General features: G+C 43.6%; 95 protein-coding genes, 1 tRNA gene and 1 riboswitch (2 of these 97 cut by a window edge). Of the genes, 39 read left to right on the forward strand and 57 right to left on the reverse strand.

Going from position 1 to position 115,343, the window contains the following annotated elements:
• The 4 genes from ftsH to BM090_RS05860 form a co-directional block, all read left to right on the forward strand.
• Nucleotides 1–2,057, forward strand: the 3' portion of a protein-coding gene (ftsH, locus tag BM090_RS05845; protein WP_091509062.1) for an ATP-dependent zinc metalloprotease FtsH. 43 nt of this gene lie to the left of the window's left edge; 2,057 of the gene's 2,100 nt are visible here — the last part of the coding sequence; its start codon lies beyond the left edge, outside the window; it ends in the stop codon at nt 2,055–2,057.
• 143 nt (nt 2,058–2,200) lie between these two features.
• Nucleotides 2,201–2,812: a Crp/Fnr family transcriptional regulator gene (locus tag BM090_RS05850; RefSeq protein ID WP_177199845.1), complete on the forward strand. Its 612-nt coding sequence runs from the start codon at nt 2,201–2,203 to the stop codon at nt 2,810–2,812.
• A 111-nt stretch (nt 2,813–2,923) separates the two neighbouring features.
• Nucleotides 2,924–3,568: an NADPH-dependent F420 reductase gene (locus tag BM090_RS05855; RefSeq protein WP_091509064.1), complete on the forward strand. Its 645-nt coding sequence runs from the start codon at nt 2,924–2,926 to the stop codon at nt 3,566–3,568.
• 33 nt (nt 3,569–3,601) lie between these two features.
• Nucleotides 3,602–4,051 carry a YybH family protein gene (locus BM090_RS05860; protein WP_091509067.1) on the forward strand — a complete coding sequence of 150 codons (450 nt, stop codon included), beginning with the start codon at nt 3,602–3,604 and terminating at the stop codon, nt 4,049–4,051.
• A 46-nt stretch (nt 4,052–4,097) separates the two neighbouring features.
• Here BM090_RS05860 and mutY read toward each other — a convergent pair whose 3' ends face one another.
• The 3 genes from mutY to miaA form a co-directional block, all read right to left on the reverse strand.
• Entirely contained in the window at nt 4,098–5,162 is a 1,065-nt protein-coding gene (gene mutY, locus BM090_RS05865) for an A/G-specific adenine glycosylase (RefSeq protein ID WP_091509071.1), read from the reverse strand.
• Between the two features lie 91 nt (nt 5,163–5,253).
• A complete protein-coding gene (locus tag BM090_RS05870) occupies nt 5,254–6,255 on the reverse strand; it encodes a potassium channel family protein (RefSeq protein ID WP_091509074.1) in 1,002 nt (333 codons plus the stop codon).
• 39 nt (nt 6,256–6,294) lie between these two features.
• Nucleotides 6,295–7,212, reverse strand: coding sequence for a tRNA (adenosine(37)-N6)-dimethylallyltransferase MiaA (miaA, locus tag BM090_RS05875; RefSeq protein ID WP_091509077.1), 918 nt, complete (start codon nt 7,210–7,212; stop codon nt 6,295–6,297).
• 130 nt (nt 7,213–7,342) lie between these two features.
• Here miaA and BM090_RS05880 point away from each other — a divergent pair, with 130 nt between their 5' ends.
• On the forward strand, nt 7,343–8,584 hold the full coding sequence (locus tag BM090_RS05880; RefSeq protein WP_091509506.1) for a glycoside hydrolase family 5 protein: 1,242 nt from the start codon (nt 7,343–7,345) through the stop codon (nt 8,582–8,584).
• 69 nt (nt 8,585–8,653) lie between these two features.
• Here the strand turns inward: BM090_RS05880 and BM090_RS05885 are convergent, their stop codons facing one another.
• Nucleotides 8,654–9,925, reverse strand: coding sequence for a hypothetical protein (locus tag BM090_RS05885; RefSeq protein WP_091509080.1), 1,272 nt, complete (start codon nt 9,923–9,925; stop codon nt 8,654–8,656).
• 38 nt (nt 9,926–9,963) lie between these two features.
• A complete protein-coding gene (locus BM090_RS05890) occupies nt 9,964–10,845 on the reverse strand; it encodes a YitT family protein (RefSeq protein ID WP_091509084.1) in 882 nt (293 codons plus the stop codon).
• Nucleotides 10,846–11,128: 283 nt separating this feature from the next.
• Here BM090_RS05890 and BM090_RS05895 point away from each other — a divergent pair, with 283 nt between their 5' ends.
• The 6 genes from BM090_RS05895 (at nt 11,129) to BM090_RS05920 (ending at nt 16,843) form a co-directional block, all read left to right on the forward strand.
• Nucleotides 11,129–11,839, forward strand: a complete 711-nt coding sequence (locus tag BM090_RS05895; protein ID WP_091509087.1) for a metallophosphoesterase family protein — start codon at nt 11,129–11,131, stop codon at nt 11,837–11,839.
• 34 nt (nt 11,840–11,873) lie between these two features.
• Complete coding sequence (locus tag BM090_RS05900; protein WP_091509089.1) at nt 11,874–13,076, forward strand: glycosyltransferase family 4 protein; 1,203 nt, start codon at nt 11,874–11,876, stop codon at nt 13,074–13,076.
• 70 nt (nt 13,077–13,146) lie between these two features.
• Nucleotides 13,147–13,701, forward strand: coding sequence for a hypothetical protein (locus BM090_RS05905; protein WP_091509091.1), 555 nt, complete (start codon nt 13,147–13,149; stop codon nt 13,699–13,701).
• A 201-nt stretch (nt 13,702–13,902) separates the two neighbouring features.
• Nucleotides 13,903–14,574, forward strand: a complete 672-nt coding sequence (locus BM090_RS05910; RefSeq protein WP_091509095.1) for a heme exporter protein CcmB — start codon at nt 13,903–13,905, stop codon at nt 14,572–14,574.
• A gap of 96 nt (nt 14,575–14,670) precedes the next feature.
• Nucleotides 14,671–15,693, forward strand: a complete 1,023-nt coding sequence (locus BM090_RS05915; RefSeq protein WP_091509098.1) for a glycosyltransferase — start codon at nt 14,671–14,673, stop codon at nt 15,691–15,693.
• 7 nt (nt 15,694–15,700) lie between these two features.
• A complete protein-coding gene (locus tag BM090_RS05920) occupies nt 15,701–16,843 on the forward strand; it encodes a glycosyltransferase (RefSeq protein ID WP_091509102.1) in 1,143 nt (380 codons plus the stop codon).
• Between the two features lie 87 nt (nt 16,844–16,930).
• Here BM090_RS05920 and BM090_RS05925 read toward each other — a convergent pair whose 3' ends face one another.
• Nucleotides 16,931–17,617 carry an SDR family oxidoreductase gene (locus BM090_RS05925; RefSeq protein ID WP_091509105.1) on the reverse strand — a complete coding sequence of 229 codons (687 nt, stop codon included), beginning with the start codon at nt 17,615–17,617 and terminating at the stop codon, nt 16,931–16,933.
• A gap of 183 nt (nt 17,618–17,800) precedes the next feature.
• Here BM090_RS05925 and murB point away from each other — a divergent pair, with 183 nt between their 5' ends.
• Nucleotides 17,801–18,823 (forward strand): UDP-N-acetylmuramate dehydrogenase, encoded by a 1,023-nt coding sequence (murB, locus tag BM090_RS05930; RefSeq protein ID WP_091509108.1) that lies wholly within the window; start codon nt 17,801–17,803, stop codon nt 18,821–18,823.
• 61 nt (nt 18,824–18,884) lie between these two features.
• Here murB and BM090_RS05935 read toward each other — a convergent pair whose 3' ends face one another.
• The 3 genes from BM090_RS05935 to BM090_RS05945 all read right to left on the reverse strand — a co-directional run bounded on the left by BM090_RS05935 (nt 18,885) and on the right by BM090_RS05945 (nt 24,922).
• Nucleotides 18,885–20,030 carry an efflux RND transporter periplasmic adaptor subunit gene (locus tag BM090_RS05935; protein WP_091509112.1) on the reverse strand — a complete coding sequence of 382 codons (1,146 nt, stop codon included), beginning with the start codon at nt 20,028–20,030 and terminating at the stop codon, nt 18,885–18,887.
• Between the two features lie 25 nt (nt 20,031–20,055).
• Nucleotides 20,056–24,402, reverse strand: coding sequence for a CusA/CzcA family heavy metal efflux RND transporter (locus BM090_RS05940; protein WP_091509116.1), 4,347 nt, complete (start codon nt 24,400–24,402; stop codon nt 20,056–20,058).
• A 121-nt stretch (nt 24,403–24,523) separates the two neighbouring features.
• Nucleotides 24,524–24,922, reverse strand: a complete 399-nt coding sequence (locus tag BM090_RS05945; RefSeq protein WP_143083884.1) for a hypothetical protein — start codon at nt 24,920–24,922, stop codon at nt 24,524–24,526.
• Nucleotides 24,923–25,018: 96 nt separating this feature from the next.
• On the opposite strand from BM090_RS05945, the gene BM090_RS05950 reads away from it, so the two are divergent.
• Complete coding sequence (locus tag BM090_RS05950) at nt 25,019–25,687, forward strand: anthranilate synthase component II (protein ID WP_245756687.1); 669 nt, start codon at nt 25,019–25,021, stop codon at nt 25,685–25,687.
• 288 nt (nt 25,688–25,975) lie between these two features.
• Here BM090_RS05950 and BM090_RS05955 read toward each other — a convergent pair whose 3' ends face one another.
• The 10 genes from BM090_RS05955 to BM090_RS06000 form a co-directional block, all read right to left on the reverse strand.
• Nucleotides 25,976–29,797, reverse strand: a complete 3,822-nt coding sequence (locus tag BM090_RS05955) for an OmpA family protein (RefSeq protein ID WP_143083885.1) — start codon at nt 29,795–29,797, stop codon at nt 25,976–25,978.
• Nucleotides 29,798–29,894: 97 nt separating this feature from the next.
• A complete protein-coding gene (locus tag BM090_RS05960; protein WP_091509127.1) occupies nt 29,895–30,980 on the reverse strand; it encodes a PorP/SprF family type IX secretion system membrane protein in 1,086 nt (361 codons plus the stop codon).
• Between the two features lie 3 nt (nt 30,981–30,983).
• The gene (locus BM090_RS05965) at nt 30,984–32,849 is read right to left on the reverse strand and encodes an Ig-like domain-containing protein (RefSeq protein WP_091509131.1); all 1,866 of its coding nucleotides are present in this window, start codon (nt 32,847–32,849) and stop codon (nt 30,984–30,986) included.
• 238 nt (nt 32,850–33,087) lie between these two features.
• The gene (locus BM090_RS05970) at nt 33,088–33,864 is read right to left on the reverse strand and encodes an RMD1 family protein (protein ID WP_091509134.1); all 777 of its coding nucleotides are present in this window, start codon (nt 33,862–33,864) and stop codon (nt 33,088–33,090) included.
• A 62-nt stretch (nt 33,865–33,926) separates the two neighbouring features.
• Nucleotides 33,927–34,145 carry a hypothetical protein gene (locus BM090_RS05975; protein ID WP_091509138.1) on the reverse strand — a complete coding sequence of 73 codons (219 nt, stop codon included), beginning with the start codon at nt 34,143–34,145 and terminating at the stop codon, nt 33,927–33,929.
• Between the two features lie 28 nt (nt 34,146–34,173).
• Nucleotides 34,174–35,448 carry a replication-associated recombination protein A gene (locus BM090_RS05980; RefSeq protein WP_091509142.1) on the reverse strand — a complete coding sequence of 425 codons (1,275 nt, stop codon included), beginning with the start codon at nt 35,446–35,448 and terminating at the stop codon, nt 34,174–34,176.
• Between the two features lie 89 nt (nt 35,449–35,537).
• On the reverse strand, nt 35,538–36,851 hold the full coding sequence (locus BM090_RS05985; RefSeq protein ID WP_091509145.1) for an amidohydrolase family protein: 1,314 nt from the start codon (nt 36,849–36,851) through the stop codon (nt 35,538–35,540).
• A 70-nt stretch (nt 36,852–36,921) separates the two neighbouring features.
• Nucleotides 36,922–38,082: a methionine aminotransferase gene (locus tag BM090_RS05990; protein ID WP_091509151.1), complete on the reverse strand. Its 1,161-nt coding sequence runs from the start codon at nt 38,080–38,082 to the stop codon at nt 36,922–36,924.
• Between the two features lie 161 nt (nt 38,083–38,243).
• Complete coding sequence (locus BM090_RS05995) at nt 38,244–40,019, reverse strand: T9SS type A sorting domain-containing protein (RefSeq protein ID WP_091509153.1); 1,776 nt, start codon at nt 40,017–40,019, stop codon at nt 38,244–38,246.
• Between the two features lie 114 nt (nt 40,020–40,133).
• On the reverse strand, nt 40,134–43,412 hold the full coding sequence (locus tag BM090_RS06000) for a T9SS type A sorting domain-containing protein (protein WP_143083886.1): 3,279 nt from the start codon (nt 43,410–43,412) through the stop codon (nt 40,134–40,136).
• Between the two features lie 587 nt (nt 43,413–43,999).
• Between BM090_RS06000 and BM090_RS06005 the strand changes: the two genes are divergently transcribed.
• From BM090_RS06005 to BM090_RS06030, 6 genes are all read left to right on the forward strand, one after another.
• A complete protein-coding gene (locus BM090_RS06005) occupies nt 44,000–45,238 on the forward strand; it encodes a NupC/NupG family nucleoside CNT transporter (RefSeq protein ID WP_091509160.1) in 1,239 nt (412 codons plus the stop codon).
• A gap of 129 nt (nt 45,239–45,367) precedes the next feature.
• Complete coding sequence (locus BM090_RS06010) at nt 45,368–45,979, forward strand: DUF502 domain-containing protein (RefSeq protein ID WP_091509163.1); 612 nt, start codon at nt 45,368–45,370, stop codon at nt 45,977–45,979.
• A gap of 45 nt (nt 45,980–46,024) precedes the next feature.
• Complete coding sequence (locus BM090_RS06015; protein WP_091509167.1) at nt 46,025–47,302, forward strand: AAA family ATPase; 1,278 nt, start codon at nt 46,025–46,027, stop codon at nt 47,300–47,302.
• A gap of 6 nt (nt 47,303–47,308) precedes the next feature.
• Nucleotides 47,309–47,983, forward strand: coding sequence for an HNH endonuclease family protein (locus BM090_RS06020; RefSeq protein ID WP_091509170.1), 675 nt, complete (start codon nt 47,309–47,311; stop codon nt 47,981–47,983).
• Between the two features lie 119 nt (nt 47,984–48,102).
• A complete protein-coding gene (locus BM090_RS06025; protein WP_143083887.1) occupies nt 48,103–48,471 on the forward strand; it encodes a TerB family tellurite resistance protein in 369 nt (122 codons plus the stop codon).
• Nucleotides 48,472–48,525: 54 nt separating this feature from the next.
• A complete protein-coding gene (locus BM090_RS06030) occupies nt 48,526–49,302 on the forward strand; it encodes an enoyl-CoA hydratase/isomerase family protein (RefSeq protein WP_091509178.1) in 777 nt (258 codons plus the stop codon).
• Nucleotides 49,303–49,371: 69 nt separating this feature from the next.
• Here BM090_RS06030 and BM090_RS06035 read toward each other — a convergent pair whose 3' ends face one another.
• The 5 genes from BM090_RS06035 to BM090_RS06055 all read right to left on the reverse strand — a co-directional run bounded on the left by BM090_RS06035 (nt 49,372) and on the right by BM090_RS06055 (nt 53,587).
• Entirely contained in the window at nt 49,372–49,824 is a 453-nt protein-coding gene (locus tag BM090_RS06035) for a sterol desaturase family protein (RefSeq protein WP_091509182.1), read from the reverse strand.
• A gap of 20 nt (nt 49,825–49,844) precedes the next feature.
• Nucleotides 49,845–50,555: a lycopene cyclase domain-containing protein gene (locus tag BM090_RS06040; RefSeq protein WP_091509186.1), complete on the reverse strand. Its 711-nt coding sequence runs from the start codon at nt 50,553–50,555 to the stop codon at nt 49,845–49,847.
• A gap of 12 nt (nt 50,556–50,567) precedes the next feature.
• Nucleotides 50,568–51,401, reverse strand: a complete 834-nt coding sequence (locus tag BM090_RS06045; RefSeq protein WP_091509190.1) for a phytoene/squalene synthase family protein — start codon at nt 51,399–51,401, stop codon at nt 50,568–50,570.
• A gap of 48 nt (nt 51,402–51,449) precedes the next feature.
• On the reverse strand, nt 51,450–52,925 hold the full coding sequence (locus BM090_RS06050; RefSeq protein WP_091509193.1) for a phytoene desaturase family protein: 1,476 nt from the start codon (nt 52,923–52,925) through the stop codon (nt 51,450–51,452).
• A 158-nt stretch (nt 52,926–53,083) separates the two neighbouring features.
• Nucleotides 53,084–53,587, reverse strand: a complete 504-nt coding sequence (locus tag BM090_RS06055) for an RNA polymerase sigma factor (protein ID WP_091509196.1) — start codon at nt 53,585–53,587, stop codon at nt 53,084–53,086.
• 479 nt (nt 53,588–54,066) lie between these two features.
• Between BM090_RS06055 and BM090_RS06060 the strand changes: the two genes are divergently transcribed.
• From BM090_RS06060 to BM090_RS06075, 4 genes are all read left to right on the forward strand, one after another.
• A complete protein-coding gene (locus tag BM090_RS06060; protein ID WP_091509199.1) occupies nt 54,067–55,029 on the forward strand; it encodes a tryptophan 2,3-dioxygenase family protein in 963 nt (320 codons plus the stop codon).
• 137 nt (nt 55,030–55,166) lie between these two features.
• The gene (locus tag BM090_RS06065) at nt 55,167–55,862 is read left to right on the forward strand and encodes an SGNH/GDSL hydrolase family protein (protein ID WP_091509203.1); all 696 of its coding nucleotides are present in this window, start codon (nt 55,167–55,169) and stop codon (nt 55,860–55,862) included.
• 150 nt (nt 55,863–56,012) lie between these two features.
• Nucleotides 56,013–57,017: a gliding motility lipoprotein GldB gene (gene gldB / locus BM090_RS06070; protein WP_091509206.1), complete on the forward strand. Its 1,005-nt coding sequence runs from the start codon at nt 56,013–56,015 to the stop codon at nt 57,015–57,017.
• A gap of 6 nt (nt 57,018–57,023) precedes the next feature.
• Nucleotides 57,024–57,575 carry an NADPH-dependent FMN reductase gene (locus tag BM090_RS06075; RefSeq protein ID WP_091509210.1) on the forward strand — a complete coding sequence of 184 codons (552 nt, stop codon included), beginning with the start codon at nt 57,024–57,026 and terminating at the stop codon, nt 57,573–57,575.
• 74 nt (nt 57,576–57,649) lie between these two features.
• On the opposite strand, the gene BM090_RS06080 is transcribed toward BM090_RS06075, so the two are convergent.
• The 6 genes from BM090_RS06080 to BM090_RS06105 form a co-directional block, all read right to left on the reverse strand.
• Nucleotides 57,650–58,363 (reverse strand): outer membrane beta-barrel protein, encoded by a 714-nt coding sequence (locus BM090_RS06080; RefSeq protein WP_091509213.1) that lies wholly within the window; start codon nt 58,361–58,363, stop codon nt 57,650–57,652.
• Nucleotides 58,364–58,694: 331 nt separating this feature from the next.
• A complete protein-coding gene (locus tag BM090_RS06085) occupies nt 58,695–59,969 on the reverse strand; it encodes a cation:dicarboxylate symporter family transporter (RefSeq protein ID WP_317040729.1) in 1,275 nt (424 codons plus the stop codon).
• 6 nt (nt 59,970–59,975) lie between these two features.
• Nucleotides 59,976–61,340, reverse strand: a complete 1,365-nt coding sequence (locus BM090_RS06090) for an MFS transporter (RefSeq protein ID WP_091509220.1) — start codon at nt 61,338–61,340, stop codon at nt 59,976–59,978.
• Between the two features lie 6 nt (nt 61,341–61,346).
• Entirely contained in the window at nt 61,347–62,771 is a 1,425-nt protein-coding gene (locus tag BM090_RS06095) for a hypothetical protein (protein WP_091509222.1), read from the reverse strand.
• 149 nt (nt 62,772–62,920) lie between these two features.
• Nucleotides 62,921–64,171 carry a sensor histidine kinase gene (locus tag BM090_RS06100; RefSeq protein ID WP_091509225.1) on the reverse strand — a complete coding sequence of 417 codons (1,251 nt, stop codon included), beginning with the start codon at nt 64,169–64,171 and terminating at the stop codon, nt 62,921–62,923.
• A 2-nt stretch (nt 64,172–64,173) separates the two neighbouring features.
• On the reverse strand, nt 64,174–64,848 hold the full coding sequence (locus BM090_RS06105; protein WP_091509229.1) for a response regulator transcription factor: 675 nt from the start codon (nt 64,846–64,848) through the stop codon (nt 64,174–64,176).
• Nucleotides 64,849–65,061: 213 nt separating this feature from the next.
• On the opposite strand from BM090_RS06105, the gene hemF reads away from it, so the two are divergent.
• Nucleotides 65,062–65,955 (forward strand): oxygen-dependent coproporphyrinogen oxidase, encoded by an 894-nt coding sequence (gene hemF, locus BM090_RS06110; protein ID WP_091509233.1) that lies wholly within the window; start codon nt 65,062–65,064, stop codon nt 65,953–65,955.
• Nucleotides 65,956–66,028: 73 nt separating this feature from the next.
• Here hemF and BM090_RS06115 read toward each other — a convergent pair whose 3' ends face one another.
• The 10 genes from BM090_RS06115 to BM090_RS06160 form a co-directional block, all read right to left on the reverse strand.
• Nucleotides 66,029–66,271 carry a hypothetical protein gene (locus BM090_RS06115; RefSeq protein WP_091509236.1) on the reverse strand — a complete coding sequence of 81 codons (243 nt, stop codon included), beginning with the start codon at nt 66,269–66,271 and terminating at the stop codon, nt 66,029–66,031.
• A 135-nt stretch (nt 66,272–66,406) separates the two neighbouring features.
• Entirely contained in the window at nt 66,407–66,919 is a 513-nt protein-coding gene (locus tag BM090_RS06120; protein WP_091509239.1) for a L,D-transpeptidase family protein, read from the reverse strand.
• A 6-nt stretch (nt 66,920–66,925) separates the two neighbouring features.
• Nucleotides 66,926–67,561 (reverse strand): nitroreductase family protein, encoded by a 636-nt coding sequence (locus BM090_RS06125; protein ID WP_091509242.1) that lies wholly within the window; start codon nt 67,559–67,561, stop codon nt 66,926–66,928.
• Between the two features lie 78 nt (nt 67,562–67,639).
• The gene (locus tag BM090_RS06130; protein ID WP_091509245.1) at nt 67,640–68,626 is read right to left on the reverse strand and encodes a polyprenyl synthetase family protein; all 987 of its coding nucleotides are present in this window, start codon (nt 68,624–68,626) and stop codon (nt 67,640–67,642) included.
• A 105-nt stretch (nt 68,627–68,731) separates the two neighbouring features.
• The gene (gene frr, locus BM090_RS06135; protein WP_091509247.1) at nt 68,732–69,292 is read right to left on the reverse strand and encodes a ribosome recycling factor; all 561 of its coding nucleotides are present in this window, start codon (nt 69,290–69,292) and stop codon (nt 68,732–68,734) included.
• A gap of 110 nt (nt 69,293–69,402) precedes the next feature.
• Nucleotides 69,403–70,047, reverse strand: a complete 645-nt coding sequence (locus tag BM090_RS06140; RefSeq protein ID WP_091509251.1) for a DedA family protein — start codon at nt 70,045–70,047, stop codon at nt 69,403–69,405.
• 170 nt (nt 70,048–70,217) lie between these two features.
• Entirely contained in the window at nt 70,218–72,350 is a 2,133-nt protein-coding gene (locus BM090_RS06145) for a M43 family zinc metalloprotease (protein ID WP_091509254.1), read from the reverse strand.
• A 303-nt stretch (nt 72,351–72,653) separates the two neighbouring features.
• The gene (locus tag BM090_RS06150) at nt 72,654–73,763 is read right to left on the reverse strand and encodes an ATP-grasp domain-containing protein (RefSeq protein ID WP_091509258.1); all 1,110 of its coding nucleotides are present in this window, start codon (nt 73,761–73,763) and stop codon (nt 72,654–72,656) included.
• Nucleotides 73,764–74,026: 263 nt separating this feature from the next.
• On the reverse strand, nt 74,027–75,211 hold the full coding sequence (locus BM090_RS06155) for a phosphoglycerate kinase (protein ID WP_091509261.1): 1,185 nt from the start codon (nt 75,209–75,211) through the stop codon (nt 74,027–74,029).
• 60 nt (nt 75,212–75,271) lie between these two features.
• Nucleotides 75,272–75,661, reverse strand: a complete 390-nt coding sequence (locus tag BM090_RS06160) for a LemA family protein (RefSeq protein ID WP_143083888.1) — start codon at nt 75,659–75,661, stop codon at nt 75,272–75,274.
• 495 nt (nt 75,662–76,156) lie between these two features.
• On the opposite strand from BM090_RS06160, the gene BM090_RS06165 reads away from it, so the two are divergent.
• Both BM090_RS06165 and BM090_RS06170 read left to right on the forward strand, forming a co-directional pair.
• Nucleotides 76,157–76,918, forward strand: coding sequence for an ABC transporter ATP-binding protein (locus BM090_RS06165; protein WP_091509268.1), 762 nt, complete (start codon nt 76,157–76,159; stop codon nt 76,916–76,918).
• A 24-nt stretch (nt 76,919–76,942) separates the two neighbouring features.
• Complete coding sequence (locus BM090_RS06170) at nt 76,943–77,974, forward strand: helix-turn-helix transcriptional regulator (RefSeq protein WP_091509272.1); 1,032 nt, start codon at nt 76,943–76,945, stop codon at nt 77,972–77,974.
• Between the two features lie 505 nt (nt 77,975–78,479).
• Here the strand turns inward: BM090_RS06170 and BM090_RS06175 are convergent.
• Complete coding sequence (locus BM090_RS06175; RefSeq protein ID WP_091509276.1) at nt 78,480–79,745, reverse strand: RES domain-containing protein; 1,266 nt, start codon at nt 79,743–79,745, stop codon at nt 78,480–78,482.
• 102 nt (nt 79,746–79,847) lie between these two features.
• A complete protein-coding gene (leuS, locus tag BM090_RS06180; RefSeq protein WP_091509280.1) occupies nt 79,848–82,613 on the reverse strand; it encodes a leucine--tRNA ligase in 2,766 nt (921 codons plus the stop codon).
• Between the two features lie 160 nt (nt 82,614–82,773).
• Here leuS and polA point away from each other — a divergent pair, with 160 nt between their 5' ends.
• Together polA and BM090_RS06190 are read left to right on the forward strand one after the other, a co-directional pair.
• Complete coding sequence (gene polA, locus BM090_RS06185) at nt 82,774–85,626, forward strand: DNA polymerase I (protein WP_091509283.1); 2,853 nt, start codon at nt 82,774–82,776, stop codon at nt 85,624–85,626.
• Nucleotides 85,627–85,704: 78 nt separating this feature from the next.
• Nucleotides 85,705–86,076: a hypothetical protein gene (locus tag BM090_RS06190; RefSeq protein WP_091509288.1), complete on the forward strand. Its 372-nt coding sequence runs from the start codon at nt 85,705–85,707 to the stop codon at nt 86,074–86,076.
• 52 nt (nt 86,077–86,128) lie between these two features.
• Here the strand turns inward: BM090_RS06190 and BM090_RS06195 are convergent, their stop codons facing one another.
• A complete protein-coding gene (locus BM090_RS06195; protein WP_091509291.1) occupies nt 86,129–87,544 on the reverse strand; it encodes a T9SS type A sorting domain-containing protein in 1,416 nt (471 codons plus the stop codon).
• Between the two features lie 434 nt (nt 87,545–87,978).
• Nucleotides 87,979–88,152, reverse strand: a complete 174-nt coding sequence (locus BM090_RS18310) for a hypothetical protein (RefSeq protein WP_177199846.1) — start codon at nt 88,150–88,152, stop codon at nt 87,979–87,981.
• Between the two features lie 225 nt (nt 88,153–88,377).
• Here BM090_RS18310 and pepT point away from each other — a divergent pair, with 225 nt between their 5' ends.
• The 4 genes from pepT to BM090_RS06215 all read left to right on the forward strand — a co-directional run bounded on the left by pepT (nt 88,378) and on the right by BM090_RS06215 (nt 91,151).
• On the forward strand, nt 88,378–89,622 hold the full coding sequence (pepT, locus tag BM090_RS06200) for a peptidase T (RefSeq protein ID WP_091509294.1): 1,245 nt from the start codon (nt 88,378–88,380) through the stop codon (nt 89,620–89,622).
• 135 nt (nt 89,623–89,757) lie between these two features.
• A tRNA-His gene (locus tag BM090_RS06205) sits at nt 89,758–89,834 on the forward strand.
• Between the two features lie 145 nt (nt 89,835–89,979).
• Nucleotides 89,980–90,696, forward strand: coding sequence for a hypothetical protein (locus tag BM090_RS06210; protein WP_091509298.1), 717 nt, complete (start codon nt 89,980–89,982; stop codon nt 90,694–90,696).
• 8 nt (nt 90,697–90,704) lie between these two features.
• Nucleotides 90,705–91,151: a hypothetical protein gene (locus tag BM090_RS06215; protein WP_091509301.1), complete on the forward strand. Its 447-nt coding sequence runs from the start codon at nt 90,705–90,707 to the stop codon at nt 91,149–91,151.
• A gap of 34 nt (nt 91,152–91,185) precedes the next feature.
• Here the strand turns inward: BM090_RS06215 and BM090_RS06220 are convergent, their stop codons facing one another.
• The 3 genes from BM090_RS06220 to BM090_RS06230 all read right to left on the reverse strand — a co-directional run bounded on the left by BM090_RS06220 (nt 91,186) and on the right by BM090_RS06230 (nt 93,696).
• Nucleotides 91,186–91,734, reverse strand: a complete 549-nt coding sequence (locus BM090_RS06220; protein WP_091509304.1) for a hypothetical protein — start codon at nt 91,732–91,734, stop codon at nt 91,186–91,188.
• Between the two features lie 201 nt (nt 91,735–91,935).
• Nucleotides 91,936–92,901 (reverse strand): electron transfer flavoprotein subunit alpha/FixB family protein, encoded by a 966-nt coding sequence (locus BM090_RS06225; protein ID WP_091509308.1) that lies wholly within the window; start codon nt 92,899–92,901, stop codon nt 91,936–91,938.
• Between the two features lie 54 nt (nt 92,902–92,955).
• Nucleotides 92,956–93,696 (reverse strand): electron transfer flavoprotein subunit beta/FixA family protein, encoded by a 741-nt coding sequence (locus BM090_RS06230; protein ID WP_091509311.1) that lies wholly within the window; start codon nt 93,694–93,696, stop codon nt 92,956–92,958.
• A 179-nt stretch (nt 93,697–93,875) separates the two neighbouring features.
• Here BM090_RS06230 and BM090_RS06235 point away from each other — a divergent pair, with 179 nt between their 5' ends.
• The gene (locus BM090_RS06235; RefSeq protein ID WP_091509315.1) at nt 93,876–94,208 is read left to right on the forward strand and encodes a tetratricopeptide repeat protein; all 333 of its coding nucleotides are present in this window, start codon (nt 93,876–93,878) and stop codon (nt 94,206–94,208) included.
• 4 nt (nt 94,209–94,212) lie between these two features.
• Here BM090_RS06235 and BM090_RS06240 read toward each other — a convergent pair whose 3' ends face one another.
• From BM090_RS06240 to hemL, 6 genes are all read right to left on the reverse strand, one after another.
• Complete coding sequence (locus BM090_RS06240) at nt 94,213–96,384, reverse strand: tetratricopeptide repeat protein (protein ID WP_091509318.1); 2,172 nt, start codon at nt 96,382–96,384, stop codon at nt 94,213–94,215.
• 214 nt (nt 96,385–96,598) lie between these two features.
• Nucleotides 96,599–98,494 carry an amidophosphoribosyltransferase gene (locus tag BM090_RS06245; RefSeq protein WP_091509321.1) on the reverse strand — a complete coding sequence of 632 codons (1,896 nt, stop codon included), beginning with the start codon at nt 98,492–98,494 and terminating at the stop codon, nt 96,599–96,601.
• Nucleotides 98,495–98,647: 153 nt separating this feature from the next.
• Complete coding sequence (gene rsgA, locus BM090_RS06250; RefSeq protein ID WP_091509513.1) at nt 98,648–99,571, reverse strand: ribosome small subunit-dependent GTPase A; 924 nt, start codon at nt 99,569–99,571, stop codon at nt 98,648–98,650.
• Nucleotides 99,572–99,664: 93 nt separating this feature from the next.
• On the reverse strand, nt 99,665–99,943 hold the full coding sequence (locus BM090_RS06255; protein WP_091509325.1) for a hypothetical protein: 279 nt from the start codon (nt 99,941–99,943) through the stop codon (nt 99,665–99,667).
• Between the two features lie 2 nt (nt 99,944–99,945).
• Nucleotides 99,946–100,839, reverse strand: a complete 894-nt coding sequence (locus BM090_RS06260) for an Rpn family recombination-promoting nuclease/putative transposase (RefSeq protein ID WP_091509328.1) — start codon at nt 100,837–100,839, stop codon at nt 99,946–99,948.
• Nucleotides 100,840–100,901: 62 nt separating this feature from the next.
• The gene (gene hemL, locus BM090_RS06265) at nt 100,902–102,200 is read right to left on the reverse strand and encodes a glutamate-1-semialdehyde 2,1-aminomutase (protein ID WP_091509330.1); all 1,299 of its coding nucleotides are present in this window, start codon (nt 102,198–102,200) and stop codon (nt 100,902–100,904) included.
• Nucleotides 102,201–102,399: 199 nt separating this feature from the next.
• Between hemL and BM090_RS06270 the strand changes: the two genes are divergently transcribed.
• Both BM090_RS06270 and BM090_RS06275 read left to right on the forward strand, forming a co-directional pair.
• The gene (locus tag BM090_RS06270; protein ID WP_091509333.1) at nt 102,400–102,801 is read left to right on the forward strand and encodes an HYC_CC_PP family protein; all 402 of its coding nucleotides are present in this window, start codon (nt 102,400–102,402) and stop codon (nt 102,799–102,801) included.
• A 90-nt stretch (nt 102,802–102,891) separates the two neighbouring features.
• The gene (locus tag BM090_RS06275) at nt 102,892–105,135 is read left to right on the forward strand and encodes a TonB-dependent receptor (RefSeq protein WP_091509337.1); all 2,244 of its coding nucleotides are present in this window, start codon (nt 102,892–102,894) and stop codon (nt 105,133–105,135) included.
• A 77-nt stretch (nt 105,136–105,212) separates the two neighbouring features.
• Here the strand turns inward: BM090_RS06275 and BM090_RS06280 are convergent, their stop codons facing one another.
• Nucleotides 105,213–105,686, reverse strand: a complete 474-nt coding sequence (locus BM090_RS06280; RefSeq protein ID WP_143083889.1) for a hypothetical protein — start codon at nt 105,684–105,686, stop codon at nt 105,213–105,215.
• Nucleotides 105,646–106,797 carry a DUF4221 family protein gene (locus BM090_RS06285; RefSeq protein WP_143083890.1) on the reverse strand — a complete coding sequence of 384 codons (1,152 nt, stop codon included), beginning with the start codon at nt 106,795–106,797 and terminating at the stop codon, nt 105,646–105,648. The genes BM090_RS06280 and BM090_RS06285 overlap by 41 nt, the downstream gene beginning before the upstream one ends.
• A gap of 414 nt (nt 106,798–107,211) precedes the next feature.
• Nucleotides 107,212–107,323, forward strand: a riboswitch (SAM riboswitch).
• A gap of 122 nt (nt 107,324–107,445) precedes the next feature.
• Here BM090_RS06285 and BM090_RS06290 point away from each other — a divergent pair.
• From BM090_RS06290 to BM090_RS06305, 4 genes are all read left to right on the forward strand, one after another.
• Complete coding sequence (locus BM090_RS06290) at nt 107,446–108,624, forward strand: trans-sulfuration enzyme family protein (RefSeq protein ID WP_091509348.1); 1,179 nt, start codon at nt 107,446–107,448, stop codon at nt 108,622–108,624.
• A gap of 192 nt (nt 108,625–108,816) precedes the next feature.
• Entirely contained in the window at nt 108,817–110,067 is a 1,251-nt protein-coding gene (locus BM090_RS06295) for an OmpA family protein (RefSeq protein ID WP_091509350.1), read from the forward strand.
• 112 nt (nt 110,068–110,179) lie between these two features.
• Nucleotides 110,180–111,157 carry a DUF6268 family outer membrane beta-barrel protein gene (locus tag BM090_RS06300; RefSeq protein WP_091509352.1) on the forward strand — a complete coding sequence of 326 codons (978 nt, stop codon included), beginning with the start codon at nt 110,180–110,182 and terminating at the stop codon, nt 111,155–111,157.
• 18 nt (nt 111,158–111,175) lie between these two features.
• Nucleotides 111,176–112,018, forward strand: coding sequence for an endonuclease/exonuclease/phosphatase family protein (locus BM090_RS06305; RefSeq protein ID WP_091509356.1), 843 nt, complete (start codon nt 111,176–111,178; stop codon nt 112,016–112,018).
• Between the two features lie 51 nt (nt 112,019–112,069).
• Here BM090_RS06305 and pheS read toward each other — a convergent pair whose 3' ends face one another.
• Together pheS and BM090_RS06315 are read right to left on the reverse strand one after the other, a co-directional pair.
• Entirely contained in the window at nt 112,070–113,095 is a 1,026-nt protein-coding gene (gene pheS / locus BM090_RS06310; RefSeq protein WP_091509359.1) for a phenylalanine--tRNA ligase subunit alpha, read from the reverse strand.
• Between the two features lie 206 nt (nt 113,096–113,301).
• Nucleotides 113,302–115,343, reverse strand: partial view of a M1 family metallopeptidase gene (locus tag BM090_RS06315; protein WP_091509362.1) — the 3' portion only. Its footprint extends 289 nt past the window's final position; only the last 2,042 of its 2,331 coding nucleotides appear in the window; the start codon falls outside the window, past its right edge — the gene reads right to left on this strand; the stop codon is at nt 113,302–113,304.

Below are 115,343 nucleotides of genomic sequence, written 5' to 3' on the forward strand. Positions count from 1 at the left end.
AACGCAAAAAAATAATCCCACCCACTCCTCCAAACAACAACCGTAACGGAGCTGGATTCCAGATTTGGATTATCGCAGGGATTTTGGTGTTGTTGTTGGCCATGATGTTTTTTAACAGAAGCAGCAACGTAGAAGAAATTACCAAAAGCCGCTTCGAGAAAATGGTGCTTCGCCACGACGTGAAAAACGTAGTGATTTACAGCGATGAAAAAATCGTAGAAGTAACCCTCAAAGAGGAAGCTCTTCAAAATGATGAGTACAAAAAACTCGGCAAAGAATCGACTTTCCCAAGTTTAGGAGCACCTCATTATCGTTTCCGCGTCATAGATTCGGAGGCTTTCGAGCAATGGCTTGAACAATTGCAACGCAAACTTCCAGCCAGCGAACGTGTAGAATACACGGTAGAAGGTCCAAGCAACATGAATAATTTCTTGTTTAGCTATGGTTCTATTTTGTTGCTTATCGTTGGTTTTTGGTTCTTGATGCGCCGTATGTCTGTTGGTGGGCCAGGTGGTCAAATCTTCAACATTGGCAAATCTCGCGCGGCACTTTTTGATGCTGAAAATCGTGTGAAAATTACGTTTTCGGACGTGGCAGGCCTCGACGAAGCCAAAGAAGAAATTAAAGAAGTCGTGGACTTTCTCAAAAGCCCAGACAAATTCACCAATTTGGGAGGTAAAATTCCGAAAGGCGTTTTGCTTGTAGGCCCTCCCGGTACTGGTAAAACCTTGTTGGCCAAAGCCGTAGCAGGCGAAGCGGGTGTTCCGTTCTTTACGCTTTCGGGTTCTGATTTTGTGGAAATGTTTGTGGGTGTGGGTGCTGCGCGTGTCCGCGACCTTTTCAAACAAGCCAAAGAAAAAGCTCCTTGTATTGTGTTTATTGACGAAATAGACGCTGTTGGCCGCTCACGTGGCAAAGGTGCTATGCCAGGTGCAAACGACGAACGCGAAAATACGCTTAACTCTTTGCTCGTGGAAATGGATGGTTTCGCGACGGATTCGGGGGTTATCATCATGGCAGCCACCAACCGCCCAGACGTACTTGACCCCGCTTTGTTGCGCCCAGGTCGTTTTGACCGCCAAATCAGCGTGGACAAACCAGATATTGTGGGTCGTGAGGCTATTTTCAGAGTTCACTTAAAGCCACTTAAATTGGCTGGCGACGTGGACGCGAAGAAAATCGCGGCGCAAACACCGGGTTTTGCAGGTGCTGAAATTGCCAACGTTTGTAACGAAGCTGCTTTGATTGCCGCGCGTCGCAACAAACACGCGATTGATATGCAAGATTTCCAAGATGCCATAGACCGTGTGATTGGTGGTTTGGAAAAGAAAAATAAAATCATTTCGCCAGAAGAAAAGAAAATCGTGGCTTATCACGAAGCTGGACACGCCGTAGTGGGTTGGTTCTTGGAACACGCAGACCCATTGGTAAAAGTAAGTATCGTGCCACGTGGTGTAGCGGCTTTGGGTTATGCGCAATATTTACCTAAAGAACAATTCTTGTACACCATCGAACAACTCACGGACGAAATGTGTATGACTTTGGGTGGCCGTGCCGCCGAAGAAATCGTATTCGGACGTATTTCTACGGGTGCGTTGAGCGACTTGGAACGTATTACGAAAGTGGCTTACGGCATGGTAACAGTGTATGGCATGAACGACAAAATCGGTAACGTTTCGTTTTACGATTCTAAACAATCGGATTACTCGTTCAACAAACCGTATTCGGAAGCTACCGCCCAAACCATCGACGAGGAAGTAAGAGCCATTATCCAAAAGGCTTATGAGCGTACCAAAGGCTTGTTGCTCGAAAAACGTAGCGAGTTGGAGGTTATCGCACAAGAACTTTTGAAAAAGGAAATTATTTTCCAAACAGACCTTGAGCGACTTATCGGCAAACGCCCATTTGCGCACCAAACCACGTATCAGGCTTATACGAACGGAACAGCAGCAACGCCAAGTCCGAGCATTTCGTTAGAGAAAGAACCTCAGCCTGCTGCACCTGCTACCGATAGCAACGCTTCGCAACCAAATCAGAGTTCGACTCCTGCCTCATAAGCATTGGTTGAATTGAAATAATAGGCATCGCGCCCCTGTAACCTAAGTAGTTGCAGGGGCGCGATGTTTTTTTAGAGGAGCTGAAAAATTAAAATTTATAAACAAATTCAATTATTTAACTTCGCTAACAAAACAAAAAACACATGAACAAAGACGAACTGTTGCAAATGAATGTTGGGATGTTGATTGACTATTTCAATAAGCTGATTCCTTTGAATGAGTCTGAACGTCAGTTGGTAATGGATTTGTTTAAAATACGTTTGTACCGCAGGCGGCAATACGTTTTGCAGGAGGGAGACGTATGTTCGCAATTTAGTTTCGTGTTGCGCGGCTGTTTGAGGATGTATAAAGTGGACGATAAAGGTGCAATACATATCATTCAGTTTGCTTCAGAAAATTGGTGGATGATAGACATTGGTAGTTTTCATGGCCGCAAGCCTTCCGAATTGAATATTGATGCGTTAGAGGATACGGTTGTTTTGCAGATTAGTTACGACAATTTGATTATGCTGTATATGAGTAGCCCAAAATTTGACCGAATATTTCGGGTATTGATAGAAAATAGCTTTGTGGCTTTGCAAAAAAGATTGTTACAAAATATTAGTTCCACTGCCGAAGAACGCTATTTGTCTTTTACCGAAACGCATCCGCATTTGATGAATCGGTTGCCGCAAACGCAAATTGCGTCGTTCTTGGGGATTACACCAGAGTTTTTGAGTCGCTTGCGCAACAAGCAAACGAAGTCAAAATCTTAAACTATGTCAATACTATTTCTTGATGCTGTTCATTGGTGCGGCGGCCTGTTTGGGTGCAACTTTGCATCATCAAATCATTGATAAACAACACGAACTAATCAAGTTAAAGTGATGACAACAAAATCAAAAGTAGCCGTTATTGGCTTAGGAAATATTGGTCAGGCTGTGGCCGCCAATCTCGCTAAATCTAATCGTGCATTTATTGCCGCAGATAGAAATGTAGAAAAAGCGCAAACGCTATCGGCGAAATGGGGCACAGCCGCAACGCCTCAACCCATTACCGCTGCTGTGAAAGAAGCCGCTATCGTGGTGTTAGCCATTCCCTTTGGTGTTATTGCGGAGTTTTTGCAAGAATATGCAGCGGATTTGGCAGGCAAAATTATTATTGACCCTTCCAATCCCATTGCTCCAGACGAAAACGGCGGTTTTAAGAAAATCATTGATGCCAACTTGTCCGCAGGCCAAGTAAACGCGGCGGCTCTCCCTGCTAACGCTAAGTTAGCCAAAGCATTAGGGACATTAGGCGCGGCCTCTCTGACGGCTGCGGCATACCAAACGCCCGAAAAAGCAGTGCTGTTTTATGCCACCGACGACACGTCTATTAATACCGAAGTGGAGCAATTAATCCTTGACAATGGCTTTGCGCCTGTTCGCGTGGGTGGACTTGACCAGTCAGCGCGTATAGAAGTGTTTGGCGATTTACATGAGTTTGGCGCATTGGGCAAAACCGTAACGGTACAAGAAGTTATCCTTTAATTTTTCTCATCTTTTTAATCTATTTATTGTTTTATGAAAAAGCTATTTGCGTTATTAGTTGTATTGTTTAGCGTTTCTTTCAGTAACCAAATTTATGCTCAATCCTCAGAAAAAGAGGCAGTTACGAAAGTTGTAAAGGCTTATTTTGAAGCACTGAATGCTTCTGATGCCAGTAAAATAGTAGCGTTGTTTACTGCTGATGGCCAATTGTTTGCACCGAGTGCGCCCACTGCCGTAGGAACAGAGCAGTTGCAAGGAACTTACAAGTATGTTTTTGATAATTTAACCCTTTCGTTGGTGGCTTCTGTAGCCAATGTTACGGTAGATGGCAATTATGCGTTTGTTACTTCTACTTCTAAGGGGTCGCTTTTGGTGAAGGCCAATAACCAAAAATCAGAACAGAATTATAGAGAGCTTTTTGTACTTCAAAAAGTAAAAGGTAGCTGGAAAATAGTCAGATATATGTACAATCAACCAGCATAAATATCAAAGGCGAGAAGGTTAGAAACCTTCTCGCCTTTTGTTCGTGCTATGGCTGTATTTTCTCCAAATAATTGGCAATCAAAATCGGTTTGGGCAAATCGGCTACTTGCGCGGGCGTATAAAAGGCAAAGTCGTCTTGCGGCAAAATCGTATCGCCCGAAACGCGCACACGTACAAACCGCACTTGCAAAATCTGGTGCGTAAGTGCGTGTTTAAAGTCTTGTACATCAATTATTTGTACACTATCCGTATTTTCTAAATAAGGTTTTACGGTTGGGTTTTGCAAAATATCTTCTACCTCCCAAAACTCGTTTTCTGATTCTACACACAAAAACTCGTACAAGCCTTGCCAAATGCCTTTGCCGCGTCGTTCGCGTAGCAGCAACTCGCCATTTTGCTCCAATACCACGTAATGCAAAAAGCGGTTTTTGACTTTTGTCTTTTTAATTTTAATGGGCAAAACGCTTTGCTGACCAGTCGCGAAGGCGATACAAGTGTCGTTGAGCGGACAAAAAATACATTGTGGCGCGGCGGGTGTACATTGCAACGCCCCAAATTCCATGATGGCCTGATTGTAAAGGTCGGTTTGCGTGTCGGGCAAACATTGCGCTGCCAATGCCCCAAATTCTTTGCCAGCTTTTGGAGAGGCAATGTCGGTATCTATTCCCCAATAACGCGCCAACACTCTGTACACGTTTCCGTCCAATACCGCTACTTTTTCTCCGAAAGCAAACGAGGCGATAGCCGCCGCCGTGTAGCTCCCAACGCCTTTTAAACCAATGAGTTGCTTGTAATTGTTGGGGAAATTTCCGCCTAATTCGTAGGCAATGTATTGGGCGGTGGCGTGCATATTGCGAGCACGCGAATAGTAGCCGAGTCCTTGCCAAAGTCGCAAAATATCACGTTCGGCAGCGGCGGCCATGTCCGTAACGGTCGGATAGGCTTCCACGAACCGCAAAAAATAAGGCAGCCCTTGTACTACGCGGGTTTGTTGGAGCATTACCTCCGAAAGCCAAATGTAATACGGGTTTTGGGTGTTGCGCCAAGGCAAATCACGGGCATTTTTCTTGTACCACGCCAAAAGCGCAGCCGCAAAAATTGTTTCTTTCATGCAACCAGTTTATTCCTAAAAAATAAAAGCAGACCAACTAGTTAAGGTCGGGTGCTAATTGTTATCTCGTATGTTAAAAACCTAAAACTACTTACGCGCAATAAATGTTTTTCATTCGCTCGATGCTTGTTTCACTGCCAAACACAATCAGAATTTCGGACGGTTTGAGTATGGTTTGCGGGTCAGGGTTCACGGTAAATTGTTTGTAAGCGTTTCTCAAGCCAATAATAACTACGTCCGTATTTTGGGCAAGTTTCCATTCGGCAATGGATTTTTCTCTAAAATCTAGCGCAATGTTATGGAATGAAATTTCATCTAATTTGAAGCGATTACTTTCCGTGCCATTGAGCAAACTCAAAAACTCGATTACTTCAGGGCGTGTTACCAAATTGGCCATATGCCAACCGCCCAGCGCGTCGGGCATTACTACGTTGGTTACGCCCGCACGGTTGAGTTTGGCCACAGAACTTTCCTGCGAAGCCCGTGAAATCACTCGAATAGACGAGTTAAACTCTCTGGCTGTCAGGGTAATAAAAACATTATTGGCATCGTCGGGGAGTGTAGTAATAATCACGGAAGCACGCGTAATGCCTGCTTTTTTGAGTATTTCGTCGTCGGTGGCATCACCTTCCACATACAGCAAGCCCAGCAAATTGGTTTTGCGAATATTGGCAACAATTACCTCTGGTTTTTCAATTACCACAAAAGATTTTTTAGCTAAAAAAAGTTCTTCGGCTACTTTTTGGCCATTGCGCCCAAAGCCGCACACAATCGTATGCCCATCAAGCAAATCAATTTCACGCTGGAGGTGTTCCGTTCCAAACATAGATTCTATTTTTTTCTCAATAAACTGCACCGTAAAATAACCGAGCATCAAGAGGTTGAAACTCACATAAAAAACCACAAAAAGCCGCCCTGCCGCCGAAAAAGTCTTTACTTCGCCATAGCCCACAGTGGAAAGCGTAGTAACGGACATGTACAGCGCGTCCACAAAACTAAGGTCTTCGATGAGCATAAACCCCGTCACGCCTACAAAAAGGCTGACAAGCACAATCATGATTTTCCAATATGCTCCGTAACGCTCCGAGTCCATAAATTGCCGTTTTTCTTCACCAAATCTACGAAATTTGGCTTAGTCTTTTTTGTTTAATTCTTGCTCCAGCCATTGCAAGTGTTGCTGTTGCTCCAAAGCCTGCGCCGAAAACCAACGTACTTGCTCGTCGCGCCCAAACCACGTGAGTTGCTTTTTGGCATAACGGCGTGTGTTTTGTTGTATGCGTTCGATGGCTTGCTCGCGGCTATAAAGTCCGTCCCAATGCTCAAACCATTCCGAATAACCCACCGTTTGCAGGCAATTCAGTTCCCTGAACGGCAAAAGGGCGCGGGCTTCGGCCTCCAAACCGTCAGCAACCATTTGCAACACGCGGCGGTTGATGCGGTCGTAGAGTTGCTCCCGCGGCAAGTCGATGGCCAACTTTAGCACCCGAAAAGGGCGTTCGGCTTGGGCTTTTTTTCGGAAAGAAGAATAAGGCTGCCCTGTGGCCATGCACATTTCCAACGCACGGATTACGCGCTGATGGTTGGCTTTATCGACTTGCTCGAAATACACGGGGTCAAGGGTTTGGAGTTGCACCAAAAGTGGCTCAAGTCCTTGTTTCTGAAATTGTTCGGTGAGTTGTTCGCGCAGCGAAAGCGGCACGTTGGGCATATCGTCCATGCCTTCGCACAAGGCTTTGACGTACAGGCCAGAACCTCCGACCAACACGGCAACATCTTGCGTCCGAAAGATTTTGTCCAAACAAACTAAGGCTTCGCGTTCAAAATCCCCGACGCTGTACAGTGGCGCATGAATGCTGCGCGAGGCCACGAAATGATGCGGCACTGTGCCCATTTCCTGTGGCGTGGGGCGTGCCGTCCCGATGCACATTTCTTCATAAAACTGCCGTCCGTCTGCCGAAAGCACTTCCGCCCCAAAATGCTTGGCCAATTCGATGCTCAGGGCGGTTTTGCCCGAAGCCGTCGCGCCAACTACTGCGATTAAAGTTTTCATTCAATTTGTTTAAGGCTGCAATTTTAACTTTTTAATACGCCTTAGCAAAATATTGATATGGATATTGTATTTGTTTTTTTATCAAAAAAAGTGCTTTCTTGTGCTAAATTTTATCAAAATCAAATGCACCATGAAACAGTATTTTTTTGCTTTAACAGTCGCCCTTAGTCTGTTGAGTAGCTCCGTTTGGGCTGGAATTAATGCCCCAAAATCAGCGAAAATTTTTAGAACGCAAGGCCAACAACTCATTACGCCCAACGGCCAACCGATTATCCTAAAAGGGACGAATTTGGGCAATTGGCTTGTACCCGAAGGCTATATGTTCAAAACGGGAAAAGTGAGTTCGCCAGCCAAAATTGATGAATTATTTTTACAATTGATTGGGCCAGACAGCACCGAAAGATTTTGGCAACAATTTTTGGAAAATTATATCACGTATGAAGATATAAAATACCTCAAAAAAAGCGGTGCAAATCACGTAAGAGTGCCATTTCATTACAAATTATTTACCAATGATTTGTATATGGGAACACGCAATGCAGGATTCAAATATTTGGATAAAGTAATAGAATGGTGCAAGCGTGAAAATATGTATGTGTTGTTGGATATGCACTGCGCACCAGGTGGCCAAACAGGTGATAACATTGACGATAGCAACGGTTATCCGTATTTGTATTTTAGCGAATCGTCTCAGCAACTCATGAGCGATATTTGGGTTAAAATCGCTAAAAAGTATAAAAACGAATCTATTGTAATCGGTTATGATATTGTAAATGAACCATTTGCACATTATTTCTTAAAAGACATCAAAGACTATAACCACCGTTTGTTTTTGTTGTACAAACGAATGATTGCCGATATTCGGAAAGTGGACAAATCGCATGCTATTTTCTTGAATGGTTCGGTTTGGGCGGGCGATTTCGGTGTTTTTGAAAGTATTTTGGACGATAATGTCGTATATGAATTTCATAAATATTGGTTTGAAGTCAATCAGGAATCCGTACAGCAATATTTGGATTTTAGCAAAAAACACAATGTGCCTATTTATATTGGCGAGACAGGCGAAAACAGCGACGAATGGGTCAAAAAATTTAGAATTTTATTGGACGAAAATAAAATAAATTGGTGCTATTGGCCGTACAAAAAAATGAATAATACAGCAGGAATTATGAATTTTGAAGAGCCCGAAGATTTTAATCTTATTTCCAAATTTGCGGAAAGCGACCGCAGTTCTTTTGAAAAAATAAGAGAAAATATGCCAGACCGTAACAAAGTGCAAAAAGCACTTCATTTGTTCCTGAAAAATTCTTTATACCAACATAATTTTCAGAACAAAGGTTATATAGACGGCTTGGGTTTTAAAGTGCAATAAATCCAGAGAAATAAATACAAAAAAGCGAGATATATTTAGCTTGTTAGTTAAATGTGTCTCGCTTTTTTATTAATAAACTTTTAGCACTACTTTTTCATTTATCCAGCAGCCTGTGGCGGCTATGTCGCCTTCTTTGAGTCCCGCTTTGAGCAAATCGTCTTTGGTCGGTAGCTTGGGCTTTAAGATGGCTTGTTGGTTGCGTTCGCCTGCACGTCCGTAGTAATAGTAAGCCACCAAATAAATGAGTTTTTCTTGAAATACCGAGGTCGTTTTGGCGCAATCGGGGGCGGCTGTGGCGTAAAGCTCGGCCAAAAATTGATATACTTTTGGTTCGTGTTGTTGGCTCATCGACCATGCGGTTTGGGCGTATTTTTTTGCCAAAACATACTGTTTTTCAGCCGAATAAGTAGCGGCTATTTGCAAATAACATTCAGCTTGCACCTCACAATTGGGCTTGGCGGCAATGGCTTTGTAGAAATATTCGCGCGATTTGGCGTATTGCTGATTTTTCTTGGCATCGCGGCCAAGTCTTACGAGCAAATTGGTGCTGGGCTGAAATTGTTGCACGTGCAAAGCGGCTTTTTCGTACAGTGGGTCGGTGGTGCAGCCGTGTTGCTGCATGAGCACCATGATTTGTTTGGCAAGCGTAAGGCTGTCGGGATGCTTTTCGTAAACGGGTTTCAGGAACTCAAACACATACGGACAATCTTTTTTGAGGCATTTTTGCGAAAGCTGATACATCACGCGGCGCAAGCTGTCCAATTGGCGGTCCTTGCGGTTGGTTTTGTGTTGCTCGGCTGTTGCGCGGTGCATACGGTCGTATTGCGCCAGTGCCGAATCTTTGCGAATGTATTTGCTTTCGGTTACTTCGCAAAGACTTTCAAGTAAATGTAAATTATTGACAGGCAATATTTTACTTCCTGACACGTCGAGCAAATGCGAATAAAACGTATAACGTTTTTCGGGGGAATCTTGCCAATATGTTGCGGCTTTCAGGCCTTTTTGGTTGAGTGCCCAAACGGCACTGTCGGGGAATGTAACGGCCATTCGCTCAAAAATCTGCAAGGCTGTGTCTTTCATGGCGATGGCACGCAGCGCGTCGGCGGGGTCTTCTGCCCAATACACATACACGCGGCTGGTAGCCTGCAACGTTGCCCACGAAATAGGCTGTTCGTTGCGCAACAAATACCGCGCAGGCGGCAGCGCATTTTCGTAGTCATTTCCCGTAAGGGCTTTTTCTAATTTACGTTGGTTTTTGCTAATGTTTTTGTCTTGTGCCCAACTGCTGGTCGCTATCGTTAGGCACAAGGCAAGCGCGATAAAAATTTGATTGGTTTTCATATCTTTATAAAAAACTATAAATCAGTTTGTTAGGCGCATCAATGGAAAGTACGTTTCTTAATCATACCGCCTTTGGTGTCGTTGATGCTGTGCAAGATAATGAAAGCTTGTTCATCTATTTTCTCTATTTCTGCTTTTACTTTAGAAATTTCCAGACGCGTAACGATACAGTACAAAATATCCAAGTCCATCGACGATGGCGCAGTTCCTTGCGGCTTAAAGCCTCTTTCGCCTTTGTAAACGGTTACGCCCATCCCTAATTCTTTGGTAATCACTTGTTTAATTTGTTCGCTGCGGTCAGAAATAATGGTCATGGCGGTATATTCTTCCAAACCATTGATAATAAAATCGACGGTTTTGGAGGCCGACAAATACGTCAGGATGGCGTAAAGAGCCGTTTCTATGTTGATAAGAAATGCCGCAAAACTAAAGATGATGATATTGACCATCATAATAATATCACCTACCGAAAGCGAAGTGTTTTTGCTCAAATAAATGGCAAAAACTTCCGTACCGTCCAGCACGCAGCCGCCGCGCATGGTAAGCCCGATGCCTGCACCCAAGAAAAAGCCACCAAACACTGAAATCAAAAGTTTGTCGGCGGTAATGACAGGATAAGGGACAATAGAAAGACAAATTGCCAGTAAAGCAATGGCAATCAGGGTTTTGAAGGCAAACCACCGCGAAACTTGTCGGTAGCCAATGATAATGAACGGAATGTTGATGATGACAACGAGAATAGCCAAGTTCACGTCTGTGAGGTTTTCGATAAGTAGCGAAATTCCCATTACACCACCATCCAGAAAGTTACTTGGCAATAAAAAACCTTTCAGCCCCAGCCCTGCCGAAAGCACCCCCAATACCATCAAAATGGTGTTCTTAATCGTTCGTCTAAATTCAATGCTTACCGATGCTGTCATAATTTTTTTAAAAATGATTTAGTTGAAAGAATATACTAATGCGTACTTTTAAAGGAACATGATTTAGTTTTAAAAAATTTCCAAAAATAACGAAAAAAATCTGAAATTTTCCTTAAAATATTCCCTTTCATGCCCGATTTATTGTTTTTTTCTTAAAAATAGCTTAAGCCCCAACTTCAGAAGGAGATTGAATAATTTTCTGATTTTTCTTTTTTTGTTTAATATTGAACCTCAAAAGCATAGTTAGCCAATAGGTTAGTAGTTGGGTATAAGTCAAGAGAATATGCACGCAGGCATCGCATTTACGAAAAGGGTCGCCACTCCATCGGCATCGGCACGCCGTTGGGTGGTTCCTGATGTGCATGGCTGTGCCCGCACACTCAATGCCTTGCTCAATCGCTTGGCGGTTACGGCTGGCGACCAGCTTTTTTTCTTGGGCGACTACATCAACAAAGGGCCAGACAGCAAAGGCGTTTTGGATACGCTGATTGGCTTGGAACAACAACATTTTCAGGTTTATTGTTTGCGCGGCAACCACGAACAAATGTTTCTGAATGCAGCCCAGCACCCCGACCAACTGCGCCGCATTTTGGCACTGCAAAGAGGCCTTAACTTGCTGGATTGTAATGGTTTGCCCGACGCGCGTCATTTGGCTTTTATTGCCCAAATGCCTTATTATTTTCAGCTCGACGATTTTTATTTGGTTCATGCAGGCTTCAAATTTGCGCAAAATGCACCGCTCCAAGACGGAATGTCTATGCTCACGATTCGGCGTTGGCACGCTGACAATACACTTACGGGAGGCCGCCGCATTATTCATGGCCACACACCTACGGAGCTTTATTTTATCGAAAAGAATATAGAATTGGGCAGCCTGATTCTGCCCATCGACAACGGCTGCGTGTATGCTGGCGAAATCATGGGACAAGGCCATTTGCTGGCACTGGACATGAACAGCATGGAACTTGTCGCGCAACCAAATATAGACAAATAATTTTTCAAATCATTATAAAACAAATAGTTACATTTTGAAAGTCGTTTACTTTTACCAATATTTTTCTACGCCCAAAGGCTCTTGGGGAACACGTGTATATGAGTTTGCCAAAGACTGGGTGAACAAAGGCCATGAAGTAACCGTAGTTACGAGTGTGTATTACAAATCTGACATTAAGGCCGAAGGCCTAATCGACCGCCAAAATTTTGAGGGAATCGACGTGCGGATTATCAACGTGGAAATCAACAACAAACAGCCCGTTTTGAAACGAATCTGGACGTTTTTGCAATATAGTTTCTTGTCGTCGTGGTACGCGCTGACGCTGCCCGCCGATGTGGTCATTGCCTCGTCGGGGCCGATTACGGTCGGCATACCAGGACTTGTGGCGTGGATACGCGGTCGGAAACTGGTATTTGAAACGCGCGATTTGTGGCCAGATGGCGCGATTGAACTGGGAATTATTAGTAATCCGCTTATCAAAAAGTTTTCGTATTGGTTTGAAGGATTTTGTTATCGTGCCTCGCGCCTGATAGTTACGCTTTCGCCTGGCATGAAAGACGATATTGTTCGCCGCCATGCGCACCCGTTTGTTATTTCCGTGCCCAACTCGGCCAATAGCGAACTTTTCGGCAAAAAAGTAGAAGGTTTCCGTCTGCCCGATTTTGCCCAAAACAAGAAAATTGCGATTTACACAGGCAATATTGGCATGGTAAATAACTCGGTTTTGTTGTTTGAAGCGGCGCGTATTTTGCAAGCACAAGGCCGCCACGATATTCTGATTTTGTTGGTAGGTGATGGGCAGCAGCGCGAAGAATTTGAGCAAAAAGCCGCCGCCGCCAAGCTGGACAACTTCAAGATTTTGGGTTTGATGCCCAAAAAAGATTTGGTGGGTTTTGTGCAAAATTCGATGGTTTCGCTTGTGCCGCTCAAAGGTACACCCGTATTGGATACATCTTCGCCCAACAAATTATTTGAGTCGTTGGCCTCTGGCGTGCCCGTGATTCAGACGACGCAAGGTTGGATAAAAACCTTTTTGCAAGAAGAACAATGCGGTATTACGATAGATGCCGACAGCCCGCAGGAGCTTGCCAACGCACTTATCCGCATGGCCGACAACGAAGCCGAAACCAAAGAGATGGGCGCGAAAGCCTTTAGCATTGCCGAAACTAAATTTGGCCGCGACTATTTGGCCGCCACCATGCTCGATGCTTTGGTGAAAGTACACGAGCAGAAATAATTTTTGTCCCCGACCTTATAGGCGTTGAAAGTCTGTAAGGTCGGGTTTTAAATATTTTTCCCAAAACATTATGCCCAGACTTGCCACGCCTTTCAATCGCTACACGCTGCCCGAATATCTGGCGGCTCTGGATGACTACAAGCAAACCAAACGCGACTTTAATACGCTTGGTTTCTATCGGTCAATCCTTGAAAATGAGAAACTTACTTTGGAAGAAAAACAGCAAGTTTTGGCGTATGCGTATCCTGTCATTGGCAAAAGTTTTGAGTTTTTGGTGCTCAAAGACCCGCACACGTATTACAATATTTCGATTTTAGGGCGCGAGCAAGAGCCGACCATTCCCGAATACAGGCATATTTGGCAAGAAATAAAAGCCAAGCAACAGGCTATTTTGGAAGCCAAAGATTTCGGACATCGCAGTTTCGGGACATATTCCAAGCACGATTGCGGCTACGAGGATTGCCCGTACAACGGCCTAATGATACAAAAAGGCTCTGTGTTGTCGGAAGGAGAATTGCATTTTTGTAGCGACCGCGACCGCACCAGTGCCAAGAAAAAATCTTTAGCCCACAAAAAAGACCGCAAACAAGAACATCGCCTTATTCGGCGCGATGAGGAGTTATAAAAGGTTATATTAAGTGCATTTGGAGAAGATCCACAACAATTAATCATTGATTATTAAGGATTTACACCTAACATATAATTATTTTGCCAAACCAATTCTATTACTTTATTTCTCAATTCGCATTCTTTAAAACATGATTCTCCGCAACTTTTCTTGGGCTAAAAAGCAGACATCGTTACCTTTGCGCCAAATTTTTTTTGTATGGCTTTAGCGCAAGAAATTAAAACACTCATTACCAAAGACATCGTTTTGGAATGGCGGCAACGCTACGCCCTCAACGGCATGATTCTGTACATTGTCAGTACGGTAGTGGTGTGTTATATGAGTTTTAATTTACAGCGCGTTCCGCTCAACGTCGTTACTTGGAACGCTCTTTTCTGGATTATTTTGCTTTTTACCTCCGTCAATGCCATTGCCAAAAGTTTTATGCAAGAGCGACAAGGCCGACACTTATATTACTACACGCTCGTGAGTCCGCAAGCGATTATTTTATCCAAAATAATTTATAACACGCTGTTTATGTTGCTGTTGTCGGGAATTGGCTTGCTCGTGTACGGCGTTGTGCTCAACAATCCTGTGCAGGATATGCCACTGTTTTTGTTGAATTTGGCTTTGGGTTCGATGGGCTTCGCCTCTACCCTTACCATGATTTCGGGCATCGCCTCGAAAGCCAACAACAACAGTACACTGATGGCCGTATTGAGTTTTCCCGTCATTATCCCGATGTTGCTAATGCTCATCAAGGTTTCTAAAAATGCCCTTGATGGCCTCGAACGCGCCAGCAGCACCGACGAAATCGTTACACTTTTGGCCATCAATGCCATTGTTTTGGCCGTGTCCTATATTTTATTTCCATATTTGTGGAGAAGTTAATTTTTTGATAGTCAAATCATTAACTCTTGAAATGCTTTTTGGCTGCTAAAGCAAAAAGCTATATATTTGAGGCCTTTTATTTATTTAAAATCATAGATGAATAAACCATTTACATTAGTTAGCACGGTTTTTAACGAAATAAATCGTCTTGACCAAACGATTGCCGACATCGAGGCACAGACGCTGCCGCCTACACAGATTATCATCACGGACGCTGGTTCTACGGACGGCACATATGAGCGGCTAATGCGCTGGAAAACAGAGAGTAAAATCGAAATTGTAGTGCTGGTAAAAGAGCGTTGCAACGTAGCCGAAGGCCGCAATATGGCCATCCAAGCCGCCAAATACGACTTGATTGCTTCTACGGATTTTGGTTGCCGTTTTCTTCCCAAATGGCTCGAAAGCATCATGACACCGTTTGAGGACGAGAAAATTCGTATCGTGGCGGGTTCGTACAAAGTGCGCGAAGAGTATGTGGACACACTGGCCGCCAAAGCCGATTGGGTGCTGGCCAATGCCTATCAAATCCAGATGGATCAATATTTTGTGCCGTCTTCGCGTTCAATTGCCTATTACAGAGAGATTTGGGAAAGTGTCGGGGGCTATCCTGAATGGGTAACATTGGCCGCCGATGACTCTACGTTTGCCTACCTGATTTTTAAGAAAGGGATCAAAATGCACTACGTGGACGAACCGAATGTATATTGGTTGCGCCACAAGACATTTACTGGATTTAAGAAAGAATGTTGGCGTTATGGTTTGGGCGAAGGCGAAACGCAAGTAGGCATGCGCAACTTTTTGTCTAATCTCGTCGAAACAAGCTGTCGTTATACACTTCCGATTGGTATTATGTTGTTAATCAGCGGCTTGTTACCTTTGTGGTTCATCTTGCCTGTGGTTGCGGTGCAAACTTTTGGTTTACGTTCGTATAAAAATGCGTTCAAAAATTGGTGGCGTTTGCGTTCGGACAAATATAATTTTCAGGTGTTTTTGGCTTCGTTGTACCTAACGGAAATTTCCAGACTTACGCACATGAAAGGCTACATACAAGGCTATTGGTACAGCCCAGAATTTCGTAAGCAAGAGGCCAAGAAATTACAAGCCATTCTTAACGCCTAACGCCTGTATGAACATCATCATTTATCACCCCAACTCTTTTGGCGGCACTTACGACTACGCTATCCAAATTTTTGAGGCTTATCGCCAGCACCCAGCCGTAAACCGCTGCGTGTTGCTTTTGCCCGAAAATGCCGCGTATTCGGGCGAAAACGTCCACAAAATTTTGCCAACGGACTTGGTAGAGGGCAGCAAATGGTACAAAAAACTGCATTTTGTGTACCGAAATTTTGCCAATCCGCTGAAACTGTGGCGTTATTTGCGCAGCCAAAAGCAACAAAAAAGTGTGGTGGTATTTGATGAGTTTGAGCAAATTACGTCGTTTTTTTGGTCGCCGTTTTTCCGTGCTACCAAGCCTGCGGCGCACCGTTACGCGGTGGTGCTGCACGACCCCGACCGCGACGCGTACCCGCCTACACCCGCCATCGCCAAACGCAGCATGAAATGGGTAATGGATGCCATGGATTTTGGGATTTATCACGAACTTTTGCCCGACCGTATTTATTATAAATCAAACCCTAAAGTGCAGTATATCAACTCGCATTTGGGGATTTATCCGCCATTTCCGCCCAATTCTGCGCTGTTGGCCGACCTACAAAAGCAAAAAGCAGATAGCCAGTTGGCCGTGATTATTGGCAATATTCGCGCCGAAAAAAACTACGATTTGGCTATCAAATCGCTGCCAGATTTCCCTAATCTCAAATTGTTGGTGGCGGGTCGTGCGGCCAATTCGGGCATGGACACGGGCATTTATAAACGTTTGGCCGCAGAGTTGGGCGTATCGGATAGAGTGTTGTGGATAGAGCGTTTTTTGTCGGACGAAGATTTGGCAGCCGTCATACAAGCCTCTGATTTGGTGCTACTTAACTACTCCGCTACCTTCAAATCGCAAAGCGGCGCATTGTGTCTTATTGCTCCATACAAGAAAAAATTATTGGCTTCGGCGGGTGAAAGTGCTTTGGCCATTGCCGTCGAAAATTTCGAGATTGGCAGCCTTGCCCAGCCCGACGATTTGGCCAGCATGAAACAGCAATTAGCCGCACTTTTGGCGCAGCCGAAAGCCCCCTTGCTGCAATGGGAACATTTCTTGCAAGAAAGTTCGTGGGAAAGTAATGCCGAAAAAGCGATTAGCGTTTTTGCAAAATCTTTTTAATCAGCTTGTAATAAAGCGGTTTAATTAATTAGTCAAACCGCTATTATTACAAGCAATTGTATTTGATACACGCTTGAAATTACTCCGTTACAAAGGCGAAAGATGTATTTCGTCCGTTACGGCTTGTGCCGAAAGCGAGTAAGCCGCCCAAATACTTTCGGCTATGTCTGTGGGTTGGAGAATGTTGGTTGGCTTGTTGGGTTCGTCGTCCCAGCTTGAGGTAAGCGTTGCGGCAGGCAATACAGCCGTTACTTTGATGTTGTGTGGCCTTAGTTCTTCGCGCAATACCTTCGTAAAGCCATACAATGCCGCTTTGCTCACACAATAAGAACCTGCATCTGGAATGGGTTTGTAGCTTGCAACCGAACAAATCGTAAAGATGTGTCCCGCGGCAGCTTGTTTCATGGCTGGTGCAAATATTTGTGCTAAAATATAATTCGGCAATAAATTTACGGCCAACAAATCCGATAAAACATTAGGGGTTTCCTCTGTTAGGCGGCCTGTTGCGTAAATTCCTGCATTGCCTACCCACACGGCAGGCGTTCCGTAGGTAAGTACTGCACGCCCAAATGCTTCCACTTGCGCCGCGTCGGAAAGATCTGCGGCAAATGTGCTAACACGTGCGCCATAATTCAAACGCATTTCTTCGCGTAATGCCACCAAATCTATCTCATTGCGAGCGCAAGTAATGACATGAAATCCTTCTCGTGCAAATTTTTCTACAATGGCACGACCTATGCCTTTTGTGCCTCCCGTTACTACTACTATTTTCATATCCTTTTATTTTCTGTTTAAACACCGTACAAAACGGGTTCTAGTTCATTTTTATTCTTAAAAATATTGGCGCAAAAATATAGAAGACCTTCATTTCCTACCCAAGCATTTGCAAAAACCTTTCGTTTTATTTTCAAAATGAATGTAGTTTTGCGGCCATAATAGACATTACTTTTTGGTTTTATGCACGTACAAACAAACGTTTCGCTTCGTCCTTTCAACACTTTTGGCATAGATGCCCGCGCCCAATACCTCGTACACATCGACACGGAGGCGGCTTTGTTGGAGGCTTTGCGCCAACCACAATGGCAGGCTTTGCCCAAGCTCATACTCGGAGGCGGCAGCAATATGCTTTTTACCAAAGACTACGAAGGCGCAGTGTTTCGCATTGAGCTAAAAGGAATTAGCGTAGTGCAAGAATCTGAAAAAGAGGTAATTGTACGCGCTGGAGCTGGCGAAGTTTGGCACGAATTTGTACAGCATTGTTTGCGCAACGGTTGGGGCGGCTTGGAGAATTTGTCGCTGATACCAGGCACGGTGGGAGCTTGCCCAATCCAAAATATTGGGGCGTATGGCGTAGAAATCAAAGAAATTTTTGAAAGTCTGGAGGCCGTGCACATTGCCACTGGCGAAAAACGCGTATTTAGTCATGCACAATGCGCTTTTGGTTACCGCGACAGCTATTTCAAACAAGAAGGCAAAGGCCAATATATCATCACGGCGGTTACGTTTCGCTTGCACAAAAAACACGAAAATTTAAACGTGAGTTACGGGGCAATTCGGGACGTGTTGGCCGAGCGAGGCATCACGAATCCGTCTTATCTTGATGTAAGTGAAGCGGTTATCTCTATCAGACAAAGCAAATTACCGAATCCTGCGGAGCTTGGCAACGCGGGTAGCTTTTTCAAAAATCCCGAAATTCCGTTGGCACAATACGAGCAGTTGCGCGAGCAATTCCCGAATGTTCCGTCTTATCCCGTCAATGCCCAAACCGTGAAAGTTCCTGCGGGTTGGCTCATCGAACAAAGCGGCTGGAAAGGCAAACGCGTCGGCAATTGTGGCGTACATCATTTGCAAGCCCTCGTAATCGTGAATTATGGTGGTGCCACTGGTGCAGAAATCAAGGCACTTTCCGAGCAAATACAGGCCGATGTTTTTACTAAATTTGGCGTAACGCTCTCGGCAGAAGTCAATTTTATTGGATAAATAATAAAATAAAAAGCCCCAAAATATCAACTACTTTGGGGCTTTTTATTAGTAAAATTAATTACTCTTCTTCCGCTACATTTTTGAGTTTCATTAGCAATGAATATGCGCCTTTATACACAATTTTTTGCTTTTCGGAAGGCAAATCTTTTGCATTTTTTATTTCTACAAATCCCTCTTCCTCGCCACCTGTTTTTACTTCTACCATTTGGAATTTGTGGGCATTTTCGGCCACAAAAACATAATCTTTGTTTTCATAATGTACGATGGCCTCTTCTGGCAACGCCGAAACCGCCGCGTTACGGGTTTCTATTTCGGCATTCATAAACATACCAGGGATAAGCGTATGGTCGTATTGCTCAAAATGGCAATGCACTTCTACATTACGGCTTGCTGATAAGTTCTTGCCTATCAGGATTATTTCGCACAAATGCTTGTTGGTTGGGTCGGCGTTGGTGTAGGCGTAGAGCTTCTGACCAAGTTTAATTTTACTCAAATCTTGCTCAAAAACCGACAAATTCAAGTGAATATCCGTTGGATTTATCAGCTCAAAAAGCACTTCTGTTGGTGCCACATATTTGCCAATATTGACATTTACCACCGACACATAACCCTCGATTGGCGATTTAATATTCACGGATTTTGAAATATTATCTGCTGTGAGTTTTTCGGGATTTATGCCAATAATTAATAGTTTTTCTTTGAGTGCTTTTAATTTAATTTTTTCGGACTGAAAATCCGCTAAAGCCTGTTGATAAACTTTATCGCTGGCCGCATTACTGGCATTCAATTCTTTTTGTCTTTGCAAATCTTTTTCCAACAATCCCAACATATTTTTTGCCGTCAGGAAATCTTGTTGCAATTGGATGTATTGTTGGTCTTCCATGATGGCAATTACTTCGTTTTTGCTCACGTGCATTCCTGGCAACAATTTCGTAGATTTCAAGTAGCCACCCAACGGCGCACTGATCGAAACCAAATTTTGTGGTGGCACATCAATTACGCCGTTTACTTTTAGCGTAGAAGAAATACTTTTTGGCGTAATTTCACCTAATTGTATGCCCGATGTTTTAATTTGAGCATCCGTAAGTGTTACTTCCGTTTCGATGGTTTCTTTTTCGGTTTCTTGTGCCGTATTTTCAGCTTTTTTTCCACAAGAACCTAACAAAAATAATGCTGATATATAAACAAAAATGAGGTTTTTCATTTTCTTAAATTTTTAGAAATTAAAATTATTTGTTTAGGAGCGAATAAATCTCTACAGCTTCTCGATTTTGGGCTTCGATGGCGTTGAGATATTCGGTTTGGATACTGATACTTTGGCTAATAAGCAGCGTCCAATCCAAGTAATTGATTTGCCCCGCGTTGAGTTGTAAGTTTGCCAACTGCTGCAATTGTTGGGCTTTTTGCAAAGCATTTTGTTCATAAAAACCGATACTTGCTTGCGCTTTTTGGTAACGCAATTGGGCTTGTTGCCATTGGGCGTGCAGTTGTTTTTGGCTGTTTTGGTAGCTACTTTCCGCGATTTGTTGTGCAATGTTAGCGGCTGCAATGCGGCTTTTTTGTGCTTTTGCCCACAGCGGAATCCCCACGCCCAATTGCACAGATTGAAAGCGTTTGTTGTAGCCATAATATACATCATCGCTGCCTACTCCTCTGATAGTCATGTTGTTGTAGGCGAGCATAAGGCTTGGCAAAAGTTTTGCTTTTTCGAGGCGATAGGCCGTAAGGCTTTGCGTGCGTTGCTGCTGGGCAAGTTGCGCGTGTGGGTGTTGGCGCAACGCTGCCGTATCGCTCCACACCACCGACACAGGCAAAACGGCACTAGCCGCAGGGCTTGGAACAAATGCCGTGTGGGTATTGAGCAAATACCGAAATTCCGCTTGCAAAATGCCGTAGTCGTGTTGCACTTGTTGGAGTTGCAAAGCGATTTGGCCGCGTGTGAGTTCGGCACTGTTGGCTTCCAACACATTACTTTCGCCTTTGCGGAAACGTAGCGTAGATTTTTGCACAAATTCGCTCAAAATACTATCATTTTTCTGCAAAATAGTGCGCCTTTTTTCCAACAAAAGCATTTGAGAATATACCAAACGAACTTGTTTTTTTAGCTCATTTTCTTTGAGCGTAGCGACAAGCAAACTTTTTTTCAATTCGTCAGATAAAAGCTCTTTTTGGTGCTTATAAACCGTCGGGAATTGGAAATTTTGAGCCAAAGAAATTTTATTATCTTTATAAATGCTATTGAATTGCCCATATTCAAAACTCACGTCTGTTGGGGCAATATCCACGCCCGATTTTTTGAGTTTTTCGGCGTGCGAAACCATTAATTTTTCTGTTTTTAGGCTCAAATTATTGGCTACTGCCGAATCCAAAGCGGCTTGCAAACTAATCGGTGTTTGGGCTTGGGCAGCATTTCCGAAAAGCACCAACAAAACAATACTTACGGCTGTGGTCGTTGTGCCAGATTTGGGGTTTTCGTTTTTTTCAAAAAGCATATAAAGTGCTGGTAACACAAAGAGTGTGAGCAATGTAGCCAACATCAGGCCACCGATTACGACCGTTGCCAAAGGGCGTTGTACTTCCGCGCCTGCGCCATTGCTGACGGCCATCGGCAAAAAGCCCAACGAGGCCACAAACGCCGTCATGAGCACAGGCCGCAAACGCAAACTTGTACCTTCCAGCACCACACGGCGTAAATCTGTCTGGCCATCGTGTCGGATTCGGTTAAACTCGGCCACCAACACAATGCCATTGAGCACGGCCACGCCAAACAGCGCGATAAAGCCCACGCCCGCCGAAATACTAAACGGCATACCACGACCCGCCAGCGCAAAAATGCCGCCAATGGCCGAAAGCGGAATCGCCGAATAAATCAACAAACCTTGTCGTACGGAGCTAAACGCAAAATATAACATCAAGAAAATTAGCAACAAAGACACTGGAACGGCAATACTGAGGCGTTGCGTAGCTTTCTCCAAATTCTCGAAAGCACCGCCATACACAATGTAATAGCCCGACGGCAGTTTTACTTTTTTCTGAATTTTTTGTTGCAATTCCTTCACAATGCTTTGCACGTCGCGGCCTCGCACGTTGAAACCCACCACGATACGGCGTTTGGCATCTTCGCGCTGAATTTGGCTGGCGGCTTCCTTGAGCGAAACATTGGCCACCTGATACAACGGAATTTGTGAGCCGTTGGGCGTTGGGATAAGTAAATTTTGAATGTCGCTGAGGCGTTGGCGTTGGTCGCCTGCCAAACGAACCACCAAATCAAAACGGCGTTCGCCTTCAAATATCAGACCGCTACTTTGTCCCGCAAAAGCTGTGTTAATGGTTTGGTTAATGTCCTTAATATTCAAAGCGTATTCGGCGATGGCCGCGCGGTTGTACTCGATAATAATTTGCGGCGTGCCCGTAATGGTTTCGATGTACAAATCTTTCGCGCCGTCCACCGTCTCCACGATAGCACCTAACTTCTTGGAATACAAGGCCAACGTATCCAAATCTTCCCCGAAAATCTTACAAACTACGTCTTGGCGTGCGCCTGTCATTAGCTCATTAAAACGCATCTGAACAGGAAATTGAAACCCAAAACTAACGCCCGTTACGTCTTCCAGCGAATGACTCATTTTTTCGGCCAGTTCTGGGAATGTTTCCGCCGAAGTCCATTCACTTTTGTCTTTGAGAATAATCATCAAATCTTGCGCCTCCATCGGCATGGGGTCGGTCGGGATTTCGGCACTGCCAATTTTGGCCACCACTTTTTCTACTTCAGGATATTTGAGCAAAATTTTAGACGCTTTTTGCGCCGCATCAAGACTTACATTGAGGTTGCTCCCTGGCAAAACACGCGTTTCGAGTGCAAAATCGCCTTCTTCCAACGCAGGAATAAATTCGCCTCCCATTTGGCTCAAAATCAGCACGGCAATCACGAGCAAGCCCACCGACGCGGACACGATGAGTTTGGGGAACGACAAAATTTTGTCCAAAAGTTTTTGATAACGCTTTTCGATAAAGTCAATCAGATGGTCAGAGAAATTCTTTTTGTGCGCCACTTTTTTACTCAAAAACAAAGCACTCATCGTCGGGATATAGGTCAGCGACAAAATAAATGCACCCAACAACGCAAACGCAACTGTCTGAGCCATAGGCTTAAACATTTTACCTTCGATGCCTTCGAGCGTAAAAATCGGGAGGTACACAATCAGGATAATAATTTGCCCGAAAACCGCACTGTTCATCATGCGGCCAGCCGAGTAATTGACTTCGTCGTCCATTTGTTTTTGAGAAATGCGCGTAAGTCCCGCAAAATTGGGGCTGCTGGCCAGTCGGTGCATCACAGATTCCACAATAATTACTGCGCCGTCCACTATCAAACCAAAATCCAACGCGCCCAAACTCATCAGGTTGCCACTCACGCCAAACAAATTCATCATAATAATCGCGAAAAGCATCGCCAACGGAATCACGGAAGCGACCAGCAAACCCGCGCGAACATTCCCCAAAAACAGCACCAACACAAACACGACAATGAGTGCGCCTTCCAACAGGTTTTTTTCTACCGTCCCGATGGCATTGTTTACCATTTTGGTACGATCAAGAAACGGCTCAATCACCACGCCTTCTGGCAAAGTTTGCTGAATTTGGGCAACGCGTTCTTTTACGTTGCGGATTACCTCGCTGCTGTTTTCGCCTTTGAGCATCATCACGACCGCACCCGCTACTTCGCCTTTGTCGTTATAAGACATTGCGCCATAGCGTGTTGCGTGTCCAAATTGTATATCGGCCACATCGCGCACGTACACGGGATTGCCTTTGTCGGTGTGCGTAACGGCAATGTTACGCAAGTCGTCCAGCGAACTGATAAGCCCTTCGCTACGAATGTAGAGCGTAGTCGAACCTTTTTCGATGTATGCACCGCCCGTATTTTCGTTATTTTTTTCTAAAGCACTAAAAACGTCCGAAATGGTCAGGCCAAAAGATTTGAGTTTGGCAGGATTAACGGCCACTTCGTATTGTTTGAGTTTGCCGCCGAAACTGCTCACATCGGCCACGCCTTTCACGCCCAACAACTGACGGCGAACAATCCAGTCCTGAATCGTGCGCAAATCCATTTCGGAATATTTACCTTCATAGCCTTTTTTGGGGCGCACAACATACTGGTAAATTTCACCCAAACCCGTCGTTACAGGGCCAAGTTCGGGCGTGCCCACTCCTTGCGGAATTTGGACTTGTTGTAGGCGTTCGGCAATTTGCTGACGCGCCCAATAAATGTCGGTGTTGTCGTCAAAAACCACCGTAACCAGCGACAAACCGAAGCGCGAAAAGCTCCGAATTTCCAAAAGCCCCGAAATATTACTGTTGGCTTGTTCTATCGGAAATGTGATAAGTCGCTCAATATCAGGCGCACCCAACGCAGGGGCAACCGTAATAATTTGTACTTGGGTGTTGGTGATGTCGGGCACGGCATCAATGGGCAGGCGCGTAACCTCGTAGCTCCCATAGCCGATAAGCCCCAGCATAAACAACAAAATGATAAGTTTATTTCTTACCGAAAAATTGATGATGGCATTTAGCATAAGTTTAAAAGCATTTTAGCCCTGCACGCTAAAAACAAACGTACAAGGTTTGGGCTAAGTAGCCGTAAGGCCAACGTAGTCCAAGTGTTTTTTTATAAAATAAAAATTGATTATCAGTGATTTATGCTAAATATTTGGGCGGCTGCCAAATAGAAGTTCCGTGCCAAGCGGGAAGGCTGGCATTGTCGGGAAGTGGATATTTTTCCTTTACGAAACTGATTAATTTGCTCGAAAGACTAAGAATTTGTTGGGCTGTATTGGGCAAAACCGCAAAAACACTCACCATCGGCGCAGGGACTTTGAACGGCAAAGCCATGTCGCGGTCTTGGTCGTGGTCGGTGTGTGCTTTTTGAGAAATAAGATAATGCTCATGCAGGAACTCCAAGAAATTCAGGGACTTATGTTCTGTTTTGTGTTCGATAAAATGCTGTATTAGGGCAGGCATCTTCAGCAATTGGTTGCAGGAAGTGGCCGCCAACAGATAAGTAGTCAAGAAAAATATGCCAACTAATCTTTTCACAGACGCAGTATTTTATGTGCGAGCAAATATACAAAGCGATAACAACAAAACAGCCGAAGGGGTTTATTATTGCCCTAATTTAGAATTGGTTTATTTATGGCAGATAGAACCCGATACGATTTAAACGGGCAAATTGTTGCATATTTGCCGCCCAAATCATGTTTTGCTATGCTGCAACCGCGTATTTTGTTGTTAGATAATTTCGACTCATTCACCTACAATTTGGCCGATTACATGGGGCGTTTGGGTGCAAATTGCCACGTCGTGCGCAATAACATTCCTTTTGAGGAGATTATTAACCAACAATATGATGCAGTTTTGCTTTCGCCAGGCCCTGGTGAACCTGCGCAAGCGGGTTGCCTGATGCAAATTATAGCGCATTACGAAAACCGTTTGCCGATACTGGGCATTTGCTTGGGTCATCAGGCTTTGGGCTTGCATTTTGGGGCAAAGTTGCGACGTGCGGCCAAGCCCATGCACGGCAAAACGTCTGTTATCCAGACACATTTATCCAACCCCAAAACCCTATTTGTAGGGTTACCGCCGCAAATGGAAGTAGTGCGTTATCATTCTCTTATTTTGGAAGAATTACCTGAATGCCTGCGAGTTACGGCCTGCACTACCGACGCGGAAATCATGGGTTTTGTTCACGAAACCTTGCCCATCGAGGGGCTACAATTTCACCCAGAAGCCATTCTCACACAATACGGCTTGGAAATGCTCGGCCATTGGCTGAAACGCAACGTAATGCCTGTAACTACCTGAAGGCAAAATCATTGGCATCAATGATACTGGGCAACTAGCAGTACAGACCAACAACACACTACGTTATTTTTCTTTTAAAGAAATTGTGTATTTGTAGATAATTTTTGCATATTCAAAATGAATTTTATTGTTTTTGAATAATTGATTTTAAAGATGTCGCGCCCACGGCATTTATTCCCACACCAACACTTTTTACTACCAAGTCAAAGGCTCTTTATTTCTGCACAAAAAAGCTCTTATAGATTTCTGAAATCCATAAGAGCTTTTTTGTAATACTCTCATAATCTTCTACTTATCCACTACATAAAACTCCGCGCGGCGGTTCATTTTACGCCCGTAAGCCGTCGTATTTGGCATGAGCGGGAAGGCTTCCCCTTTACCTTCGGGCATCACGATCGTGGTTTTTACACCGCGTTTGGTGAGGTATTCTTTGGCGTTTTTCGCACGTTTTTTGGAAAGTTCCAAGTTGTAATCGTCGTTACCGAAACTATCACTATGCGCCAAAATATACAGACGTTTTTCGGGGTGCTGCTTTAGGTGCGTGGCCAAATGATCTAAGAATTTGTAACCATCTACCCGAATATTGGTTTGGTTGGCATCAAAAAACACGCGTCCCATCATGGCGGGTTCGCCGTGATAGTGACCAGCCCGTAACTCGCCATCGCTCAATACCAATTTGGTCGCTGTGCGGGTATTGATGATGTTGTCCATAGCAGCTTTGGCTTCTGGTGTCAGGTTTTTATAATACAAATCATCGCCTTTCTTGAAATGTGCTTTATCGCCTTCATAAACATCTTTGCCCAAACGCTCCTGCACCATGCGGTTAAGTCGTTCCTTTTCCTCTGGCGAAAGCGAGTAATAATAATTTTTGTCTTTTTCGAGCAAACCAGCCGTGAGGTCTTCGCCTTTCTTGGCCGTAGCCTTGCGGCGAGCCGCTACAATCGCATCTATACTTGCTTTCTGTTCGGGAGAAAGATTTTTGTAAAACTGCTCGTCTTCTTCTTTCAGCGCAGGGTCGCGGCTATAGACATTGTGTCCCAACAAAGACTCAATGATGCGGTCTATGCGTTTGCGGTCTTCGGCTTCGAGTTGCTGATAATAAAACTTGTCTTTCTCGGAAAGTGCCAAATCATCCACCACCGTTTTCTTGCCCGACCTGCGATGCGCAATCATTTTGTTAATGGCCGTTTTGCTGCTGTAAGGCAAGTTTTTGTAATACAAATCATCTTCTTTTTTAAGCAACTCATCATTGCCATACACGCCATGCCCCAAACGCGCCTCAATGATGCGGTCTATGCGTGCTTTTTCTTCGGCAGAAAGTCCGCGATAATTAAAATCGTTTTTCTCTTTGAGTTGCAAATCATCGGCGGCTCGCATATTGGCCAAACGATTGGCTACGCTTCTTTCCAGCTCTTCTTTTGCCTCAGCATCAAGGTTTTGATAATAGAAATTATCTTTTTCTTTTAACTTCAAATCATCGTCGTGGGCATTACGTTTGGCCATTGCGTCCACGATACGCGCCACTTGGTCGCGTTCTTCGGGAGCCATTTTGCGATAAGTTACGCGGTCTTTCGCCTTAATTTTGGTGTCTTCATTTTTGTATTTGCCCGCCAAACGACTTTCGATAAGCTTGTCCACCAACTCGCGTATATTCGGTGGCAAATTCTGATATACCAACTCATCTTCTTTGAGCAAAGCATCATTATCTCCATAGAAATATTTGCCTGCACGTGCTGCCGCCCAACGCTCCACAGCCAAACGTTGTTCGGTCGGAAGCTCTTGATAATGAAGCAAATCAGCATTAAGTAAATTAATTGTACCATCGTCGTACACCAACGTCATCAGACGCATAGCGGCCATGCGTTCGATGCGGTTCTTTTCACTTTGCGGCAATTTTGTGTAATAATCTTTTTCCTTCTCTCTCAAATTTACGTCTTTCTGATACTGCACATTTGAGATACGAGCCGCAATGATTCTATCCACGCTGGCGCGTTCTTCGGGCGAAAGTTTATCATAATACAACTTGTCTTTTAGCTTCAAGGTTGGGTCTTTGGCGTAGGCCTCTTCCATGAGCTTGAAGGCAATAATACGGTCTATTTTATTTCTTTCCTCTAAAGTCAAATTGCTATAAAAACGGTCGTCTTGCTCTTTGAGAGCAGGCGTAAGCGCGTAGATTTTATCGCCGTTGCGAGATTTGGCCATTCGATCCACCGCATTGCGAACATCTGCGGGCAAGTTTTTGTAAAATGCCTCGTCTTCGGCCTGCAACGATGGGTCGTGTATGTAAATGTTACGGAAATTGCGGTAGCGTGTCATGCGGTCAATGGCATTTTTCGCTTCAATAGATTGCTTCTCCAAAAACAAACGGTCTTTGGCTTTGAGAGGTTGATCTTTTTCTTCTAATAACTTGGCAATCTGCGACATAATCAAGCGTTCCAAACGCGCTTGGTCTTCTAAAGGCAGGCTGGTCAAATACTCTTCGTCCTTTGCTTTTAGGTCAGGGTCAGCGGCATAATAGCTTTGTACCACTTTATACAACCCGTAGCGGTCTAAACGCGCTTTTTCTTCAGCAGGAAGTTTTTCATAGAAAAATTTATCCTTTTCTTCCAAGCCTGCCGCATCACCCGCGTAGTTAGTAGCAGCCACTTTGGCCGCCATAAACCGCAAAATTTGGCTTTGTTGTTCTGGGGTCAGTTGCTGAAAGGCTTGACTGCTTTGCAAGGCGAGATCGTCGTCTGAATATCGTTTTTTGCTTGCAGAAGCTGTTACAACTACATCGGTCAGGCCTTCTTGCTCCAAAGAAGCCAAAAGCTCACGTTTGTTGTCGGTGCGGAACGTATAAATGTCGTAGTTAGAGCCGTCGCCCGTGCGGTTAGAAGACATATAGCCATATTTTCCGCCCATTACAAAGTAAAAATCATCGCGTGGCGAGTTGAACGGCTTGCCCAAATTAATCAGCTTGTTTGTGCCGTCCATGGCGTACATATAAATATCCAAGCCGCCTAAACCCTTAAAGCCGCGAGAAGAGAAAAACAGTGCGTTTTTGTCGCTGAAATAAAACGGAGACATCTCCTCAAAAGGCGTGTTCACCTTGTCGCCCATGTTTACGGGAGCTGTCCAAGTATCGTTACCGCCTGTGCTGGTACTGTACCAAATATCGTTCATACCCAAGCCTCCCTCGCGCGTGGAGACAAAAAACAGCGTGTCGCCTGTCGCCGACAAAGCTGGGTGCTTGTTTTCGCAATTGGGTTTGTTAATATTGGTATTGAGTTTGACAGGCTTTTGCCATTTTCCTTTTACGAGCGAAGAAACATAAATCATACATTCGCCATTTCCTTCAAAACAACTGGTGTAATAATATTTCGTGCGGTCTTTGTTAAAAACCCCTGCCCCATCATTGATAATGGTATTGATCACGTTAAAATTGTCGTTTTTCTTCATTTCGCGCCAAGTGCCGCCCTTTAGTTCATAACGCATATTATCACTAAAAGGCATTCCCAAACGCGGATCTATGTTGCGGCCTTGCGAGGCTGGATTGTGCGAGGTAACCACAATGGTACTGTCTGCGTCGTAAATAACCGCCGCAAATTCAGGATATTTACTATTGATTACGTTACTCAATGGCTTAAACTCATAGTCGGTGAGTTGCGCGGCTGGCGGTTTTTCCAAAGCCATTTGCACGCCCTCATCTTCAATAATGGCGCGGCGCACCAACATCGTATCTTCTGGTTTTTCGGGTTTGTAATCCACCTCAAAACGCTCTAAAGTCTTTTTCGCCTCTTCGTATTTGCCGTCCATCTTCAGAATGGAAGCCTTCATCAAAAGAGCCTGCGGAAACTTCGCGCCTTCGCGGTCGTAAGCTTTGCCGTACCATTCGCTTGCCTTCGGATAGTCGTAAAGTTTGTTATAACATTCCGCTAATTTAAAAGCCGAATAACCGTCGTACTGATAATGTTTGGCGGCTTTTTCGTAGTACAATTTTGCTTCGTCAAAATTTTCTTGTGCAAAAAGTTCGTCGGCTACTTCTAAGTAATCCTCCAAATCTTGCTTGGCTTGCGCCTGCACGTAAGCCGTTGGCAAGCAGCATATTAATAAAAATGCTGCGACCAAAAATATGTTATATCTGATTCTATGTAAAGTTGTCTGCCTCACGTTCTTGATGTTCAACTAAGGTTAGTATGTGTCTGTGTTATAACACTTTCAAGGTTTAGTACAAAGGAGATGAGAAACGTTTACGCTTTCGTTTCTTGGGATCGTATTTTTTAATGGCCAAAGAAACCTCGTAAGCTCCCGTCGTACCTGCATTGCGATACAGGTTAGAGCGGTTCATATCGTAGCTAAAACCAAAATTAAAATGATTGTTACGGATATTGATGGAATAAATAAAGGAGTCTTCCACACGATACCAAACGCCCACGTGTATGGAGGTTCTGATTTTGTTATTGCTCAAATTTTTATATCTGTTCCAAAGCATATAACCAAAATATCCGCCCACATTTATCTGTTGGTCAACGCCTTGTTTCATCAAAAGGACGTTGGGAGAAAACACCGTATTTTTGTAAATACTCCATTCCAAACCGCCATGATATTTGAACAAAATCGGTAATTTGTCTTTCACGCCATCTACAGGAGACTGATTTGGCATGTTGATATGCGCGACAGAAATGCCCGAATTGGCACTAAAACCTTTGAGCAAATAATTACGCATGGGGTTATAAAACCACACCGCCCCCGCCGTTACGTCAGGATAAATTTTGGTGTCTTGGTACTGATCTTCCGAAACAGGAATGGAAGGGTCGTAACCCATAAAAGCATTGTAACTTTCGCCCCAACGCAGATTGTCAAAATTGATGGCTTTTTGAATAAAACCCACTTGCAGCCCATACGAAAGCCTGTGATATTTATCTTCGGAAAGATTCAGATTATAAGCCGCCGAAACGTTGAATGCAGTAGTTTTAAAATTTTTGTATTGGCCAGCCACATCACTAAACACACTCGCCCCGATGCCGCCGTAGTGTCCATCACGTTTGCCTTTCCAGTACAGCGGATAAATGGCCGTAAGTTGCAAGGTAGTGAACGCGGAATTGACGCTTTTCCACTGCGTGCGGTAATTACCCGAAAAAGTAAGGTCTTGTTCATGGCCTGCCAACGCAGGATTGGTATAAAGTGGTACGGTATTGTATTGCGAAAAATGTAAATCTTGTGCCTGCAAAGGACTTTGTGTCCATAGCAAAGCCGCTGCCACCGCACAACTGACTATCCTAAAAAATCGTTTGGTAATGGTTAATTTCATAGATTATCGGATAAGCGTGATAGTTCCTGTTTGGTCAATTACTTGCCCATTACTAAAAAGTCCTTTCAAAATGTAGGTGTAAACGCCCAATTCTTGGTCGCCACCGTTCCAACCGCTTTGATTTATTTCGTCAAAATTGGCTGTTTTATAAACCATTTCCCCCCAACGATTATATACCTCAAATAAAAAGTTAGTATTGCTCACGCCATACGCGTAAACTTTCAAGGTTTTGTTTTCTTGGCTGTTGGCTTTGGGAGAAAAAGCATTTGGTACATAAATAACTTGTACGCGTTTGACCAAAATATTTTTGCGCAAAGAATCTTCGCATCCTCCTAATTTCTTGCCTTTCAGGGTAATAGAAAAGCCGCCTTCTTGGTTGAAGGTATGTGTAATAACAGTACCTGTATTACGCGTTTCGTCATCTGTAAAATACCAAGAATATTCATCGGCATCAGGTGCTGTTACCGAAAGTTGAATCGTTTGACCCACTACCACCGAATCAGGAATATTGGCAGCCAAAGTCATGCCTTGCGAAATTGTAACGTTCGTTACCAAGCTATCCACTGACTTACAACCAACACTTGATATTTCTTTTACTGAAATAATTCCCGTCCCAACCGTTGCAGGCCAAAGTACATCTACTGAATTAATGCCTCCAGATAGCACTGTGCCATTTTCTACTTTCCATTCATAGCTTGCTCCCAGCGTCGGCGTAGTAACAGTATAGGTTTGGCTACTGCCCACACAGACATTTGTCGAACCAGTCAGGGCGGTAGGTACAGCAGGAATCGGCGAGACAAAAGCCGTTACCATCGTGCGGTCGGAACTTTCGCATCCGCCAACCACCGCAGAAACCAAATAACTGGTAGTTGTGGTGAGTAATGGCGTAGTGTAAGTCGCGCCTGTCGCACCTGCAATCAGCGTACCGCCTGCGGTGTACCAACGATATTCTGTGGCTGCACTGGCCACTGTCAGGACGACAGTCCCCGAACCACAAACCGTGTTATTAATACCCGTCGGAGCTGGCGGTAATGTCGTACAACCTGCCGTAGTAGTAGCACTTACCAATGACGAGGTAACCGTATCGCAAGGGACGATGGCCCGCGCCTGAAACGTAATTGTTTGACCACCAGATAACCCCGTAACATTATAAGCCGTATCCAAAGCAGAAGGCGTTACATTTTGCCAACCGCCACCGTTTACATTCATTTGGTAAAGCAAAATATTTTGTTGGTTTTGCCAAGCAAAAGCCACCGACGATTGCGTAACTGAAAAAGTAACATTCGGAACAGTCGCCGCACGATGCAGCAAGGTTGGTGCAGGGTTTATAAAAGTTGCTCCCGAATAAATACTTTGATTTTGAAAATTGTTGATAGCCCCCACGCCTTGTTGGCCTACGCGCCATTGCAGCGCGGCAGTAGCCTTACAATCCTTGATTTTGAAAAAAATACGGGCAATCAATGCCGAATCTGTGGGAACTTCGATGCCCGAAAGACCAGTGCCAGTGCGTTGGCGAATCTGTAAGTTTACAAAATTGGCTTGCGGACTACGCCCCAAAAGCATCGGCAAATATTGTGTAGCATCGCCCCCTTGTGCAGTGTTATTACTCCAACGACCTTGTACACTAATGCCCATCCCTCCCACGCTACGCGCCGTATCGAGTTGAGCAGGATTTATATTGATCAAAAAGTTAGAGTTTCCGAATGTAAAAGTAGTTGCAGTTGTGCGCAATGAAAACACATCAACAAACAGTGTATCAGCATTTTGCGAAACCTTTGGTCTCATTTCTAACCGATAACCTACTTGCGCTGATGCCGCACCGATCATTCCCCACAAAAACAAACTCAGTAAGTAATAGTATTTTTGCATAATCTCGAATCGCAATATTGGGTTGATAACGGATTCTAATGTGAGTCTATCCGCCTAAGGCTATTTAACCTCAGTCAGTAGCCTACAAATGTAATATTTTTTGCCATAATTCGACAATTAAACAAGTTTTTTATACAAATCATTATACCAAATACTACCAATAAGCAATCTATTTTTCTTTGGTTTTGTTTAGTTTATTGAAAATAACACAACATTTTATTGTTTTTCAAAAAATATATTACAGTAATTTACTGATAATCAAGTCTATTACTTCAATCAGAATCAATAAAATAACAATCCATTCTAGTCGCGAACTTTCCCGATTTTGTGAAAGTTCGGTAAACAAACGTAGGTTATCTTCCACGATTTTTAGCTCATAATCCAGCTCCCGAAAACGCGTTTTAATATCAAACATTTCTTTGAGATTGTTATCTACTTTTTCCAAATATTCGTTTTCCCAAGTCAAGTCTGGCGAGTTAAAAATATATAAATTATCAAAGATACTATTCTTGATATTGAGCGTTTTACCAATAAATTTTATTAGATTTTTTTGAGAAATTTTAATACGACCATGTTGTTCCAAATCTTCCGTAAACTTCTTGGTACTTTCTAAGATTTGGTTTCCTAAAGTTTCGTAAAAGTCCATCGCCACCGACTGCGCAATATTGAGCATAATGATACGCACGATATTTTCGTCCACCGACGGAAGTCGCAAAGAACTGTACCCAAACGTAGGCTTTGCTTCTGGTGTAATTTCTATGATTAAATCTTCCTTAAATTCGGTTTCCACGGGCTTTTCGGTGTAGGAACGCAGAAACTTCAAAAAATCACTTTTTTCTATGTCGTTATAGTTCACAAAAACGACCGTTCCGTAATTGAACACGTGTACATATTTGCCATGTTCTTGTACATAATAAAGCTCAAAGCTACTATTTGAGAAAGGCTTTGCCGTAAAATCTGCCTTAAATTTTCGTATGTTAATCTGCTCGGCAACTAAATATGCTTCTATTTTCATCGCGGTAAAAAATAAGTCAGGGTGCGGCGCAAGTTACGCATTCAGAGCAGATAAGCACTTGATTATAATAGTTTATTTTCTTTATATTTCTGATAACTGCGGAACAAACGCCCTAAACCGTAGAGCATCAGCAACCCCGCAAAAACCCAATGATAAGGTGCGGCAATCAGCTTGGCCGCCTTGGGCGAAAACACAAAAAACAAGCCCACGCCCACGTACACCAACGACATAAAAATCCCGAACACAAACACGACAATAGAGAGTAATGGCAATTTTTTCATTTTGAAATTTTCTTAAATAAATTATATTTTAATATCCGTATTTATCGTTCCAAAGTTTGCGCAATTGCATTCGCATTTCGTTTTCGCGCGGGTTGTTGGCTGGTTCATACAATTTTTTGTAGGAAATAGCATCGGGTAAGTATTGTTGCACCGAAAAATGATTTTCGTAATTGTGCGAATACTCGTAATTTTTGCCATAACCTTGCTGCTTCATCAGATTCGTAGGCGCGTTGCGCAAATGCAAGGGCACAGGCAAATCTCCCGTTTGGCGCACGAGTTGCCGCGCCGTCTTGATGGCCATGTACGAGGCGTTACTTTTGGCCGAACAAGCCAGATACACAGCCGTTTGCGACAAAATAATTTCGGCTTCTGGGTAGCCCACAGCCGCCACCGCCTGAAAGCAATTATTCGCCAAAATCATGGCCGTTGGGTTGGCGTTGCCGATGTCTTCGGAAGCCATAATCAGCATTCGGCGGGCAATAAATTTGAGATTTTCGCCCCCTTCGAGCATACGCGCCAACCAATAAACCGCCGCGTTGGGGTCTGAGCCGCGCAACGATTTAATAAACGCCGACGCAATGTCGTAGTGCTGTTCGCCGACTTTGTCGTAACGCGCCGTTTGGGTTTGGGCTACGTGTTGCACCAACTCGTCCGTAATTTCTACGGTGCTGCCCACGTCGGACATTTCAACCACCAACTCAAACAAATTCAGTAACTTACGCGCATCTCCACCCGACAGCAACAGCAATTTATCAGTTTCTTTCAGGTGAATAGTAAATTGTTGTAACCACTTGTCTTGGGCAATGGCTTGGCGCAAAAGTTCCAGCAAATTTTCTTCGGTAAGTGCTTCTAAGACATAGACTTGACAACGCGAAAGCAACGCCGCATTCACTTCAAACGAAGGGTTTTCGGTGGTTGCGCCAATGAGCGTAATTTGGCCTTTCTCGACGGCTGCCAGCAACGCATCTTGTTGGCTTTTATTGAAATGATGAATTTCGTCAATAAACAAAATCGTGCGTTTGCCCGTCTGCTTGGCACGCTCTATCACTTCGCGCACGTCTTTCACGCCCGTACTCACGGCACTGAGCATCTGAAACGGCATTTTTACTTGTGCCGCGATGATGTTGGCCAGCGTGGTTTTACCCACGCCAGGAGGCCCCCAGAAAATCATAGACGGCACAATACCACTACTAATCACACGACGTAATACGCCATTTTCGCCCACAAGATGCGCCTGTCCCGTAAACTGCTCCAACGAATACGGGCGCATTCGTTCGGCTAACGGCAATGATGGTTCAAACATAAGTAGCTAATAATGAGCAAGATAAAAGTGTTTTTGAAGTATTATATAAAAAACAACGTGTGTGATGTCAATTTTATGCTTACCAAAAATTATTTGGCGTATTTGTCCGAAAATTTCTTGAACAATGCTTTTTGTTTGTTGCTCAAATCAATTTGGCGGCCTTGAATGTAAGCCTGTACCACATTGTTGGTACGCACGTCGAGCAAATCGCCATCGCACACCAAAAACGTAGCATCTTTGCCCGCCTCCAAGCTACCGACACGCGCATCAATGCCCAACACTTTGGCAGTGTTCAGGCTGATAGCGGCCAATGCTTCTTCTTTTTCCAAACCAAACGCGGTAGCCGTTCCCGCCTGAAACGGCAAGTTACGCGCTTCGCTGGCTTCTTGGTTGCCTTCCATGTCTATGCAATACAAAACGCCTGCTTTTTGCAACAACGACGGCAATTTGTAAGGCAAATAAACGTCTTCGTCGTCGGATTCGGGCAAGCGGTGCATACGATTAATAACCACTGCTACTTTGTTATCTTTCAGAAAATCAGTGATTTGATAGGATTGAGAGCCGCCCACCAACACGATTTTCTTTACTTGTTTTCCTTTCGCAAACCGAACCGCTTCCATGATGTCTTTGGCTGCGTCCGTGTGTACAAACAATGTTTTTGAGCCATCAAAAAGCCCTTGCATGGCCGCCAATTTTAGATTTTTGACAACCTCTTTTTGGTTTTTATAAGAAATGGCATCATCAAACAATTGGCTGAGTTCGGCTACATTTTTATCATGAACTTTATTTTGTTCCACGCCCCCTGGTTCTGCCCACCAACCCGTTCTGCGAAAAGACGCAGGCCAGTTGATGTGTATGCCGTCGTCGGCTTTGTAAGTGGCATCTTCCCAGTTCCACGCGTCGAGCTGCACGATAGACGACTGCCCCGAAACCAACCCGCCACGCGGCGTAACTTGCGCCATCAAAACGCCATTGCTGCGCACGGTTGGCGTAATGTCAGAGTCTGTGTTATAGGCAATTAAAGCCCTTACGTGCGGGTTCACTGCGCCCACTTCCCGAAAATCCAGTGTAGCGCGTACGGCCTCAATTTCCGAAAGCCCCAGTGTAGTATTGGGCACGATAAGACCTGGGTAAATATGTTTGCCTGTTACATCTACAATCTCATATTTGGCTTTTTCGGATGTCTGAATCGCGTCGGCAATCACCGTCAGGCGGCCATTTTCAAAACCCATTAGCCCATTTTCGACTACGCGTCCCGTAGCCGTGTGAATGGTCGCGCCCACCAACAAAAGTGGTTTGGATTGCGCAGGCGCAGGACTTGGCACTTGTCCGAAGCTCAGGGCAGGCCATGCCGCCATTAGAGCCAAAATGCAGGTTTTCAGCGAGTTTGTCGTTTTACTCATATTCGTTTTGCCTAATAATTCACGAAAATACTAAAGTTATCTATCATTTTTGCAGAAAGCAAGCCCCAATCTAAAACCTTTGGGGCAATTGGCGCAAACGCTCGGCGGCTTTTTCTAAGGTTTCATCATCTTTGGCAAAACAAAAACGCAAGACCTTATCTTGTTGTTTGTTGTGATAAAATACCGAAACAGGAATGGCCGCCACCCCGATTTCTTTTACGAATTTTTCGGCCAAAACCGTGTCGGATTCTTGGCTTATTTTTTCATAATTAAGTAGCTGAAAATAAGTGCCTTGTGTGGGAATAATTCCGAAGGCCGAGCCTTGCAACAAGCCTACAAATTTGTCTCGTTTTTGTTGGTAAAAACTGGCCAACTGCGTGTAGCGCGTCGGTTCTTGCATATATTCGGCAATGGCGTATTGCGTGGGCGTATGCGTAGAAAAAGTAAGGTACTGGTGGATTTTCCGAAACTCCGCACTAAAAGCCTCTGGCGCGAGGCAATAGCCGACTTTCCAGCCCGTCGTGTGGAATGTTTTTCCGAAAGAAGAAACAATAAAAGCCCTTTCGCGCAAGGCTTCGTAGCGGCTCACGGACAAATGCGGCCTTTCGTCGAAACTCATAAACTCGTACACTTCATCACTGATAATAATAATGTCCGTATCTGCAACCAAAGCGGCGAGCGTATCCATGTCGGACGGTGTCCAGACGTAGCCCGTCGGGTTGTGGGGCGTGTTTAGAATAATGGCGCGTGTTTTTGGGGTAATCGCGGCACGAATTTGCGCCCAATCTGGCCTGAAATCTGGAGCTTGCAAAGCCACAAAAACTGGTTTGCCACCGTTGAGTTCGATGGCGGGCACATAGCTGTCATAACACGGCTCTAACACAATTACTTCATCTGTTGGGCGCACAATGGCCGTAATGGCCGCATAAAGAGCTTCGGTTGCCCCCGACGTAATCGTAATTTCGGTATCAGGATTATAAATGGCAGCGTATTGCGTGGCCACCATTTGGGCGATGGCTTGCCGCAGAGCAGGCACACCGAAAGTATGCGCGTATTGGTTTTGGCCGCTGCGGGCGTACTTGTTGAGCAATTCGAGCAAATAGGCATCGCACGGAAAATTGGGGAATCCTTGCGATAAGTTAATGGCCTCGTATTGAGCCGCCAACGCGGACATAACACTAAAAATGGTTGTGCCAACTTGTGGCAATTTGGTGCGAAGAGTTACTGACATTTTGGGAATAGAATAATTTTTGAAAAGGAAAATCTATTTGCAAAAAAGCAATTATTCCCCAAAAGGCAATACATTTCAAAGCCGAAACATTTTTGAAATAAAAACAAAAAGTCGTGGCACAACCCCGCACCACGACCCCGAAAAACATACAAATCAGCTGTTTATTTCACTACCGACACTTTCCGCACACCAAGCGGCGCACCGTCGGCATAGACTTGCAACACATACATTCCTGCCGCCAATGGCGCAGTGTTCAGCCGCAACGTATCGCCTGTGAGGGACATTTCTTGTTCAATTAGCACTTTGCCTGTCCCGACTTCGCTCATGCGTACCACCGCCGACTTACAAGCCGAAGGCAAACCGTAGTTTACACTTACGCTGTTGCTGGCTGGGTTTGGGTAAGCCTCACCCACAAACACGCCTTTCTGTACGGGCTTATTGCCTACAATGCCTTGCGGCGTAACAATCGCTGTGAGCGTATCCTTACAACCCCAAAAATTCGTAATCACGAGCGTAACAGGCAAGCCGTTAGGGTGTGCCGAAGGGCTAATCTGCATATTGATGGCCGTGTCGATACTTACCGTGCTGCCACCAATTAGCCATTGGCAGTCCACGCTATCTTGCAAGGCCATGCCCGAATTGGAAGTGTTATAGAGCCGCAAAGTATCGCCTACCCAAGAACCTGTAAAATTCGCCTGCAAACTATCCGAACAATAATCGGAAGGCTGCAAAAAATCCGCTACGCCTGTGTATTTGGCCATGTAATAGTCGCCATATTTTACTCCCACCGCCATCAAATCATTATTTTCGGTTACTATCAAATCAAGAGGCTGAGAACCAACATCTGCGGGATTAATATCTGGCGCGGGATTAGGCTCTGCAAAATATTTACGCCAAAGCTCTTGGCCTGTGCCTAACTTTACTTTCGCCATAAATACCGCCTTATAACTGCCTACATTAGGAATGGTAACATTTTTTTGACCCATCATAATCACAGAGGTATCGCGGGCTTCAATGGCACGGATATACCCCCCAGCAGTATCAAAACGAGACCATATTGTATTAAAATTTGCATCTGTACGCGAGATATAGGTTAAATAACCACTACCCGTTCCCGAAGTATCCAATGCTCCCTTTACAATAAAGCCCCCGTCACGTAATGGCCAAGCGGCTAGAGCCATATTGTCCATCACAAATATATTTTTCTTCTCTAAAATGAGGCCGCTCGGTAAGTCTATGTACAACATTCGATTATTATCAAAAAAATCTTCATTGTAATCTATACATAAACGATTGTTCGGATACAAACCCGTAGAGAGAATACCTTGATTGCCTGGCATCGTATAGATTTGTTGCCATACCAAATTGCCTGAACCATCTACACGCATGGCCATCAAATCCCAATCAAAGCAATTACTTAACACTTTTTCCACTCCTCCTGCGATGACAAAACCGCCATCGGGCTGTGGATACACACCTTCACACCTGATACCAACACAGCCTTTCATAAATTCGCGATGCTCCAAGATTTGCCCCAAGCTATCCACCAAAAATACCCCGATGCCATGCGTGTCCTCTGGTAATGTCGCTTGTCTAAAAAAAACAATTGCCCAATAATTGCCATTGAGAGCTGGAGTTACTCCCCAACCTTCTGATTCCTGATAATAATTCACAAAGTTCTGATGCCAAAGTGTGTCGCCGTTACTGTCTTTAAAGGCTAATATTTCTGTAGTACGAGTATAGGTATTGGTAGTTGGGTTAAGGCAATAGGCATAATCTGAAACGCCTACCCAAAAACGTTTACTCGGGCTTAATGTGGCCGTACGAATGCTTTGAGATTTGGGCAAAGGGTAGGTATTTTCCCAGACCAATGTGCCTTGCCCATAGCTAAATACATAGCTACTGAGCAGTAAGAAAAGAAGGATTAGTTTTTTCATGAGATGGTGAAGATTAAAAACAACCCCACCTAAATCCTCCCCGAAGGGAGGACTTCAAGTACCACTCCCCAGTGAGGAGGTCGGGTGGGGTTGAGTCGTTGGTTTTGAATGAAATTATTTAATCACCGCTAACTTACGGCTTTGGACTACTTTGCCGTCCAGCAATAGCACATACGGATAAATACCAGAGGCCAAACGGCTCAAGTTTACGGTTACGTTGCCTTCGGTTTCTTGTAAGGTTTGGGTAAAGACCGCCTTGCCCGAAACTGGCGCGTACACCACGATTTGGGCTTTACCTACCGCCTCTTCGGGTAATGTGTAGCCTATTTGCGTTTCGTAGGCAGCAGGATTAGGGGCACTGTTCCCCAAAGTGGCCTGTACTGATGATGGTGCTGCTTGGCGGTTAAGAATACCCGCTGCTGTGCGGCAGGTGCTATTGGTTGCAGTTAGGTTGCTACATTCAGGGAAGGAAACTGAAGTCCCAGCTACACTGCTTGTACTACCTACATCTTGTACATTCTCATTTTTATATCTTCTGTACTCAATATCAGACGCTAAAGAGCTATTAATAAAGGTAAAGTTCGTGGGAAAAACAAGATTACTATGAGACCTCAGATTACGCACCTCATTGCCGTTAGGGATATTTACGCCATTATTTGAAGGGTCTTCGCAGCCCCCTAAAGTAGATACATTGTTAATAAAGTCATGGTTTACTTTCATATTCCCTTGCAAACGGATACCTGTGCGGGCAAGGCTGGTCGTACTCACAAAGTCGTTGCAGCGAATACCCAAACTCACATTGCTGGCATCTGTGCGGTTGATATGGATACCTGTTAGGTTGTTGGTAAAGACCACATTGTTAATCACATAAGAGCCTTTTGTACCTTCTAAAAGGATGCCATTACGGAGGTTGGTAAAATAATGAGCCCCTCTATACTCACCTGTATCAGTTGCTGCTATGGTCGTATTAATAACGAAGTTACAACCCATATTATGACCATAATAACCTGTCTCTCTGAAAGTCCACTCGCCTCCATATTCAATTTGCGTTGCGCTTGAGCCAGTAATTGTTAGACTTCTAAACTTATCTGTATAATCATAGTTAGTTGTATTAGAGGCATAAATACCAAACACATTCCCATAATCCATAAGAGTAGCCTCATTCCCAACACCTTTCACTATACTTTGCATACCAATTTTCTGACGTTCCGCACGGATTTGAATAGTACCCTCGTAGTTGGTTGGCAGATAACAAGATCCATAATTACCTATATGAATATTTACACCATATTGGGTTGTGTAAGAATATCCATCTGTAATTGCTATTGCACTTTCAATCTGTCCGTTGGTATGCCAAACCGCCGCTATTTTATTGTTCTGAAAAACACAATCAGTATAATAAAAAGTTTTTGAATCAGAGGAAGGATAATATATTTTATAATCATGATTCGTAAAACGAATACCATACAACGCATTGCGGAATAAATTAGAGCTAAATGAAGTACTTGCTGTATAGACATAGACACTGTCATTATTTCCAATATGGGTATGCGTATAGAACCCTGCATTGTTATATGGGAATAACATAAATTCTTGTTCACTATCAAAAATATTATTTTTAATCGTTCGATTATTGATATTACCCCCATAGTATAGCCTAAATCCTTCTGTACCAGCAAATTGAATACTTTTCAGGTTATTCAAGAAAGATGTACGACAAATATCTGCTAACATCCCATTTTTTAGCACCAATCCACTATAACTATCTCTAATAATTGCATTTGTACCAGCATTAGTAGAAGGGTTATTGTCCTTTCCTGTGCTACTTCTTGTTTTTAAAAGACCTGTTCCTTTTACAATGATGCCACCCCACATCGTGTTACAAGCAGCCCGAAGTGTACAGCCTTCCAATACAAGCGTACCACTTGCCAGCGTAATATACGAACCAGTTACAGAACGATTCAGTTTCTCTGCAGGGCCATAAGGTTGTGAAATTTCAATCGGGCTAGGATCACCACCAGTAATAGGTGTTTGGGTTGCTACCCCCACTACTCTAAACTCAGTGGAGGTAAGTGTAGTAGTTCCTGATAGATTCAGTGTAATATCACCAGCTACCAAATACTTATTAGTAGGCGAAGTCGGCAATGACGTATAAGTAGTGTTAGTACCCGCCGAACCTAATACCGTAAATTGGCTTAAATCAAAACCGCAGCAATCCAGTACATTTACGGTTTGCGTAAACTCCTTCGTGCAGCCCTGTGTATTCGTAATCACTAATTTTACTTGGGCGTTGCCGACTCCTGCAAAACTCAGGCTTGGACTCGCACCCGTATAAGTAGATGTCGTGCCGTTGGCGTTGGTTACTGTCCATGCATAGCTATAACCCGCTACATTGGTGGCACTGGCTGCAAATGGCGTAGAAGAACAAGCAACAGTGTTAGACAAAGTCATGGTAGCTGAGATAGGCGACAAATCCACTGTATAAGGCGCAGAAGTTACGATACAACCCGTAGCCGTTGTACAAGCTACTGTATAGTGGCCGCTTTGGGTCGCTGTATATTGTTCGGTAGTGGCACCATTGATAGCTACGCCATCATTATACCACTGAAAGCCTGTATAATATGCGTTTCCTGTTGTTTTCAATTCAACAAAATCACATGTTTGATCCAAAGGAAAAACAGGAGCATCTGCTTGCTTTATAGAAGTACGCAGTATAGCCATACCATTATTCCAAAAACCACAATTATTCGGGAAATTTATATAAGCCAAATAGTTGCTGCCAGGCTCATTCGTAAAATTGTATGGTGCCTGATTAAAATTTATAGTCGTAGGTAAAGGCCCTGTTAGATAATAGTTCACCTGTTGGTTATTGGAGTATTGTATTGTAACAGTATAGGAACTAACAGGAGCCTGCCAAGCTGGTATGGTAAGATTGGTCGTTATTTGTGCAGGAAACATTCCATTATCACAAACCAAATATTCATATGGATACTCTGCCGCTACAGAATGCGAAAGAATTGTTATAAAAGGATTAAAATCATATGATGACATTGTTGCGCTACCAACGCTTACAGTAAAAAAATTATTAGCTAGTGACGAAGCTACCTCATCTGTGCTACTGGCCACTATTTTATACTGAAATGCTCCATCAGGCAACGAATTTGCTGCAATGGTAAATTGGCCGTTAGAACCAATAGAAGGCAAATTACTATAAAAATCGTACGATAAAGTAGCAGGGTTTTGCTTGAACAACTTCACATAAAACGTTCCTGCTGAATAAGTATTTTCACATTCATCTTTCACCACGCCATAAATGGCTGTGCCAGAGGTTTGAGCATAAACACTTACGGCCATTGCCATACACAGCAACAGCAACATTGTAATTTTTCGCATAAAAGGAATTTTTGATTTAAATTTTTGAAAATGAGACTTTACAGGCAAATAATTGTCTGCGGGGGGGGGGGCATAACATAATACACCCATCTTGGATTTGATTGGTTTTTGTCATAAAGATGACGTTTTAGTTTTAAAGAATATAAATATAAAAAAGAGTTGTAATAAGATATAGTAGTAAGTAATTCGGTTCTAATACAAATGAGCCGCAATCTAGTACAATAATTAATACTTTTCATAGAAAATAAACTTATATTTTCTGTATTATGGCCTATTATTGCGCTAAGCATGTATTAGGTATTCTTGATAATCTATAGGGGCTTATGATGCTGTGGGGTATTTACCCTAACAATGCCCAAAAGTTACAACAAAGCACTTTATTACTTCTATTGGAACTCTATATTTTCCTCTAAAAAATCCTTTTCGCGTATGATGCCCAAACCCACAAGTTTAATGCAGACCTTTGTTTTTTGGGGTGAAGTGATTTAATTGCGGTGTTAGAAGCAATGCGTTGCGTTATATCGTGCTTTTATCCAACCTAATCATATTTGTTCACAAGCGTATTATCTTAAATCCTGATTACACCATTGGAAAAATTTACAGGCATCATTGGTATTATTTTGATTTTGGGCATTGCCTTTGCCATGTCCAACAACCGAAAGGCCATTAACTACCGCTTGGTAGGGACTGGACTTGCAGTGCAATTAGTTTTGGCAATTTTCATCCTGAAAGTGCCTATCGGCCAACAGATATTTCAGTATTTGGGCGCGAAAATCACCGAAATACTCGACCTTTCTAACAAAGGCGCGGATTTCGTGTTTGGGGCTTTGGTGAACAAATCCCACATGGAAAAAGCCTTTGGCGTTGGCAACGATTTTGTCTTTTTCTTCAAAATTACGCCGACCATTATTTTTGTGGCCGTGTTGGTAAGTGTGGCGTATCACATTGGCCTGATGCAAATTTTGGTTTCGTGGATTGCTCGTCTGGTACACGCCGTCATGCGCGTGAGCGGTAGCGAGGCACTTTCTAACGTGGCCAGTGTTTTTGTGGGACAAGTGGAAGCCCAAATCATGATTAAGCCGTATTTGGCTACCATGACCAAATCCGAACTTTTGGCTTCGATGGCGGGCAGTATGGCCTGTATCGCGGGGGGCGTAATGGCCGTGTACATTGCCTTGGGCGTACCTGCCGAATACCTTATCGCAGCGAGTTTGATGGCTGCGCCTGGTGCGTTGGTTATTTCCAAAATCGTGTATCCCGAAACGGAAGAATCCGAAACCAAAGGCCAAGTAAAATTGGAAGTGAGCAAGTCGCACGCCAACTTGGTAGATGCCATTTCGCATGGTGCTTCGGACGGTTTGCGCGTAGCCCTAAACGTGGTGGCGATGCTTATCGGTTTTATTGCTTTCATTGCCCTGATAGACTTTATGTTGGCTTTTGTGGGTAGCAAAATTGGTTTGCCACAATTGAGCCTGAACCTGATGTTGGGTTATTTGTTTTCGGGTTTTGCTTGGGCAATGGGCGTGCCGTCGCAAGACATACAAGCGGCAGGCTCGCTGATGGGTACTAAAATGGTGGTAAATGAGTTTGTGGCTTACTTAGATTTGGCCAAAATGAAAGACACTTTGCACCCAAAAACATTGGCTATCGTGAGTTTTGCGTTGTGCGGTTTTGCCAATTTCAGCAGTATTGCCATACAAGTTGGCGGTATTGGAGAGCTTGCGCCATCTCGCCGCAAAGATTTGGCGATGCTCGGTTTTAGGGCCTTGATTTGCGGAACATTAGCGTCGTATATGTCGGCTACGTTGGCGGGTATGCTTATCTAATTTTCTTTTATAAAACATTATTAGTCAAAGCCCTGCGCCGCATTGGTGCAGGGCTTTGCATTTTTATTACCCAAAAAATATTTTATTTGCGCTACAAAATCAAACGTTTATTTTTCTCCCAATTCCTTTATGGCTCCATTGCTTACCAAAATCTTCAACAGGACGGCGCGTTATTTTCTACAAGGCTTACTTTTTGCTGTGCCTATTGCCGTAACAGGCTATGTAATTGTGTCGTTTTTTCGGTGGGTGGAAGGCCTCATTCCCGTCAAAGACCAATTCACGGGACTTGGCACGCTGATTATTTTTGCGGGACTTACGTTTCTTGGCTTTTTGGGTTCGTCGTTCCTGACGCGGCGCGTATTTCAGTTGTTCGACAAGCTGCTCAATAGTTTACCTTTGGTCAAAATCATTTATTCGTCGCTCAAAGACCTGATTTCGGCATTTGTGGGCGAGGAAAAGAAATTTAATCAGGCCGTTTTGGTAACGCTCAATCCCGAAGCCGAACTACAAAAAATTGGGTTTATTACGCAACAAGACCTTTCGCGGCTGGGCGTAGTGGACAAAGTGGCCGTGTATTTGCCGCACGCTTACGCGGTTTCGGGCGATTTGTTTGTAGTGCCTGCCCGCAACGTCGCGCCGATAGACGTGGACAGCTCCGACATTATGAAATTCATTGTGTCGGGTGGTGTGGCTGGGCTGCCTGCCGCCGTAGCTGGCCACCGCGAGCAAACCCACGAATAAGTTTTTTTTATTATTTTTAAGCACAATCAACCCTCATTAACAATCATGGAAGAAATATTTATCGAAAAAATCGAAATAAAGGAACTTCTCAATATTAAAGATTTTAGTATTGCGCTTTCCGATACAGAAAGAAAACACCTAATTATTACGGGCAAAAATGGCAGTGGTAAAACTACTTTTTTAAATGAGTTAAAGAAGTATTTAGAAGCTACTATTCATGAACGATTGTTACAAAAAATACAATCAGTAAACAACGAATTGGAAGAATTATACAAAAATAACCTTGATTTATCAAAGATACACCCAGCATATGTAGAATTAGAAGCTAATACAGAAAATGAACGGCGTGAGAAAATCATTATTAAAGAAATTTATAGATTAGAAGGATTAAAAGAGCTTTATGATAAAAAATATAAAGTAGATATATTATTCAAAAATTCACTATCAATTACAGAATATTTTCAAAAAGGAAAATGTGTATTTTCATTTTTTGGAGCAAAAAGAGGTAATAATTTAAATTCGCCTTCTGGTATTAAAATAATTGATTTAAAGCCTGTTTATAAAATTAATGAAAGTGCTGGAAATAATTTTCTTCAATATATTGTAAATATGAAAGCAGATAGAGCATTTGCAAATGATGCAAATGAAACGAAAGTTGTCCAGAAAATAGATAAATGGTTTAGTCATTTTACAGATAATTTATTCCAATTACTTTCGCTTGATAATGCAAAATTACAATTTGATAGAAAAACCTATAATTTTAATATTATTGAAGAAAATCAAAAAACGTACAACCTTAATCAGCTTTCAGATGGGTATTCGGCTATTTTAAATATCATTACAGAGCTAATTATGCGCATGGAAAAACACCACGCAAAAGCCTATGATATTCAGGGTATTGTATTGATTGATGAAATAGAAACACATTTGCATATCGAGCTACAAAAAAAGATTTTACCATTCCTGACCTCGTTTTTCCCAAAGATTCAGTTTATCGTAACAACACACTCTCCGTTTGTCCTCAACTCCGTTGAAAATGCCGTAATTTGCGATTTAGAAAAACGAATTGTAACCACTGATTTAAGTGGCTACTCGTATGATGCCATTGTAGAAAGTTATTTCGATTCGGATAAATATTCTGCTGAACTTAAAAATAAAATAAGTGAATATGAAGCCTTATCAGAAAAGGAAAATTTGACGGAAGATGAAGAAGACAGGTTGTATTTTCTGAAAAGATATTTAAAGGAAATTCCTAAATTTTATTCAGAAGAGTTAGCCGTAAAACTTCAACAAATCGAGTTAAAAAACCTAAAAAAGAAATAGCAAATAATGGTTTATCACGAAAAAACACAACCAGAACCACCCTGCCTTGCTGCCGAAAGAGCGAAAAAAAAAGGTACATATAATTGTGAAGGAGTTGTAACACAATTAAAAGCAGATTTTAAAAATAAATGCTACATATGCGAGCAAAAAGAACCAACTTCTATCAACATAGAGCATTTTAAATCACGTAAAGGAGATAAAAATTTAAGACTTGATTGGAATAATTTATTTTATTGTTGCGGCCATTGTAACAATACTAAATTAGCCAAAACGATTTACGATTCAATTTTGAATTGTACTATTAAAGAACATGGCGTTGATACGCGTATTAAGTACGAAATTAAACCATTTCCAAAAGAAAAAGCATTAATTACAGCCTTAGAAGATACGCCAGAAGTGCAAAACACTGCTCATTTACTCAATGCAGTTTATAATGGAATTGATACAGAGCAAAAGCAAATAGAGGCTGCCAATTTGAGAAGCGACTTACTAAAAGAGATAAAACTTTTTGGAGATTTGCTATTTGATTTTGACGATGATACGCTTGATAGCGATGAGAAAGAAAGAGTAAAAGGAATAATTATCCGACATCTTCGGTCCAGTTCCAAATTTACGGCATTCAAACGCTGGATTATCAGAGACAACGAGGTTTTAAAAGCAGATTTCAAGGAATACATTTGAGACTCGCCACGTGCCTTTCTTTTATTTTTCGCTATTGGTTTGAAATATTGGTATGCTTACCTTTGCTTCCTCTCAATTTTCCGACAATCTCACACAACGTCATCTACTACGCAAACAATATGCACGAAAAACACGAATTATACCGCGCCATTGCCGTATTGGCTTATGCTATTGCGATGGTGGACGGAGAATTGCAACCATCAGAAAAAGAAGCATTTATGGGCATTATCAACAAAGAACTTGGCGATGATGCTTGGGTTGCCGAAAGCCGCTTCGAACTCTTAGAAGAAAGCCTCATGCCAACCATCGAACATTCGTACAACTACGCAATGTTTGTGCTGAATAAATATAAACATTTGGTGGACAAGCCCATGAAAGACCGCTTCGTGCGCGTAGTAGAAAAGGTAGCAACCGCCCACGACGGTACAAGCCAAGCCGAAGAATTTGTAATTGAACGTTTCAAACGCGACATTGCAACACTGGCCTAACATTGCGCCATGTCGTTTCTTTTTATAACAACTATTAAAACCCAAATTAATACAATGTTTGAGCATTTGCTGTACCAAGAACTTAACGGAGTTTGTACTATCACCATCAACAGACCAGAAGTTTATAACGCGATCAATACCAAAATTAGTTACGAACTACAAGAAGCCCTCAAAAAAGCCGCCATCGACGATAACGTTCGTGTCATTGTACTGACGGGTGCAGGCAACAAGGCTTTTTGTTCGGGACAAGACCTGAAAGAGTCCATCGAAGGTAAATCTTTTGCCGACTCATTGCACCGCCGCTATAACCCCATCATTCGCATTATGCGCGAAATGCCTAAACCAATTATTGCCCGCGTAAATGGCGTGGCTGCGGGTGCGGGTTGCTCGTTGGCTTTGGCCTGCGACCTGATTGTTTCGGCGGAAGAAGCTGTTTTTTCTGAAATTTTTGTCAATATCGGTTTGGTGTTGGATTCGGGTTCTTCGTTTTTCTTGCCGCGCCTCGTAGGTTACAACAAAGCCTTTGAACTCAGCACATTAGGTACTAAAATCACGGCAACAGAAGCGCATCGTTTGGGCATCGTCAATAAAATGGTGCCAGCCGCAGGCCTCGACGAAGCCGTAGCCGAATACACGGAATATTATCGCCAAGCTCCAACCAAAGCCATTGGTCTAATGAAAAAAATGCTTAATCGCAGTATTCAGCCCGCTTTGGAAGAAATTCTTAACTACGAAGCCCTTTGCCAAGACATCGCAGGCAACACCCAAGACTACAAAGAAGGCGTTACGGCTTTCCGCGAAAAACGCAAAGCCGTATTCACGGGAAAATAAGCTGATTATCAGAGAAATAATTTAAAAAAAAGCGTACTCAATAATATGTTTGAGTACGCTTTTTTCTGTTTAATCCACTTCGTATTTTTTGGGGGCAAACAAAAAGCCAAAAGCCTCGCCCTCTTCTTTTTGCGTGTGTTTGTGGTGCATTTTGTGGGCACGAATCAGCCGCCGCAAATACTTGTTTTCGGGGCGAATACTATGCTTTACGCGCCGATGTACAAGTATGTCGTGGAACAGGAAATAAAACAAACCGTAGCCCGTAATTCCCGCCCCGATTGGCACCAAAAACAGCCAGTTTTCGCGATATTCCAAACCGACCACGATACACACAATAGCAGGCAAACTAAATACAACACTAAACAAATCGTTACGTTCAAAAACGCCTTCGTAAGGGTGATGATGCGACTTGTGCCACACCCACATAAACCCGTGCATCACGTATTTGTGCGTAAACCACGCCACGCCCTCCATACCCACGAAAGCTCCCACAAACAAGAAAATATACAAAAGCCAGTTCATTTTTTTGATTTATTTAATAATTAACTTTTCGCTGTCTGCCGCGCCTTCATCATTTCGTAAATGGTGAAAATCATCATTAGGAGCAGCAAATTATAAACCACGTCTTCGATGGGAATGTTGAAAAAGGCCACGCCCGTAAGGTCAGAAATCCGAATGCCTAAATTTTCGGAGTTATTGTAACTCACTACTGGCAAATAGGTTAGCACGCCATTCACCAACAAAAAAGGCAGCAAAGAAACCAAATAAGCCAAGTAAAATCGTCCCAAATAGCGGTCGCGGAATGCCCACCAATGCCCCAACATAAACGCACCCGTGAGGCCAAATTTGACGCTTGTATAAAATTTTTCCCGAAAAACGACCGCCAACACCAGCAGCCCCACGCCAACCACCCAATTGACGGGCGTAACGTAAGGCTTGAGTATGTCTTTGGGGATAAAATAATTCAGCACCTCATAAATAAACGTGCAGGCAAAAGGCACAGTAACAAAAAACAACCATTCTTCTACGGGCAAGCCCAACAGCCTGTAACCCAACAAATAACGGTCGTTGAAAGACCAAACGCCCAAGTGCGCAAAATACACGTCCCAAGCAATAAAAAACGCACCCGTCAGCACAATAGCAGGCCACAAAAACCGCCATTTTTGGTAGTAAGTAATCCGCCGCTCAAACGACTGCGCCAACGGATACGACACCGTGAACAAGTGCAAAAACATATACACGTATTTTTCCACGCCAAGAGTTTTTTACAACACATTAAAACTATGCCTGAAATACGTCTGCAAAAGCAATATAAACTTCTGATTGTCAGGCACTCGTACGCGCTCTTGCAACACACGTTGCGGCGGCAATTGCTTGATTTTTTCAAATAAAGCCAAATAATAAATATAGGCCAAATAAACGCCCATGCGTGCACCTTCGGGCAGTCTGACAATGCCTCTGTACGCCGCATCAAAATCGGCTTTAATGTCGGCTTCAATGTTTTTTTTCAGCTCTGCCGTGAAGCGGTCAAAACTCGTATTGGGGAAATAAACACGGCCTCTTTCGTCGTAGTCGTCTTTGATGTCGCGCAGAAAATTCACTTTCTGAAACGCAGACCCCAAACGGCAAGCCGCCTCGCGCAACTGCTCAAATTGCTGTGCGTTGCCTTCCGTGAACACGCGCAAACACATCAGCCCCACCACTTCCGCCGAGCCGTAAATATATTGGTTATAGTTTTCTTCCACGTACTGCACTTTTTTCAAATCCATTTCCATACTCTTCAGAAATGCTTCGATGAGTTCGTGTTCGATATTATACTCATTTACAACCCATTGGAACGAATGCAACACAGGATTTAGGCTGATTCGCTCCTCAATGGCCTTATACGCTTCCGCTTTGAAACGTGCCAGCAACTCAGCTTTGTCGAAGTCGTGAAACGTGTCCACAATCTCGTCGGCGTAGCGCACAAATCCATAAATCGCGTAAATGGGCGCATGAAAGCGTTTGTGCAGCGTGCGAATCCCCAACGAAAACGACGTGCTGTAATTATTGGTAATAATTTTACTACAATCTAAAGACGTTTTTCTGAAAAGTTCCATAACTAAGGCAGTGTTTATGATTGCAACTAATTGTATTTCAATAGTTTGTTAGGCATGGTCTTGCAAAATGCGTTCGGTAGCCAAGCGCGAACTAATCACCACAATAGGCAAGCCCGTACCCGGAATCGTGGACGCACCCACGTAATACAAATTGCCGAACATTTCATCTTTGTTGGCGGGGCGCAAGCCGCCCACTTGGTTCATGCCGTGCGCCAGACCCAAGCCGCTCCCTTTGTACAGATTGAACATATTGCGCCAATCCGTTGGGGTATAAATAGTTTGAGTAACGGTGTTGGCCGCCAAGTCGTAGCCGATGCGTTCGGACAAATCTTGGATAATATTTTGGGCTAAAGTCTGCGCGTCTGACCAGTCGGGTTTGTGGCGCAAATCGGGCACAGGACACAAAATAAAGAGATTCTCGCAGCCTTCGGGCGCACAATCTGGATTCGATTTGGAACTGGCATTCACGTAATAATACGGTTTTTCTGGCGCAACCGACGTTTTAAATATCTTACTGGCGTAATCATTAAAATTATTTCCCAAAAAATAATTGTGATGATGCAGGTTGTCCAGTTTTCCTTTTACCCCCAAATAAATCGTGAAAGGCGCAAGCGTCCATTCCATGCTGTCGAGTTTTTGCTCAGAATATTTGGCTCTGCCCAAAATTTGCCCACGAAAAGCGGCGGCATCGCCGTTGCACACAAACACGTCTGCCGTCCAACGTTTACCATTTTGGTCAATGAAAGCCGTAATGCGGTCGGAGGTAGCTTCTACTTGTTTTATTTCGGTATGATAATGAATCTGCACTTTATATTTTTCCAACAAAACCAACATTGCTTCCACGATGCGGTACATTCCGCCTTTTACGTTCCAGTAGCCATCGTGTTGCAACTCCGTGTAATTGAGCAAACTATACACGGCAGGCGTGTCGAAAGGCGTTGCGCCCAAGAAAAACGCCACCAACGAAAATATCACTTTGGTTTCTTGGCTCTCGAAATGTCGGCTGAGTTCCGACCACATCGAACGCCAAAGTTTCGGGGCGTGTTTGAGTGGCACGGTGGTCAGCGCGGCGGCATACGAAAGTTTAGAATCAAAATTGCGTTTTACGATTTTGTATTCGGTATCATGGAAAATCTCTTTGGCCTGTTGCAAATATTTGCGGGCTTTGGCGGCAAAATTGGGTTCGGCCTCGCCAAATTCCTGCGCGAGTTTGTCCAAGTCCTTGTGAATAAGATATGGCTTTGGTTTGTGGCTAAAATACACTGAATACAAGGGATTTAGCTCATTGAATTGCAAAGGATTTTTTTCGCCACAATAGTTGAAAAGCTCCTCAAACTCATAACTCATACTAAAAAAAGAAGGTCCTACATCGAAGGTAAATCCATCTTTTTCGAGTTGGTTGAGGCGGCCTCCCGCGCGGTGATGCTTCTCAATAATTTCGACTTGGTAGCCTTTCACGGCCAAACGTAAAGCCGTGCACAAACCGCCGAGTCCTGCGCCGATTACTAATGCTTTTTTAGCCATAACAAAATTTTAGTTGGTACAAAAGCCACTCAAATAGCCTTTGCAAAATAGTATATTGTAAACAAAAAGGTTGGAGGCTGGCGGCAACCTTTCGCGCAACCTCCAAAGTGAGTTAGATACAATCTGGGACGGCCAAATATTTATTCAAAAATAAATGCCTATCGGTACATAGTTAGTAATTTTTGGAGCTGCTTACGCGCCAAATGGATTCTATTTTTCACCGTTCCTATTGGAATGTTGAGTTTTTCTGCGATTTCGTGGTATTTGAAACCCTTATAATACAACATAAACGGCTTACTATGCGCCTCTTCGATAATGGACATGGCCTTGTTGATGTCGGCCATCATCAGGGAATTGTAGGCCTGATTGGTAGAAGAATATGCCAATGAGTTAATCAAATATGCATCTTCGGAAGTGTCCACAAAAGTTTTTTGGCGTACAAGTCGCTGATAATTAGTAATAAAAGTGTTTTTCATAATGGTATAAAGCCACGCTTTGAGGTTAGTTCCGTCCGTGAACTTCTCGCGGTTGTTAAGGGCTTTTACCATCGTGTCTTGCAACAAATCGTTAGCGTCGTCAGCATTGCGAGTTAAACGCATGGCAAACGGCTTGAGGGTCTTGGACGTTTGGGCTATGCTGTAATTAAATTCTAAGGCTGTCATCTTGTGTTAATAGCTATGGTTGGAAGATATTTTGTTTAAGCAAATTTATAAAATATTAAACAAAACACAAGCACAAAAAAAATAAGGACAAAAAATCAACTAAATTTATTACACTAAAAATCTTTTTATTTTGTTGTTAAAAATCTAAAATATGCGTTTTAAACATAATTTTACGTATAAAAAGCAAATATAATGGTACATAAATATTTTTTACCAAACACTATTTTGTTTAACATTCAAGGCATAAACAATAGACAAAAATACAAACCGAAATCGAATAATACTTATTTTATATAAAATAATTTTAATAATCAATAATCTAACTAAAAAGCAAGCAAACACATAGGCTGCCACACATATAAGTTAAAAACATGGTTTGAATCATTGTTTTAGTAGTTTTACGCCCGTAGCTTTGCTCAATTTCTTTGATAGAAACGACCGCTATCTGTTTACCTTTTAGGATTTTAATAACACTTTTCATGGAAGAAAAAAACGCCGCACTCATGGCGCAATTAGAGAAGTTGCAAGCCAAATATCAGGCCACGGGGCAAGATATTATTTCATATTTGGAGGGCTTGTATTACACAGACTTTCTGAATTATTGGGATTATGTGCACACCGATACTTTGCTTTCCTTGCAGATTCCGCGAACGAGCCTACCCGACGAGCAAATTTTTATTATCTATCACCAAATCACCGAATTATACTTCAAACTCATTCTTTCCGAAGTCAATCAAATAGCCGACAAAGCCGATTTGACGACGGAATTTATGCTCGAACGTGTGGAGCGTATCAACCGCTATTGGGAAATTCTGGTACAGTCTTTTGTCGTGATGGTAAACGGCATGGAAACCGAACAGTTCATGAAATTCCGCATGGCTTTGCTGCCTGCCAGCGGTTTCCAGTCGGCGCAATATCGCCTTATCGAAATTGCTGCAACTGATTTTATCAACCTCGTAACCAAAGACTTACGTCCAACTATGAAGCAAGCCAGCATCGAGCAAATGTACGAACACATTTACTGGAAAGAAGGCGCGACCGAAATTGCCACAGGCCAAAAAACATTGACTTTGGTGCGTTTTGAAGAAAAATATGGCGCACAATTCATCGCACAAGGACACGCTTTTTTAAGCAAAAACTTGCGCAAACGCTATCTTTCGTTGCCGGCCGACAGCGAGAAAATGCCTGCTTTGCACCAAGCTTTGCGGGAGTTCGACACGTTTGTAAACGTAAAATGGCCTTTGGCGCATTTGCGTTCGGCAGGTCGCTACTTGCAACGCAACGTAGATGTTTTGGCTGCGACTGGTGGCACGAACTGGCAAAAATATTTGCCGCCTCGTTTCCAAAAACGCATTTTCTTCCCCGAACTTTGGAGCGAAGAGGATGTAGAAAACTGGGGCAAAGCCGCCGTGTTAGATGCTTACGGAATGTCCGAAAAATAATTGCTTGCGATTCAAACCCTGTGTTTTTCGCTCCAAAAACGCCATTTGTGATGCTTTCGCAAGTGGCGTTTTTGTTATAAACTTTATTATATTTGACCCTATTCAAGTTTTTTCACCAAAACACCACAAAAGCAACTATGAAAACGCAATTCGTTGCCGCTATGTTACTTTTTTCTTTTTTTCGTACCCAAGCCCAAGACGACCGCAGCAAAATGGATTGGCCTAATCTGAATAAATACGCGCAAGAAAACGCAGCACTTAAAGCCCCGACCGCACAAGAACAACGTGTCGTTTTTATGGGCAATTCTATCACCGAATTTTGGAAGCGCGACGACCCCGCTTTTTTTGAAGGAAGACCGTATTTTGACCGTGGCATTAGTGGCCAAACCACTTCGCAAATGTTGTTGCGTTTCAGGCCAGACGTGATTAACCTCAAACCAAAAGTAGTGGTTATCTTGGCGGGTATCAACGACATAGCCGAAAATACGGGGCCGATTTCTTTGGAAAATGTATTCGGAAATATCGTGTCGATGGCCGAGCTTGCCCGCGCCAACAACATCAAAGTGGTACTTTCGTCGGTGCTGCCTGCCCTAGATTTTTATTGGAGACCAGGCCTCGAACCTGCGCCAAAAGTAATCAAACTCAATGCCATGATAAAGAGTTATTGTACCAAAAATAACATTCCTTACGCCGATTATTTTTCGGCAATGGTAGATGCAGAAAACGGGTTGGATAAAAAATACACGAACGATGCCGTTCACCCGACGTTGGCAGGCTACAAAGTAATGGAGCCTATCGTAGAGAAAGCCATCAAAAAAGCATTGAGCAAATAAATGACACAAGCAAAACCAAACGTCGCTGAGCAATTGGCGGCGTTTCTTTTTTTGGGTAAAAAATACCGCAAAGTGTCGTAACTTCGCGGCCATTGGTGCGTTTGCGCCTTATGTGTGTTCTTCATTTTTTTTTCAACTATTGCACAGGTTATGAACAAGTTATTTAAAAATCTGATGTTTGTGGCACTTATCGGGGCGGCGGCCAGTTGTGGCAGCCACACCGACGATGAATGCGCCAACGACATAGACGTTTCGGACGTGAAAGTAAATGCGCCCATCGTGCGCCTCGACAACGAAATGTTTGAATACAAGAAAGATGCAGCATCTTTCACTAAATTTATGGACAAATATCCGCTGTTTTCGGAGGTTTTTTTGCAAAGAAAACACACATCCGAAGACGAGATTCTTTGTCAGCACATGGTAAAGTTGCTCAACTCACCGTATTTGGACACGCTGCACACGGAAACCGAAAATTATTTCGGCAATCTGGCCGACGTACAAAGCGATTTGAACAAAGCTTTCGCGCACATCAAATACTATTATCCCAACTTCCAAGAACCAAAAGTATATTCGATGGTGTCGGGTTTTTCTACGGACGTGTTCGTTTCTGATAGTATGGTCGTGATTGGTTTGGACCATTTTTTGCGCGAACACACGCGTTACAAACCCCAAATGTTACCAGACTATATCCAACGCCGCATGGTTCGTTCTTCTATCGTTCCGATGATTGCCATGACCACTTCCAATAAATATTCGGCGCAGTCGCCAGACCCTGCCGATATGCTCGCCAACATGATTTCGTGGGGACAAACCTATTATTTCATGAAAAAAGTAATGCCTTGCACGCCCGACAGCGTAATTATTGGCTATACGGGCCAAGAAATGAAGGAAGTGGAAGAAAACAAGGCCGTGATTTGGAAACATTTTGTAAACCAAAAACTATTTTTCACCAACGACCATTTCGTTACGACCAAATACATTGGCGAACGTCCGCACACTTTCGAGATTGGCGAAAAATGCCCAGGCCGCATTGGCCGTTGGTTGGGTTGGCAAATCGTAAAGAAATACGCCGAAGACCGCAAACTTTCTTTGCCAGAAGTAATGAAACTCAACAACGCCAAACAAGTATTTGAAGAAGCTAAATATAAACCCTAATCAGTTATGAAAATCGCTATCATTTCGGGCAGTCCGCGCCTCGAAAGCACTACTTTTCGCGTAGCTTTGCATCTAAAAGACTATTTTTCGGCCACTTATCCGCAACACGAATTTGTGTTGGTGGACGTGCGCGAATATCCGTTACCTTATGTGCAAAACGTGTTTAGCTCTCTTGCCGAAACTCCGCCACAATGGAAAGGTTTAGGAGAAATCATGTTTGGCGCAGACGCGTTTGTGTTGATTTCGCCTGAATACAACGGCTCTTATTCGCCAGCCCTTAAAAACTTGCTCGACCATTTCCCCAAACAACTACACAAAACTTTTGCGGTGGTTACGGCCTCACCTGGTATGCTTGGCGGAATGCGTGCAGCGCAACAGTTACTTTTGCTGGTCAGTGCGTTTTTTGGCGTGCCTTCGCCGCATTTGCTTGTTACGCCTGCCGTGGACAAAAAATTTAGCCCAACAGGTGCGCTTTTGGACGAGAGTTTCGCCAAAACGATTCAGTATTTCGCTAAAGAATTTGTTTGGTTGGCAGAAGCCCTTGCCGATAAAAAGTAAGTTTAACATTTAAAACAAAACACACACCCTTCGCCTTTGCTTGGTGAGGGGTGTGTGTTTTGTTTTATCTTCAATTATAATTTAATGCCAATACCCAAGCCAATATTAACAGTGCTCATTTTCTGAGTATAAGAGGTTATTTCTACAGAGCCACCACTTGTCCTATTTACGATATTAGTAAATTTAGCTTTGGCACTCAAATAGTCTATATTGGTCAAAAAGTACGTTTTTTTTCCGATAATCCACTTAAAGCCAGTACCAACCAAGTAAGCAAAAGTAAAATCAGTGGCTCTATCTTGCTGTATCCAGCCGTACCCATAGTTACTTTGTAAATTCTCTCTCTTTTCTGGCAATACGGCATAAGCAAGGCCAATCATTACGCGAGGTTCAATAAAAACTTTATGTTCGGGTATATAAAAAGACTCATAGCCACCAACCATTAATGTAGCAAGTTTCCAGTTACCAGCGGTTACATTATCCCTAACATTATAGCCATCTTTTAGATATAATTTAGACATACCGTCTGATAGTGCTTCTGTATCGATTGTGTTGGATTGGCGGCGTAGTGAAGTGATTATCCCAAAACGTTTACCCAATTTATGGGCAAGCGATATTTCGAAGAAGCTACCAATTCCTGCAAATCCCGAATAGGATTTCTCTATATCCTTGCTTGCAAATTTCCCAACAGGAGCACTTACGCCCAACGAAAACCCAAAATGACCTTTTTCTTGCGCAAAACTGCTATGTAGTAATAACACTGCAACAATAGATAGTAAAGTTTTTTTCATATTTTTTCTTTAAACTAAAAATGAATTAATGTTTTTTTGAAGGGCGCAAAAATATAATATTTATGTAATACTATTTTGCATTCTCCACAAAAAAAGCTACCTGTCTTCATACGGACAAGTAGCTTTTGGGATAATAGAGAAATGCTTACTAAAACATGAAATAAAAACAGGGTGATTCTTTTAGCCGCACGCCTCAACAGCAATGCAATTCAATAGCCTCCAACCATGAAGACTTTCAGGCTGTGAGCCGCACACAAAAACACACACAAAAGTGGACTCACAGACCCCATACACACAAACAGACTTTACTCAATTCATATTTTTAAAAATCTTACTGTGCAGGCAACGCTTCCGCATCATCGGCATCGGGGAGATTTTCGGTATGTGCAAACTCGTTTTCACTTTTGGAAATAACGATTGTGGCTACGCCATTGCCTATAAAATTGGTGATGGCGCGTGCCTCACTCATAAACTTATCCACGCCCAACAAAAAGGCCAAACCTTCTACGGGGATTTTGTGAATCGCCGTAAGCGTAGAAGCCAACACAATAAAACCGCTACCCGTTACGCCTGCCGCGCCTTTGCTGGTAATCATTAGCAAGCCAATAATAGTAAGGATTTCGCCCAACGAAAGTTCTACATTGTAGAGCTGCGCCAAAAAGATAACGGCCATCGAAAGGTAAATAGACGTTCCGTCCAGATTGAAGGAATAACCCGTCGGGACAACCAAACCAACCACCGATTTACTGCAACCCATACTTTCGAGTTTGCGCATCAGGTTTGGCAAAGCGGGTTCGCTCGAAGACGTGCCCAACACAATCAGCAATTCGGTACGGAGATATTTAATAAAATCAAGAATACTCATTTTGTAATAGCGCATAATGCTGGCCAACACCACAAAAATGAATAGTCCCATCGTGGCATACATCGTGAGCATAAGTTTACCCAACGGCAACAACGAATGCAGACCAAATTTTCCAATCGCGTAGGCCATTCCCCCAAACGCACCCAAAGGCGCAAGGTACATCACCCATTTGAGGGCCGTAAAAACCCAGTGCGAAGCCTTATAAAGTATTGCTACGATGCGTTCGCGACCGCCGTAATAGTTCAGGGCAATGCCCACCACGATAGCCGCCACCAACACTTGTAGCGTCACGTTGTCCATAAAAAATTGCAACCAACTAAACGCCTTCGGATTTTGGGTGTATTTGCTGGCATCTTGCATGTTTAGCCCCGTGCGGTCTATGTGGCCGGGTTTCACGAGCAAAGCCATTGCCACGCCGATAGCTAAGGCAAACGTAGTTACTATCTCAAAGTAAATCAGCGATTTAACCCCAATACGACCTACTTTTTTCAGATTGCCCATGCCGCTAATTCCCAGCACGATGGTCAGGAAAATAATCGGGGCTACAAAGAATTTGATAATGCTAATAAAAGTATCGCCGATGACTTTCATCTCTACGGCTTTGGCGGGTGCATAATGCCCCAGAAGAATACCCGAAACGATGGCAACGAAAACCCAAAACGTAAGGTTGCTGAGTACCTTCAGAGCCAAAGGCTTATTCGGGGTTTCGGTGGCGGTTGATTGTGCTTGAACGTTCATCATGGCGTATTAGATTTTTTGGTGGGATAATGGCTTGTCAGTGAAAAGAGAACCTGTTTTTGTTTCTTTGGTAAACAGGTTGATAAGAAAGGAAATGAAAATGCAGGCCGTCAGGTACCAGAAAAAGTATTCTTCGTGACCTATTTCTTTGAAATACAAGGCGATATATTCGGCTGTTCCTCCAAAAATGGCAACCGTAATAGAGAAAGGCAGCCCCACGCCTAAGGCGCGTATTTCGGTCGGGAAAAGCTCGGCTTTTACCACCGCACTAATCGACGAATACAAAGACACTTGCACAAGTGCAAGCAATATTAATGCAACAGCCAACCAAACATTATGGGTAGTGGCCAATGTAGAAAGTAAAGGATACGTGCTAAGTGTTCCGAGTATTCCGAAAGTCAATGTCAGGGGTTTACGGCCAATTTTATCCGACAAAAGCCCAAAAAACGGTTGCATAAATGCCAGCGTCAGCAGCACAACAAACGTAATAATGGTTACTTCGGCTTTGGGCAAATGCACGGTATTGACCAAAAACTTTTGCATATAAATCGTGTACGTGTAAAACGTCAGCGTGCCGCCCATCGTCAGGCCTACCACCGTGAGCAATGCTTTCGGATAGCGAAGCAATTCCCGCACCGAACCATATTTTCGCGCAATTTCGGTCGGTTGGTCGCGTACGAGTCGGTACGCCAGCGTTTCGTGCATATTGTTGCGCAAATACAAGGCAATCACCGAAAGAGCCGCCCCAATCACGAACGGAATACGCCAACCCCAAGCCTCTATTTGGGCATCGGTCAGGAACAAACGTTGCATGAGCAACTGAATACCCAAAGCCAGCATTTGCCCGCCAATCGTAGTTACATATTGAAAACTTGAATAAAAACCCCTGCGGTTGGGCGTAGCGATTTCGCTCAAATAAGTGGCCGAAGTGCCGTATTCGCCCCCAACACTCAAGCCCTGAAGCAATCGCGCCGTAAGCAACAACACAGGCGCAAGTACGCCCACCGCTTCGTAAGTGGGTGTCAGTGCAATGAGCAACGAACCCAACGACATGAGCAAAACCGACAAGGTCATCGAAAATTTACGCCCCATTTTGTCGGCCAAACTCCCAAACAACCAGCCACCAATCGGGCGCATCAGGAAGCCTGCGGCAAAAATTCCAGCCGTTTTGAGCAGTTGGGCGGTGCTGCTGCTTTCAGGAAAAAAGACAGGCGCAAAGTACACGGCAAAAGCAGAATACGCATACCAATCATACCATTCTACCAAATTGCCGACCGTGCCACTGACAAAAGCTCTGAAGCTACTGCCACCCGATGGCACAGGCTGTGCCGTTGCCGTCGCTGCATTCGTCCGAGAATTAATGCTAATTACCATAAAGGCCTAAAAATGAAGTTGTACACAAGTAAGCACTTCGCCCGCACGCTTAAATACGCGATTGTTTTCTACTGAATAAAGCGGTCGGTTGCTGTATTGCACCGAGATTTTGGCGTTGTGGCCGTCTATCAAAAAGTTGGTGCCAAGGTCGTAAAAAGTGCCTTTCTGTGCCAATGCGTCCAAGTTTTTGACGGCGTACGTTACATAAGGCTGCAAGCGTACTTTTTCGCTGAATTTGGGCAAAAGCAAACCCGCTTGCGTGTACCACACTTTGCCCGTACCCAACAAATACTTAGCATTTCCAAAACCTTCTTTGGCGATTGCACCTTTAAAGTTGGGGTCGGCTACGCCTGCGTTCATCACGGCAGTAGTCCGCAAATAATTTGGCCCAAAATTATAGTTGTAAAGTACTGAATATAAGTTAAAAGACATGGGATTTGATTTTTTACCAAAAGGCAATTCCATGAACAAATCCGCTGCCCAAATCTTAATGTCGTGGCTACGCGTTTGGTCTGCGGTGGGTTGCGACATCGTGCCATCTTGGTTGGTATAAAAACCCGCGCCCACATTGAGCATTTTCTTTTTACCCAAATAAGAACTTGTCGTAAATGGATTTTGGCGCGTTTCCTTGTCCAAAAACTGATAGTCCACGTAGCCCGCAAACGAGGGTTTTCCGCCCTGATTGTTGTCCACTGCCCCACCGCCAACGGTTGGTTTTAGGTTGGTGGCAAATGGTTTGTTGGCATTGAATCGAAACAAAAAACGGTTCCATTCGCCATGCGCAAAAATACCGAACTGGCGCGAAAACTGGTCGGAAACCTCAATGGTATTAAAGTTAAAAACTGGCGTGTCCAGCGTCAGCAATCGCCACGCACTGGCACTACTCAAACGGCTTACGCCATTCCAACTATGCAAACCAATGCCCGAATACAGCACAAAAGGATTTGCTTTTTGCGTTTGTTCGTTGAGTGCAGGAACGATAGTAAACTGATTATAAACATCATGGAAAAAGAAAGGAGCTTTTTTACCTGCGCCGTTCGTGCCCGTGCCTGTACCGCCACCCGAAATAAAAGACTGATTGTTTGTCCCCATTTGGATATAAAGCAAATAGCGCGTAGAAAGGTGCATGGTTGCAAAAATACGCATACGACGAATGCCCACGTCGTAAGTGGTGGCTTGCGGCACGCCGTTTACCATCGTGCCTGGGTTGTTTTCGATGACGCGCGTCCAGAGCTGACTACCAAAACCCAGTTTGGCGTAAAGCGTTCCTTCCGAGTTAAACTTAAATTTGAGTTCGGGCACTGGCTTAGCCGCAGGCTTGGGACTTGGCGGCGGTGTGGCCACAGAATCTTTGGGCGTTTGTGCCAGCAGCGGCCATGCGCCGCAAAGCAGATGCGCACCCAGTAGGGTTATTTTTTGGGTAAAATTCATTTGGTGTAAAGGTTTGTATATTTTAAGTAATAGTTTGAGGTACTTATTTTATGCAAACTAAAAAATGAATTTTGAAGAAACTTTGAAGAAACTTTGAACTGAATTTGAAATTTCAAACGATTGCACAAACCGCCTCCAAAAACACATTGTTATTGTAGTTTTATGCGGATTGTGTGCCAAGAATCGGCGTATTGATAGCTAATTTCTTGCCCATAGATTTCTGTTATTTTCCTGACGATGGCAAGGCCAATGCCCACCGATTTCACGTTGTTGTTACCTTTCCGAAAACGCCCGAAAAGGTCTTCGGTCGGCAGCAACGGCGCATCGCCCGTGTTGCGAATCAGTAGCAATTGGGGCAACAGTTTTACTTCTATCGTGCCGCCGTCTTGGTTGTGTTTGAGGGCATTAGAAAAAAGATTATTCAACAAAATGCGATACAATTCGGCACTACAAGCCACCGACACGCCGTCGGTGATTTGCGCCTGAATACGAATTTCGCGCATTTCGGCCAACTCCTCAAACGCACTAATCGTTTCGTGTACCAAGCCCGACAAATCCAGTGATTCGGTGCGCGAGTACTCATAATTTTCGAGTTTGGCCAACAACACCAAGCCTTCATTTATTTTGGAAAGCCGTTGCAACTGCTCGTTGATGGACGTAATTTTGAGCAATTGTTCTTCCGTCAGGTCGGTTTGCATGAGCAATTCTAATTTGCTTTTTATCACCGCAATCGGCGTTTGTAGCTCGTGCGAGGCATTTTCCGAAAACTCCTTGAGCACTTTGTATTCCTTTTTGGCTTTTTCGGCCATCGTGGCCAAAAACCGCTGTAACTCGTCAAACTCGTGCGTACTGGTTTGTTCCAAACGGATTTTTTCTTCTTTGTGTACGGCAAAATTGCGCATCGCTTGCAAAGTGCTATAAAACGGCGCGAGAATATAGCCCGAAAGAATTTCGCTGGAAATAATTACAATGGCCAACAAAAAAATAAACGTCCAAGCAAACACCAACAAAATCCCTTCCCAATAAATCGTATATGGACTGATAATGAACGTGTTGGACGTAACAAGTGCATACCGCGAGCCGATGGCGTGCAGCGTGGTTACGGCAATGTTTTGGGTGCTATCTTGCAATTGCGGATTCCAACGCAGCCTTTTTTTGACAATTTCTTTCGGCCAATTGGCGGGCTGTTTGTCCAAAAACTGATGCGAAACATTTGGCTGCACGAAAGGCTTTTGCGCCGCCAAATCTGCCGCTACTTTGGCGTTGAGCTTGCGAAGTTTGCCGATGGCTGTTTGCATGGTGCTGCGCTCTAAGGCCACATATTCGATGGAAAAACCAACCACCAAAATCACCAAAGAAATCACCGCGTAAGCAACCGTATATTTGTAGTTGAGGCGCATGACTAAGAACTCATTTTATAACCCAGTCCGTAAATGGTTTTGATATAATCTTCGCCGCCTGCGTCGGTGATTTTCTTGCGCAAATTTTTTACGTGCTGATACACAAAATCAAAATTGTCGAGATTGTCGGTATAGTCGCCCCACAGGTGCGAGGCGATGGCCTGCCGCGACAACACCCGATTCAGGTTGTTAAGAAAATAAATAAGCAAATTCACTTCCTTGCGCGTGAGCACGAGCAGCACTTCTTTTACGCGCACTTCCAACGAAAGCGTATCCACCACTATTTCGTTAAACTCAATCAGGCGCGAGGCGCGTTTGGCCGTGCGGCGTGTTACGGCTTTGATACGCGAATACAATTCGGGCAACGGAAACGGCTTGGTGATGTAGTCGTCTGCGCCTTCGTCCAAGCCCAACAGTTTGAAATCCAGTGAGTTTTTGGCCGAAATGATAATTACGTTACAGTCGTAGCCTTCTTTTTTGATGAGTTTGAGCAACTGAATCCCGTTGCCGTCGGGGAGCATAATGTCGAGAATAACACAATCGTAACTGTACAACATGAGTTTTTCGCGAGCTTGGTCAAAGCTCATGGCGCGTTCGCAAATGTTGTTTTCGTGTGTGAGATAATCACACATACTTTCCAGCAATTCTTGGTTGTCTTCGACCAGCAATAGTTTCATTTTGTGTGGTAAAATTTGGTGGATAATGCCTCATTTTGAAGCGAAAACAACAATATTAACACATATTCCCACCAAAAAAAATCTGATTGTGCATTTTATCTGTGGCCGAATCTGCAGGTATTGGCCGAGCGTAGCGGCGGTTTATGGCTGTTTTTTCTACCTTTGGGCAAATATTTTTGATTTAAGAAATAACATTCAATCCCTTTTGATAAAATGACCAAAGAACAAATTGCCGATTGGTTTGCAGACCTACAAAGCCGTATTTGTGCCGCCATTGAGCAGGCCGACGGAAGCGGAAAATTTGAAGCGGAACACTGGCAGCGCGAAGGCGGCGGCGGCGGAAGGTCGCGCGTACTACAAAACGGAACTGTTCTGGAAAAAGCAGGCGTAGGTTTTTCGGCGGTGCATGGCACTTTGCCCGAAAATATCCAAAACGCGTTGCGTGTCTCGGACAATCGTTTTTTTGCCACGGGCGTTTCCATCGTGATGCACCCGCGCAGTCCGTTTGTTCCGATTATTCACAAAAATGTGCGTTATTTTGAACTACAAGACGGCACTTGTTGGTTCGGTGGCGGCATTGACCTTACGCCGCACTACATCAACGACGAGGACGCGCGTTATTTTCATAGCCAACTCAAAGCCGTTTGCGACCGCCACGACGAAAACTATTATTTAAACTTCAAAACGTGGGCAGACGAATATTTTTTCATTAAGCACCGCAACGAAACGCGCGGCATCGGGGGCATTTTCTTCGACCGCCTCACCCCTACTTCCACACATTCCAAAGAACAACTTTGGGCGTTTGTGCAAGATGTCGGCAACACGTTCGCGCCTGTGTATTCGCATCTTATCCAAAAAAATAAAGATTTGCCGTACACGGAAGCGCACAAACATTGGCAAGGCGTGCGTAGGTCGCGGTACGTGGAGTTTAATTTGGTCTATGACAAAGGCACAAAATTTGGCCTCGACACCAATGGCCGCACCGAGTCGATACTAATGAGTATGCCGCCACAAGCCATTTGGCCTTACGATTATCATCCTGCCCCACACAGCCCCGAAGCCGAAACCCTCGCCAAGTTGGTAAAAGGCATTCATTGGGCGGAATAAAGATTTTATCACACGCCCCATAAAATAAGCTTATGGGGCGTGTGATAAACAAGCACTAAAGAAGAGCTTTGCATTACATTTTCTTGCAAGCTGCCGTACAATTATGTTCTTTTTCTCCATGCACATAAACACAATGCCCCTCATCGTGGCAGGCCTGCGTGCAAACGTGAGATTTTTCTTGTGTTTTAACAGGCATTTTAGCCGTTTTAACTTTCATTTTTTTAGATTTAGTTTGTTGCTTTGGGGTTTCATTTTGAGCAAAAGCACCAATACAAATACTTGCGACAAGGGCCATAGACCACATTACATTTTTCATGGTAAAATCGTTTTAATGTGAAATAAACTATTTTACTATTTAGTCGCAGTTACACGCCAATCCTGACATTTTTTTTTCAATAAAACGAAAAAAGCCCGCAATCCGAACTTCGAGCTTTTTGGGGGCTAAATAATGTTATGGTTTTATTCGGATAGGAGTTCCGACGCGTACAGACTCGTATAACTCGTCCATTTCGGCATCCGTAACGGCAATACAACCATTCGTCCAATTATACCAACGCTGAAATTTCCCCACAAAACCCAATCCATTCCGAAGGCCATGTATTTTTACCTGCCCTCCTGCCCTTTTATTTTGTTTGCGGGCATTTTTGGTGTCGGCTTTATTGGGATAAGAAATTCCTAAATTTTTGTGATAACCACTTTTAGGGTTTTTGTCATTGATAAAATACAACCCTTCTGGCGTGCGTTCGTCTCCTTCAAACGTCTTTTTTCCGACAGGATTTGCACCAAACGATACAATATACGTCTTCATTGGCTGCTGGCCAGCAAAAACAAGCAGCTTATGCTGGGATTTATAAACAACCAAACTATCTACGGAAGCGGTTTTAGGCAACTTTTTTTCGGGATAGAAATAATAACCGCTAAGGCCTACAAGCAAGACAACTACAAGCACCGTACTTAATTTCATGAGCCATTATTTTATTTCTTTTACCATCATGGCTGCGCTTTTGCGAATTTTCTTTTGCGTGCTACGCCAGTCTTTGGCCTCATCGCGGTAGCCCAACGGCAGCAGCAACACACTGCGCAAACGCTGCTGGTCAAAGCCCAATAGCGAGTCTAAAGCCTGCGCATCAAACCCTTCCATCGGCGTTGCATCTACTTTTTCGATGGCAGCGGCAGCAATACACAATCCCAAAGCGAGATAAGCCTGCTTTGCCGTATGATGATAATTTTCGTCGGCGGGCTGATTCGGATACGAATTGAGCATCGCGTTACGATATTTTTGCAAATTATCCGAGTCGCCCCCCAATTCCGTCACGGCCACATCGAAAGCCTCGTGTATGCGTTCGGGTGTATAAGTGTCCCACACGGCGAATACGAGCAAGTGCGAACAAGCCACAATCGGCTGTTGTCGGTAGGCAATCGGAAATATTTTTTCTTTTAACTCTTTATTGCTAATTATCAGAATTTCAAAAGGTTGTAAACCATTAGAGGTTGGGGCAAGCCGAGCCGCTTCCACGATGTTGTGTATTTTTTCGTCGGGAACAACCTCGCCATTCATAAATTTTGGCGCGTACCGCCACCACAAATCACTGATGAAAGAAGACATAATTTATTGTATAGGTTAGAGGTATAATGAAGTTAATATCACTTCTATGCTATTAACTTTATTACTCCCCAAACAGTTCTATTTTTCGCGCCCCATGAGCCACTGTACAAAATCCAGAAGTTCTTGTTTAGCCACATCAGCTACTTGCACTTGCGCCAAAGCCGCAAAGCCTGCATCAAAGTAAAATTGGATTTTTTCTTGCGTTTTTTCTTTGATATTCAATTGATTATAAATATCTGTAACGGCTGCCACTTTTTCGTTTTTTTCAAAATTTTGTAGCGTAAGCCAATGTGTAAGCGTTTGTTTTTGTGTCGGGTCGGCAGTGTTTAGAGCCTCCAGCAACAAAAATGTTTTTTTGTTGGCCACGATGTCGCCACCCACAAATTTCCCGAATTTGGCACTGTCGCCGTACACATCCAGCAAATCATCGGTAAGTTGAAACCCAATGCCTATGAGCGTGCCAAACTCACGCATACGGATTTGGTCTTGTTCGCTTGCGCCAGCCGCCAACGCGCCCAGTTCCAAACTAAAACCCAACAAAACCGCCGTTTTCAGGCGTATCATTTCGATGTATTCGGCTTGCGAAACACTGGCTTTGTGTTCAAAATTCATGTCCAGTTGTTGGCCTTCGCACACTTCGGCAGCACATTTACTAAACAGTGTAAGGGCTTTATGTAGCTGATTGGCAGGCAAATGCAACATCATTTCGTAGGCTTTGACCAGCATCACATCACCCGACAGAATGGCTACATTTGTATTCCAATGTTCGTGTACGGTAGCTTTGCCGCGTCGCAATGGCGCGTTGTCCATGATGTCGTCGTGCATCAGCGTAAAATTATGAAACACTTCTACGGCCATCGCGGGCATTAGCACGGTTTTATAATCTTTTTCCCAAAGTCTGTACGAAAGCAATGTGAGCAACGGACGCAGGCGTTTGCCGCCCAAATTCATCAAATAACGAATCGGTTCGTAAAGTTCGGGTGGATTTTGGCCGTATTCCAGCCCCTGAAAAGATTGCTCGAGTTGGTCTAATAGCGGTTGAAACGAAAGTTTTGGTGTTGTCATGGCGCAAATATGGGATTATAACAAAACAACAGCTTTACCGTCGGGAATGTTCGTACTCGGCGATAAAGCTGTTGCAGCAATATTTTTTATTAAAAAAAACAACTATTAAACGGTCATGATTTCGGCTTCTTTGGCCGCTACCAATTGATCCACTTTGGTAATGTAGTTGTCGGTAAGCGTTTGCGTTTTTTCTTCTGCATTTTTCACGTCGTCTTCCGAAGCACCTTCTTTCAACAACTTACGCAAAGATTCGTTGATTTCTTTACGCACGTTGCGCACGCGCACTTTGCCCGCTTCAGCTTCCACTTTCACTTGTTTCACCAAGTCGCGGCGACGCTCTTCGGTCATTGGCGGAATGCTCAAACGCACGATTTCGCCGTCGTTTTGTGGGTTTAGGCCCAAGTCGCTATTTTTAATAGCTTTTTCTATTTCAGTGATAAGTTTTTTCTCAAATGGCTTAATGGCGATGGTACGCGCATCAGGCGTAGTGATGCTCGAAGCCTGCGAAAGCGGAGTAGGAACGCCGTAATAGTCCACTGTCAGGCCATCAAGCATAGCAGGCGAGGCTTTGCCCGCACGAATTTTATTAAACTCTACAGCCGTATGTTTCAGAGACTTTTCCATCATCTCTTTGGCTTCATCTAAATAAAACTTAATTTCTTCCATTGTCTTATTATTGTAAATAAATTCTGTTGGTGCAAACTGTGCGCACGCTGCAAAGCACGCGCCGCAATTGGGTTGCGAAAATATCGTAATTTCGGCAAAAGCCCAAACGTTTATTTGCTATATTTTTGTTTGATAAACTGCACGATAGGCGGCATAACCGACACTACCACAATGCCTAAGGCAATAAAAGTAACATTGTTTTTAATCCATTCTACCGAACCCAAAAAGTAGCCGCCAAGCAAAAACAAAGCCACCCACACGAAACCGCCAATCACATTAAACGATAAGAATTTGCCATAATTCATTTCGCTAATGCCCGCCACAAACGGCGCGAAGGTGCGCACAATCGGCACAAAACGCGCGTAAATAATGGTTTTTCCGCCGTGTTTTTCGTAAAAAGCGTGCGTTTGCTCCACGTATTCTTTTTTGATAAAACGATAATTTCGGGAAAGAATCGTGTTGCCGAGCGTTTTGCCAACGATATAGTTAAGTGTGTCGCCCAAGAAAGCCGCCACAAACAAAAGGCCAATTAAAGCCCAGATATTCAGCGGATTGCCATCGCGTGCGGCAAACATTCCCGCGACAAATAGCAGCGAATCACCTGGTAAAAATGGCATCACTACCACGCCCGTTTCCACAAAAATAATCAGAAACAAAATAAGGTACGTCCAAGTACCGTAGTCCAAAAGAATTTGGTCTAAATGTTTATCTAAGTGCAAAAAAAGGTCAATAAATTCTTTCAGAACGTCTAACATTGGAGCAATTATGCTTTAAAAATGAAAAAATCGGACAATGTGGCAAATGTAAAGTTTTTTGCGCACAGCCCAACACCTCACCGATTTTTTTACGATTTGGTAATATTTTCTCCAAAAAAAAGACTTCACCTTTCGGCAAAGTCTTTTTTGAAATATAATGACATTCAGATTTATTGTTTCACAATTTTCTGAACAATTTTTTGTCCTGCTATTTCCATTTGCAAGAAATAAACACCTTGCTTTATTTGTGTTGGCAGGTTTAGCGTATGTTCGCCCGCTTCTTGTTGACTCTCGTTTTGTTCCCAAATTTTGCGACCAAGTACATCAGAGACCATCACTTTCACCGACTCAGGGCGAGGCAATGTATAATTCAACTGAGCTGCATTATCAAAAGGATTTGGCGCAACACTCACTTGGAACGCGCGAATCGCTTCTTCCATACCCAACAATGGATTTTTGGAAATCATTACATCGTCAATGAACAAACGATTACCCGTACGGCTTGTTACTTCAAATTTAAAACGCACGTTGCTATAACTTGCATAATTACCCAAATTAACCAATTCTCTGCGCCATTGGGTAGCAGTTGGAGTAAATGTACCTGTGTAATAAGTAGTTCCAACAGTACTAAGCGGAGTTGTTACATTCGTCGCCGACTTATTATACAAAGCCGAAGACCATGTTCTGCCACAGTTGGTAGAAACATATACCTTCAGAATATCTCTGCTGGTACTGCTGATACGAGCATAAGCCACCTTAAAGCTCAAGTAAACGGGTTGAGCAACACTTGTTAAATCAAAACCCGAAGAAATAATATTACTTACGGTTTGATCAGGCAAAGAGGCGTTATCTATCATCAAAGAAGCCTCACCAGTAACCGAAGCTGCTGTAGAGCGTACAAATGACAAGCCTTCAGGCGAAGTTACAGTCCAACTTTTATGTACATTCGTTAGAAAATTAGGAAAACTGCTTTCCTCAAAACTTTCTACAGTATCTAATTGTGCTGAATAATGAGGGGTTCCATCTCCGATTGTAAGATAATCTTCTTTGGTGATAGAATCTTTACCCGCACTATTGCTTGTTACTAACATAACAGGATATACGCCAGGGGTAGAATAAATAGCAGAAATCGTTTGTCCGTACATAATTGGAGAATCTGCACCAGCCAATACCCATTTATACTTCACGCTTGCCAAAGAATCAGCCGATACGTTATAAGCAGAGCCTGTCAAAGAAAGTGGCGAACCCGAGCAAGCCGTTCTGATATTTATATTAAAATCAGGATTTGGAGCACATAGTGCCGTTACATAACCATTGTTTGTACCAGTTAATATACGGTTGCTCTGTGTCCAAAGGTTACTACGAGCACCTATAGAAGAAGCCAAGGCAGTACGCATACGCGTTACCTGTCCTTTGGTGTACATACGCTCACAAGAAGAATAATCCATGTAGTTTTCTACGTTAGCCGTCTCACCTGCATTACAACCAGCCATGGTTTTATTACAGTTTTGCCCCGCCACACCAATAGTGTTAGGGGTATCCGCTACACCGTCATCAATATTACAATTACTTGCCGAACCAGGTGTATTAGAACTGCCCCATGTATGCGCTAGGTTAAAAAAGTGCCCCGTTTCGTGAGTCAGTGTACGAGCAGCTAAATTGCTACTGCCACTAGCCCCAATACTTCCAAATTGAGATGCACGACAAACAATACCCTCATACTGAGCGGCTACCGAACCAGGATAATGCGCATAAGCACCTGCACCCGAAGCGATATTAGCGACAACCCAAATGTTCAAATAACGTGTACCCCAACTCTTAACTACATCTTTTATGGTATTGTCAGCGTTATTAGTAAGTTCTGATACTGTGCGTGTTACACCCATAGTACAGTTACCCAAAGGATCTTTTTTGGCCAAACGAAACTCTACATTCGGATTACCAATACGCGACTTAAACATCGGGTACACTTCACTGGTATCGCTATTTAATAATTGAAAATCTTCGTTAAGAATACGGATGGCATCCAACACTTGGTCGTAACTAACATTTTCTACGCCGTAGTTATGTACTACGTGCACGACCACAGGAATAACTAAGGTACTATCAGCCATATCCATTACACTAGCCTGTAAATTAGGCTGTTGTAATCGTTGGCTTTCAAGTTGTTGCAACAATAAAGGATTGGCTTCTAATAGCTTTTGCATCTCCTCGTCCGTACCGCAACGACGATACTCCTGAGCTTGCACACTACCCAAACCAATAAGGGCTAAACTGAGTAAGGTTAAAATCTTTTTTTTCATAAGACAAAAGGTAAAGTAACTGGAAATGAAATCGCAATTTCCGCAAAGTTACGGAATTATCCAGAAATTTTAGCCCTACGCTTTACTCAGTTTGGCCACTATAAACAAAATTTATTACGCCAAAAACTGCGTTTTTTTATTGCATTGTCCAGTCCAAAACAATGAAACATACAAAAATAATATATTTACAATCAGTAATTTATATTATTAAAGTCATCATACATCAAACCCTTGAACACCTACCTGTCAGGCATTTAGCTCAAGGCATTAGGCAATTGTTTCGGATGGCTTTGGCCTGAGCCTCTACACAAGGAAACGCTTATCTGATTGATAAATGAAATAACCGCTTCGGTCTGCACTACATTCGATATTACGTAGTTCCGTATCCGAAATATCAGATTCTACGATTTCTTGGTGGCTCGTGCTATTTTGCAACAATGGCAGTATTCTTTCTGTTTCTTTACATAAGAAATACACGCCCGACGATTTTTTAAACGTAGAAACAGGTTCTTCAAATGTTCCTAAAGCTACTTCTATCACTCCTCGAACAAAGTCATAACCTGTTGAGAGTTTTACCAAATCCGAGCCAATAAAATCGCCGCCCATTCGTGCGCCCACTTCAATCACAAACACTTCTCCTGATTCTGTTATTTTTAATTCCGCATGACTGGCTCCGTAATGTATATTCAAGGCAGAAAGGGACTTGTAGGTTTGTTCTTTAATTTTTTCCTGAATTTCGGGACTCAACAAACTTGGCTGATGATGCTCCAGTTCCACGAAATAAGGTTCTTTGGTTGTTACCTTGTCGGTGATGGCCAAAATATAATGTTTGCCTTTCCAAGAAATTCCTTCCACACTTACTTCCGAGCCCGAAACATATTCTTCGATAATGGCTTGTTTAGAAAATGCCTCTTTTTGCGCACGCAATACCGCTTCCGACAAATCTTCAGGATTTTCTACTTTCATTACGCCTCTACTGCCAGACCTATCCGTTGGTTTAACAATCAGCGGATAACGCAAATGGGCTGCCGAATACGCTTCGCTGGCAATAAGAAAACGAGGCGACGAAACGCCAAACTCCTCAAACCGACGGCGCATTTTATACTTATCTGTTGCCACTAAGGCATCTTCGTAACCGTTGGAAAGCAATCCCATACTTTGAGCCACAAAACAAACCGTTGGTACAGCCGCGTCGGAGGCGATAGTTGTAATGCCATCAATCTGAACTTGTTGGCAAATTTTTAAGATTTCTTCTTTGTCCAGAATAGAAATCGGATAAAAATAACTGGCATAATCTTTACACACAGCTCCCTCCGCCCACGCAAAACAATGCGTTTCAATTCCCATCTCTACCGCTTTTTTCACTAAAGGTAATTGCAAATAACTTGCACCAATGATAGCCAGCTTTTTCATAAAAAATATATGTAATAATATTAAAAACAATTAATAACTTTATCAATTATAAATATTCCCAACAAAAATAATAAATATTGCTTCTAAAAAATAAAGCAAATCTACCATAATATAAATTCATTTATAGGGGAAAATGTATATTTATTAATGAACGGCCTCGCAAACAATACTGACCAATTTATTCCAAAAATAGCCAAAGCCACAACCTTCATTTTGTAGGCTATGGCTTTGGCTAAAATATCTACAAAAGACTGTCTGTCAGCTTATTGCAATGCTGCCACACCAGGAAGTACTTTGCCTTCCATGTATTCGAGCAACGCACCGCCACCCGTCGAAACATACGACACGTCATCGCCGAAACCAAGACTGTTCACAGCCGCCGCCGAGTCGCCGCCGCCGATAAGTGAGAAACCGCCTTTTTTAGTAGCTTCCACCACCGCACGCGCTACGCTTTCCGTTCCTTTGGCGAAGTTTGGCATCTCGAACACACCCATCGGGCCGTTCCAAAGCACTGTTTTAGAATCTTTTATCACTGCCACAAACGCCTCAATTGCTTTAGGACCAATGTCTAAGCCCATGTAGCCATCAGGAATCGCGGAGTTGTCGGCCAATTGCGTATTTGCATCGTTTTTGAACGCATCAGCTACCAACGAATCCACAGGTAAAAGCAAGTTCACGCCTTTTTCTTTTGCTTTGATAATCAACTCATTAGCCAAATCCAATTTATCGGCTTCCACCAACGAGTTACCAATGTTACCGCCTTGCGCTTTGAAGAACGTGTAAGCCATGCCGCCGCCAATAATTAAGTTGTCCACGCGGTCGAGCAAACGTTCAATAATCAAGATTTTGTCCGAAATTTTCGCGCCGCCCATAATGGCCGTATAAGGTTTGGCGGCATTTTCCAACACTTTTTGCGCGTTGTCAAGCTCGGCTTGCATTACCAAACCGCAAATTTTCTCCGAAACAAATTGCGCAATAATCGCCGTAGAAGCGTGGGCACGGTGTGCCGTTCCGAAAGCGTCGTTTACATATACTTCGCCCAATGCCGCTAATTTTTGCGCAAAAGCCGCATCGCCTTTTTCTTCTTCTTTGTAGAAACGTAAGTTTTCCAAAAGCAAAATTTCGCCTGCTTTCAAGCTGGCAGCCAAGGTTGTAGCTTGCTCGCCGATGCAGTCATCCGCAAATTTCACAGGACGGCCAAAAGTCGCTTCCAAAGGTTTTACCAAATGTTTAAGCGAATATTTTTCTTCTGGACCTGTTTTCGGGCGGCCTAAGTGCGACATCAAAATAACCGAACCGCCATCGTTTAGGATTTTGGTAATCGTGGGCACAGTGGCTCTGATGCGTGTGTCGTCGGTTACTTCAAATTGAGCATTTAGTGGCACGTTGAAGTCCACGCGAATAAGGGCTTTTTTGCCTGCGAAGTTGTAATCGTTGATTGTCTTCATGTATTTTTCTTTTTGCTTTTGGTAGCAAGTAAAATAGGTAAAATATTAAAAATCAATTATTTAAGCAATTTTCTTAAACCCAAAAACCATCGCTACATAAGCCGAAGGTTTGGAGCGCACCGCCTCGTTGTAGGCTTTGAGCGCGGCTTCATATTTTTTGCGGGCTTGCACTACGCTTTGGGCTTGGGTGTCGGCCTCAGCCAATGTTTTTACATTTTGCCAAGCTTGTTCGGACACTTGCGCCTGATTCGTTTGTAATTGTTGGGCTAACGTTTGCCACTCTGGCGCGGTGTTTTGTTGGGCAGCTTGTCCCAACACCTGCAACTGTTCGCGTAAAGACTGCGCCGTGTTGCGGACGCTTTCCCGAAACTGCGATAAAGAGTAATAATTTACAATTCCCCACAAAAAAATAATCCCCAACGTTACTAAAATAATCGGCAATAATCCCATGTTTTGTTGTTTATTGATAATAATTATAAAAAAACAATTCAAATTTGGCCATACAAAAGTATAAAACAGCCCTAGTTTTACGCTATCGTTTATCTGCATAGCCAAAGGCCAAATGTAAAAAAAAGGCCACGAAGGACAATAAGAAACGTTCTTTTTATTGTGCACTTGTACACTCTTCATCCATAAATCCCCCAGCAAACTTGAACGCAGACGGCCATCTAAAGTAGTTAATATTCTTCAAAATCGCCCTCTCCCCTTTTCATCCGCTATCTGGCATTTTTGGCGCATCTATTATTCCAAACAATCACCCCAACAACCCAAAGCACGCGTTCCACACAATACTTACGCACCGATATATTTTAAAATTCGCCGTTTATCATTTATCTTTAGCATCACACACCCTTTTTCCCGAATTTTCCTTAACAATTTGGCCGTAAGGCTGGTTTTATTTCGGAAATCATCAAAAAAATATAGAGTCAAAACTTCGTTTGGAGTATGTCAGCAGAAAACAAAGTAATTATTCAGACCGAAAATATAGGCCGTCGCTACGTGATGGGGCATGAAGTAATCGAAGCCCTCAAAAGCGTAACCATCAGCATACGCCAAGGTGAATATGTGGCATTTATGGGGCCATCGGGTTCGGGTAAATCTACGCTCATGAACATCATTGGGGCCTTGGATACGCCATCGTCGGGGCGTTATGTACTCAACGGAAAAGACGTGTCCAATATGGGCGAAGACGAACTGGCCGAAATTCGTAACAAAGAAATTGGCTTTGTGTTTCAGACATTTAACCTTTTGCCGCGTTCGTCGGCACTGGACAACGTAGCCTTACCGCTTATTTATGCGGGTTACAGCAAATCCGAACGTACCGAAATGGCCATGAATGCTTTGCGCGGCGTGGGTTTGGAAAATCGCGCCAGCCACAAACCCAACGAACTCTCAGGCGGGCAACGCCAACGCGTGGCTATTGCCAGAGCTTTGGTAAACAATCCGAGTATCATTTTGGCCGACGAACCAACGGGTAACTTGGATTCCAAGACTTCTTACGACATCATGGACTTGTTCGAGGAGCTGCACAAAAAAGGCAATACCATCATCATGGTAACGCACGAAGAAGACATAGCCCACTACGCACACCGCATCGTGCGCTTGCGTGATGGCTTGGTAGAAAGCGACAAAATCAACGAAAACGTAACCAACGCACGTTTGGCCGCAGAGCAAGCCGCCGCCGCCAAAGCCGCTGTTGTTGTTTAATGTTATTTTCAATCAAAAAATAAAATGCCTGCCAACAAACTTGCCCTGATTCGCTACCAAGCCATTGACCAATGTCTGCAAAACAGATACAAAAAATGGACTTTGGACGACTTGGTGCAGGCTTGTTCGGAGGCAGTTTATGAGTACGAAGGCATACGCGGCGGCGTGAGCAAACGCACCGTGCAACTCGATATTCAGAATATGCGTAGTTCCAAATTTGGCTACGAAGCTCCCATTATTGTACTCGACAAAAAATATTATACCTACGAAAATCCGCAATACAGCATCCGCAACGTACCCGTTTCCAAGCACGATTTGCAGATACTTTCCGAAGCGGTTGGGCTGCTCAAGCAGTTCAAAAACTTTGGGTATTATGAGGATTTGGGCAATTTGGTGAGCAAACTCGAAGCCAAAATCAGCAAGAAACAAAACGAAGGCCGTAGTTTTATTGACCTCGAAAAAAACGAGCAAGTGAAGGGCTTGCAATGGCTCGACGTGTTGCATAAAGCCATTCTCCAACAAAGCGTTTTGCAGGTTGATTACAAGTCATTTAAGGCCAGAAATACCGAAAATCTGAACTTTTCGCCGTATCTGCTCAAAGAATACCGAAACCGTTGGTTTTTGTTGGGTAGCACAAGCAAAAATGCGGTGCGTTTGTTGGCTCTGGACAGGATTCAGGACGTAAAAGAAATGCCTGCCGCGACCTATATCGCCCCGACCAAACTCGACGTACAAACTTTTTTTGATGACGTAATCGGCGTAACCAAAGCCGTTGGCCAACAGCCCATACTCATTACGCTTTGGGCAGATGCTGCCAGCACGCCGTATTTGCTTACCAAGCCGCTACACAGCAGCCAACAAGTAACAACGACCAACCCCGACGGCTCTGTCCAGTTGCAAATCAGGGTAGTTTGGAACTTTGAATTAGAACGCGAAATCTTGGGTTTTGGGGAAACCATGCGCGTGATTTCGCCGCCGCTTTTGGCCAAGAAAATCCGAAAACGCACACAGCAAATGTTGCAACAGTACCTACAAGAAAACGAACCCAAACATTAGCCATAAAAAAAACCATTGCTTACAAAAACAATGGCTTTTTTAATAGATTAATGTATGGAAAAGTAATTTCATAAAATTCAGGGTGAATTTGGAAGGTTTAAAAAGTATCTGGATAATTATTTAGGCAATAATAGCCTTCTTTTTTTACAAAATCAAGCATCAAAAAAATAACATTTCTAAAAAATATAACATAGTTTATTCTGATTTGCTTTTTCAGAATCCGAAAAAAGCCTTCTTGCTATCTTTCCCGACAACAAGAAGGCTTCGTATTTGTTTTTCCTCAAAAAAAGCAAATTACATTACCACATTCACGCGTTTTTGCGGCACAACAATCACTTTTTTGGGTGCTTTGCCTTCCAACCATTTTTGTACGGCTTCGTTGGCCAACACTTCGGCGGCTGTAACTTACGAAGCAGCAGAATCAGAAGGTTTGTTTAAAGCGATGTAACCAATATTTTTCCTATGCCCAGAAAGTTGATAGAAATTTTCGGGGCGTTTTTTGTTACTATGATTTAGTTACGATAAAACTCCAATTACCCAAAGATTTAGCAGTAGCAAAATATGGGGATTTAGGATATTTCTTGTAAATGCTCGAAAATTTAATAAGATTGGCTAGTGAATCAATTGGCATTCGAGAAACAATGCTTTTTTCTTTCAAAATTTTCTCTATTTTCCCAAAAGAGGAATTAATATAAGAACTCCAACGACCTTTGGTAAGCATAATTTTTTTTGACTTTTCCTCCCTTGTAAGAGCTTTACCTAACGTTGCTGTTGAAGAATTATTCAACAATTCTTCACGTTTTAAATTTATTGGCTCTGTCAAATTAAAAATATCGCTTACTTTTTCGCAATAGCCTTTGTTTTTGATTTTTCTGGCAGGAAATACATAATTGTATGCTGACACATTTTTTAATTTTGAGTAATCTACTTTGGTAGATGGATACCTGATTCCGTCTATATATTCATCTTCAGCTATATATTGGGTCAGTAGCTGAGGAATGATATATTCTGGTTTAAAAGGTTTTTCGTGATGCTTTGTTCTGACAGAACAAGCAATCATTAAAGGAAATGTAGCAAGGGAACGAATTACTAGAACATAGATTTTACTACCACGATTGAGTGCCTCTAATATTTCTTGTACTCGGTCTATAGATAAAACACAATAATCGCCGCCTTTATTAAGTTTGAAAGAAGAAAACCATAATTTCTTTAACGAATATTCATTAAATTCTTTCCAGCAAACAAAAGTAGAACTACCCAAGTATAGGGCAGGAAAACCAGGAATACTATATCTTGTCGTGCCAATAAGATGCCTATTTTCAAAACCTATATGAAATAAGTCTGTTTTGGTAAATAATTTATTTTCGTCTTTCCTTGTGCGATATAATGGTGATTCTATTCCACTAAACATAGAATATTTTCTGCCAAACAATTCTTTTATTTTCGTTACTTTAAGAGTCCTTTTGAATTTTTGATAAGAGGCTGCGGGTTTTCCTTCATAATAGAGAGTTAAAACCTTTTTTAACCCATTAATTAGCGTTTTAATACGACCATTAAAGTCATCAATATTTGAAAAAGATAAATTACTTTGACTGTTATTCAATTCTATACAAGATTTTACAATGCTTTGTTGTTCTTCTTTCTTTATAAAATTGTAATAGTCATCTAATTTATTAAACAAGAAATCTTTAAATTCCAGAGTTGTGTTATTTTCCATTGGAATTTCAAAGGACTGTTGCATTTCTACTAAAAGGCTCTTTAAGTTACTCATTTTTATATATGTTTTTATACTGATAAATATACAAAATTACATTATAAATTCCCTCAAAAAAAACGGCTTCACTCTGAAAGCGAAGCCGTCCATTCATTCAAATTACATTACCACATTCACGAGTTTTTGCGGCACGACAATCACTTTTTTGGGTGCTTTGCCTTCCAACCATTTTTGTACGGCTTCGTTGGCCAACACTTCGGCTTCTATCTCGCTGGCGGGCTTGTTGGCCTCAAACGAGATTTTAGCACGTACTTTGCCGTTGATAGAAATGGCGTATTCAAAGCTATTTTCCACCAAATGCGCCTCATTCCAAGCAGGGAACGGCACCGCCGAAATACTTTCCGTGTGGCCTAACGCGCTCCAAAGTTGTTCGGTAATGTGCGGCGCGTAAGGCGCGAGTATCACCAACAAATCTTCCAAAATGGCGCGTTTGTAGCATTTGAGCGTAGTCAGTTCGTTTACACAAACCATGAATTGGCTCACGGACGTATTGAACGAAAAACGCTCGATGTCTTCTTCCACTTTCTTGATGGTCTTGTGAATCGTTTTGAGTTCGGCAGGCGTGGCCGCCGCGTCGGTTACTTGCAAAACGCCTTGGTCGTTGTAGAACAAACGCCACAAACGTTTCAGGAATTTATGCACGCCTTCGATGCCGTTGGTGTTCCATGGTTTGAACTGCTCCAAAGGCCCCAAAAACATTTCGTACATACGCAACGTGTCCGCGCCGTATTCGGCAATAATGTCGTCAGGATTTACTACATTGTATTTCGACTTCGACATTTTTTCTACTTCCCAACCGCAAACGTATTTGCCATCTTCCAAAACAAATTCGGCGGTGGCGTAGTCGGGCAACCAGTTTTTAAAACGCTCTACATCAAGCACATCATTTTTAACAATGTTCACGTCCACGTGCAAAGGCGTAACGTCGTAGTCATTTTTGAGGCCAAGCGAAACAAACGTGTTCGTGTTTTTGATACGATACACGAAGTTAGAACGTCCTTGAATCATGCCTTGATTGATGAGCTTTTGGAAAGGTTCTTCTTTGCTCACCAAGCCCAAATCGAACAAGAATTTTGCCCAAAAACGCGCGTAAAGCAAATGGCCTGTGGCGTGTTCCGAACCGCCAATGTACAAATCTACGGCTTGCCAATATTGTTCGGCTTTTTCGCCCACAAAACGCTCGGCGTTGTTTGCGTCCATGTAGCGGTAAAAATACCAGCTACTACCCGCCCAACCTGGCATCGTGCTAAGTTCGTACTCGTATTGGTTTTGGTATTTCCAACCTTCGGCGCGGCCTAATGGCGGTTCGCCCGTTTCGGTGGGTTTGTATTCGTCAATTTCGGGCAAAATAAGCGGCAATTCGCTTTCTTGGATAAGATACGGCATCTCATCTTTGAAGTAAACGGGTACGGGTTCGCCCCAATAGCGTTGGCGGCCAAAAATGGCATCGCGCATACGGTAGTTTACTTTGCGTTGGCCAAATCCGCCTGCTTCCGCGTGATTTAAGGCTTTTTCGATGGCTTCCGCCGTGTCAAGGCCATTCAAAAAGCCCGAATTTATCATGCGACCGTATTTAATTTCGGTCGGAATTTCTAAGGCTTCCGTTCCTTCTATCACAGGAATAATCGGCAAGCCGAAATGTTGTGCAAAACGGAAATCGCGGTCGTCCGACGAAGGCACAGCCATTACAACGCCCGTTCCGTAACCCGCCAACACGTAATCGGCAATCCAAAGCGGCACTTGCTCGCCCGTAAACGGATTAATCACATAACTTCCCGTAAACACACCCGAAACGGTTTTCACGTCGGCCATGCGGTCGCGTTCTGAGCGGTTTTTGGCTTTTTCCACGTAAGCGGCAACGGCTTCGGCTTGTTGCGGCGTAGTGAGTTGGCCAATAAGTTCGTGTTCGGGAGCAATAGACAAATACGTTACGCCAAAAATAGTGTCTATGCGCGTAGTGAAAACGGTCAAGCTCAAATCTTGACCTTCTACTTTAAAGTTAAGTTCCGCACCGATAGATTTGCCTATCCAGTTGCGTTGCATTTCTTTTACGGGTTCTGGCCAGTCTATCGTGTCCAACCCCTGAAGCAATCTTTCGGCGTAAGCCGTAATACGCAAACTCCACTGTTTCATTAGTTTACGTTCTACGGGGTGGCCGCCGCGCTCCGAGTAGCCGTCTTTTACTTCGTCGTTGGCAAGCACTGTGCCTAAAGCCGCGCACCAGTTTACGGTCGTTTCGGACAAGAAAGCCAAACGGTATTTTAGCAAAATGCTTTGTTGTTCTTTTTCGGAGAAATTAGCCCACTCGCTGGCCGAAAACGCGGTTACGTCTTCGTCGTGTTCGGCGTTTACGGTGGTGTTGCCTTCTTTTTCAAAAATGCTTACCAATTCGCTGATTTGGCGTGCTTTCGTGGCGTTTTTGTCGTACCAAGCCTCAAACAAACGCATGAAAATCCATTGCGTCCAGCGATAATAATCGGGCGTACAAGTGCGGATTTCGCGACTCCAATCAAACGAAAAACCAATCTGACGGAGTTGTTTTTTATAAGTATCAATATTTTTTTCGGTCGTAACGGCAGGGTGTTGGCCAGTTTGGATGGCGTACTGTTCGGCAGGCAACCCGAAAGCGTCAAAGCCCATCGGGTGCAACACATTAAAACCTTTCAGGCGTTTGTAGCGGCTCACGATGTCGGAAGCGATATAGCCCAGTGGGTGGCCTACGTGCAGCCCCGCACCCGACGGATACGGAAACATATCTAAGGCGTAATACTTGGGTTTGCCCGATTGGTTTTCGGCCTTAAAAGTTTGGTTTTCTTCCCAAAACTTTTGCCAACTCTTTTCGATTTCTCTAAAGTTATATTCCATTGTTTACACTAAAAATTTGCATTTTCTTCAAAAAACAAAAGTAGAACAATTGCAGGGGATTTGCCAATAAAACCTTGACAGCTTGTGCGCTGCAGCGTGGCTTTCGTTTTTTGTGTTTAAATCTTCTTACTTTGCAGGCACAAACTTACGATTTGACTACATGGCGCGTCCCGAAAAAAAACTTTTTTTGCTCGATGCAATGGCACTGATTTACCGTGCGCATTTTGCTTTTAGCAAAGCTCCGAGAGTAACTTCCACTGGCCTGAATACCAGCGCGGTATTTGGGTTTACCAATACATTGTTAGAGGTTTTGAACAAAGAAAAACCTACCCATTTGGGCGTTGCCTTCGATACGGCTGCTCCCACTTTCCGACACATTAATTTTCCTGCCTACAAAGCCCAACGCGAAGCCCAACCCGAAGATATTACAATCGCCATTCCGTTGGTTATCAGACTTTTGAAGGCATTTAATATTCCTGTGCTCATGCTCGAAGGCTACGAAGCTGACGACATTATCGGCACGATGGCTAAGCACGCCGCCCGCAACGATTTTGAGGTGTTCATGATGACCCCCGACAAAGACTACGGCCAACTCGTAGAAGAACACGTGTATTTGTACAAACCCGCTTTCATGGGCAATGGCGTGGAGGTGTTGGGCGTGCCTGAGATTTTGCAGAAATGGGAAATTTCCGAGATTGGGCAAGTGTGCGACATTTTGGGACTGCAAGGCGATGCCGTCGATAACATTCCTGGGATACCGGGCATTGGTGAAAAAACCGCCAAGAAATTGATACAAGAATACGGCTCTGTGGAAAATCTTATCGCCAACGCCGACAAGCTCAAAGGCAAGCAAAAAGAAAACGTCGTGAATTTTGCGGCGCAAGGAATTTTGTCTAAAGAACTGGCTACCATTGATATAAATGTTCCGCTTCCGTTTGATGAAGAAGATTTGTTGCTTTCGCCTCCGAACCGTGAAGCGATACGCGCTTTGTTTGAGGAGTTAGAATTTAAAACATTTATCCGCAAAGTGTTGGGCGAAGAACAAACCGCAGCCGCTACACCAGCCACCGCGCCCAAACCCGCCAACACCAACGGACAATTAGGACTTTTTGGGGGAGAAGCTCCCGCCACTGCTGCACCTACCCAAACCAGTCTTTTTGGGGAAGAAGCAAGCCAAGAGGAAACCCCAGCTTTACCCAAACAAACCATACACACAACCGCGCACCAATATCACATCGCCGACACGCCCGAATTGCGCCGCCGTTTGGCTTCGTTTTTGGCTTTGCAATCTGAGTTTTGTTTTGATACCGAAACCGACTCACTGGACACGGCTACGGCCGAATTAGTGGGGCTGTCGTTTGCGTATTTGGCAACTGAGGCGTTTTATGTGCCCGTGCCCAAAGGCCGCGAGCAAGCTCTTGAAGTGTTGGAAGATTTTAGGCAAGTATTTGAAAATGAAAATATTACAAAGATTGGCCAAAACATCAAATTTGATTGGGCGGTACTTCGCAATTATGGTTTTTCGCTCAAAGGGCAGTTGTACGATACCATGTTGGCGCATTATCTGCTCGAACCCGACGCGCGGCACAACATGGACGTTTTGGCCGAAAAATACTTGAATTATTCGCCTGTTTCCATTGAAACTTTGATTGGCAAAAAAGGCAAAAATCAGGGAACAATGCGCGATGTGCCTTTGGCCGACATCGCCGAATACGCCGCCGAAGATGCCGACATTACGCTACAACTCAAGCAAATTTTTGCCCCAGAAATCAAAGCTCAAGAGCTTGAAAATCTGTTGTTTGAAGTGGAAATGCCTTTGGTGAAAATTTTGGGAGAAATGGAAGCGGAAGGCGTGCGCGTGGACACGGCAGTTTTGGCCGAACTTTCCACACAATTGGGCGCGGAAGTGGCCGAAATCGAAACTAAAATTTATGGTTTGGCGGGCGAAACTTTCAACATCGCTTCGCCGCTACAATTGGGCAAGATTTTGTTTGAAAAACTCCAACTCGACCCCAAAGCCAAGAAAACCAAAACGGGACAATACGCCACTGGCGAAGAGGTGCTTTCCAAACTGGCGCATCAGCACGAAATCGTGGACATGATTTTGGATTATAGAGAAATGCAAAAACTCAAATCCACGTACATAGACGCGCTGCCGACACTGATTGCGCCACACGATGGCCGTATTCATACCTCTTACAATCAGGCAGTTGCAGCCACTGGACGACTTAGTTCTACCAATCCGAATTTGCAAAATATCCCGATTCGGACAGCCAAAGGCCGCGAAATCAGGAAAGCATTTGTGCCGCGCAACGAGCAATTTCAGATACTTTCGGCGGATTATTCGCAAATTGAATTGCGGATTATGGCCTCGTTCAGTGGCGATGAAACCATGAAACAGGCTTTTGCGGAAGGCAAAGACATTCACCGCATTACGGCAGCCAAAATCTATAAAGTAACGCCCGAAGAAGTGGATTCCGATATGCGCCGCAAGGCCAAAACTGCCAATTTTGGGATTATTTACGGGATTTCGGCGTTTGGTTTGGCTGAGCGGCTCAACATTCCGCGCCGCGAAGCTGCCGAACTTATCGAGGCGTATTTTGGGGAATTTCCAGCCGTCAAACGCTACATGGACGGCGTAATCAATACGGCGCGTGAGCAAGGTTATGTTACTACGCAACTTGGCCGCCGTCGTTATTTGCCCGATATTAATTCCCGCAACCAAACGTTGCGCGGTTATGCCGAACGCAACGCCATCAACGCGCCGATTCAGGGGACTGCCGCCGACATGATCAAATTGGCCATGATTCGGGTACAAAATTGGTTGCAAACGCAGCCGCTCCAAACGCGCATGGTGTTGCAGGTGCATGACGAATTGGTTTTTGATGCCTACACGCCCGAAATCGAACTAATTACGCCCCAGATTATCAGCCTCATGGCCGATGCCTTGCCGCTGGCCGTGCCTGTGGAAGTAAGCGTCGGGACGGGTATCAACTGGCTGGAAGCGCACTAAAATTGTATTGCTTTTTTACCAAAAATTCAATTGATTTACAGATAATTAAATCGCATTTAACTTCTACTAAAAACGCTTATGAAACTTCTCAAGATTTTGGCTGGTGTGGTGTTTGCTGGCATTTTTGGCTTTTTTATGTTCGTGCTTTTCGGGCATTATAGCGAAGGCGAGCGCGGCGGAACAGTCTCGAAAATGAGCCGCAAAGGATTTGTGTTTAAAACCTACGAAGGGCAATTGAACGTTGGCGGTTTGGCTGGCGAAACGGGCAGCCCTGCCAGTGCTTTATGGAATTTTTCGGTGGACGGCAGCGACAAAGACGTAATCCAACGCCTTGATTCTGCGCTACTTAATGGCCGTCGCGTGAAAGTGCATTATGTAGAAAAATACTATACGTTTCCGTGGCAAGGCGAAACCAATTATTTCGTGGACAAAGTGGAACACATTAAATAAAAACGAAAAAAGGCTATCTGATTCAATGGATAGCCTTTTTTTATTTTTAAAATTATTCTTTAATAAATCGTTGCAATGGAATGCTTGCGTCAGAGAATTTCACTATATAAATACCTGATGGCCAGCTTTGTATATCAATTGCAGTTTGGTTAGTGAATATGGCAGACTGCTGAAATACGGCTTTTCCTTTCAAGTCGAAGACCGAAATTTCAGGCAAGACGTAGGCCTCAACCGCGGAAATTTGCAAGGTATTGTGGGCTGGATTCGGAGAAAGATTAAGGTGAGTTTGAGCAAAGCTAACCGCTACCACAGGCGAAAACGTACTTGTACCGTCGTAGTCTGTTTGTTGGAGTTTGTAGTAGTTGGAGGCTTGGGCACGTGCGTCGGTGTACTGATAATTGCGGGTGGTGTTGGAGTTGCCCGCGCCATTGATTTGCGCGATGGCCGTCCATGTTCGGGCATCAGTGCTGCGATAAAGCGTAAATGCCTGATTATTAATTTCGGAGGCTGTAGTCCAAGATACAATTACCGTGTTGGTGTTTACGGATTTGGCGGCGAATTTGGCCAAAGAAATAGGCAAAGGAGAACTGGGAATAGAGTTGAGCCAATTGGCAAACGGAACATTGTTATTATCCATATAATCTTTGTCCGCTAAATTGGCCGTAGTTGTTCCGAAGTTATTGTTGTTCACATTGCCGTTCACGTACAAACCGTATGGACTTGTCGTATTGCTATTACTAACCGTTGCACCTGCACCTGTAAAGTTAATATCCTGATGCACATATACTTGTGCCCCATTATTAACCGTAAAATTCATGCCGCCGCTATTGCTTGTTACATTTCCAAATATTGCAGCACGAGCATTTTGATTAAAAACAATGCCATTGCTTTCCATATTTAGATTGCCTTTTACCACCAAATCAGCATAAGGTGGCGGGTTTACACTCGTGCCCACCGTAATCGGGACAGTAGAAGTAAGGCTACTTTCTGCCGTAAAAGTCCCGCCCGGATAGACATGTAAAGGATTGGATGACAAGCTAATAGACCCTATACCCGAATAGTTTCCATATATATTCATCTCCGCAGAAGAAGTAGTCGTTCCGTTGATGGTTACGCTGCCCCCAGGCATCACATTAAAAACAGCCAAGTTTGTGAAGTTTCCAGTAACTACCAGATTACCATAAACATTGATAGTTCCGCCATTGGCCGTAAAATCGCCATTTATTGTTAGCGTGTGTCCCGCCGCAACATTGAGTGGAGTTGCATTGACACTATAACTACCAGCATGAGAGACGTTATTGTTCACATCTATCTGCCCCCAACCATTGGTGGGGTAAGGGCCGCCATATCCTGATGTATTATTCCAAGTGGAAGGCGTATTCCAGTCGCCATCAGCAACTGTGGCATAATTCTGAGCCGAGAGATTTACTGTACATAGTACAAGTAAAAATAAGAGTAATTTTTTCATGGTTTTTAAGAAAGTCTGAGATGAGAAATGATATAGAGGTATCAACAATAATACACAAAGTTACTATCTATCAATAAATTACACAAAAATATGACAAGGCGCATTGTAAGGTAATAATATAAAAAATGACCGTAACAATATTCTAGACTTAAGTTATTTTCAATAAATACAATTATAGAATTGCTTCAACTCTTATTTCTCTGTTTTTTTACAATCATTTTTTTATTAAATGATGTAAGCTAATTTTATAATTAACAATAGATTGTATTTTTCATATATTATAATATAACAAACGCAAACATAGCAAACTATATCGTATCAACCTAATATTCCATAACAAAACCAATTCTTTTACAGATAAAGTAAAATTGCCACAAAACAAAAAAGGCTATCTGTCGAATTAGATAGTCTTTTTTGTTTTGTAATATTATAGGTTAAATATTGTAAATAGTGGCCAACATCATGAGTGCAACTGTTGCGGTGATGATGCCGAAAGCTCCAAACGATGTGGAAGCAATGCGCCATTTTTCGTGTATCCATTGGCGGAATGTATAAATGCCAAGCCCCAATGTGAGCAGTATCAAGGGAATAGTAAATAAGTTTACCATAGCTCCGAAAAATACCCCTGTTTGGAGATGAAAATGAGAAATGCTAATTAGGCCAGCGAAATACACGAAAATAGGAATACTTCAGCTTACTATTTTTTGAAAATCAGCTACATCACAAAACTTTGTTAGAGAAGTGATTATAAATTTTAGTGGCGTACTTGCGTGTGTTGCTTGAATTAAAACTGTTACTTTGCTTATCGAAATAAAATTTTAAAGCATAAATCAATGATTATCAATCACTATACAGTTACCGAACGCTTTTTGCGCTACGTGCAAATAGACACGCAAAGCGACCCCAACTCCCCTACTTGTCCTTCTACGGAAAAACAAAAAAACTTAGGGCGTGTGTTGGTGGAAGAGCTACTTGCCATGGGTATTTCGGACGCGCATCTAGACGAACACGGCTACGTGTATGCTACAATTCCCTCAAACACAGACAAAAACGTGCCTGTGATTTGCTTTTGCTCGCACATGGACACTTCGCCAGATTGTAGCGGTGCAAACGTGAAACCTGTCGTACATCGCAACTACGACGGATTGGAATTGCTTTTGCCTGCCGACCCGACGCAGGTAATCCGCCCAAGCGAACACCCGTCATTGCGTAAACAAATCGGCAACGACATTATCACTGCCGACGGCACTACCCTACTGGGTGCCGACAACAAAGCGGGTGTGGCCGAAATCATGGACGCGGCGCATTGGCTGATGACAAACCCGCAAATTAAGCACGGCAAAATCCGTATTTTATTTACGCCAGACGAGGAAATCGGGCGCGGCGCGGACAAAGTCAATATTGAGAAATTAGGCGCGGATTATGGCTATACAATGGACGGCGAAGAGGCTGGTCATTTGGAAAACGAAACTTTCTCGGCAGACGGCGTTGCTCTGACCATTCACGGTATTAGCGCACACCCAGGTTTTGCCAAAGGCCAGATGCTGAGTGCCTTAAAAATCGCTTCGGAAATCGTGGCGGCTTTACCCAAAACAATATTAAGCCCCGAAACCACCGAGAAAAAAGAAGGTTTTATTCACCCCGTGAGCATGAGCGGCGGCGTAGAAAAAACAACGGTGCAGTTCATTATCCGCGATTTTGAGGAAGCGGGTTTGGTGGCGTTGGAGCAGACGTTAGAAGGAATCGTAAAAGCGGTATTAGTGAATTACCCGCAAGCTCGCTACGATTTTGTGGTAAGCAATCAGTACCGCAACATGAAGCAGGTTTTGGACAAAAATCCTGAAATCGTAACCAACGCCTTGGAAGCCATTTCGCGCGCGGGACTTGAGCCAGTATTGTCGAGCATTAGAGGCGGAACGGACGGTTCGAGACTTTCGTACATGGGCTTGCCTTGCCCGAATATTTTTGCAGGCGAACACGCTTTTCACTCCAAATACGAGTGGGTTTCGGTGCAGGATATGCAAAAAGCGGTGGATACGATTGTGCATTTGTGCATGATTTGGGAAGAAAAAGCCTAAGAAATTAGCCCTACGAAAAAAAACTTTAAAGGTTAATTTATTGGTATAAAATACATTGCAAATAATTTTTATTTTTGTGAAAACAAAAGTTTGGAATTGCAAAAACAAACAACTTACTTTGTGCCCACAAAAACGGAGGATGTAGTTCAGTCGGTTAGAACGTCGGTTTGTGGTACCGAAGGTCGTGGGTTCGAGCCCCATCTTCCTCCCCAGAAAGTTAAAGCTATCTCAGCAATGAGGTAGCTTTTTTGTTTTGTTCAAATTTGCATTTATCTGACGCTTTTATTTCATCATTTCATCATTAAAGACATAAAAAACAGCGATAGAGACGCGTATCTTAAAATGAGGCAATTATTTATGATAAAACAATTCTTGATTTTTGGTATTCTCAGCGTGCTTTTGGGTAGTTGCAGCGTGTTGCAAAACATGAGCAAAAAGGGTTTGGGTAATGGTTTTTACAACGAACAAAGCAGTAGCAAAGAACGCCGTAAAGTTTATATTGACATTCAAGACGACGAGACAATTTGCGCCTATGCCACCAAAAATAACAATGGACAATTGGTGATAGACACGTCCCAAGCTTGCCAACTTTATAGTCAGGAATTAAAAAAGGATTTGACCCAAACCATTATCCTGAGCAAACCCTCATTTGATATTGATTTTCTGACCATTCCCCTCAAATACAGGCCGAAACAAACAGATGTTCCCGCGCAACTCAACGCCAACCTGAATGGCGCATTTTATTTTGGCTACCGAACGGATAAATATGTCATAAATTACAATGCCACGCCTGTTGGGAAAGCCAACCGCAACATCAATCACTTTGGCTTTTCGATGGGCGCGTTTACGGGCATCGGCACTACGTTTATGTCGCCAACCAACACCAACAATCATTTGCAACAAGAATACGATGGCATTGTTTGGAGTAAAGGCATCGCTAGTATTTTTGCGGCCAATAATTTTACAGTCGGCCTTTCGGTTGGGTTTGATAATTTATTAGACAAAAATCACAATATTTGGATATATCAAACGAAAACTTGGCTGGGGCTTGCCTTTGGTCTGAATCTTAACTAACAGAAACAATGAAAAATACCCAGTCTTTTTTCCCTGCCGAAACCAAAATCTACATGGGTTTCCCGACCAATATTGTTATTTTTTTTGCAGTTGGAGTAATATTTATATTGGTGGGATTTTCAGGTTTTTATTTCAATGAAACGCAGGCCATTTGGCCAAGTCTGATTTTGGGCAATATCTTAATCGGAATTGGTTTTTGGGAATTGAGCAGGCGTAAAAAATACAGCAATCAACCCCAAATCGTGTTGAATGAACGCGGAATACAGGTGATTGGCCATGATTTTGCGGAATGGAAAGAGATAAAATATGCGCGTGTTGCGGCTTCTGGTGCGGCAACATCTTGTTTAGTTTTCACCCACAAAGACAAAGAAATTTCGGTCTCATTGGTGGGGCTAAACGTGAAAGATGACAAACTGGAAATAATGCTTTCGCATTACAGAAAATCAGCCAAATGATGTGCTTTTGTTCCTTTATCAGGAGCAATATTTCTTAAAAATTCAGCTTTCGGCGTATCCATCTCACTGTAAAGTTGATGCCCGCTGCAATAGCCAAAAACATGAAACCGACCACTACAGGAAGCACGCCACCCACAAAATAAGTAAGGCCAAGTACAAAACCCAAAAAGTATTCGGCTTTATACACAGGAAAAAATACAGCCAATCCGAGAACAATAAAGGGGACATTTTCCAGAAAAATACTCCAGTTAAACAGTAACGCCAGCCCCAACGAAATACCAAAAGCCGCTGCGCATCCAAAAGCCAAAACCGTATTTTTAGGAAAGTTAATTTCTGTGAGATTGTTGAATAATCCAGCTTTGATTCGCTGTAAAGAAAACCACGTCAGTAACGGAATAGTCAATGCGCCCCACGCATTAGAAACGACGGGCATACTTTCGTCGGCCAAAAAATGATGCTTAGGAATACCGCCATTAAAATATTGCCACAGCAAAAGCCCGTCCAAAAGTACCGTGATGATGGCCGTAGCCCAGCGACTAAAAATCTCAAATTGCGTGATGGTGATTTGTTCCTGATTTTTCATTTTTTATGTTTTTTGATGAGAAAATTTAATAATCAGGTCTATTTTAAACAATTGTGAAGTATGGATATTTCACAAAATGACAAACGGCAGATTCTTGAATTGGAGAGGATTTGCCAAAGGATTTATTAACCACTAAAAAAAAGCCCACACCATGACGTGCGGGCTTTTTAGGGAAAATCTTACCAAATTTATAAGGAAAAATTATTTTGCAGCTTTAAAAGCCTCCGTAAGTTTCGGTATAACTTCGAAAGCATCGCCCACGATACCGTAGTCAGCAGCTTTAAAAATTGGAGCTTCAGGGTCTTTGTTGATAGCTACAATTACTTTAGAAGAGTTGATACCTGCCACGTGCTGGATAGCTCCCGAAATACCGATAGCGATGTAAAGGTTCGGGCTTACTTTAATACCAGTTTGGCCTACGTGCTCGTGGTGTGGTCTCCAGTCAAGGTCAGAAACAGGTTTAGAACAACCCGTAGCCGCACCCAATACTTTCGCCAAATCTTCTACCAAGAACCAGTTTTCAGGGCCTTTCAAGCCGCGACCGCCTGATACAACGATTTCTGCTTCTGGCAAAAGGATTTCGCCTGTTGCTTTTTCCACGCTTTTGCTTTTCACCAAGAAATCCGAATCAGCGAAAGTTGGCGCGAATGCTGCCACTGTGGCCGAGCCGCTACCTTCTGTTACTGTTACGGCATTTTTCTTGATAGAAACGATTTTTTTATCGCCTTTCAACTCTACGTTAGCAAATGCTTTGCCTGTGTAGATGCTGCGTTTTACGGTGAATTTGCCGCCGTCTGTGCTTGGCACTTCCGAAGCGTTGGTTACGAAACCAGCTTTGAAGCGAGCCGCTACGCGAGGAGCTGCACCATCTGTAAGCGATGATTTTGCGAAAATAACTACCGTTGCGCCTTCTGCTTCTACTGCTTGGCTGATAGCCGTTGCAGCCGCTACGCTGTTGGGATTTTCCAAACGGCTATCCGTAGCGTTAAGCACTTTTGTAGCACCGAATTTGCCCAAGTCAGCCAAAGCCGCTTCGCTACCGCCAAACGCCAAAGCCGTTACACTTGTACCCAATTTAGCGGCTACGGCTGCTGCGTAGGCTACCGCCTCTTGAGATGATTTTTTTACTTCGCCTTCTGCACTTTCTACAAATACTAATACAGACATATCGTTAATTTTTTTGATTATTGATTAAAATAGTTTTGGAGGTAAAATGGTGAATTAAAGCACTTTCGCTTCAGTTTTTAACAAATTCACCAATTCGGCTGGATTTTCTGCCGAAACCATTTTCACAGCACCTTTTTGTGGAGGAAGTTCGTAGCTCACAAGCGAAGTAAGGGCTTCGTTGTTGCTTACGGCTACCACTTTCAAAGGTTTCGTGCGTGCCGACATGATGCCGCGCATGTTTGGAATACGCCATTCTGCGATAGGCTCTTGGCAACCCGCCACGAAAGGAAGGTTTAATTCCAAATATTCTTTACCGCCTTCGATTTCGCGTGCCACTGTCGCTGTGCTACCCGCAAGGTCAAGTTTCATTACAGGCGATACCGACGGAACGCCAAGCAACTCACCAACAAGACCATGAACTTGGCCGCCGTTGAAGTCGATAGACTCACGTCCCATCAGGATAAGGTCGTATTTTTCGGCGCGAGCCACTTCCGCGATTTGTTGCGCTACGAAGAAAGAATCTGTTGGTTCTGCATCTACACGGATAGCGTCGTCAGCACCAATAGCCAAAGCCTTACGGATAGTTGGCTCTGTTTCGGCTGTACCCACGTTCAACACGGTTACGGTTGTACCTGCGTTTGCTTCTTTGATTTCGATGGCTTTTGCCAATGCGTAATCGTCGTAAGGGCCTACGATAAACTGAACTCCAGCGGCGTTCAATTTTGTATTATTCTCAGTAAACGTAATTTTTGTGGTGGTGTCTGGAACGTTGGTAATACAAACGAGTATTTTCATAGTTAGACGTTAATTGGGTTAAATATTAAAAGATTATTTTTTTGGAGAAATATTTTGAAAATCAATATTTTAAAGAAATTATTTTGGCTTAGGATACTTGCTTTACGCTTTGTATCTGCGCACAAAAGTAGTAAATTTGGGACTAAGTTATCAAGAAAAAATTAAAAAGAAAAAAATAAATGAAACCAAATCGCTTAGAAGCACTATTTGCACTTTTAGAAGAAACGCCCAACGACCCATTTTTATTTTATGGCATCGCTTTGGAGTATCTGAAAACCGACGAAAACAAAGCTATTTCGTATTTCGAAAAGCTGCTAACCGACTTCCCCGACTACGTGCCAACGTACTATCATGCAGCCCAACTCTACTCCGAACTTGGCCGCCGCCCACAAGCCCAACAAACCTACGAAAAAGGCTTGCAGGTAAGCAGTGCACAAGCCGAACACCACGCCTATAAGGAGTTGCGCTCGGCTTACACGAATTTTATGTTGGAAGAAGACGACGAAGAATAAAGATTTACAGGCGCACGCCCATTACCAACACATCGTCGGTTTGTTGATTGTCTTTTTTCCAATGATGAAAAATATCTTGGACATAAGCCTGTTGCAACTCGGTCGGTTGGCTGTGGATACGCGCCAACATTTCTTTGAACGACTTGGTCATGAATTTTTTGCCGTTTTTGCCGCCAAATTGGTCTTGGTAGCCGTCGGTGGCCATGTATATCATGTCGCCTTTGTGATAGACAAACGACTGTTGCGTAAATTCTTTTTCGGTTAAGGCCATTGTCCCAATCGAAAATTTGCTGGCGGGCACTACATGTAGTTCATTGTTGTGCCAATGGTAAAGCGGCTGTTTCGCACCTGCAAACGTAATTTCTTGCAAAGCAAAATTGATGTTTACCAGCACTATATCCATGCCCGACGAACCCGACTCAAACTCGTTGGAGTATTGTTGTTGGTGCAAGGCCACCACTACTTTTTTGTCCAGTTCCTGCAAAATGCGGCTGGGTTGCGTGATGCGGTTTTCATTTACGATTTCGTTGAGTAGCGCGTTGCCCATCACGGTCATAAATGCCCCTGGCACGCCGTGCCCCACGCAGTCGGCTACGGCCAAAATAATTTGCGAAGAAGCTTGTACTTCCGTAAACCAATAAAAATCGCCGCTTACGATATCGCGCGGATTATAAAACACAAACAAGTCGGGCAGCGTTTGGCGTATGCGCGGCAGCGATGGCAAAATAGCTTGCTGGATACGTTGCGCGTACAAAATACTGTCCGTAATTTCTTTGTTTTTGTATTCAACCAATTCTTTTTGATGCTGAATCTCAATGTTTTTGGCTTCAAGGTCATCTCTTTGCTCCTGAATCTCGACATTTTTTTCTTCCAACACCCGATTGGCACGCTGCTTTTGCTGGTTGCTGCGATACAAAATGAGTACCATCGTTACGATGAAAGCAAAGCCCGCCACAAACAATGCATTAAACAAACGTTGCTTATTGATTTGGGCTTCTTTTTCTTTAAGTGCCAGATTCTGAATGGCTTGGTCTTTTTCTAAGAGTTTAATACGTGCCTCTTTCTGCTCGTCGTTGAAGTGTGCTTCAAGCTGCGTGAGGCGTTCCGTTTTTTCTTTATTAAAAATAGAATCCTTTATCGAAACGTAATTTTTATAATAGCTGTAGGCCGAACGGTAATCGCCTTTCCGCGCCGACAAGTTCGACAGACTCAAATAAATTTCTTTAATTTCTTCATTAGCACCCATTTGCATCGCATACACGAGGCCTTCTTCTTGGTAGAGTTGGGCAATCGCAAAATTGCCTTGCGAGGCGTGAATGTCTCCCACACGATTCAGGGAAACGGCGATGCCGTATTGATCGCCAAGTTCTTTCTTGATTTTCAGTGAGTTAAGATGATACCGCAACGCTTCGGGCAAATTGTTGCGGTAGCGATAGATTTCGCCGATGTTATTGTACGACTCGGCCATTCCGCGCAAATTCTTGATTTTGCTACGAATCTGTAACGCTTTTTGGTAATAATTAAAGGCTTCTTTCGTATTGCGTTGGCTACGATACACGTTGCCGATGTTGTTGTACGCACCCGCCACGCCTTCTTCGTTGCCGAGTTCTTGGCAAGCGGTTAAGGCCTGATTGTAATACAAAAGGGCGTGTTCGTAATCGTTGAGCGTTTCGTAAACATTGCCAATATTATTCACAGAAGCGGCGATGCCTGCTTTGTCGCCGAGTTGCTGACGAATTTTGAGCGAATTAACGAAAGCGTCCAATGCTTCGGCGTATTGTGCTTGCAGCTTGTACACCAAACCTATATTATTCAACGCACTGGCTACACCTTGTTTGTCGCCGATGCTTTCGCGGATACTTTTCGCTTTTTCGTAGAAAGAAAGGGCTTTCACGTATTGCCCCAGCGTAAAATTAGCATAACCCAAATTGAGTAGGGCTTTGGCTTTGCCTTTTGGGTAATTGAGTTTTTCGGACAATTCGAGGGCGTAACGGCTGTGTTCGGCGGCCAAATGCGCGTCATCGGTTACTTCCTTAAAAGCAAAATTATTCAATTCATTAATTTTACTGGAATCGTCGGGCATTTGTAGTATTGCTTCAATGCTTGTATTATTCTGCGCAACGCTGGGCGTTGAGAAAAGCATAAGAAGTAATAAAAAATAAAAAATACGATTCATAACTCAAGCAAAACGCCTAAAAGTAGTAAAAAAAATATGCAAGAATGCGCTTTGGAAAAAAAATCTTTTGTTCTTTGATTTTTACCAATAAAATCGTTTGTTTTGCACCCACAAAAGATTTTTCATTTTTTTTGATGATTTAGTAAAATATAAAACAACAAAACCTGCTCTCTGTGAGGGCAGGTTTTATTTTATACCTACTCCAATCTTTTGATTAGTAAGCTCTTACCGTTTTGCCTTGCATAAAGTTGATAAATGCACGATTCACGACCTTATTACCGCCAGGTGTTGGGTAATTGCCCGTAAAATACCAGTCTCCAGAGTGCGCGGGACACGCTTTATGCAAATTATCTACGGTTTGGAATATAACTTTTACCTCAGCATTGCAATTTTTGGGGGTAACAATTTTTGCCACTTTGTCCGAAATCTGCTCGTCTGTGAACAAAGCATATAATTCTTGTACAAAATTCTGTTCGTGGCTGCGTTCTTCGGCTTCGGCTGTGATACATTTTTCATACACTTCGTCCAGTTTTTGTTCTTGGCCAGTGTCTTGCAAAAGGGCTAACATTGCCCGAAACGCAACAAATTCACGCAATTTGGACATATCAATTCCGTAGCAATCAGGGTAGCGGATTTGCGGCGCAGACGAAACAATTACGATGCGTTTGGCTTCCAAGCGGTTGAGCATGGTCAAGATGCTTTTTTCCAACGTCGTGCCGCGTACAATCGAATCGTCAATCACAACCACCGTATCTTTTTGTTTTTCAATCATTTCGTAGGTCGTGTCGTACACGTGCGAAACCATATCTTCGCGGTTTTGGTCGTCGGTGATAAACGTGCGCAATTTGGCATCTTTAATCACCAATTTTTCGATACGTGGCCTAAACGAAAAGATAGTATCCAGTTCTTCCGCCGAAAGTTGTTTATCCTGAATCGAACGTTTACGATAATCGCACAAATAGTCCTCTATGCCTTGCATCATGCCCAAAAAGGCCGTTTCGGCAGTGTTCGGGATAAACGAGAAAACCGTATTGGCCAAATCGTGGTCTATGTGTTCTAAGATTTGAGGGCAAAGCAACAAACCAAGTTGCTTGCGTTCGCGGTAAATATCTGGATCTGAGCCGCGCGAGAAATAAATACGCTCAAAGCTACACGAGTTTTTGGGGAGTTCGGGTATAAATTGTTTTTGGCTATAACTACCGTCTTTTTCGATAATGAGTGCGTGCGCGGGCTTTATTTCCTGAATATCACTGTACTGCACCCCAAAGGCAGTTTTGATAGCGGGTTTTTCGGAGGCAACGACTACGATTTCGTCGTCGGCATAAAAATACGCGGGGCGAATGCCTGCGGGATCTCTGGCCACAAAAGCTGCACCATGTCCCACAAGACCAGCCATCGCATAGCCGCCATCGAAGTCTCGGCACGAACGCAAAAGCATACGTTGCAAGTCGAGGCGCGACTCAATCACTTCCGTAATTTCTTGATTGTTATATTCTTCTTTGTAAAAATCGAACTGGCGTTGGTTTTCTTCGTCAAGGAAATGGCCGATTTTTTCCATTACAGTTACTGTGTCGGCTATTTCCGTGGGGTGTTGTCCCAGTTCTACGAGTTTGTCAAAAAGCTCATCTACGTTTGTCATGTTGAAGTTGCCAGCTACTACTAAGTTGCGGCTTCGCCAACTGTTTACACGCATCATGGGGTGGCAATTTTCTATGGAATTTACGCCGTGCGTACCGTAGCGTAAGTGTCCGAGCCAAAGTTCCCCCGAAAAAGGCATATTTTCCTTGAGCCAATGGGCATTTCGGAACTGTTCTTTGCTGGCATGCTTTTTGGCTTTTTTCACCTTTTTGGCAACTTTATTAAAAATTGCCGCGATGGGTTGGCTGTCCACAGATCGCACTCTATCTATGTAAGGAGTTCCTGGCGCTACGCCTATCTTAATGTTGGCCACTCCCGCACCGTCTTGCCCTCGGTTATGTTGCTTTTCCATTAGCAAATACAACTTGTTGATGGCATAAAGAGGCGTGCCGTATTTGTCTATATAATATTGGTACGGCTTGCGTAGCCTGATAAGGGCTATGCCACATTCGTGTTTGATGCTATCGCTCATTGAGTTAAGAAGAAAAATAATAGAAAAACGTTAATGCTTTTACTTGTCCGAAAAAGACTATACAAAGGTAATGCTTTCGTGGTGGCTTTCGAGTATAGATGTACCAAAAAAGTTTTTGCCGCCATTTCTGGGCGGCAAAATTGTCGTACTCATTTATTTTCGGTTGTCGTCGCCAGAGAGAATGCTTAAATAACTTTCGTAACGTGTCAGTGAAATTTGGCCCGCTTTTACCGCCGCCGATACCGCGCAATTGGGTTCGTGTACGTGCGTGCAGTTATAAAAACGGCATTGCCCTAACATGGCTCTCATTTCTGGGAAAAAATGCGCTAATTCTTCATTTTCGATGTCCATAATGCCCAGTTCCTTAATGCCTGGCGTGTCTATCACAAAGCTATCAGGCTCAAATTCAAACATTTCCGCAAAAGTTGTGGTGTGTACGCCTTTGTTGGCAAACGTCGAAATTTCTTGTGTGCGCAAATCCAATCCATTTCCAATCTGATTGATAAGGCTGGATTTTCCTACGCCCGAATGCCCAGAAAGTAACGTTTTTTTGTGGTGTAAAATCTCGTGCAAAGTGTCTATGTTTTCGCCCGTTACCGTCGAGGTTGGCAAACATTTGTAGCCTGCCGACTCGTACATTTTCATTACGTCGTCCAAATAGGCGCGGTCGTCTGTGTCCAGCAAATCCACTTTATTGAAAGCAATATAAGTTGGGATTCTGAACGATTCGGCACTGACCAAAAAGCGGTCTATAAATCCAAACGAAGTGCGCGGCAACACCAACGACGCCACCAAAAGGGCTTGGCCTATGTTGGCTGCGATAATATGCCCTTGTGCGGTTTTGTGTACGGATTTGCGCAAAATGTAGTTGTCGCGCTGCTCGATGTGTGTAATGGCTACGGTGTCTTCACCGCCTATTTCGGCCTCAAACTGTACGCGGTCGCCAACAGCCAGCGGGTTGGTAGTGGCTTTGTTTTGGAGCTTGAATTTGCCGCGCAAACGTGCACGGTGTAACGTGCCAGCCTCATCGCGGACGATGTACCACGAACCCGTAGATTTGACCACCATTCCCGTCATACTCAAATCGTTTTGTATTTTTTCGTTCAAATGTATTTTGTTAAAATATTGACAAACAGTAAATTAATTTTTACCTGCTATTTTTATTAAAAGCTAAACCTCTCCATTTTTTATTTTTAGGATAAACTCAACAGATACATCAAAAATCGTGGCTATATCTTCCAAACTAAATTTATCTTGTGCTAAAGCCTTTTGAATTCCTTTGATAGTTGCAATCTCAATCCCTTCTTCGCGACCAAGTTCCTTGCCAATTTCAATCCCTTCTTCTCGGCCTTCCTCACGCCCTTCTTCCTTAGCGGTATCCAGCGAGTTTTTGACATCGCGGTAATATTTCAAACTGTCCTCGTAGGCCGTGCGCTGCTGCTTAGCCATTACTAAACCTCTCCATTTTTTATTTTTAGGATAAACTCAACAGACACATCAAAAATCGTGGCTATATCTTCCAAACTAAATTTATCTTGTGCTAAAGCCTTTTGAATTCCTTTAATAGTCGCAATTTCAATCCCAAGCTCTTTGCCAATTTCAATCCCTTCTTCTCGGCCTTCCTCACGCCCTTCTTCTTTAGCGGTATCCAGTGAGTTTTTGACATCGCGGTAATATTTTAAACTGTCCTCGTAGGCCGTGCGCTCGGTTGCGTCCAATTTCGCTAATTCTGCCGTGTCGAAGGCTTGCGCAAAAACGCGTTCTTGCAATCGCACAGGACGATTTTGTAGCTTATGCAAATTTTTTAACAAATATAACCACTTGTCTTCCAGCGTTTCCAGTTCATTTTCTGACTTTTGGAAGTTGGGCATTTGCAAATACAAAAACGTGAGTTTTTCGTAAAAAACACGGTTTTGCGCCTTGTCTTTGAGTTGAACTTCTACTTTCAAATCGTCTTTGAATTGGTCTTCAAAGCAAAAATCAAGAATCGCGACGGTATAAACCGCCTTCAGTTCGTAGTTCCAATCACCTTTTTCCGCTTGCTCTTGTATCGGAAATGTGGCATAAAAAATCGAACGGTCTTTAAAGAAACTTTGCCGCGCTTTTTGTAGCTCCACGATGAATTTTTCGCCTTGCTCATTTTCACAGTATAAGTCAAAAATAACTTTTCTGTCCAAATCCGACGCACCCAAATGCTCGGTTTTCTTGTAAGTAAGCTCCACAATATCGAGTTTCAATATTTCATTTAAAAAGCTCACTAACAAGTTTTTGTTCGGTTCAGAGCCAAACAATTTCTTAAAACCAAAGTCCGTGAAAGGGTTGATATATTTTTCTTGCGTGGTCATGGGCAAAGCGCGGCAAAGTTCTATAATAAATGTATTTGATGAGTTAAAAATACCCAATAATATTATTTGCCAAAAGCTGCGGCCAATGCTTTTTTGTTGGCTTGTGCCACTTGTTGCAAAAGCGTAGGCTCGGCCAATGCCGTCGAGACAAACAAACTTTCAAACTGCGACGGGGCCAAATACACGCCTTCGTGCAACATGGCTTGGAAATATCGCCCGAATGCGGCCAAGTCGGATTGTTTGGCGGTGGTGAAATCTACCACAGGTTTATCCGTAAAGAAAACCGTAAACATTGACCCGATATGATTGATTGTCAGGTTCAAATCTAAGGCTTTGCAGTTGGCGCGAATGTCGTTCACGATGGTTTGCGAGGTTTGTTCGAGCAAGGTATAAACTTCTGGGTGTGTGTTCAGGTAGCGCAACATAGCCAAACCTGCGGCCATAGCTACGGGGTTGCCCGAAAGCGTACCCGCCTGATATACAGGCCCTGCGGGAGCTACACAATCCATAATTTCGCGTTTGCCGCCGTAAGCACCTACGGGCATTCCGCCGCCGATGATTTTACCCAAAGTCGTCATGTCGGGCATTACGCCTAAGCGTTCTTGTGCGCCGCCGCGTGCCAATCGGAAGCCTGTCATTACTTCATCAAAAATCAAAACAATGCCTTCGCGTGTGCACAACTCGCGCAAACCTTCCAAAAATCCTTCTTTTGGCAACACCAAACCCATATTCCCCGCCACAGGCTCAATAATAATTGCTGCGATTTGGTTCGGGTTGGCCGCTACAAGCATTTGCACGGCGGCAAGGTCGTTGTAAGGAGCTGTAAGCGTGTCGTTGGCTACGCCTTTAGTAACCCCTGGACTGTCGGGCACGCCAAGTGTAACCGCGCCACTACCCGCCGCAATCAGGAAAGAATCGCCGTGTCCGTGATAGCAACCTTCAAATTTAATGATTTTTTCGCGGCCTGTGTAGCCACGCGCCACCCGAATCGCGGACATAGTCGCCTCAGTGCCAGAGTTTACCATGCGAACTTTTTCCACCGAAGGCACCATATCAATAATCAATTCGGCCATTTCGACCTCGCGGCGCGTTGGTGCGCCAAACGACAAAGAAGAAGAAATGGCTTCGCGCACGGCCTCTTCAATCACAGGATTGGCGTGCCCTAAAAGCATTGGCCCCCAAGAGTTGATAAACTCAATGTATTGGTTGCCGTCCTCGTCGTGTAAGTACGCGCCTTTGGCCGATTTGATAAAAACAGGATTGCCGCCTACGGCTTTGAAAGCACGAACAGGAGAATTTACGCCCCCTGGAATCACTTGTTGCGCTTTGCTAAATAACTCGTGACTGATGGTGTGTTGCATTTTTTATAATGAAAAAATTTAATAACAATACAGAAATTTATCTTTTATAAAGATTTGGCCGTCTGCGCCAACGCCTGCAAAGCTATCAATTATTTGGGGTTTTGTGTGGGGGAATTTTGGTAAATCGTTATAAACTTTCGCCCGAATTATATAAATGAATTTTGGAATGGTTTATCTATCTTTGTGCGGATTTATAGCCATGAAACAGTATTTCGCTATCATATTGACCGCTTTTTACCTCGTGTTTGGTGCAAACATGGGCGTTTCGCTGCATAGCTGCGGCGGCAATGTGGCTGTTTCCGTATTGGGGCAAAAGTCGGCTTGCTCGTGCCCCATGAAAAAAGAAGGCAACCCCAAAAAGGGCTGTTGCCAGCAATACGAAATCAAGAACCTGACCACCGACCAACACGTACAGGCGCAAGTAGATGTGCCGTTTGAGGTGGCTGCGCTGGTGGAATGGTGGCAACCCATACAGTTACAGCAATGGGCGTTGTTGCCAGTGTTGGCCGTTCGTCCAAGCGCATTTTTTGCTGTTTCGGGGCAAGATTATCCTCCTCCCAAAAATCCCATTTGGCTTTCGCTCAATGTGCTAAGAATTTGATTTTGAACAAAATAATTCGCTTTTGTTTTTGCGGCTGCTGCCCGAAAACATTGTTTCTTATTGTTCAAAAAAAAAGATTTTTAGTAAAAAATGAAAACTTTAAAATATTGGTTGCTTGTGCTGTGCGCATGGGCAAGCGTTGGCGCGTATGCCCAACAAACCCAAACGGCCAAAGGTGTAGTACTTTCGGCTTCGAGTAATGGAACTTTTGAACCGTTGGTGGATGCTACGGTGCATTGGCAAGGTACTACGGTCGGGGCGGTTACGGACTCAAACGGTATTTTTTCGGTGCGAATTGTGCCAGAAACTAATAATTTGATAATTAGCTACTTAGGTTATAAATCCGATACTTTAAACATTAAAAATCCGCAACAACTCCGCGTAGTGTTGCAGGAAAACGGCGTGTTGGCCGAAGTGAATATTGAGCACGAACGTGCCAGTTCGTATATTTCTGCCCTCGAACCCGTGCGCACGCAAATCATGACCGAAAAGGAATTGTTTAAGGCTGCTTGCTGCAATTTGTCCGAAAGTTTCGAGACCAATCCGTCCGTTGATGTGGCTTTTTCAGATGCCGTTTCGGGCGCAAAACAAATTCAGATGCTTGGTTTGGCGGGCATTTACACGCAACTCACCAACGAAAACATGCCCGCAACGCGTGGTTTGGCCGCCGCGCAAGGCCTCAATTACACGGCAGGCACTTGGATTGAAAGCATACAGGTTACCAAAGGCATCGGCTCGGTAGCCAATGGTTTTGAGTCGGTGGCGGGTCAAATCAATGTGGAGTTGCGCAAACCCGAAAAAATCGACAAACTTTTGTTCAATGCCTACGCCAACGAAATGGGGCGCACGGAAGCCAATCTTAATTTATCCAAAAAAGTAAATAACCGTTGGGCTACGGCTTTGCTTTTGCACGGCAACTATCTGGACAACAGCATCAAACGTACATTGGACATGAACCACGACAGTTTCCGCGACATTCCCGCAGGCAAACAATTTAATGCCCTGAATCGCTGGAAATACGACAACGGCAAAGGCCTCATGGCGCAAATGGGCGTGCGTGCCGTTTGGGATTTGCGCGAGGGCGGCCAACTCGAAGACGGACACCATACAGCCGCCTACAAAATCCGTATCCAGACCCAACGCCAAGAAGTTTGGGGCAAATTGGGTTATGTTTTTCCACAAAAAAAATACAAAAGTATTGGCTTGATGGCCTCGCTGACCAATCACGAACAAGACAATATTTTTGGGCTAAAACAATACGATGCACGCCAAAAGTCACTGTATGCCAACCTGATATATCAGTCCATTATCGGCACGACGTTTCACAAATGGCGCGCTGGGGCGTCGCTGCAAGCCGACGACTACCGCGAAACGCTCAACGATTTGGCTTTTAGTCGCCGCGAGCAAAGCACAGGAGCTTTTGGGGAATATACGTTTTCGGGGGTAAAAAATTTGGTGTTGGTGGCGGGGCTGCGTGCCGACTACAATAACTTGTACGGGGCATTTGTTACGCCGCGTTTGCATGCCAAATACGACTGGGACGAAAACACAACCCTGCGCCTTTCGTACGGACGCGGCCAACGCACGGCCAACATTATCGCCGAAAATATGCCGCTGCTGGCCAGCTCGAGGGCATTGGAAGTACAAACCACTGATTTACAACGAAAAGCCTACGGCCTTACACCCGAAATCGCTTGGAATGGCGGCCTGAGCCTGACGCGCGAGTTTAGACTTTGGTACAGAAATGGCAGTGTTACGGTGGATTATTTCCGTACCGATTTTCAAAATCAGGTGGTCGTGGATTTGGACGCTTCGCCGCAAAAAGTGCTGTTTTATAACCTGAAAGGCAAATCTTTTTCCAATAGCGTGCAGGCCGAGTTGAATTATTCGCCCGTGAAACGTTTGGACGTAAAAGCGGTGTATCGTTGGCTCGATGTGCGTACCCGATACCGCCAAACGGATTGGTTGCAAAAACCGTTGGTAGCGCAGCACCGCGCCTTCGTGAATGTGGGTTATGCCACGCGCAGCCAATGGAAATTTGACGTAACGGCGCAATGGTGGGGCAAAAAGCGTTTGCCAAGCACAGCCAGCAACCCTGAAGCCTATCAAATGGGAACGTATTCGCCTGATTATGTGCAGCTAAATGCCCAGATTACGAAAAGTTTTTCTAAGAAATTAGATGTGTACGTGGGTGGCGAAAACCTAACCAGCTACCGCCAAAAACGCCTGATTTTGTCCGCCGAAGACCCTTACACGCCGTATTTTGATGCTTCGATGGTGTGGGGCAATGTGTTGGGCCGAATGTTGTACGCGGGTTTGCGGTATCGGATTTAAGGTATAAATACAAAAAAACGCAGCCCGTAAGAGTTGCGTTTTTTGTTGGTGTTTGATAATCAATTATTTGCTGATACTTATTTTCGGTTTTTAATAAAATCGAATTGCTGTTGTAGCTCGGCTGCTTTGATGGCAACAATCGTATCAACAGCCTGATTTTTAAGAAAAATCGCTTGCGTGTGAGCAAATAACGGGTTGGTTTCGGGAGCCTCCTCATCAAAATAGACATTTTGGGTGGGCTGGTCTGTAAAAATCGAAATATCGACTGCCGTACCCGATGCCGCAACCAATACAATACTGGACGTGTCGTTGATGTTGCTGGAAATAAGCCGCGAAAAACGAGCATTACAACCCACACATTCTTTTTCGGTCAGTACAAATATTCGCTTAATTGCTGGGCTAATTCTTACATCATGTTTTTGCGAAAAATATTCCGACAGTGTTTTATATTTTTCATCGGTAATGGTTTCTTTTGGGCTACACTGGCACAAAAAAACAAACGCCATAAGGCTATAAATACTTAAAAAGTGTGAAAGTGATTTGTTTTTCATTTGGTTTAGCTTTTTTGTCTATCAATAACCCATTTTTAATGGGGAAAATATATACACCGAAGTAATCTGTATTAGCAAAATTACGCTCAGCTATTTGTTTGAAAGTGCTATCTAAAGTAATAATAGAAAAGCCTCTGGCCTCAGTTCTATCGCGTGTTGTCATTTTATGATTAGTGCTATGCAATACGATTACATAGTATAGGTTTTGTTTTTCGTTAAAAAATACTCTGGTATTAGAACCAATAGTCTGAAATTTGTAATTTAACGTAGCCTCATTTCCTAAAATATCGAAGCTATCTATTGGAATTGGCTTGATACCAATATTGGTATGAGCAGAATGAATGGGGATTTTATTTTCTATTTTCAGTGTATTTTCATCGACCACAAATATATTTTTATCGTAAGGCGTAATTAAAAATAACTTGTCATTAGCATGTGTGAAAAATGGTAGTTCGGGATAAGTAAATTTGTCAGTATTATTTATTTTATAATAAAAAGAATCAGCCCCAAATTCTGCCGTAGGTTTATCTAAAATATTGGTTATCCTCAATAAATACGGTTTATACAATTGTTGTTGAGCACGATATTCATGGTATTTATCTGATTCTTGAGGTACTTTACCTGCTTTCTCATCATTTAGATTACTACTCCAATCAGCGGCAAAAAACAACGATTTTTGGATAGAAACAGGGTAATTCATATACGATGTACCGAACTCATATTGATTTATTTTGTCAGGTACAATGTCATTTAGAAATATTTTTTTTAGTATTGTTCCTTCGCTGTTGATGGCACATAACTGATTGGTGTATTCGGAATTAATTACGATAGTATCTTTGGAAACTATCTGTATTCCGCCAATATGTTGCAGAAAGCCAATGGCTTCTTTGAGCGGAATAGTATAAAGATATTGGCCTGTCGTGCTAAAAACTTTAATACATTTTCGAGAAACTGGCTCGGCAAAATAAACAAATTCTGTGCCTTTAGAATCCTGAAAAGTACCAGTAAACTTGGGTTGTGAATTAAACCCTACATCGAAGGTAATATCTTGATTTTGGGATTTATTGCAAGAAAATACAGCGAATAGTAGCAATAAGCTATAGAGGCTCATTCGGAAATAGCGCATATTTCGGGCGTTTTTTTTTAAAGAAGTAGAAAATAGGTATAAATGACTCCTGTAAATGTACAATAGCAAAAGTTAAAAACAAATATTTAGCTTTTTTTAATAGAAGGTACATTTAACAAATGCTGTCACCCCAAAAAACACCGCCCAAAGATTGAAGATTGTGTCTTGATGCCTTCCGCCTCAATTTTTTTAAGTTTTTTCGGAAAATTTTTACTGAGTCTAAATTTTATTTATAATCAACTGACTTACAGTAATTTATTTGATTAAAATTTGTATCATTTTTATGGCTTTAATGGCCGATTTCGGGGCGGTGATATACATGAAAAGCATATAGGTAATTTGTTTATCCCAAAAACGTCTTTTAGCTTTGCAGCATCAAACGTTCTTTCTAAGTAAGAAATCTTATCAAGAAAAGCAGAGGGATTTGGCCCGATGAAGCTTTAGCAACCCACTTAACAAAAAAGTGAAGGTGCTAACTCCAACCCAGAAGAAATTCTGGGATAGATAAGAGATGACTCTTTTTTATTCCAACGTAAAAAAGGCTCAACTTTTCTCCCAAAAAAGCATTCAGCTCCTCCTGAAGCTGCTCTTGATTAAGGTTTTATTGTTCAATCAATAAAATGTTAATCAATCATGAGTAGACAAACTGAAATTCTCCATTCCATTCCAGTAGATGAACTAACAGGTTCTATCTCCGTTCCTGTGTATCAGACTTCTACGTTCGTACAGTCCGAACCTGGTGTACACAAAGGCTACGATTATGCCCGTAGCAACAATCCCACGCGCAAAGTGTTGGAAGACGTAATCGCCAACCTCGAAAAAGGGCACAGCGGCTATGCGTTTGCCACAGGTTTGGCGGCCATTGATGCGGTGGTGAAACTGCTCAGCGCAGGCGACGAAATCATTGCCGTAGATGATATTTATGGCGGCGCGTACCGTTTGTTTACGCACGTTTACCAAAAATTTGGCATCAAAGTTCACTACGTGGACACGACCGACGCAGAAAATATTTTGCCGTATCTCAACGAAAATACCAAGTTTATTTGGCTCGAATCGCCAACTAATCCTACGCTGAAAGTCAGCGATATAGCCACTATTTGCAGCTACGCCAAACGTGTTGGTGCGTTGGTGGTGGTGGATAACACGTTTGCCAGCCCAGTGGCGCAATTGCCGTTTGAGTTGGGCGCGGACATCGTGATTCACAGTGCCACCAAATACATTGGCGGCCACTCGGATTTGGTGGCGGGTTTGGTGGTAGTAAAAGATGCTGCTTTGGGCGAACGCGTCAAATTTACCCAAAATTCTACGGGCGGTATTCTTGGCCCTTGGGACTCGTTTTTGGTGATTCGCGGCATCGAAACCATCGAGTTGCGTGTGCGCGAGCAGTCGGCCAACGCCCTGAAAGTGGCGCGATTTCTGGAAAGCTGTCCGCAAGTGGACAAACTCTATTACCCAGGCCTCGAACAGCACAAAAACCACGAGATTGCCAAAGCCCAACAAAATAATTTATTTGGTGGCGTGATTTCGTTCAGCCTCAAAAACGACACGATTGAAGCGGCCAAAAAAGTGGTTTCTTCGACGCAATATTTCAAATTAGCCGAAAGTTTGGGCGGCGTGAAAAGCCTTGTGTGCCAACCTGCCCTGATGACGCACGCATCTATTCCGCGCGAAAAACGCCTGCTTTCGGGCGTACAAGATTCGCTAATTCGTCTGTCGGTGGGCATCGAAAGCCCTGAGGATTTGATAGACGATTTGCGCCAAGCCCTTAGCCAAATTCCTGTGCTGGAGGCTGCCGAACTACAGAATATTTAATGATAGTTTATAGTAATCGGTTAATATTATTGTGCAATAGGCTTTAGGTAAACATTGTTTGCTTAAAGCCTTTTTTCTTTGGTGGCTACTACATTTATCTGATTTTGTGTTGGAAATGGACGCGTGTATTTAAAATCTAAAGCCTTTTTTTATCTTTGAACAAAAGGCTTTGTTTTAATTCAACCTACAAACATGAAATATACAAACGTTCTAAAAATCAGCTTGTTGGCTGTTGCATTGGCCAGCTTTGCGGCTTGCGATTTGCTCAAACCAAAGCGCACTTATAGTTCTACTGCCGATTGCGGCGGCCCCGACGATGGGCGTTTTACCATTGGCGCAAATGGCATTCGCTTGATGTACGGCTTCCCGATTCCTGCTTCTACTTCGCATTTTGTGATAAAAGTAAACGACAAATACGCCAGTAATTATGGCGGCTTGGGCGGCAACGTGCAGCATATTTGTACGACAAAAAAAATGAAAGTGGTTGGCAAAAAGAAGTTTAGTGAAATGGAGTTTGAATTTGAGGGAATAAAACTTTTGCAAAGGCTCATTCCCGTAGATAACAACTTGGCCGAAGTGGATAGCACAGGCGCGGCGCGTTATTATCGCATCGAATACGAATTTACGAACAAGACTTTGGTTAATAACACTGTCGGACTTTTGCTCCTGATAGACAACATGATAGCCGACAACGATGCGCCCAAACTTGACGCAGACGGCAAACGCGTAACCGTCGAAACCAAATTTGAAGGGGCGCAAATTCCCAAGCAAGTGTTTTTGTACCGCACGGAAGGCGATTTAAGCGACCACACCGCCGAAATCCTGACGCAGCAAGCCGAAGCCACCAAACCCGACGAGTTGGCGATTGGTCGTTGGCCGTATTTTCATCGCGTCGTTTGGGATTACACGCCAAGCGGCAGCGGTTACACCGACGCGGCGGTACTGATGCGCTGGAATCCGAGAGAAATCACGCCTTTGCAAAAAGTAAAATACGCTACTTATTATGGCATGGCGCGTAAAACCGACAAAAGTAAAAAGCTACTTACCAATGAAAGCGTCAATATTTCGGCGGTATTTTCGGAGAAAAAATCCCCTGCGTTGCTGACCGACACCGTATATTTTGACAATGCAGACACGGAACTTAGCCCCAAATTCAAAAAGGCATTGGACAGGCTTTTGCAAGGTAAAAATCCGCAAAATGTAGTGGGCGCAATCGTGGAAGGCCACACCGACGCGGTGGGCGGCGACGATGCCAACGTGGATTATTCGCGCAATCGCGCTAAAGCCGTACTGACGTATTTGGGCAAAAAAGGCATTGCGGCGAACAAAGTAGTACCGAAAGGCTACGGCGAAACCTATGCCGACCAAAGTGCCATTGCCCAGAAAAAAGGCAAAGCCAAAGACCGCAAAGCCGTGATTATCATTTATTATCAGGAAAGATAAATGTTTGGCCAAATATTTGAGAGGGTTCGGGTGCATTATCCGAACCCTCTTTTTTTTGAAATCATCACAAAACTTTTATCTTTACTTACACACTTAAATCGTCGGGAAAAATATGTTACAAAAAATCAAACTCTTTGGTGTGGCGGTGATGGCTGCTGCTATATGGTCTGGGGCGCAAGCGCAAAGCCTTGATTTGAATTATGTTTTTAGGCCAAATATCAAAATTGGCGCAGAATATACACCAGAACAATCTATCCAAAATTCGGGCGACTCACTCAAATTTGGGCTGATTCGCGGCAACGTGCAATTGGTGATACCTCTTAAAAGTCGTGTACAAGTCAGTTTCCCGAATTTGGATGTAAAAGCCAAACAGATTTTTTGGAACATTAATGCAGGCTATCGCCAACCGCAGTTGGGAAGTTTGGTACAAGACCAACGTCATTTGTATTCATTTTCGACGGGCATCACGGGCGTAAAAGTCGGGCTGCGCAGTAGTTTTTGGTTTTATAATGTGTCGGTGGGCTTGAGCGAAAGCGAAAATACATTGGAAAAATGGAAGCCAACGGCTGGCGGATTTTTGGCCAAAATTCACGTTCATAACCTCAAAACGGCTTATGTGTACGGGATTGGGGCATTTTATAGCAATGGCGCGTTTGTGCCTGCTCCGATTTTTGGGGTGGTGAAACGTTTTTCTAAAAAGTCAAATTTCGCCCTGATTCTGCCCGCGCAAATCCGTTATTCGTATGCCCCGAGCAAAAGTGTACGACTAAGTTGGCAAATTTCGCCAAGCGGCCTAAGAGCTGGTTTTGCGACGGCTCCCGACTCGCTTTTTGGTCGAAAATCAGAACGTATTTTATTTAATTACAGCCAGTTGCGCGGCTCAATGGGCATTAATATACGTTTTTCCAAGCAAGCACAATTGCAACTGGAAGGAGGTTGGGCTACGCGCCGCCGCCTTGCGTTTGCCGATGCCGACCGCAACACCATTCACAAATACAAAATCAATGCAGGGGCTTATGTTGGCGCAACCTTGCAGCTAAGTTTGGGCAAATCCTTGCTGGATTCTCAAAATTTTGGGTTTGATTTGTAAAAACATTAAATACACCCAATGAAAAAAATAATACTGGCCGTATGGCTTCTGTTTGTGTTGCATTTTAGCGTAAATGCCCAAACAACCAAAGTAATGACTTATAATATCCGACTAGACGTGGCATCGGACGGAGAAAATGATTGGAATCATCGCCGCGATTTTTTGACTTCCCAAATTAAGTTTTATGAACCTGACCTATTCGGTGTGCAAGAGGCTACGCCCAATCAGGTACAAGATTTGGATGCAATCCTGACCCAATACGCACACATCGGCATTGGCCGCGAAGGCGAAGGAAAAGGCGAGGCATCGGCTATTTTTTTCAAAAAAGAGAAATACACGGTTAGCAACCAACAAACTTTTTGGCTTTCCGAAACGCCCAACACGATTTCTAAAGGTTGGGACGCGTCCTATCTTCGGGTTTGTACTTACGCGCTATTTCGCGACAAACAAACCAAAGAAACATTTTGGGTTTTCAATACGCACTTAGACAATAACGGCGTGGTGGCACGCCAAAAAGGAATTGAGTTGATTTTGGCAAAAATAAAAGAAGTGAACAAAGCGGGTTATCCTGTGATTTTGACGGGAGATTTTAATGCAACGCCAAATTCGGAAGTCATTAGTAATCTGCGCAAGGCCATGACCGACACGCGCGACATTTCCCAGACCAAAGCCTTTGGCCCAAACGGGACTTTCAATGGTTTTAATTACAGTCAGCCCGCAACAGAATTGATAGATTATATTTTTGTAGATAACTCAAAGAAAATCAGTGTAAAGAAACACGCCACTTTGACCGATTCTAACAATTTACATTTTCCGTCAGACCATTTCCCGATACTGGTGGAATTGTCTTTTCAAAAATAAAAATGCGGCGCAAATACGGACTGTTGTCCGTATTTGCGCCACCACATAATATTATCCGATATGCGTAAACTGACGCAAAAAGCGTACATCATTTTCAGTGAAAAGGCGCAAATCACGAATTTGATATTTTAGGTTCGTGATACGTTCGATGCCCATTCCAAATGCAAATCCTGTATATTCTTCTGGGTTAATGCCGCAGTTGTTCAATACGTTAGGGTCAACCATGCCTGCGCCGCCGATTTCTACCCAACCGCTATGTTTGCACATTTGGCAGCCGTCGCCGTTACAGATGCGGCACGAAATATCTATCTCGGCACTTGGTTCCGTGAACGGGAAAAACGAAGGGCGGAAACGAATTTTTACATCCGAACCAAACAGTTCTTTTACGAAATAATAAAGCGTTTGTTTCAGGTCGGCAAAACTCACGTTGCGGTCGATGTACAAACCTTCTACCTGATGAAACATACAGTGCGCACGCGCCGAAATGGCTTCGTTGCGATACACGCGACCAGGCGAAAGTGTACGAATAGGCGGTTTGCTGTTTTCCATCACGCGCACCTGCACCGACGAAGTGTGCGTACGCAAGGCAATATCTGGGTTTTTCTCTACGAAAAACGTGTCTTGCATATCACGTGCGGGGTGGTTTGGCGGAAAGTTCAAAGCCGTAAAGTTGTGCCAATCGTCCTCAATTTCAGGGCCTTCCGAGATGTTAAAGCCGATTCTTTCAAAAATACCAATGATTTCCGAACGCACCAACGAAAGCGGGTGGCGTGTGCCTTGCGCAAACGGAATGGCTGGCAAAGTCAAATCTTTGGGCGGCGCAACAAAGCTGCTGGCACTGTTTTCCAGAGCGGCAGCGGCCTCATCAAAACGAGTTTGTGCGGCGTTTTTGAGGTTGTTGAGTTGTGCGCCAACGGCTTTGCGGTCTTCGGGCGCAATGTCTTTGAGGCCTGCCAAAAGCTCTGCAATCACGCTTTTGCGGTTAATGAACTGCAAACGGAATTGCTCTAATTGTTCTTTGTTTTCTATGCGGAAGTCGGCAATTTGTGCCTGTATCTGTTCTATGGTCTCTTTCATGATACGCAAATATAATTCTAAAACGATATGGCCGCGTTATTTTTCCAAAATCTTGGCTTTGCGAGCAAAGATAAAAGCATTTTACAAAATTTTGTTTTTGAATAACTCAGTGTTTTAGTCAAGAACTTTCCTTTTTCTCTAAAAAGAAATAGTCCCTTCCGCCACAGCGAGCGAGAGGGACTATTTTAATATTCCTTTAACAAAAACTATTTGCCGTCTTGTGGCTTCGTTTCTGTACCTTGTTTTTCTTGTTGCATTGGGTTTGGCTGCGGGCGGCGGCTTTCCTTAAACAACTGAAAACGAGTAGGTGTAAGTTTGGCTGGATAGCTGTTGTTGCTCAAATCCGCGTCGGCTGTTTCCAAATACGGGTCGAGCGTGAACGACGCAACAGGCTTTTTGGTAACAAACACTTTGCTAATGTTTTTGTCGTTGAGTTTCCATACTTCGGCAGGAATACGTGCCACCGAGTCGGTGCCGTCTTCAAATTCCATGCGCACAATCAAAGGCATAATCATTCCGCCAATGTTTTCAAATTCGACAGTATAGAAATTCAAACCTGAATTAACGGTTGCTTTTTCATCTTCCGACAACGAAGCCACATAACGTTCGTATTTTTGTTTGTCTTGCGGCGTTACTTTCAGCGGGTCGTAAGTCGTATAAAAATCTTTAAGCTCTGGTTTCTCGTCGGTAAGCGTAGATTTCAACAGCTTTTCATTTTGCATCGTAGCATAAGACTTTGGTTGTGCTGCCTGCTCTTTGCGCGTAAGGTCGTTTTCTGTTTCAGGATTTTGGGTGTTGATGCGCGACCATTTTACACTTTTCAGGGCAATGTCCACGTGGTCGGTGGTATAGAACCAACCGCGCCAGAACCAATCCAAATCTACGCCAGAAGCGTCTTCCATCGTGCGGAAAAAGTCGGCAGGTTGCGGGTGTTTGAACGCCCAACGTTCTGCATACGTTTTGAAGGCAAAATCGAAAAGTTCGCGCCCCATAACGGTTTCACGCAAAATATTAAGCCCAATCGCTGGTTTTGCGTAAGCGTTGTTACCGAACTGCAAAGCCGATTCGGAATTGACCATAATTGGAGCTTGCAAAGATTTATCGCTTTTCATGTACTCGGCAATTTTGGAAGGTTCGCCGCGCGAAGATTTGTAATTTCGTTCCCAAAGTTGCTCTGTCAGGTATTGCACAAACGAGTTCAAACCTTCGTCGAGCCAAGACCATTGGCGTTCGTCGGAGTTGATAATCATGGGGTAAAAATTATGCCCCACTTCGTGAATAATTACCGAAATCATGGCGTGTTTGAGGCGTTCCGAGTAAGTGCCGTCTTTTTCTGGACGACCGCCGTTAAAGCAAATCATCGGATATTCCATACCATACACAGGGCCGTGTACCGAGATGGCCACAGGATACGGGTAATTGATAGAATATTTGGAATAAGATTTGAGCGTATGCGCCACCACTTGCGTCGAATATTGCCCCCAAAGCGGATTTCCTTCTTTCGGGTAATACGACATGGTCATTACTTTGCGGCCTGCTACATCAATTTGCATAGCATCCCAAATGAATTTGCGTGAGCTACAAAAAGCAAAATCGCGGACGTTTTTAGCCGAAAACGACCATGTTTTTGTACCTTTTGGCTTGCCTTTTTCGGCTTGTACGGCCTCGTCTTGCGACACGATTAGGACGGGTTTGGTAGCTTTTTTGGCTTGCTCCAAACGTTGTAATTGCTTGGCAGATAACACTTGCGAAGCGTTTTGCAACTCGCCAGTCGCGCCGACTACGTGGTCTGCGGGAACAGTCAGACTTACTTTATAGTCGCCGAATGGCAACGTAAATTCCCCACGCCCCAAAAACTGCTTGTGTTGCCAACCGTTCACGTCGTCATAAACGGCCATGCGCGGGAAAAACTGGGCAATTTCATAGACATAATTACCGTCTTCTGGGAAAAATTCATAACCACTACGTCCGCCCAATTTTGGTTGGTCGTTGATGTTGTAAGACCATTCCACCGAAAAACTAACCGAACTTTTCGGGCGCAAAGGGCGTGGTAAATCCACACGCATCATGGTTTTGTTGATGGTGTACGGCAATGCCTTGCCTGTATTGTCTTTTACCGAAAAAATCTTGTAGCCACCTTCAAATTTGTCTTGTTCCAAGAAGCGAAGCGCGCCAAAACTTTGCTGTCCGTCACCGATTTTATTGGTTTCGGTTAGCTGTGCATCAGAGCCTTTGGCATTAATGTTTT

Origin of the sequence: Flexibacter flexilis DSM 6793, assembly GCF_900112255.1 — a bacterium.
Lineage (GTDB): Bacteria > Bacteroidota > Bacteroidia > Cytophagales > Flexibacteraceae > Flexibacter > Flexibacter flexilis.

Bases quoted from the DNA above. Each gene is read 5' to 3' on its own strand.
- BM090_RS05850 (WP_177199845.1), top strand. From the start codon at position 2,201: ATGAACAAAGACGAACTGTTGCAAATGAATGTTGGGATGTTGATTGAC.
- BM090_RS05855 (WP_091509064.1), top strand. From the start codon at position 2,924: ATGACAACAAAATCAAAAGTAGCCGTTATTGGCTTAGGAAATATTGGT.
- BM090_RS05860 (WP_091509067.1), top strand. From the start codon at position 3,602: ATGAAAAAGCTATTTGCGTTATTAGTTGTATTGTTTAGCGTTTCTTTC.
- mutY (WP_091509071.1), bottom strand. From the start codon at position 5,162: ATGAAAGAAACAATTTTTGCGGCTGCGCTTTTGGCGTGGTACAAGAAA.
- BM090_RS05870 (WP_091509074.1), bottom strand. From the start codon at position 6,255: ATGGACTCGGAGCGTTACGGAGCATATTGGAAAATCATGATTGTGCTT.
- miaA (WP_091509077.1), bottom strand. From the start codon at position 7,212: ATGAAAACTTTAATCGCAGTAGTTGGCGCGACGGCTTCGGGCAAAACC.
- BM090_RS05880 (WP_091509506.1), top strand. From the start codon at position 7,343: ATGAAACAGTATTTTTTTGCTTTAACAGTCGCCCTTAGTCTGTTGAGT.
- BM090_RS05885 (WP_091509080.1), bottom strand. From the start codon at position 9,925: ATGAAAACCAATCAAATTTTTATCGCGCTTGCCTTGTGCCTAACGATA.
- BM090_RS05890 (WP_091509084.1), bottom strand. From the start codon at position 10,845: ATGACAGCATCGGTAAGCATTGAATTTAGACGAACGATTAAGAACACC.
- BM090_RS05895 (WP_091509087.1), top strand. From the start codon at position 11,129: ATGCACGCAGGCATCGCATTTACGAAAAGGGTCGCCACTCCATCGGCA.
- BM090_RS05905 (WP_091509091.1), top strand. From the start codon at position 13,147: ATGCCCAGACTTGCCACGCCTTTCAATCGCTACACGCTGCCCGAATAT.
- BM090_RS05910 (WP_091509095.1), top strand. From the start codon at position 13,903: ATGGCTTTAGCGCAAGAAATTAAAACACTCATTACCAAAGACATCGTT.
- BM090_RS05915 (WP_091509098.1), top strand. From the start codon at position 14,671: ATGAATAAACCATTTACATTAGTTAGCACGGTTTTTAACGAAATAAAT.
- BM090_RS05920 (WP_091509102.1), top strand. From the start codon at position 15,701: ATGAACATCATCATTTATCACCCCAACTCTTTTGGCGGCACTTACGAC.
- BM090_RS05925 (WP_091509105.1), bottom strand. From the start codon at position 17,617: ATGAAAATAGTAGTAGTAACGGGAGGCACAAAAGGCATAGGTCGTGCC.
- murB (WP_091509108.1), top strand. From the start codon at position 17,801: ATGCACGTACAAACAAACGTTTCGCTTCGTCCTTTCAACACTTTTGGC.
- BM090_RS05935 (WP_091509112.1), bottom strand. From the start codon at position 20,030: ATGAAAAACCTCATTTTTGTTTATATATCAGCATTATTTTTGTTAGGT.
- BM090_RS05940 (WP_091509116.1), bottom strand. From the start codon at position 24,402: ATGCTAAATGCCATCATCAATTTTTCGGTAAGAAATAAACTTATCATT.
- BM090_RS05950 (WP_245756687.1), top strand. From the start codon at position 25,019: ATGGCAGATAGAACCCGATACGATTTAAACGGGCAAATTGTTGCATAT.
- BM090_RS05960 (WP_091509127.1), bottom strand. From the start codon at position 30,980: ATGAAATTAACCATTACCAAACGATTTTTTAGGATAGTCAGTTGTGCG.
- BM090_RS05965 (WP_091509131.1), bottom strand. From the start codon at position 32,849: ATGCAAAAATACTATTACTTACTGAGTTTGTTTTTGTGGGGAATGATC.
- BM090_RS05970 (WP_091509134.1), bottom strand. From the start codon at position 33,864: ATGAAAATAGAAGCATATTTAGTTGCCGAGCAGATTAACATACGAAAA.
- BM090_RS05975 (WP_091509138.1), bottom strand. From the start codon at position 34,145: ATGAAAAAATTGCCATTACTCTCTATTGTCGTGTTTGTGTTCGGGATT.
- BM090_RS05980 (WP_091509142.1), bottom strand. From the start codon at position 35,448: ATGTTTGAACCATCATTGCCGTTAGCCGAACGAATGCGCCCGTATTCG.
- BM090_RS05985 (WP_091509145.1), bottom strand. From the start codon at position 36,851: ATGAGTAAAACGACAAACTCGCTGAAAACCTGCATTTTGGCTCTAATG.
- BM090_RS05990 (WP_091509151.1), bottom strand. From the start codon at position 38,082: ATGTCAGTAACTCTTCGCACCAAATTGCCACAAGTTGGCACAACCATT.
- BM090_RS05995 (WP_091509153.1), bottom strand. From the start codon at position 40,019: ATGAAAAAACTAATCCTTCTTTTCTTACTGCTCAGTAGCTATGTATTT.
- BM090_RS06000 (WP_143083886.1), bottom strand. From the start codon at position 43,412: ATGCGAAAAATTACAATGTTGCTGTTGCTGTGTATGGCAATGGCCGTA.
- BM090_RS06010 (WP_091509163.1), top strand. From the start codon at position 45,368: ATGGCTCCATTGCTTACCAAAATCTTCAACAGGACGGCGCGTTATTTT.
- BM090_RS06015 (WP_091509167.1), top strand. From the start codon at position 46,025: ATGGAAGAAATATTTATCGAAAAAATCGAAATAAAGGAACTTCTCAAT.
- BM090_RS06020 (WP_091509170.1), top strand. From the start codon at position 47,309: ATGGTTTATCACGAAAAAACACAACCAGAACCACCCTGCCTTGCTGCC.
- BM090_RS06025 (WP_143083887.1), top strand. From the start codon at position 48,103: ATGCACGAAAAACACGAATTATACCGCGCCATTGCCGTATTGGCTTAT.
- BM090_RS06030 (WP_091509178.1), top strand. From the start codon at position 48,526: ATGTTTGAGCATTTGCTGTACCAAGAACTTAACGGAGTTTGTACTATC.
- BM090_RS06035 (WP_091509182.1), bottom strand. From the start codon at position 49,824: ATGAACTGGCTTTTGTATATTTTCTTGTTTGTGGGAGCTTTCGTGGGT.
- BM090_RS06045 (WP_091509190.1), bottom strand. From the start codon at position 51,401: ATGGAACTTTTCAGAAAAACGTCTTTAGATTGTAGTAAAATTATTACC.
- BM090_RS06050 (WP_091509193.1), bottom strand. From the start codon at position 52,925: ATGGCTAAAAAAGCATTAGTAATCGGCGCAGGACTCGGCGGTTTGTGC.
- BM090_RS06055 (WP_091509196.1), bottom strand. From the start codon at position 53,587: ATGACAGCCTTAGAATTTAATTACAGCATAGCCCAAACGTCCAAGACC.
- BM090_RS06060 (WP_091509199.1), top strand. From the start codon at position 54,067: ATGGAAGAAAAAAACGCCGCACTCATGGCGCAATTAGAGAAGTTGCAA.
- BM090_RS06065 (WP_091509203.1), top strand. From the start codon at position 55,167: ATGAAAACGCAATTCGTTGCCGCTATGTTACTTTTTTCTTTTTTTCGT.
- gldB (WP_091509206.1), top strand. From the start codon at position 56,013: ATGAACAAGTTATTTAAAAATCTGATGTTTGTGGCACTTATCGGGGCG.
- BM090_RS06075 (WP_091509210.1), top strand. From the start codon at position 57,024: ATGAAAATCGCTATCATTTCGGGCAGTCCGCGCCTCGAAAGCACTACT.
- BM090_RS06080 (WP_091509213.1), bottom strand. From the start codon at position 58,363: ATGAAAAAAACTTTACTATCTATTGTTGCAGTGTTATTACTACATAGC.
- BM090_RS06085 (WP_317040729.1), bottom strand. From the start codon at position 59,969: ATGATGAACGTTCAAGCACAATCAACCGCCACCGAAACCCCGAATAAG.
- BM090_RS06090 (WP_091509220.1), bottom strand. From the start codon at position 61,340: ATGGTAATTAGCATTAATTCTCGGACGAATGCAGCGACGGCAACGGCA.
- BM090_RS06095 (WP_091509222.1), bottom strand. From the start codon at position 62,771: ATGAATTTTACCCAAAAAATAACCCTACTGGGTGCGCATCTGCTTTGC.
- BM090_RS06100 (WP_091509225.1), bottom strand. From the start codon at position 64,171: ATGCGCCTCAACTACAAATATACGGTTGCTTACGCGGTGATTTCTTTG.
- BM090_RS06105 (WP_091509229.1), bottom strand. From the start codon at position 64,848: ATGAAACTATTGCTGGTCGAAGACAACCAAGAATTGCTGGAAAGTATG.
- hemF (WP_091509233.1), top strand. From the start codon at position 65,062: ATGACCAAAGAACAAATTGCCGATTGGTTTGCAGACCTACAAAGCCGT.
- BM090_RS06115 (WP_091509236.1), bottom strand. From the start codon at position 66,271: ATGAAAAATGTAATGTGGTCTATGGCCCTTGTCGCAAGTATTTGTATT.
- BM090_RS06120 (WP_091509239.1), bottom strand. From the start codon at position 66,919: ATGAAATTAAGTACGGTGCTTGTAGTTGTCTTGCTTGTAGGCCTTAGC.
- BM090_RS06125 (WP_091509242.1), bottom strand. From the start codon at position 67,561: ATGTCTTCTTTCATCAGTGATTTGTGGTGGCGGTACGCGCCAAAATTT.
- BM090_RS06130 (WP_091509245.1), bottom strand. From the start codon at position 68,626: ATGACAACACCAAAACTTTCGTTTCAACCGCTATTAGACCAACTCGAG.
- frr (WP_091509247.1), bottom strand. From the start codon at position 69,292: ATGGAAGAAATTAAGTTTTATTTAGATGAAGCCAAAGAGATGATGGAA.
- BM090_RS06140 (WP_091509251.1), bottom strand. From the start codon at position 70,047: ATGTTAGACGTTCTGAAAGAATTTATTGACCTTTTTTTGCACTTAGAT.
- BM090_RS06145 (WP_091509254.1), bottom strand. From the start codon at position 72,350: ATGAAAAAAAAGATTTTAACCTTACTCAGTTTAGCCCTTATTGGTTTG.
- BM090_RS06150 (WP_091509258.1), bottom strand. From the start codon at position 73,763: ATGAAAAAGCTGGCTATCATTGGTGCAAGTTATTTGCAATTACCTTTA.
- BM090_RS06155 (WP_091509261.1), bottom strand. From the start codon at position 75,211: ATGAAGACAATCAACGATTACAACTTCGCAGGCAAAAAAGCCCTTATT.
- BM090_RS06160 (WP_143083888.1), bottom strand. From the start codon at position 75,661: ATGGGATTATTGCCGATTATTTTAGTAACGTTGGGGATTATTTTTTTG.
- BM090_RS06165 (WP_091509268.1), top strand. From the start codon at position 76,157: ATGTCAGCAGAAAACAAAGTAATTATTCAGACCGAAAATATAGGCCGT.
- BM090_RS06170 (WP_091509272.1), top strand. From the start codon at position 76,943: ATGCCTGCCAACAAACTTGCCCTGATTCGCTACCAAGCCATTGACCAA.
- BM090_RS06175 (WP_091509276.1), bottom strand. From the start codon at position 79,745: ATGAGTAACTTAAAGAGCCTTTTAGTAGAAATGCAACAGTCCTTTGAA.
- leuS (WP_091509280.1), bottom strand. From the start codon at position 82,613: ATGGAATATAACTTTAGAGAAATCGAAAAGAGTTGGCAAAAGTTTTGG.
- polA (WP_091509283.1), top strand. From the start codon at position 82,774: ATGGCGCGTCCCGAAAAAAAACTTTTTTTGCTCGATGCAATGGCACTG.
- BM090_RS06190 (WP_091509288.1), top strand. From the start codon at position 85,705: ATGAAACTTCTCAAGATTTTGGCTGGTGTGGTGTTTGCTGGCATTTTT.
- BM090_RS06195 (WP_091509291.1), bottom strand. From the start codon at position 87,544: ATGAAAAAATTACTCTTATTTTTACTTGTACTATGTACAGTAAATCTC.
- BM090_RS18310 (WP_177199846.1), bottom strand. From the start codon at position 88,152: ATGGTAAACTTATTTACTATTCCCTTGATACTGCTCACATTGGGGCTT.
- pepT (WP_091509294.1), top strand. From the start codon at position 88,378: ATGATTATCAATCACTATACAGTTACCGAACGCTTTTTGCGCTACGTG.
- BM090_RS06210 (WP_091509298.1), top strand. From the start codon at position 89,980: ATGATAAAACAATTCTTGATTTTTGGTATTCTCAGCGTGCTTTTGGGT.
- BM090_RS06215 (WP_091509301.1), top strand. From the start codon at position 90,705: ATGAAAAATACCCAGTCTTTTTTCCCTGCCGAAACCAAAATCTACATG.
- BM090_RS06220 (WP_091509304.1), bottom strand. From the start codon at position 91,734: ATGAAAAATCAGGAACAAATCACCATCACGCAATTTGAGATTTTTAGT.
- BM090_RS06225 (WP_091509308.1), bottom strand. From the start codon at position 92,901: ATGTCTGTATTAGTATTTGTAGAAAGTGCAGAAGGCGAAGTAAAAAAA.
- BM090_RS06230 (WP_091509311.1), bottom strand. From the start codon at position 93,696: ATGAAAATACTCGTTTGTATTACCAACGTTCCAGACACCACCACAAAA.
- BM090_RS06235 (WP_091509315.1), top strand. From the start codon at position 93,876: ATGAAACCAAATCGCTTAGAAGCACTATTTGCACTTTTAGAAGAAACG.
- BM090_RS06240 (WP_091509318.1), bottom strand. From the start codon at position 96,384: ATGAATCGTATTTTTTATTTTTTATTACTTCTTATGCTTTTCTCAACG.
- BM090_RS06245 (WP_091509321.1), bottom strand. From the start codon at position 98,494: ATGAGCGATAGCATCAAACACGAATGTGGCATAGCCCTTATCAGGCTA.
- rsgA (WP_091509513.1), bottom strand. From the start codon at position 99,571: ATGACGGGAATGGTGGTCAAATCTACGGGTTCGTGGTACATCGTCCGC.
- BM090_RS06255 (WP_091509325.1), bottom strand. From the start codon at position 99,943: ATGGCTAAGCAGCAGCGCACGGCCTACGAGGACAGTTTGAAATATTAC.
- BM090_RS06260 (WP_091509328.1), bottom strand. From the start codon at position 100,839: ATGACCACGCAAGAAAAATATATCAACCCTTTCACGGACTTTGGTTTT.
- hemL (WP_091509330.1), bottom strand. From the start codon at position 102,200: ATGCAACACACCATCAGTCACGAGTTATTTAGCAAAGCGCAACAAGTG.
- BM090_RS06270 (WP_091509333.1), top strand. From the start codon at position 102,400: ATGAAACAGTATTTCGCTATCATATTGACCGCTTTTTACCTCGTGTTT.
- BM090_RS06275 (WP_091509337.1), top strand. From the start codon at position 102,892: ATGAAAACTTTAAAATATTGGTTGCTTGTGCTGTGCGCATGGGCAAGC.
- BM090_RS06280 (WP_143083889.1), bottom strand. From the start codon at position 105,686: ATGAAAAACAAATCACTTTCACACTTTTTAAGTATTTATAGCCTTATG.
- BM090_RS06285 (WP_143083890.1), bottom strand. From the start codon at position 106,797: ATGAGCCTCTATAGCTTATTGCTACTATTCGCTGTATTTTCTTGCAAT.
- BM090_RS06290 (WP_091509348.1), top strand. From the start codon at position 107,446: ATGAGTAGACAAACTGAAATTCTCCATTCCATTCCAGTAGATGAACTA.
- BM090_RS06295 (WP_091509350.1), top strand. From the start codon at position 108,817: ATGAAATATACAAACGTTCTAAAAATCAGCTTGTTGGCTGTTGCATTG.
- BM090_RS06300 (WP_091509352.1), top strand. From the start codon at position 110,180: ATGTTACAAAAAATCAAACTCTTTGGTGTGGCGGTGATGGCTGCTGCT.
- BM090_RS06305 (WP_091509356.1), top strand. From the start codon at position 111,176: ATGAAAAAAATAATACTGGCCGTATGGCTTCTGTTTGTGTTGCATTTT.
- pheS (WP_091509359.1), bottom strand. From the start codon at position 113,095: ATGAAAGAGACCATAGAACAGATACAGGCACAAATTGCCGACTTCCGC.